This is a genomic window from Allobosea sp. LjRoot90 (genome assembly GCF_964254315.1).
GTDB lineage: Bacteria > Pseudomonadota > Alphaproteobacteria > Rhizobiales > Beijerinckiaceae > Allobosea.
On the sequence record NZ_CAXUTF020000011.1, the window covers coordinates 1 to 112911 of the forward strand.

General features: G+C 66.5%; 99 protein-coding genes and 1 tRNA gene. 53 read left to right on the forward strand and 47 right to left on the reverse strand.

The annotated features are described in order from the left end of the window. Positions 1–164 precede the first annotated feature (164 nt). The gene (locus ACSQ3M_RS26385; protein WP_436153052.1) at positions 165–359 is read right to left on the reverse strand and encodes a hypothetical protein; all 195 of its coding nucleotides are present in this window, start codon (positions 357–359) and stop codon (positions 165–167) included. A 191-nt stretch (positions 360–550) separates the two neighbouring features. Beyond that, complete coding sequence (locus ACSQ3M_RS26390; protein WP_436153053.1) at positions 551–835, reverse strand: hypothetical protein; 285 nt, start codon at positions 833–835, stop codon at positions 551–553. A 108-nt stretch (positions 836–943) separates the two neighbouring features. Between ACSQ3M_RS26390 and ACSQ3M_RS26395 the strand changes: the two genes are divergently transcribed. Both ACSQ3M_RS26395 and ACSQ3M_RS26400 read left to right on the forward strand, forming a co-directional pair. Beyond that, a complete protein-coding gene (locus ACSQ3M_RS26395) occupies positions 944–1429 on the forward strand; it encodes an MgtC/SapB family protein (protein ID WP_436153054.1) in 486 nt (161 codons plus the stop codon). 318 nt (positions 1430–1747) lie between these two features. Next, complete coding sequence (locus ACSQ3M_RS26400; RefSeq protein ID WP_436153055.1) at positions 1748–2374, forward strand: transglutaminase-like cysteine peptidase; 627 nt, start codon at positions 1748–1750, stop codon at positions 2372–2374. A 159-nt stretch (positions 2375–2533) separates the two neighbouring features. Here ACSQ3M_RS26400 and ACSQ3M_RS26405 read toward each other — a convergent pair whose 3' ends face one another. Then, positions 2534–3145 carry a hypothetical protein gene (locus tag ACSQ3M_RS26405; RefSeq protein ID WP_436153056.1) on the reverse strand — a complete coding sequence of 204 codons (612 nt, stop codon included), beginning with the start codon at positions 3143–3145 and terminating at the stop codon, positions 2534–2536. Between the two features lie 784 nt (positions 3146–3929). On the opposite strand from ACSQ3M_RS26405, the gene ACSQ3M_RS26410 reads away from it, so the two are divergent. Next, positions 3930–4358 (forward strand): hypothetical protein, encoded by a 429-nt coding sequence (locus tag ACSQ3M_RS26410; RefSeq protein ID WP_436153057.1) that lies wholly within the window; start codon positions 3930–3932, stop codon positions 4356–4358. Positions 4359–4380: 22 nt separating this feature from the next. Here the strand turns inward: ACSQ3M_RS26410 and ACSQ3M_RS26415 are convergent, their stop codons facing one another. After that, entirely contained in the window at positions 4381–5007 is a 627-nt protein-coding gene (locus tag ACSQ3M_RS26415) for a Vgb family protein (protein ID WP_436153058.1), read from the reverse strand. 38 nt (positions 5008–5045) lie between these two features. Next, positions 5046–6266: a helix-turn-helix domain-containing protein gene (locus ACSQ3M_RS26420; RefSeq protein WP_436153059.1), complete on the reverse strand. Its 1221-nt coding sequence runs from the start codon at positions 6264–6266 to the stop codon at positions 5046–5048. 127 nt (positions 6267–6393) lie between these two features. Here ACSQ3M_RS26420 and ACSQ3M_RS26425 point away from each other — a divergent pair, with 127 nt between their 5' ends. The 9 genes from ACSQ3M_RS26425 to ACSQ3M_RS26465 all read left to right on the forward strand — a co-directional run bounded on the left by ACSQ3M_RS26425 (position 6394) and on the right by ACSQ3M_RS26465 (position 13413). Beyond that, positions 6394–7182, forward strand: coding sequence for a DUF899 domain-containing protein (locus tag ACSQ3M_RS26425; RefSeq protein ID WP_436153060.1), 789 nt, complete (start codon positions 6394–6396; stop codon positions 7180–7182). Positions 7183–7253: 71 nt separating this feature from the next. Next, a complete protein-coding gene (locus ACSQ3M_RS26430; protein ID WP_436153061.1) occupies positions 7254–8006 on the forward strand; it encodes a DUF2182 domain-containing protein in 753 nt (250 codons plus the stop codon). Between the two features lie 161 nt (positions 8007–8167). Beyond that, entirely contained in the window at positions 8168–9280 is a 1113-nt protein-coding gene (locus tag ACSQ3M_RS26435) for a branched-chain amino acid ABC transporter substrate-binding protein (protein WP_436153062.1), read from the forward strand. A gap of 316 nt (positions 9281–9596) precedes the next feature. Further along, positions 9597–9797 (forward strand): hypothetical protein, encoded by a 201-nt coding sequence (locus ACSQ3M_RS26440; RefSeq protein ID WP_436153063.1) that lies wholly within the window; start codon positions 9597–9599, stop codon positions 9795–9797. A 95-nt stretch (positions 9798–9892) separates the two neighbouring features. Further along, positions 9893–9983, forward strand: a tRNA-Ser gene (locus ACSQ3M_RS26445). 208 nt (positions 9984–10191) lie between these two features. Further along, positions 10192–11904 carry an AIPR family protein gene (locus ACSQ3M_RS26450; RefSeq protein WP_436153064.1) on the forward strand — a complete coding sequence of 571 codons (1713 nt, stop codon included), beginning with the start codon at positions 10192–10194 and terminating at the stop codon, positions 11902–11904. A gap of 138 nt (positions 11905–12042) precedes the next feature. Next, the gene (locus tag ACSQ3M_RS26455) at positions 12043–12486 is read left to right on the forward strand and encodes a hypothetical protein (RefSeq protein WP_436153065.1); all 444 of its coding nucleotides are present in this window, start codon (positions 12043–12045) and stop codon (positions 12484–12486) included. A 170-nt stretch (positions 12487–12656) separates the two neighbouring features. Continuing rightward, entirely contained in the window at positions 12657–13010 is a 354-nt protein-coding gene (locus ACSQ3M_RS26460; protein WP_436153066.1) for a hypothetical protein, read from the forward strand. 139 nt (positions 13011–13149) lie between these two features. Further along, a complete protein-coding gene (locus ACSQ3M_RS26465; RefSeq protein ID WP_436153067.1) occupies positions 13150–13413 on the forward strand; it encodes a DUF1488 family protein in 264 nt (87 codons plus the stop codon). An 825-nt stretch (positions 13414–14238) separates the two neighbouring features. Here the strand turns inward: ACSQ3M_RS26465 and ACSQ3M_RS26470 are convergent. Both ACSQ3M_RS26470 and ACSQ3M_RS26475 read right to left on the reverse strand, forming a co-directional pair. Then, positions 14239–15246 (reverse strand): glycosyltransferase family 4 protein, encoded by a 1008-nt coding sequence (locus ACSQ3M_RS26470; protein WP_436153068.1) that lies wholly within the window; start codon positions 15244–15246, stop codon positions 14239–14241. A gap of 20 nt (positions 15247–15266) precedes the next feature. Then, on the reverse strand, positions 15267–16871 hold the full coding sequence (locus ACSQ3M_RS26475) for an alpha-amylase family glycosyl hydrolase (RefSeq protein ID WP_436153069.1): 1605 nt from the start codon (positions 16869–16871) through the stop codon (positions 15267–15269). 194 nt (positions 16872–17065) lie between these two features. Between ACSQ3M_RS26475 and ACSQ3M_RS26480 the strand changes: the two genes are divergently transcribed. Further along, positions 17066–17284, forward strand: a complete 219-nt coding sequence (locus ACSQ3M_RS26480; protein ID WP_436153070.1) for a hypothetical protein — start codon at positions 17066–17068, stop codon at positions 17282–17284. 31 nt (positions 17285–17315) lie between these two features. On the opposite strand, the gene ACSQ3M_RS26485 is transcribed toward ACSQ3M_RS26480, so the two are convergent. The 6 genes from ACSQ3M_RS26485 to ACSQ3M_RS26510 form a co-directional block, all read right to left on the reverse strand. Next, complete coding sequence (locus ACSQ3M_RS26485) at positions 17316–17576, reverse strand: hypothetical protein (RefSeq protein ID WP_436153071.1); 261 nt, start codon at positions 17574–17576, stop codon at positions 17316–17318. Between the two features lie 111 nt (positions 17577–17687). Continuing rightward, entirely contained in the window at positions 17688–17921 is a 234-nt protein-coding gene (locus ACSQ3M_RS26490; protein WP_436153072.1) for a hypothetical protein, read from the reverse strand. Positions 17922–17975: 54 nt separating this feature from the next. Further along, positions 17976–18215, reverse strand: a complete 240-nt coding sequence (locus ACSQ3M_RS26495) for a hypothetical protein (protein ID WP_436153073.1) — start codon at positions 18213–18215, stop codon at positions 17976–17978. Positions 18216–18229: 14 nt separating this feature from the next. Then, positions 18230–19573, reverse strand: a complete 1344-nt coding sequence (locus ACSQ3M_RS26500) for a glycoside hydrolase family 130 protein (RefSeq protein WP_436153074.1) — start codon at positions 19571–19573, stop codon at positions 18230–18232. A 37-nt stretch (positions 19574–19610) separates the two neighbouring features. Further along, the gene (locus tag ACSQ3M_RS26505) at positions 19611–21893 is read right to left on the reverse strand and encodes a glycosyltransferase family 4 protein (protein ID WP_436153075.1); all 2283 of its coding nucleotides are present in this window, start codon (positions 21891–21893) and stop codon (positions 19611–19613) included. Continuing rightward, positions 21890–22846, reverse strand: a complete 957-nt coding sequence (locus tag ACSQ3M_RS26510) for a class I mannose-6-phosphate isomerase (protein ID WP_436153076.1) — start codon at positions 22844–22846, stop codon at positions 21890–21892. The genes ACSQ3M_RS26505 and ACSQ3M_RS26510 overlap by 4 nt, the downstream gene beginning before the upstream one ends. A gap of 850 nt (positions 22847–23696) precedes the next feature. On the opposite strand from ACSQ3M_RS26510, the gene ACSQ3M_RS26515 reads away from it, so the two are divergent. Both ACSQ3M_RS26515 and ACSQ3M_RS26520 read left to right on the forward strand, forming a co-directional pair. Then, positions 23697–24626, forward strand: a complete 930-nt coding sequence (locus tag ACSQ3M_RS26515) for a lipid kinase (RefSeq protein WP_436153077.1) — start codon at positions 23697–23699, stop codon at positions 24624–24626. A gap of 93 nt (positions 24627–24719) precedes the next feature. After that, positions 24720–25412: a DUF2161 domain-containing phosphodiesterase gene (locus tag ACSQ3M_RS26520; protein ID WP_436153078.1), complete on the forward strand. Its 693-nt coding sequence runs from the start codon at positions 24720–24722 to the stop codon at positions 25410–25412. Here ACSQ3M_RS26520 and ACSQ3M_RS26525 read toward each other — a convergent pair. From ACSQ3M_RS26525 to ACSQ3M_RS26580, 12 genes are all read right to left on the reverse strand, one after another. Further along, positions 25398–26456, reverse strand: coding sequence for an NAD(P)H-dependent flavin oxidoreductase (locus ACSQ3M_RS26525; protein WP_436153079.1), 1059 nt, complete (start codon positions 26454–26456; stop codon positions 25398–25400). The genes ACSQ3M_RS26520 and ACSQ3M_RS26525 overlap by 15 nt on opposite strands. A gap of 255 nt (positions 26457–26711) precedes the next feature. Beyond that, on the reverse strand, positions 26712–26942 hold the full coding sequence (locus tag ACSQ3M_RS26530) for a tautomerase family protein (RefSeq protein WP_436153080.1): 231 nt from the start codon (positions 26940–26942) through the stop codon (positions 26712–26714). Between the two features lie 28 nt (positions 26943–26970). Beyond that, entirely contained in the window at positions 26971–27681 is a 711-nt protein-coding gene (locus ACSQ3M_RS26535) for an SDR family NAD(P)-dependent oxidoreductase (RefSeq protein WP_436153081.1), read from the reverse strand. Positions 27682–27825: 144 nt separating this feature from the next. Further along, a complete protein-coding gene (locus tag ACSQ3M_RS26540) occupies positions 27826–28761 on the reverse strand; it encodes a LysR family transcriptional regulator (protein WP_436153082.1) in 936 nt (311 codons plus the stop codon). 83 nt (positions 28762–28844) lie between these two features. Continuing rightward, positions 28845–30563 carry a Na/Pi cotransporter family protein gene (locus tag ACSQ3M_RS26545; protein WP_436153083.1) on the reverse strand — a complete coding sequence of 573 codons (1719 nt, stop codon included), beginning with the start codon at positions 30561–30563 and terminating at the stop codon, positions 28845–28847. A gap of 268 nt (positions 30564–30831) precedes the next feature. After that, complete coding sequence (locus ACSQ3M_RS26550) at positions 30832–31515, reverse strand: transglutaminase-like domain-containing protein (RefSeq protein WP_436153084.1); 684 nt, start codon at positions 31513–31515, stop codon at positions 30832–30834. A gap of 13 nt (positions 31516–31528) precedes the next feature. Continuing rightward, positions 31529–32137 carry a 2-hydroxychromene-2-carboxylate isomerase gene (locus tag ACSQ3M_RS26555; RefSeq protein ID WP_436153085.1) on the reverse strand — a complete coding sequence of 203 codons (609 nt, stop codon included), beginning with the start codon at positions 32135–32137 and terminating at the stop codon, positions 31529–31531. Positions 32138–32142: 5 nt separating this feature from the next. Then, entirely contained in the window at positions 32143–33750 is a 1608-nt protein-coding gene (locus ACSQ3M_RS26560; protein ID WP_436153086.1) for an acyl-CoA carboxylase subunit beta, read from the reverse strand. A 4-nt stretch (positions 33751–33754) separates the two neighbouring features. Continuing rightward, on the reverse strand, positions 33755–34255 hold the full coding sequence (locus ACSQ3M_RS26565) for a biotin/lipoyl-containing protein (protein ID WP_436153087.1): 501 nt from the start codon (positions 34253–34255) through the stop codon (positions 33755–33757). A gap of 2 nt (positions 34256–34257) precedes the next feature. Next, complete coding sequence (locus ACSQ3M_RS26570; RefSeq protein ID WP_436153088.1) at positions 34258–35754, reverse strand: acetyl-CoA carboxylase biotin carboxylase subunit; 1497 nt, start codon at positions 35752–35754, stop codon at positions 34258–34260. After that, positions 35754–37577: an acyclic terpene utilization AtuA family protein gene (locus tag ACSQ3M_RS26575; RefSeq protein WP_436153089.1), complete on the reverse strand. Its 1824-nt coding sequence runs from the start codon at positions 37575–37577 to the stop codon at positions 35754–35756. The genes ACSQ3M_RS26570 and ACSQ3M_RS26575 overlap by 1 nt, the downstream gene beginning before the upstream one ends. A 5-nt stretch (positions 37578–37582) precedes the next feature. Beyond that, positions 37583–38365: an enoyl-CoA hydratase-related protein gene (locus ACSQ3M_RS26580; RefSeq protein WP_436153090.1), complete on the reverse strand. Its 783-nt coding sequence runs from the start codon at positions 38363–38365 to the stop codon at positions 37583–37585. A gap of 246 nt (positions 38366–38611) precedes the next feature. On the opposite strand from ACSQ3M_RS26580, the gene ACSQ3M_RS26585 reads away from it, so the two are divergent. Then, the gene (locus tag ACSQ3M_RS26585; RefSeq protein WP_436153091.1) at positions 38612–39823 is read left to right on the forward strand and encodes an acyl-CoA dehydrogenase family protein; all 1212 of its coding nucleotides are present in this window, start codon (positions 38612–38614) and stop codon (positions 39821–39823) included. Next, entirely contained in the window at positions 39816–40706 is an 891-nt protein-coding gene (locus tag ACSQ3M_RS26590) for an SDR family oxidoreductase (RefSeq protein WP_436153092.1), read from the forward strand. Before ACSQ3M_RS26585 ends, ACSQ3M_RS26590 begins: the two co-directional genes overlap by 8 nt. Positions 40707–40708: 2 nt before the next feature. Here the strand turns inward: ACSQ3M_RS26590 and ACSQ3M_RS26595 are convergent, their stop codons facing one another. Further along, positions 40709–41440, reverse strand: a complete 732-nt coding sequence (locus ACSQ3M_RS26595; RefSeq protein WP_436153093.1) for a TetR/AcrR family transcriptional regulator — start codon at positions 41438–41440, stop codon at positions 40709–40711. Between the two features lie 192 nt (positions 41441–41632). Here ACSQ3M_RS26595 and ACSQ3M_RS26600 point away from each other — a divergent pair, with 192 nt between their 5' ends. The 10 genes from ACSQ3M_RS26600 (at position 41633) to ACSQ3M_RS26645 (ending at position 53030) form a co-directional block, all read left to right on the forward strand. Further along, the gene (locus ACSQ3M_RS26600; RefSeq protein ID WP_436153094.1) at positions 41633–42595 is read left to right on the forward strand and encodes an NAD(P)H-dependent flavin oxidoreductase; all 963 of its coding nucleotides are present in this window, start codon (positions 41633–41635) and stop codon (positions 42593–42595) included. 298 nt (positions 42596–42893) lie between these two features. Then, positions 42894–43733: an ABC transporter ATP-binding protein gene (locus ACSQ3M_RS26605; RefSeq protein WP_436153095.1), complete on the forward strand. Its 840-nt coding sequence runs from the start codon at positions 42894–42896 to the stop codon at positions 43731–43733. Further along, positions 43730–45682, forward strand: a complete 1953-nt coding sequence (locus tag ACSQ3M_RS26610; protein ID WP_436153096.1) for an AMP-dependent synthetase/ligase — start codon at positions 43730–43732, stop codon at positions 45680–45682. Before ACSQ3M_RS26605 ends, ACSQ3M_RS26610 begins: the two co-directional genes overlap by 4 nt. Continuing rightward, a complete protein-coding gene (locus ACSQ3M_RS26615) occupies positions 45682–46569 on the forward strand; it encodes a branched-chain amino acid ABC transporter permease (protein ID WP_068075224.1) in 888 nt (295 codons plus the stop codon). The genes ACSQ3M_RS26610 and ACSQ3M_RS26615 overlap by 1 nt, the downstream gene beginning before the upstream one ends. 4 nt (positions 46570–46573) lie before the next feature. Continuing rightward, the gene (locus ACSQ3M_RS26620; protein ID WP_436153097.1) at positions 46574–47647 is read left to right on the forward strand and encodes a branched-chain amino acid ABC transporter permease; all 1074 of its coding nucleotides are present in this window, start codon (positions 46574–46576) and stop codon (positions 47645–47647) included. Between the two features lie 40 nt (positions 47648–47687). Beyond that, positions 47688–48950 carry an ABC transporter substrate-binding protein gene (locus ACSQ3M_RS26625; protein ID WP_436153098.1) on the forward strand — a complete coding sequence of 421 codons (1263 nt, stop codon included), beginning with the start codon at positions 47688–47690 and terminating at the stop codon, positions 48948–48950. 52 nt (positions 48951–49002) lie between these two features. After that, positions 49003–49794 carry an ABC transporter ATP-binding protein gene (locus ACSQ3M_RS26630; protein ID WP_436153099.1) on the forward strand — a complete coding sequence of 264 codons (792 nt, stop codon included), beginning with the start codon at positions 49003–49005 and terminating at the stop codon, positions 49792–49794. A 7-nt stretch (positions 49795–49801) separates the two neighbouring features. Continuing rightward, on the forward strand, positions 49802–51034 hold the full coding sequence (locus ACSQ3M_RS26635; RefSeq protein ID WP_436153100.1) for a phenylacetate--CoA ligase family protein: 1233 nt from the start codon (positions 49802–49804) through the stop codon (positions 51032–51034). A 37-nt stretch (positions 51035–51071) separates the two neighbouring features. Next, a complete protein-coding gene (locus ACSQ3M_RS26640; RefSeq protein WP_436153101.1) occupies positions 51072–51860 on the forward strand; it encodes an enoyl-CoA hydratase/isomerase family protein in 789 nt (262 codons plus the stop codon). A 93-nt stretch (positions 51861–51953) separates the two neighbouring features. Further along, positions 51954–53030: an ABC transporter substrate-binding protein gene (locus tag ACSQ3M_RS26645; RefSeq protein ID WP_436153102.1), complete on the forward strand. Its 1077-nt coding sequence runs from the start codon at positions 51954–51956 to the stop codon at positions 53028–53030. Positions 53031–53086: 56 nt separating this feature from the next. On the opposite strand, the gene ACSQ3M_RS26650 is transcribed toward ACSQ3M_RS26645, so the two are convergent. Continuing rightward, a complete protein-coding gene (locus tag ACSQ3M_RS26650; protein WP_436153103.1) occupies positions 53087–53797 on the reverse strand; it encodes an orotate phosphoribosyltransferase in 711 nt (236 codons plus the stop codon). A 238-nt stretch (positions 53798–54035) separates the two neighbouring features. On the opposite strand from ACSQ3M_RS26650, the gene pyrC reads away from it, so the two are divergent. Continuing rightward, positions 54036–55130 carry a dihydroorotase gene (gene pyrC, locus ACSQ3M_RS26655; RefSeq protein WP_436153104.1) on the forward strand — a complete coding sequence of 365 codons (1095 nt, stop codon included), beginning with the start codon at positions 54036–54038 and terminating at the stop codon, positions 55128–55130. Between the two features lie 6 nt (positions 55131–55136). Here the strand turns inward: pyrC and purU are convergent, their stop codons facing one another. The 3 genes from purU to ACSQ3M_RS26670 form a co-directional block, all read right to left on the reverse strand. Beyond that, complete coding sequence (gene purU / locus ACSQ3M_RS26660; RefSeq protein WP_436153105.1) at positions 55137–56000, reverse strand: formyltetrahydrofolate deformylase; 864 nt, start codon at positions 55998–56000, stop codon at positions 55137–55139. Positions 56001–56212: 212 nt separating this feature from the next. Next, on the reverse strand, positions 56213–57502 hold the full coding sequence (locus ACSQ3M_RS26665; RefSeq protein ID WP_436153106.1) for an amidase: 1290 nt from the start codon (positions 57500–57502) through the stop codon (positions 56213–56215). 90 nt (positions 57503–57592) lie between these two features. Then, positions 57593–58540 (reverse strand): LysR substrate-binding domain-containing protein, encoded by a 948-nt coding sequence (locus ACSQ3M_RS26670; RefSeq protein WP_436153107.1) that lies wholly within the window; start codon positions 58538–58540, stop codon positions 57593–57595. A 127-nt stretch (positions 58541–58667) separates the two neighbouring features. On the opposite strand from ACSQ3M_RS26670, the gene ACSQ3M_RS26675 reads away from it, so the two are divergent. The 3 genes from ACSQ3M_RS26675 (at position 58668) to ACSQ3M_RS26685 (ending at position 64038) form a co-directional block, all read left to right on the forward strand. Further along, positions 58668–59504: an alpha/beta hydrolase fold domain-containing protein gene (locus tag ACSQ3M_RS26675; RefSeq protein ID WP_436153108.1), complete on the forward strand. Its 837-nt coding sequence runs from the start codon at positions 58668–58670 to the stop codon at positions 59502–59504. Between the two features lie 53 nt (positions 59505–59557). Then, entirely contained in the window at positions 59558–60775 is a 1218-nt protein-coding gene (locus tag ACSQ3M_RS26680) for an efflux RND transporter periplasmic adaptor subunit (protein ID WP_436153109.1), read from the forward strand. Positions 60776–60855: 80 nt separating this feature from the next. Next, on the forward strand, positions 60856–64038 hold the full coding sequence (locus ACSQ3M_RS26685) for an efflux RND transporter permease subunit (protein WP_436153110.1): 3183 nt from the start codon (positions 60856–60858) through the stop codon (positions 64036–64038). Between the two features lie 192 nt (positions 64039–64230). On the opposite strand, the gene ACSQ3M_RS26690 is transcribed toward ACSQ3M_RS26685, so the two are convergent. Together ACSQ3M_RS26690 and ACSQ3M_RS26695 are read right to left on the reverse strand one after the other, a co-directional pair. Beyond that, the gene (locus tag ACSQ3M_RS26690) at positions 64231–65235 is read right to left on the reverse strand and encodes an O-methyltransferase (RefSeq protein ID WP_436153111.1); all 1005 of its coding nucleotides are present in this window, start codon (positions 65233–65235) and stop codon (positions 64231–64233) included. Next, on the reverse strand, positions 65232–66566 hold the full coding sequence (locus ACSQ3M_RS26695) for an ATP-binding protein (RefSeq protein WP_436153112.1): 1335 nt from the start codon (positions 66564–66566) through the stop codon (positions 65232–65234). Before ACSQ3M_RS26695 ends, ACSQ3M_RS26690 begins: the two co-directional genes overlap by 4 nt. 196 nt (positions 66567–66762) lie before the next feature. Between ACSQ3M_RS26695 and ACSQ3M_RS26700 the strand changes: the two genes are divergently transcribed. The 3 genes from ACSQ3M_RS26700 (at position 66763) to ACSQ3M_RS26710 (ending at position 69588) form a co-directional block, all read left to right on the forward strand. Then, entirely contained in the window at positions 66763–67854 is a 1092-nt protein-coding gene (locus tag ACSQ3M_RS26700; RefSeq protein WP_436153113.1) for a DNA cytosine methyltransferase, read from the forward strand. 6 nt (positions 67855–67860) lie between these two features. After that, positions 67861–68286: a very short patch repair endonuclease gene (locus ACSQ3M_RS26705; protein WP_436153114.1), complete on the forward strand. Its 426-nt coding sequence runs from the start codon at positions 67861–67863 to the stop codon at positions 68284–68286. Between the two features lie 594 nt (positions 68287–68880). Further along, the gene (locus ACSQ3M_RS26710) at positions 68881–69588 is read left to right on the forward strand and encodes a DUF3108 domain-containing protein (protein ID WP_436153115.1); all 708 of its coding nucleotides are present in this window, start codon (positions 68881–68883) and stop codon (positions 69586–69588) included. Positions 69589–69658: 70 nt separating this feature from the next. Here ACSQ3M_RS26710 and ACSQ3M_RS26715 read toward each other — a convergent pair whose 3' ends face one another. The 4 genes from ACSQ3M_RS26715 to ACSQ3M_RS26730 all read right to left on the reverse strand — a co-directional run bounded on the left by ACSQ3M_RS26715 (position 69659) and on the right by ACSQ3M_RS26730 (position 74347). Continuing rightward, positions 69659–70930: an acyl-CoA dehydrogenase family protein gene (locus ACSQ3M_RS26715; RefSeq protein ID WP_436153116.1), complete on the reverse strand. Its 1272-nt coding sequence runs from the start codon at positions 70928–70930 to the stop codon at positions 69659–69661. A gap of 177 nt (positions 70931–71107) precedes the next feature. Continuing rightward, the gene (locus ACSQ3M_RS26720; RefSeq protein WP_436153117.1) at positions 71108–72148 is read right to left on the reverse strand and encodes a phosphotransferase family protein; all 1041 of its coding nucleotides are present in this window, start codon (positions 72146–72148) and stop codon (positions 71108–71110) included. 47 nt (positions 72149–72195) lie between these two features. After that, positions 72196–73596 carry a protein kinase domain-containing protein gene (locus ACSQ3M_RS26725; RefSeq protein WP_436153118.1) on the reverse strand — a complete coding sequence of 467 codons (1401 nt, stop codon included), beginning with the start codon at positions 73594–73596 and terminating at the stop codon, positions 72196–72198. A gap of 10 nt (positions 73597–73606) precedes the next feature. Beyond that, positions 73607–74347, reverse strand: coding sequence for a metallophosphoesterase family protein (locus tag ACSQ3M_RS26730; RefSeq protein ID WP_436153119.1), 741 nt, complete (start codon positions 74345–74347; stop codon positions 73607–73609). Between the two features lie 359 nt (positions 74348–74706). Here ACSQ3M_RS26730 and ACSQ3M_RS26735 point away from each other — a divergent pair, with 359 nt between their 5' ends. Both ACSQ3M_RS26735 and ACSQ3M_RS26740 read left to right on the forward strand, forming a co-directional pair. After that, positions 74707–76296, forward strand: coding sequence for a CHAD domain-containing protein (locus ACSQ3M_RS26735; RefSeq protein ID WP_436153163.1), 1590 nt, complete (start codon positions 74707–74709; stop codon positions 76294–76296). A gap of 76 nt (positions 76297–76372) precedes the next feature. Beyond that, on the forward strand, positions 76373–77959 hold the full coding sequence (locus tag ACSQ3M_RS26740) for an aldehyde dehydrogenase family protein (RefSeq protein WP_436153120.1): 1587 nt from the start codon (positions 76373–76375) through the stop codon (positions 77957–77959). On the opposite strand, the gene ACSQ3M_RS26745 is transcribed toward ACSQ3M_RS26740, so the two are convergent. After that, positions 77960–78328 carry a hypothetical protein gene (locus ACSQ3M_RS26745; RefSeq protein WP_436153121.1) on the reverse strand — a complete coding sequence of 123 codons (369 nt, stop codon included), beginning with the start codon at positions 78326–78328 and terminating at the stop codon, positions 77960–77962. A gap of 140 nt (positions 78329–78468) precedes the next feature. Further along, positions 78469–79707, reverse strand: a complete 1239-nt coding sequence (locus tag ACSQ3M_RS26750; RefSeq protein ID WP_436153122.1) for an aspartate kinase — start codon at positions 79705–79707, stop codon at positions 78469–78471. 151 nt (positions 79708–79858) lie between these two features. On the opposite strand from ACSQ3M_RS26750, the gene ubiG reads away from it, so the two are divergent. Next, on the forward strand, positions 79859–80611 hold the full coding sequence (gene ubiG, locus ACSQ3M_RS26755) for a bifunctional 2-polyprenyl-6-hydroxyphenol methylase/3-demethylubiquinol 3-O-methyltransferase UbiG (RefSeq protein WP_436153123.1): 753 nt from the start codon (positions 79859–79861) through the stop codon (positions 80609–80611). A gap of 143 nt (positions 80612–80754) precedes the next feature. Continuing rightward, complete coding sequence (gene ccrA / locus ACSQ3M_RS26760) at positions 80755–82029, forward strand: crotonyl-CoA carboxylase/reductase (protein WP_436153124.1); 1275 nt, start codon at positions 80755–80757, stop codon at positions 82027–82029. Here ccrA and ACSQ3M_RS26765 read toward each other — a convergent pair. Continuing rightward, positions 81996–83231 carry an acyltransferase family protein gene (locus ACSQ3M_RS26765; RefSeq protein WP_436153125.1) on the reverse strand — a complete coding sequence of 412 codons (1236 nt, stop codon included), beginning with the start codon at positions 83229–83231 and terminating at the stop codon, positions 81996–81998. The genes ccrA and ACSQ3M_RS26765 overlap by 34 nt on opposite strands. 75 nt (positions 83232–83306) lie before the next feature. On the opposite strand from ACSQ3M_RS26765, the gene ACSQ3M_RS26770 reads away from it, so the two are divergent. Continuing rightward, positions 83307–84206, forward strand: a complete 900-nt coding sequence (locus ACSQ3M_RS26770) for a LytTR family DNA-binding domain-containing protein (protein ID WP_436153126.1) — start codon at positions 83307–83309, stop codon at positions 84204–84206. On the opposite strand, the gene ACSQ3M_RS26775 is transcribed toward ACSQ3M_RS26770, so the two are convergent. Next, on the reverse strand, positions 84196–85143 hold the full coding sequence (locus ACSQ3M_RS26775; RefSeq protein WP_436153127.1) for a DMT family transporter: 948 nt from the start codon (positions 85141–85143) through the stop codon (positions 84196–84198). The two genes, ACSQ3M_RS26770 and ACSQ3M_RS26775, sit on opposite strands and share 11 nt — an antisense overlap. 73 nt (positions 85144–85216) lie before the next feature. Between ACSQ3M_RS26775 and ACSQ3M_RS26780 the strand changes: the two genes are divergently transcribed. After that, positions 85217–86665, forward strand: a complete 1449-nt coding sequence (locus tag ACSQ3M_RS26780) for a PLP-dependent aminotransferase family protein (RefSeq protein ID WP_436153128.1) — start codon at positions 85217–85219, stop codon at positions 86663–86665. A gap of 50 nt (positions 86666–86715) precedes the next feature. Here ACSQ3M_RS26780 and ACSQ3M_RS26785 read toward each other — a convergent pair whose 3' ends face one another. Together ACSQ3M_RS26785 and ACSQ3M_RS26790 are read right to left on the reverse strand one after the other, a co-directional pair. Next, a complete protein-coding gene (locus ACSQ3M_RS26785) occupies positions 86716–86982 on the reverse strand; it encodes a hypothetical protein (RefSeq protein WP_436153129.1) in 267 nt (88 codons plus the stop codon). A gap of 154 nt (positions 86983–87136) precedes the next feature. Further along, the gene (locus tag ACSQ3M_RS26790; protein WP_436153130.1) at positions 87137–87994 is read right to left on the reverse strand and encodes a YihY/virulence factor BrkB family protein; all 858 of its coding nucleotides are present in this window, start codon (positions 87992–87994) and stop codon (positions 87137–87139) included. A 314-nt stretch (positions 87995–88308) separates the two neighbouring features. Here ACSQ3M_RS26790 and ACSQ3M_RS26795 point away from each other — a divergent pair, with 314 nt between their 5' ends. From ACSQ3M_RS26795 to ACSQ3M_RS26825, 7 genes are all read left to right on the forward strand, one after another. Next, positions 88309–89193, forward strand: a complete 885-nt coding sequence (locus ACSQ3M_RS26795) for a DMT family transporter (protein WP_436153131.1) — start codon at positions 88309–88311, stop codon at positions 89191–89193. A gap of 126 nt (positions 89194–89319) precedes the next feature. Then, complete coding sequence (locus tag ACSQ3M_RS26800; RefSeq protein WP_436153132.1) at positions 89320–90087, forward strand: hypothetical protein; 768 nt, start codon at positions 89320–89322, stop codon at positions 90085–90087. Positions 90088–90324: 237 nt separating this feature from the next. Continuing rightward, positions 90325–92277: an autotransporter assembly complex protein TamA gene (locus tag ACSQ3M_RS26805; protein WP_436153133.1), complete on the forward strand. Its 1953-nt coding sequence runs from the start codon at positions 90325–90327 to the stop codon at positions 92275–92277. Positions 92278–92597: 320 nt separating this feature from the next. Further along, entirely contained in the window at positions 92598–96794 is a 4197-nt protein-coding gene (locus ACSQ3M_RS26810; RefSeq protein WP_436153134.1) for a translocation/assembly module TamB domain-containing protein, read from the forward strand. A 378-nt stretch (positions 96795–97172) separates the two neighbouring features. Beyond that, complete coding sequence (locus ACSQ3M_RS26815) at positions 97173–98570, forward strand: porin (RefSeq protein WP_436153135.1); 1398 nt, start codon at positions 97173–97175, stop codon at positions 98568–98570. Positions 98571–98771: 201 nt separating this feature from the next. Beyond that, entirely contained in the window at positions 98772–101120 is a 2349-nt protein-coding gene (locus ACSQ3M_RS26820; RefSeq protein WP_436153136.1) for an OmpA family protein, read from the forward strand. A gap of 9 nt (positions 101121–101129) precedes the next feature. Further along, entirely contained in the window at positions 101130–102122 is a 993-nt protein-coding gene (locus ACSQ3M_RS26825; RefSeq protein WP_436153137.1) for a hypothetical protein, read from the forward strand. Positions 102123–102150: 28 nt separating this feature from the next. Here ACSQ3M_RS26825 and ACSQ3M_RS26830 read toward each other — a convergent pair whose 3' ends face one another. The 3 genes from ACSQ3M_RS26830 to ACSQ3M_RS26840 all read right to left on the reverse strand — a co-directional run bounded on the left by ACSQ3M_RS26830 (position 102151) and on the right by ACSQ3M_RS26840 (position 104910). Further along, a complete protein-coding gene (locus ACSQ3M_RS26830) occupies positions 102151–103284 on the reverse strand; it encodes an iron-containing alcohol dehydrogenase (protein ID WP_436153138.1) in 1134 nt (377 codons plus the stop codon). Between the two features lie 117 nt (positions 103285–103401). Then, complete coding sequence (locus ACSQ3M_RS26835; protein WP_436153139.1) at positions 103402–103953, reverse strand: hypothetical protein; 552 nt, start codon at positions 103951–103953, stop codon at positions 103402–103404. Between the two features lie 12 nt (positions 103954–103965). After that, the gene (locus ACSQ3M_RS26840) at positions 103966–104910 is read right to left on the reverse strand and encodes a DMT family transporter (protein WP_436153140.1); all 945 of its coding nucleotides are present in this window, start codon (positions 104908–104910) and stop codon (positions 103966–103968) included. A gap of 100 nt (positions 104911–105010) precedes the next feature. Between ACSQ3M_RS26840 and ACSQ3M_RS26845 the strand changes: the two genes are divergently transcribed. The 4 genes from ACSQ3M_RS26845 (at position 105011) to ACSQ3M_RS26860 (ending at position 107686) form a co-directional block, all read left to right on the forward strand. Beyond that, entirely contained in the window at positions 105011–105328 is a 318-nt protein-coding gene (locus ACSQ3M_RS26845; protein ID WP_436153141.1) for an ArsR/SmtB family transcription factor, read from the forward strand. A gap of 121 nt (positions 105329–105449) precedes the next feature. Beyond that, positions 105450–105992 (forward strand): SRPBCC family protein, encoded by a 543-nt coding sequence (locus tag ACSQ3M_RS26850; RefSeq protein ID WP_436153142.1) that lies wholly within the window; start codon positions 105450–105452, stop codon positions 105990–105992. A 117-nt stretch (positions 105993–106109) separates the two neighbouring features. Next, complete coding sequence (gene msrP / locus ACSQ3M_RS26855; RefSeq protein ID WP_436153143.1) at positions 106110–107066, forward strand: protein-methionine-sulfoxide reductase catalytic subunit MsrP; 957 nt, start codon at positions 106110–106112, stop codon at positions 107064–107066. 56 nt (positions 107067–107122) lie between these two features. Further along, positions 107123–107686: a methylated-DNA--[protein]-cysteine S-methyltransferase gene (locus ACSQ3M_RS26860; protein WP_436153144.1), complete on the forward strand. Its 564-nt coding sequence runs from the start codon at positions 107123–107125 to the stop codon at positions 107684–107686. Positions 107687–107695: 9 nt separating this feature from the next. Here the strand turns inward: ACSQ3M_RS26860 and ACSQ3M_RS26865 are convergent, their stop codons facing one another. Next, positions 107696–108583 (reverse strand): alpha/beta fold hydrolase, encoded by an 888-nt coding sequence (locus ACSQ3M_RS26865; RefSeq protein ID WP_436153145.1) that lies wholly within the window; start codon positions 108581–108583, stop codon positions 107696–107698. Between the two features lie 189 nt (positions 108584–108772). On the opposite strand from ACSQ3M_RS26865, the gene ACSQ3M_RS26870 reads away from it, so the two are divergent. Beyond that, on the forward strand, positions 108773–109681 hold the full coding sequence (locus ACSQ3M_RS26870; protein ID WP_436153146.1) for a cyclase family protein: 909 nt from the start codon (positions 108773–108775) through the stop codon (positions 109679–109681). 13 nt (positions 109682–109694) lie between these two features. Here the strand turns inward: ACSQ3M_RS26870 and ACSQ3M_RS26875 are convergent, their stop codons facing one another. Beyond that, positions 109695–111704 carry a transglycosylase SLT domain-containing protein gene (locus ACSQ3M_RS26875; protein WP_436153147.1) on the reverse strand — a complete coding sequence of 670 codons (2010 nt, stop codon included), beginning with the start codon at positions 111702–111704 and terminating at the stop codon, positions 109695–109697. A 308-nt stretch (positions 111705–112012) separates the two neighbouring features. Between ACSQ3M_RS26875 and dapA the strand changes: the two genes are divergently transcribed. Then, on the forward strand, positions 112013–112906 hold the full coding sequence (gene dapA, locus ACSQ3M_RS26880; RefSeq protein ID WP_436153148.1) for a 4-hydroxy-tetrahydrodipicolinate synthase: 894 nt from the start codon (positions 112013–112015) through the stop codon (positions 112904–112906). Positions 112907–112911 lie beyond the last annotated feature (5 nt).

Consider the following 112911-nt stretch of genomic DNA (forward strand, 5'->3'; position numbering starts at 1 on the left):
CTCTGCAGCAACCGTCAAAGTCAGGTGCAGCGATTCTCTCATCTCAAGGAACGTGCCCTGACAAAGGGAGAAACACGGCTTCAGTGCATCAAAATTGCCACAGAGGTGACCAAACACCCTCGACAACGTTCTGCGTTTCGCGAAAGAGATCTACGAATTTTTGTCTAGCCGGACTTCGGGCGCCTCTGGTGACTAGTCGCCGCCAAGCACTCCGCATAGGTGTCCAGTATCCATTCCTTATCGACACTGCCGTAACCGGTGATATCCTTGTTCTGGCCTTGGGCAATCATGACCAGCAGTTCGAGAGCCACGCGCTCTGGCGATCCATTTCCCTGCGTCTGCACAACCTTGTCAGGCATCCCCAACCTCCCGTTATGGTTGCGGCTATCCTGCCGTAAGGTGAGGGGAGGTGTCGAGTCAGTATGTGGGCGGGTCGTCGAGGTTGAGCAGGCGCTTGTATTTCTCGCGATCTGGAGCGGGGTTCTTCGGCTTTAAGAGCGCTTTGACCCCTGTCGCCGTGACAAAACGACCTGCCCGTTTCCTAGTCGGGTCACCCCAGCCTTCGATTACGCTCCTCAACGATCCGCTCCACGACCCCCTGGTACTCCGCCAGCAGCTCCTGCAGCGGCCCGATATCCCGGAACGCCCGCTGATCCTGCTCTTCCTCGCCTTGCTCTTCCCAGGCGGCGATCGCCTCGTCGGCGGCGGCGAGGTGATCGGCTGACGGGGAGGGTGGTGGCGTGGCGCCCGCTTCTTCGACAAGTCGCAGGGCGATCTGGCGGCGCAGTTCGTCGGCGCGTTGGAGCATCGGCTCGAGCGGGTCGGTATAGGGCATCTGTCGAACCTTGCTCCGCCAATCCGGACCGGACAAGCCGCTCGCGGCAACACCTCGCTCCTTCGCGCGTTGACGCCCGGTGAGCAATCGCTGTGGGGGGAGAGTGGCATGAATTTCGGGGACATGGCTTTCGACATCTGGGGCGAGATCGATCTGTTGCTGCGCCTGCTGGCCGGGATGGCGGCCGGGATCGTCGTCGGCTGGGAGCGCACCGGCAAGCAGCAGGCGGCCGGTATCCGCACCTTCGGGCTCGTCGGCCTCGGCACCGCCGCCGCGGCGACGATCTTCAGCCAGCCGCATGAGATCGACGCCGCCAGCCGCGTCGTGCAGGGGCTCCTCACCGGCATCGGTTTTCTGGGCGCCGGCGTCATCGTGCTGCGCAAGGGCCATACCACGCCGCAGGGCCTGACCACGGCGGCGGCGATCTGGATCACCGCGGCGCTCGGCTGCGCCGCCGGGCTCGGCGAGCATGCGATCGTGCTCTCGGCGACCGTGCTCGCTTTGGGCCTGCTGATTATCGATCATTCGATCGAGCGCTGGGCCGGGCGGCCGCGGCAGCCCGGAGAGGGCGACGGCGGCGAGGAAGCCGGCTGATCCTGCCTGATATCGCCGCGCCGGCGGTGTGATTCCGCCAGCGGGAGCCATTCATTTTTGTCGAGCGAAATCTGGCCGTTAACGCGAACGGCTCATCCGCCACGCGATGACGCGCCCTGCTGCGCCCTGTTGACCGGGCGATTCCGGCCTTGCGCAGGCCGGTCGAAATTGGGCAAACCAGTTACATCGGCGGTTCGAAGCTCCCGCCAATTCGCATCACAGAATAGCCTTCTTTCTTAAGCAAACGCCCCCATCCTTCGACCTGCCGTTCCCGCGATCTCCCACCGCAAGGCGGACCATGACGATGTGGTTTCGACCATGACGACGCCTGTCTCCATTGCGGCATGGGCCATCGGCGTCGCGCTGCTCGCGGTAAGCCTGCCGGGCTCTGCCCGGGCCGACCAGATTGCGGCCAGGACGCGCGGGCCGGCTTCGCCGCCGCCGGCCTTCCTGAATTTCTGCGCCAAGAACCCGTCGGAATGCCGCAGGTCCGGGGCCGTGACGCGGCAGGTTGTCCTGACCCCGGAGCGCCAGCGCGACCTGCAGGAGGTCAATGCGCGGGTGAACTCCGCCATCTCCGAGATATCCGACCCGCAGCATCATGGCCGCGAGGATGTCTGGAGCATCCCGACCGATGGGCAGGGGGATTGCGAGGATTTCGCGCTGCTGAAGCGCAAGCAGCTGATCGAGCGCGGCTGGCCGTCCTCGGCCCTGCTGATCGCGGTCGTCGGCACGCCTTCCGGCGAGGGGCACGCGGTACTGATGGCCGCGACTTCCGAGGGGGATCTCGTCCTCGACAACAAGACCTCCCGCCTCCTGCCCTGGACGCAAACCGGGTACCTGTTCTTCACGCGCATGTCGCAGGCCAATCCGCGTGCCTGGGAAGCGATCGATGGCGGCACTATCGCCGTCACCGCCGCGACCCGGCGGCCATATCGGCCCTGACTGGCCTGATCGCTGCTGATAACGGTTCCGAGAAGCCGCGACATGTGAGGACGTGCTCGCTTTGCTGTACGTCGGCCGCTTGCCGCGATCATTGTTCGTCCCGGAGCGCGCGTGATCCGACCAGGCTGGTGTGCAGCCTGATCGGATAAGTGTCCGGGCTCAACGGCTGCCGCCGCCGTTACCGTTGCCGCCGCCGCCATTGCCGCCGCCCTGGCCACCGCCGCCCTGGCCGCCGCCACCCTGACCGCCGCCGCCCTGGCCACCACCGCCGTTGCCGCCGCCGCCGTGACCGCCACCACCATGGCCGCCGCCACCATGACCACCGCCACCGTGACCGCCACCGCCGTTGCCGCCGCCGCCGTGACCGCCACCACCGTGACCACCACCGCCATGACCACCACCGCCATGACCGCCACCACCATGACCGCCACCACCATGGCCGCCGCCACCATGACCACCGCCGCCCTGACCTCCGCCGCCGCCCTGACCGCCGCCACCGCCTCCTTGGCCGCCACCGCCGCCGCCTTGGCCACCGCCGCCCTGACCTCCGCCGCCCTGGCCACCGCCGCCGCCCTGACCGCCGCCACCGCCGCCTTGGCCGCCGCCACCGCCGCCCTGACCGCCGCTGCCGCCCTGTCCGCCACCGCCGCTGCCGCCGCTATTCGAGTTGCTTGCCGAACTGCCGCTCGAGGCGTCTCCTGCACCGCCGTTGGAACCTTCACCGCCGTTGCGGTCGCTTCCACCGGAGTTCGGAGCGCCACCCGAAGACAAGGCTCCTGTCGTCAATGGCGGGCAGACCCAGTATTGACCGCCGCCCTGCTGAACCAGGGTGCAGGCGGGATTGGGTGCGCGCGTGCGTTGCCCATTGGGGGAAACGGCGTTGTAGTATTGGACATTACCCGCGCCGGGACCCTGAAGCGCCGAGGCTGGAGCGCCGATCGCCGCGGTGGTCCGCGGGGGGCATGTCCACAGCAGGTCGCGGTCGTATTGCACGACGATGCAATCCCGGCTTGGCGCCCGCGTTCTGCGACCGGTCGGGGATACGGCATTGTAGTATCGCACCCCACCGGCATCCGAGACGTTGAATCCGGGCGCCGATGATGTCGCCGCGCCCTGACCAAGCGCGTTGTAGCCTGCCGCCGGATTGCATTCCCACAGCCAGTTGTTTCTGATGAGTTTGCGCGCGCAAGCGCCAGGAGGCCGCTGTGTCGGGGTGCCGTCGATGGCAAAGCCCTCATGATACTGAGGCCACGAGCCGGCGCCTTGCGCGTAAGCAAAAGTCGACGTGGTGGCGAGAAGCCCCGCAATAAAGATCTTGCTCTGCAGATATCGCATGACGTACCTCCCGCCCGGGAGGTCTATCGGCCACCCAGCGCAAAAATGTATTTGGGAACGGCCTGTTGTAAGCTTTGAGAAAGGGCCATGCCGTCACGGTAAGGAATAGCACCCTGTATTGGCTTGACTTTGTTCTATTCGAGTGAAAGCTTTAGGTCGCACGAATTAATCCGATTGGATTACTGCTCGGCGAGGCGCCGGGGAGGGGATGCGAGAAACGATGACGTGTTGGAAGCAGACGATGGCGGCGCTGGCCGCATTGCTGTTCGTCCATCCGGCGCTCGCCCAGATCGGCACGCCGGGCAATGCGCCGCTGGTGCCGGGCGGGCCGCGCCAGGGCCTGGGCCCGCCCTCGATCTTCGATCACACGCCGGATATCAGGCTGCATGCGCCGGGAGCAGGAGGCCTCCCCGGCGCCGGCCCGCCGGTCGATTATGGCGGGACGCCACGGGGCGCGCCGCGCTCGCAGAACCCGATCTACATGCCGCGCTATGGCCCGGTTGATGATCCCTCGCCCCGGGGCGTGCTCGCGGCATATTGCAGGACACCACGCCGAACCTGCGCTGCGCCGAGCCGGGCTCTTGCCGGCGCGCGCTGCTTCTGCCGCCTGCCGAACGGGGTCCGGTTGCGCGGGCGCGTGGTTCGCTAGCCGTGCGCGCAGCCGGCCACCGTTACCGCCGGCTTACCGCCCTGACCACGGCGTTCTTGCCACCGCCGCCGCAATAGAAGCGGTCGCCGCCGGCCTCCATGCCGGCGATGAAGGTGCCTTCCGGCATGCGCATGCTGTCCAGCACCTTGCCGGTCTCAGGATCGACCCGCCGGATCTCGCTTTCCTCGTTCTCCCAGGTCGCGTGCCAAAGCTCGCCATCGCTCCAGGTCACGCCGGTGACGAAGCGGTTGGACTGCAGCGTGCGCAGCACCTTGCCGGTCTCGGGGTCGATTTGATGGATCTGGCGCTCGCGATAATGACCGACCCAGAGCGTGCCCTCCGCCCAGGCGAGGCCGGAATCGCCGCCGCCTGCCGGCGCGGGAATCGTCGAGAGCACGCGCCCGCTCTCCGGATCGATCTTCTGGATGCGCTCTTCGGCGATCTGGTAGAGGTGCTTGCCGTCGAAGGCGGTGCCGGCATGGGCGGGCACGTCGAGGCTGCGGACGGTGTCGCCGCTGTCCGGATCGAACGCGTTGAGCTTGTCGCCGGACGCAAACCAGACATTGTTGCCGTCATAGCTGACGCCGTGCACGGCCTCGACGCCGGGGAAGGGGCCGTATTCGCGAAGGATGGTGGCTGTCCTGGTCATGGGATGATCTCCTCTGTTCGGTTGGACCGAGGCAGGGTTTAGCCATCCGGCAGCGGGGCCGGGAGTAACAAGGCTGTCGGGAAACCGGGCACTGGCGGGGTCAGCCAACGCCGCGCCCGCGCCTTGCCGAAGGATTGGACCTTGCCGGTCTCGGCCAGCGTCTCGAGCGCGCGCTGCATGTTGCGCTGGCTGACGCCCAGCGCCAGCGCCAGCGCCGAGCTCGACCAGGCCTCGCCATCGGCGAGTAGCGCGAGCACGTCGGCATGGGCCTCCTCCAGCGGCTGCGCCAGCACCGCGACCTCGCGCGCCCGATGCGGCTTCAGGGCAAAGCCCCGCTTGGTCGCGTTGATCTCGGCGAGCCCGTGCAATTCGGCGCGCAGCCGTCCGATCTCGACCCGCAAACGGGCGCGATGCGACTCGTCGGCCTCCTTGGCCCGGAAGGCGCGCGCCAGCAGCACCTCGCGCGAGACATCGGCCGGCCAGGCTTCCGCCAGGGCGCGGGCGAGCGCGAACAGCACGGGCCGCGTCGCCAGCGGAACGGCCGTGCCGGCCTCGCGCACGGTATTGCGGCAGGCATCGACGACGAAGCTGCCTGAGGCGAGCAGCGCCGCGACCTCGCCCAGCATCAGCGGACGTTCCTTGCCCTGCACGATCAATCGTGCCGCGGGTTCCTCCAGCACGCGCGCGGCGGCTTCGACCTCAGCAACCAGCGCAGGAATACGGGCACTCTGCGCCGCCTCCGCCGCCCGCGCGAATGCCGCGCGGGCCTCTCCCGCTTGCAGCCGCCGTAGTGCGATACCGCCCGCAGCCAGGGCTCGCGCAGCTTCCAGCGCTGGTGGCAGCGGTTTCTCGTCGAAGCCGGCGAGTACGCGCTCGGCCTCGCCGAGCCGGCCTATCAAGAGAAGCCGGCGCACCTCGATCGTGCGGGCATGGGCGGCGTTGAGGCGGTCGCCATGCGCTTCCAGCGTTGCGCGCGCCGCATCGAGCTCCTTCGCCGGCCAGCCGAGGTCACGCGAGACCAGGGCGATCTCGGCTTCGGCTACCACGCAGCGGGCGCGCGCCACCGGCTCGCGCGCTCCGAAGGCCTGGCCGGCGCGCTTGAGCAGCGCCTTGGCGCGGGCAAGATCGCCGAGCTGCGCCATGGCGATGCCGCGCAGTGCCAGCGCCGGCGCATCCTCGCGCAGCGCCACGTGATTGAGCGCGCCAAAGGGGTCGCCCGCGGCCAGCGCCCGCCCGGCAGCGGTGATCAGCGAATCCATGCCGAGCTTTCGAATCCCGCCAAATTTGTCACTCCCGCTCCCCTTCGCCCCGAGCCTACCCCTGATCGCGACGTCGCATCGCGAAGCGGCGAGCGGCGAATGTCAACCGACGATAGGAGCAAGCATCATGACGGCTCATCTCACCGGAACCCGCGAGGACTGGCTCAAGGCCAGACTCGACCTGCTCGCGGCCGAGAAGGCGCTGACGCGGCAGAGCGACGCCGTGGCGCAGCGGCGACAGGCGCTGCCTTGGGTCAAGGTCGACAAGGACTATCGCTTCGTGACGGAAGCCGGCGAGGCCAAGCTGGTCGATCTCTTCGCCGGGCGCTCGCAGCTCCTCGTCTACCACTTCATGTTCGGGCCGGACTTTTCCGTCGGCTGCCCCTCCTGCTCGCTGATCGCCGACGGCTTCAACGGCATCCACGTGCATCTGGCCAACCACGACGTAACGCTGACGGCAGTGTCGCTGGCGTCGCTCGACAAGCTCTTCGCCTTCAAGCGTCGCATGGGCTGGACTTTCCCCTGGGCTTCGTCGGCGACGAGCGACTTCAACTTCGACTTCAGTGCCTCCTTCACCGAGGAGCAGGAGCGCAAGGGTGTGGTCGATTACAATTTCCGGCGCGAACCGCAGGTCGATTGGAGCAGCAACGGCGTCGTCGCCGGGCTCGCCTTGCAGAGCGGCACCACTCCGGGTGACTATATGCGCGAGCGGCCGGGGATGAGCGCCTTCATTCGCGAGGGCGGCGCGATCTATCACACCTATTCCAGCTATGCCCGCGGCATGGACGCGATCTGGAACATGTATCCCTGGCTCGACCGTGCCCCGAAGGGCCGCAACGAGCCGAACGGGCCTTGGTGGCGCCTCCGCGACGACTACGAGGCACCGACCGCCATGGCCCAATCATGCTGTGCCTAAGCCCCTTGGCACAGACTGATCGCGGAGCGCCGGACATCCCGTCCGGCGTCTCTGTCGTGAGGGCGGGACGGATGTTCCTCGCCATCTGCGCCTTGCTGTTCATCGCCAGTGCGGCCGCGACCGTCCTGATCTGCCAGGCCATGGCCGATATGGGCGAGGTGCCGATGGTCGGCGGCTGGGCGATGTCGAGCGCCTGGACGCCGCTCTGCGGCGGCTCCTGGCCGGCGGCGGCCGGAACTTTCCTCGGCATGTGGGTTCTGATGACGCTGGCGATGATGCTGCCTTCGCTCGCGCCGGCGCTCTGGCGGCTCCACGAGCGCGCTGCGGCAGCGGGTGACACTCATCCCGGTCTTGTCGCTGCTTGGGCCGGCATTGGCTATTTCCTCGTCTGGACTGCGCTGGGTCTGATGGTCTTCGCCGGGGGCGCCGCTCTGGTCGAGGCGGCACTGCGCTGGCCGCAGCTGGCCCGCGCCATGCCGTTCGCCGCCGGCTTGCTCGTGATCGCCGCGGGCCTCTTCCAGGTATCACGCTGGAAGCTCGCCAGGCTCGGCCATTGCCGGCAAGTCAGCTGGCGAGGTGCGGGCGCGGTAGCGGTGATAGGGCAGGGGCTGCGGCTCGGCCTCGCCTGCTGCGCCTCCTGCGCCGGGTTGACCGTGCTGCTGCTCGTCGGCGGCGTGATGGACCTGCGCACCATGGCTGTCGTCGCGGCGGCGATCACCGCCGAGCGGCTCGCACCGTGCGGCGAGCGCGTTGCCTGTGCCACCGGCGGCCTGATGCTCGGGGCAGGTGCTGTCCAACTCACCCTCGCGCTCTGGCAGCTCTGAGCACCAGCCCGGACCCGGCAGCCATGCCTGCCATGCATTTTTGCATCTGCTCAGAAACGCGCCACGCAGTGCCGCGCCGCCTCGCACTGGCCTATACAGGTCGCAGGCGATCCTCGGGTTGGGTCGCACGCAAAAAGTGTATGGCTAAAGAGGAGACGCACATGACGCTCAAAGCCCGATTCCTCATCGGAACAGCCGTCGCCGCGGCGGTGTTCGCGGGCGCCCCGGCACGTGCCGACATCACCATCGGCCTGCTCGCGCCGCTGACCGGTGCCGTCGCCGCCTATGGCGACCAGGTCAAGAACGGCGCCCAGGCCGCCGTCGATGCCATCAACAAGAAGGGTGGCATCGCCGGCGAGAAGGTCATCCTGAAGCTCGCCGACGATGCCGGCGATCCCAAGCAGGGCGTTTCGGCCGCCAACCTCCTGGTCGGCGACAAGGTCCGCTTCGTCGTCGGTCCGGTGACCTCCGGCGTCGCCATGGCCGCCTCCGACGTCTTCGCCGAGAGCGGCGTCCTGATGGTGACGCCGACCGCAACCTCGCCGGCCCTGACCAGCCGTGGCCTCGGCAACGTCTTCCGCACCTGCGGCCGCGACGATCAGCAGGCCGAGGTCGCCGCCAACTACGTCCTGAAGAACCTGAAGGGCAAGAAGGTCGCGGTCGTCCATGACAAGGGCACCTATGGCAAGGGCCTCGCCGATTCCTTCAAGAAGGGCATCAATGCCGGCGGCATCACCGAGGTCGCCTATCTCACCGTGAACCCGGGCGACAAGGACCTCGCTGCGGTGATCACCCGGCTGAAATCGGCTGGCGCCGAAGCGATCTATTTCGGCGGCTACCATCCCGAGGGTGGCCTGCTCGCCCGCCAGCTGCACGATGCCGGCGTCAAGGCGACCATCATCGGCGGCGAGGGTCTCTCGAACACCGAGCTCTGGGCGATCGGTGGCGACACCGCGGCCGGCACGCTCTTCACCAACGCGACCGACGCTCTGAAGAACCCGGCCTCGGCCGAGGCCGTGGCGGTGCTGAAGGAGAAGGGCATCCCGCCCGAGGCCTTCACGCTCAATGCCTATGCCGCCGTCGAGGTGCTCAAGGCCGGCATCGAGAAGGCCGGCAAGGACGCCAAGGCCGATGCTGTCGCCAAGGCGCTGAAGGCCGGTCTCGAGGTCAAGACCGCGATCGGCACGCTGACCTATGGCAAGACCGGCGATCTGAGCTCGCCGAGCTTCTCGATGTACAAGTGGGAAGCCGGCAAGATCGTCGCGGCCGACTGACGAGGCCGCATTAAACGCGAGGGAAGGGCCTGCGGCGTGCCGCGGGCCCTTTTTCGTCTCCGCTCTGTCATTCCGGGACTTCGCGCAGCGAAGGGCCCGGAACCCAGAACCGATGCCGTATCGAGATGAACGTTGCGATATCCGTGCTTCTCTTCCCACGCACATCGGTTCTGGGTTCCGGGCTCGTTGCTTCGCAACGCCCCGGAATGACGGCGCGGTTCTCTGCGATGGCCTCGCGTCCGGAATGCTGAACGCGCCGTTCGGGAACCGTTCAGGCGCTGGGCCGTTCAGTCCGGCGATCGAACGGGAATTGCCCATGCCAACCGCCGACGCCATCACCGCTGCGCAAGCCTTCGCCAAGCCCTCACTGATCGCGATTCGGCGCGAGGCGGACGGCTATGGCATCCGCTTCGGCCTGAACGAGGCCGAGGATGCAGCGATGCCGGGCCCGGTCTTTCCGACGCTGGGCGAAGCCATGGCCTGGATCGAGCGCATCGACCGCGCCCGCGGCCATTGAGACGGCCCGATCGGGGCGATCTGCCCGATCCCTGTCGATCGCGCGTCCTGATGACTTGTCAAAGCGGGTCGCGATCGGGCATAGAGCCTTCCAACGGAGACGTGGCCGAGAGGCTGAAGGCACTCGTTTGCTAAATGAGCATACCCCACAAGGGTATCGAGGGTTCGAATCCCTCCGTCTCCGCCATCACTCCTAAGCCCTTGGTTGCCCTGAAAGGCGTTGTTCCCAACGGCTTTTCACATACCCCTACAAAAAATCTTGCTCGGTGGACCTTGCGCACATGGCGGGCATAAGCTGCCGCCATTTTCGCACGCTCTGATTGCGGACCTGTTGGCTATCGACTTAGCTGCCCAAGCCGCTGCGATTCGCGGCTCAATTGGGCGAGACTATTCACATGGACCGCATCACCGAGGCTCTTCTAAACGAATTCAGCGCGAGCTTCGGCATTGCATCCGAGAAGGAGCCTGACCGGTTTGAGAGGTTCGCTGCCTACCTCGCGACGCGCCGGCACTACAGCGAGGCGACCTTCGATCCTGGTGATATAGTGACTGGCGCCGGCGGCGATACCGGTGTGGACGCAATCGCGATCATTGTGAACAACAATGTCGTCACGGACGTTTCGGAGGTCGACGATCTCATCGAAGCGAATGGCTATTTAGATGTGACGTTTGTATTTACACAAGCTGAAACAAGCTCAAATTTTGATATGCAGAAGATTGGCCATTTTGGGTATGGTGTATCAGATTTTTTCGGCGATGCGAAACTTCCAAAGAACGATTCTGTATTAAATTTCCTTTCAATAATGCTTTATATTTACAAAAATAGCAGCCGATTTACGCGCGGAAATCCGAGCTGCTACCTTTATTACATCACGACGGGGACATGGACAAACGATACGAATTTGGTCACTAGATCCAAAGCGGTCGAAGAAGATTTGACGAAAACTAGGCTGTTTTCTCGAGTTGAATTCAAGTCGATCGGAGCCGACGAAATTCAGAAACTATATAATCAAACGAAGAACAAGATTCAACGAGAATTCGAATTTGCTCGTCGCAATGTCGTTTCCGGTATCGGAGGCGTAAAGGAGGCGCACCTTGGATATATGGTGGCGACCGATTTTCTTAAGCTCATATGCGATGAGCAGGACGAAATAATTGAAAGTCTTTTCTATGAAAATGTTCGCGGGTGGCATGGATATAATCAGATAAACTCTGAAATAAAAGACACCTTAAGTGGTGATGGGAAAGATAGATTTGTACTTATGAATAATGGGGTGACGATAATTTCACGAGAGATGAGAGTTACCGCAGATCATTTTACTATTAGCGATTTTCAAGTTGTGAATGGATGCCAGACTAGTCACGTTCTATATGACAATAAAGACCTACTCGATGACAAGGTTCGTATACCGATTCGGATAATATCTACTCAAGATGACGATGTAATGGAATCGATTATAACCGCTACGAATCGACAAACAGAGGTTAAGCAGGATCAATTTTTTGCGCTTAGAAATTTCTCGAAGAAGTTAGAGGCTTTTTTTAAGGCTTTCTCTGAGGATAAGGCTTTGTATTATGAGCGTAGAGCGCATCAGTATGATAGCCATCCTGTTGAAAAGACAAAGATTGTTGGTCATCAGAGTCTTGTTAGGGCCGTTGGAGCAATAATACTCCAGGAGCCACACAGGACGACGAGAACATACAGACTTCTGGCTCAGCAAGTTGGAAAAGATATATTCGTTGATGGTGATAAACTGGAGCCATATTATATTTCTGCATACGCTCTTTATAGATTGGAATTCCTATTTAGATCGCGAAAGATCGCTACAAAATTGAAGCCTGCGCGCTATCTTATCCTCCTAGCTGCGATCCTGAAGCTTGATAATAAACCACTGCGCCCTCTGAATTCGAACGATGTGCAGAAAAGAGCCAATCGGATTATGGAGCAGCTTTGGAAAGACGGTGACGCGATCTTGGTTGAAGCTGCAGAAATCGTTGCGAAGGCCGTAGGTGACGCAAACGATCGCGATGCCGTTCGGACCGAAGGGGCCACCGATGCCGTGTTGAAGGCTTTTGGAGTTGTCAGGGCCGGCCCAGCCAAGGAATAAAGCACTGGGTTGCTCCTCCTAGGGCCGGGCCCCGGCAGGGAGCCGGAGGCTAAGTGCCTCCGGCGCGCGATTGACGTTGAACACTGCCCAAATGGCTACAAAACTAACGCCACGATCTGGCTACAAAACCAGGCACTGATGCTGAACTATGTATTTGAATTAAATGGTTTATTTTTCTTGGCGCAGTTTCCCTCCGTCTCCGCCATTCATTCCTGCGCAACGGCGACATATGGTCGGGCGATCGCCCAACGGCGGATGACGGCCGCGGGCAATCTCAATCAGGAATCTTCAAGAGCTCTTCGATCGCCTCGTGCGGAGGCTGCCACGGCGTGGATCGACAACCTGCCGTATCGAGGGGCGGCGGGCAGCGGCATCAGCACCGGAGGGCTTCTTGCTTCATTGATTGTGTTTGGCACGGGAGAACCCGCGCTCAAGGCGGCCCTGATCTTGGTCGGCACGCCGCAGCCGCAACAGGATGGCTGTTCAGAGGTTACTGGACGCGATGGGGCATCCGGCTCCGTTTTCAGCGATCTTTCGACATCGCCCGAGCATCCATTCTCGATCTTTCAGCTTCGGGCGTAATTCTTCTTGCCGGAAGCAAAGTATTAAAAGGCGCGCCCTTTTGCCTGGTTTCGTAATACCGCGCTTCGGCGCGGAAATAATTGAAGTCGATTAAAAGCTAAACGGCTTCATTCAAAACGTGTTATGATGTTTTACGGGAGATTTTCTTCCGGTTCGGAAAGCCCGACATCATGAAAATTCCAGCAGAACTGAAACCGGCCGCCTGGGGCGCCGTCGGCGGGGCTGTTGCGCTCGCCGTCATCGGTTTCACCTGGGGCGGCTGGGTGACACAGAGCACAGCGGAACGAGACGCCAAGGCACGCTCGAATACTGCCCTTGTCGCGGCTCTCTCGCCGATCTGCGTGGTGAGGTTCCAGCAGCAGAACAATGCGACCGAACAGCTCGTCGAACTCAAGAAGATCAGCTCCTGGCAACAGGGTGATTTCATCGCCAAAGGCGGATGGGCGACGATGCCGGGCAGTGCATCGCCCGATTCGGACGTAGCCAAGGCCTGCGCGGCAGCTCTCGGCATTCCGAAAACCTGAGATTGCTCGCCAGCGGGGCGGCACTGAGACAGGCGGCTTCTTGTCGCGCGAAGCAGGCTCTCCGCATCGCGCGACCGAAGGCCGCGGCCTGCCGAGGGTATACGCCTGAATTCGATCAGCCCCCTTCGAGGATGATCTCATGAGCCTCCACTTCCCCAATCCGATCCGACGGTATGACGTCGCGCGGAACTGCGTCTGTTTCTGGGGCTCCGATTCTGCCTTGGAGATTGCATTCGAGGTCGAGCTCGCGGCGTTGCGCGGCATCGACGCTTCAGCCGGTCTGGACGAAGCATCGACGCTGAGGGCGTATGATGGACATCTAGCCGCCATTCAGAAGGCCGCCGGGGCAGCTTATTCCCGCAAGCGCCAGAGCTACCATCGACTGACGGCTTCCGACTTCTAGAGCCGGATCCGATCAGATTGAATCGATCTGATCGGTGAATCCGTCTCTCACTTTGAGTCAGGGGCCGTTTTACCGATCAACTTGTGGTGCAAGTTGATCGGAACGGGCTCTAGTCGTGCTCGGGCTTTTCCGTCGATGACGGGCCAGAGGCTTTCTCTGGGTCCCATGGCCGTTGCCTTCCGATCTTCCCATCGTCGTCAGCCGGCGCCACTTCACTCGGCGCGACGGCCGTTTGCGGGGCGATAACCGGCTTGTTGGTGTTTGCGGCCGGTTTAGGCTCGATCGTCCTGAAGCGGATCATCACTGTCCTGTCGGTTGGCCGAAGCTCGCAGCATGCGCCCGGTCCCAGGGGACCACTGCCGAAAAGCACAAAACGCTATTTCCTTTTTGAAGCTGGAGCCTTCGCGATTGCAGCGACAAGGCTGGTGGGGGCAAGTGCTGCAGCCTTGGGCTTTTCCTGCTTCGGCTTCTTGGTCTCGCGGTTCCCGCGTCGTTCGCCTTTTGACATGCCGTTCTGGTCCTCGTTCGGAGACCGCGGGGCGCGATCTCGGGTCGTACCGGCCGAAGCTGGGCATCTCGCAGGGCAGTCCCCATCGCAATGTGCATGCGTGGTTGCAGGCGCAGATGTCTTGCAAGGAGAGGCGAGCAGGTGCTCGTGTCAGCGCGGCCGGCTAGCAGCTGCCGCGGCTGCCTGGGAACGGATCCAGGCAAGTCATGTCGAAGCAGAATCGCAGCCTAGGCCCGGGCCGAGGAGAGCGCACGTGGTTTCTTTTGCATCCGCCCGTCGGGTCGGCGCGCCTCGATCCGCCGGGGAGTGCATGAGCCTCATCCGAGGATGGAGCGATAGAGCTCGAGATAACGATCGGCCATGCGCTCGACGGTAAAGCGCGCCGCGACCGCTGCCCGGCAGGCGGCGCGGTCGATCTCGGAGAGGCGCGCAATCGCAGCCACGGCTTCGTCGACGCTGTCGACGAGGAATCCGGTCACGCCGTGCTCGATCAGCTCCGGCATCGAGCCGCGCCGGGACGCGATGACGGGCGTTCCGCAGGCGAGCGCCTCGATGACCGACAATCCGAACGGCTCCTCGAAGTTGATCAGATGCAGCAGCGCCTTCGCCGAGCCCAGCGCATGCGTGCGGGCGCTGCCGCCAACGGCGCCGAGATAGATGACGTCATCGCCGGCGAGCGCGGGGGTAACCTGCGCGTCGTGATAGCCGTGGTCCTGGACGATGCCGGCCATGACCAGTCGTCGCCCGGCTCCGCGCGCGGTGGCGATCGCCTCGGCCGCTCCCTTGTCGGGGTGGATGCGGCCGAAGAACAGCAGGTCGTCGCTCCCGACCGGGTCGAACGGGAAATCCTCGATCCGAATGCCGTGGTGGATCGTCGCCGCATAGCGCAGATCGGGGTGCCGGTCGGCGGCGCTGATCGCGACATAGTGGACCTTGTCCTCATAGGCCTTGAAGGCCGGCAGGATGCGCGGCGAGGAAAAGCCATGGATCGTCGTCACCATGGGCGTGTCGACCAGGCGCGAGAAGGCGAGCGGCACGAAGTCGGCCTGGTTGTGGATGAGATCGAACTCGCCAGCGCGCTCGAAGACATGGGCGACGTGCAGCAGCTCCCAGACCTTGGCGTCGATCGTCGGATCCTCGGAATAAGGCGCCGGGCAGACGCCGGCCAGGGTCCCAGCCGTGTGACTGTCCCTTGTGGCGAACAGGGTGACGTCGACGCCGCGCGCCACCAGCGCCTCGGTCAGCAGGCTCGTCACCAGCTCCCATGGGCCGTAATGGCGCGGCGGCGTGCGCCAGGAGATCGGCGCCAGCATGGCGATGCGCAAGCGTTCGTCCCTCCCTGTGGTCAGTCGGTGGGCGTCAGGATCACGCCCTCGTTGGGCCGCAGCAGCAATGCGCCGTCCTGAAACGGCGTTACGTCGGCAAGCGTGGAGAGGAGGGGGCGGCAATCATGCGCCCATTCCGGCAAGGCCAGGCGCTGCGGCCGCTCCCCGAGATTGAGCGCTACCACCAGCCGGTCCGCACCATGCCGACGCTCATAGGCCAGGACGTCGCCCTCGGCGTCGAGCAGCGCGAAATCACCGATCGCCAGGGCAGGATGGGCGCGCCGGACCGCGAGCAGCCGGCGATGCAGCGCCAGCATCGAGCCGGGCTCGGCCAACTGCCGCGCCACATTTCGCTCCGGCCAGTCGGCGTTGAGCGGCAGCCAGGGCGCAGCCGTGCTGAAGCCGGCATGCGCACTGTCGTCCCACGGCATCGGCGTGCGGACCGGATCGCGCCCGAGGCCCTTTCCCGGCTCGCGCAGCTCGCGCGGATCCTGGACCTGATCGGGCGGGAGCGGCACATCACTCAGGCCGAGCTCGTCGCCATAATAGAGGGTGGGCGTGCCCCGCAGCGTCAACAGCAGCATCGCCGCGACCCGGGCCTGGCTTTCCCCAAGCCTGCTCGCGACGCGCGGGCGGTCATGATTGCCGAGCACCCAGTTCGGCCAACCGCCGGGCGGCAGCGCAGCTTCGTAAGCGGCGATGAGCTCGGCCAGCGACCGTGCCTGCCAGGGCGCGTCGATGAGCTGGAAGTTGAAGGGCAGGTGCACACCGGCCCGATCCTCGCCGTAATAGCGCATGAGCCGCTCGACCGGCAGGTAGATCTCGCCGATCAGCACACGTTCGCCTTGGCCCGCCGCGCCATACGCGTCCGCGAGTGTGCGCATGTCGGCCGCGATGCCATGGACCTCGGGCTGGTCGGTCGAATGCAGCTGGAGCAGGCGGTCCATCTCGCCGAGCGCAGGCCGATACGCCGGGTTCGGCGGGTTGTCGCGAAAGTCGGCGGCCTTGATCAGGTGCCAGAGCACGTCGATGCGGAAGCCGTCGACGCCGCGGTCGAACCAGAAGCGCAGCACGTTTTGCATCGCCGCCCGCACCGCCGGGTTGCGCCAGTTGAGGTCCGGCTGCTGCTTCAGGAAGGCGTGGTAGTAGTACTGGCCGCTGGCTTCGTCCCATTCCCAGGCCGAGCCGCCGAAATCACTGATCCAGTTGTTGGGCGGCCCGCCCCCGGGGGCAGGATCGCGCCAGAGATACCAGCCCCGTTTCGGATTGCTGCGCGAAGAGCGGCTCTCCGTGAACCAGGGATGCTGGTCGGAGGTGTGGTTCGGCACGAAATCGAGCAGAACCTTGAGCCCGCGCGCATGGGCCTGCGCCAGCAGATCGTCGAAATCGCCGAGCGTGCCGAAGCGTGGATCGACGTCGCAATAATCGGAGACGTCGTAGCCGAAATCGGCCATCGGCGAGGGATAGATCGGCGAAATCCAGATCGCGTCGATGCCGAGCTCGGCGAGGTAGCCCAGCCGTCGCGTGATGCCCTTGAGGTCGCCGACCCCATCGCCGTTGGTGTCCTGAAACGAGCGCGGGTAGATCTGGTAGATCACCCCGCTCTGCCACCACGGCATGGTCATCGTCGCGTCAGCGCATGCGAGCGCGACGCATGAGAGCCGGAGGCGGCGCGAGTGTGAATTCTCTCCCCCTCTCCGCCGAACCGGCCGCGCGCCGAAACTATCGCCGCAGGCTGGAACAAAAGGACTCCGGTGGCGGTTGGCTTGTTATGACCATTTCCACGACCATCCCGTCCCCACCGCCCGTCGATCACGACATGGAACTGTCGCTCCCCGCAGATGCGCCGCGCAACATCGTCAGGAAGCGGCAGCAGCGGAAGGCGCGCTCGGTGGCAGGCCGCCATATCGACGAAGCGCTTTCGGGGCTTCCGATCTCCGATCAGGCCAAGGCTTCGCGCAAGGCAAGGCTGATCGACCTGCCGAACGGCACCCCGTCCAAGCGACCCGGCAGAGGCGACGACCCCGGCCCGGCCTAGCCTGCGCCGGAGCGGCGCCGATCGGCTTTGCTCAGCCATCGGCAGCGGGGCTTTCATCTGCGGGCTGGCGCCGGCAGGTGCCTCGCGTAAAGCGCTCGATCTCGGCAAGCGCATCATCGAGGGATTTGAAGGGCCCCCGGCGCATGGCCTCCATCGTGTGCAGTGCCTGGCCAGCCGGATAGATCATAAACTCGCCCTCTGCTCTGTCCTCGATATATCCCATGTCGCGTCCGAGAAGGTCGGTCAGCAACCAAGCCTTTCCATCCGGCTTCTGCGTAATATCGATGTCCAAGCGAACTCCGTTGGTCGGAACCTGCAAATCCGGCGGGTTCAAGGTTCGGGCTTCAGCCAGCCGGGACAGTGGCCTTGTCGTCGAGACTCCCGGAAATGGGCATAGCGCTGGTCAAACAGGCAGCTTGCGCTTGAGCGCCCGTGGCTTCGGCGGCGCCGCCGCTGCCGCGGCGCGCTCGGCCGCCTCCTTTTGCAGCCGGAGTTCTTTCAAGCGCGCCGTGTTGGCGTCGCGCGCCTGGGTGATGGTCTCCGTTTCGGAAAGGACGCGGTTGCGTGTCAATGATTGGGTTTGCGTCCTCAGGAACGCGGCATCTGCCGTCACGCGGGATTTCGAGTTCTCTGCCAAGTGTCTTCTCCAGAGGGGTCGGCTTGGGGGATGAGAATTGCCTCGCAGCGAGCATCACCCGGTGGGGCTGCGCGCCGACTCGAGGTTGTCCGAAACAATCTGATCGTGCCCGATCGCCCGTTCATGTCCATCGGCGCCGCGCACGCGATATTCGCGCTCGCCGCTCGCACGGGTCGGCATGATCCGCACGATTTCATACTCGCCGGAACCGGATTGATCGGCGAAGCCGAAGGACAGCCGGACCACGTCCCCAAGTTCGATCGAGCGTTGGATCACGGGCTGATGTTGGGTCATTTTCATATTCCTTTTCACGGAGAGGCGGCCTGCCGCAGATCATGGGTCTCGTCCGCATCAACGGGATCGAGGGCCTGCAGCAGTGCCTCGATCCTGATCGTCGCAAAATTGCAGTACGTATCGGAGACCGCGTAGGGCAGGACGATCTGCCCCCCATGGCGCATCGCGCCGCAGGTATAGACGACGTTGGGAACGTAACCCTCGCGCTCAGACGGCTCCGGCCGGACCAGAGGTTCGCGTGAGCGCGCAAGCACCCTCGACGGATCCTTCTTGTCGAGAAGGACGGCGCCGATCGCATAGCGCCGCACCGGGCCGACGCCATGGGTGAACAGCAGCCAGCCCTCATCGAGCTCGATCGGCGAACCGCAGGTCCCGATCTGAATGAACTCCCAGGGATATTGCGGCTTCAGGATCGCGACCCCGCCGTCCCAGTTCATGAGATCGTCCGAATAGACGAGATAAAGGTTCTCGTTGTCCTGCCGCGCGATCATGGCGTAGCGGCCGCCGATCTTGCGCGGAAACAACGCCATCCCCTTGTTCACGGCAGCGCTGCCTCGCAGCGGTGACATCCGGAACGACAGGAAGTCGGTGGTCTCGATCAGCTCGGAGCGTATTCCCCTGCCGTTATAGGCCGTGTAGGTCGCGCGGAACACGGTTCGTCCGCCCTCGTCGAACGCGACGAAGCGCGCATCCTCGATGCCGTTCGACTGCGAGGCCGTGATCGGAAAGATCACCCGCTCGCTGATGTCGCCATCCGGCGAGAACACCACCTCGACGTCGTCACCATCGACGCGCACCATGCGGTTGCGGAAGGTCGCGATCGTCGCGAGGCGCGAGGTCGGATCGACGCTCAGGCTGCCGTCGGCGGCGACCGTGCCCGATCGGAAGGTCAGGGACGAGATATGCCCTTCGCCGACCGCGCGCACGCTGAGAACGAAGCGACACCCGCCTGGCGGAGCACCGGACTGGTCGGGGTGCAAAACGATGCTCGGGTTGAAGAGCGCCGCCGCCTCGAACGAATACTCGTGCAGGAAATAGGACCCGACCAGCTGGCGCTGCGTCCTGGTGAACGCGCCATGGGCCGTGAACACCTCCTCCATCTCGTCGGCGCGCGCCTCGAAACGCTCCAGCAGGTTTCGGTGCCGGCCGTTGAAGTTCTCCAGCACCTCGGCGAGCTGGCTTGCCGCCGCCTCATGGTCCAGTCCCGTCACACGAGCGACGATGTGGTTCGCACGGAGCTTGTCCGTGGGGTTCATGTCGCGCGGATCGGGCGAGGGCCCGAAGCGGCGCACCACGACCCGGGCAGGATCCGGGTACAGGTGCAAGGCCTGCCGGTTCAGGAAGGTGGCTTGCGACACGTCGCCCCCAAGTCGGTTTGTGCGGATCGCCGAAGGCTCAGGCGTGCAAGACCCGAAGCGGCGCCAGTTTCGGGCGGTCCCCGCTCATGCGGGACAGCTGGCGAATCTCGGCGAGGCTGAGAAGGTAGGATACCACGGATTCGCCGCCGCGGTTCTCATTGGGCCGGTCACGGTGCAGGCCGTCGCGGCAGGCGCCGGTATCCAGATCGACCAGCGGGGTCGACAGATCGTTGTCGCCCATGAACCAGGCGAAGGCGCGCACTGCTTCCGCCCGCCATTGCACGTCGCCATCGGCCCGCCAGGCGGCGAGGCAGGCCGAAATGGTCGCCGTGGCTTCCAGCGGCTGCTGGTCGAATGCCTTCGGCGGGCTGAGCCTGTCGCTGAAGCTGTCCGAGCCCACCGGCCTGAACAGGCCGGCAGGCGTGCTCTGCACCTCGACGAGCCAGCGCAGCGAGCGCAGGCCGGCCTCGACATAGGCGGGAACCTGCATCGAAAGCCCGGTGGCGAGCAGTGCCTGGGGCAGCCGGGCGTTATCGTAGGAGAGACCTTCCTCGAACCAGACCCAGTCCGGCGTCTCGACCGTCGACAGCAGGCCGAGCAGGCGGTCCGCCAGCAAGGAGCGCAGCCGGATGGTCGAGGGCGGTGCCGCGACCACGGCGCAGTAGGCGTCCAGGCCGAGCAGCGCGAAACTCCAGGCACGGGGCGAGCTGAAGCTCTCCATCACAGGCAGGGCTTCGGCGAAGAGCGCAGTCGCCCAGCGCCGCCGCGATGGGCTGGTGTCGCTGCGCGCGCACTCGCCGAGAGCCCAGAGCGTCCGGCCATGGCTGTCTTCCGAGCCGACCTCCTCGAGCCAGCGGCGATCGAAGCTCATGAAATTGCGGAAACGCTGCGCCTGCGGGTTCCAGGCGTGCTGGACGAAGGAAGCGAAGCGCGCCGTCAGCGGCTCAGGCAAGCGCTGCTCGCCGGTTCCGCCGAGAGCGCAGGAGAGCAGCAGTGCGCGGGCATTATCGTCGACGCAGTAGCCATGCGTGCGATCGGGCACAGAATGAACCGCATGCTGGAACAGGCCGGTATCGTCGCACATGCAATGGAGATGCTCGGTGCGCAGCTCCGGCGGCGCCGAAGGCTGGAGGAACGGCCTTGCCTGCGCCGGTCCGGCGACCACGTTCAGCAAACGGCCGCGGCGCGCCGCCTCGAATGTGGCGAGGTAGCGCTTTGCGGTCTGTTCCCAGGTCATCGAGCGGCTGCTGGCATAGGCGCGCCGGCGCATGGCCTGCCGCCGCTCGGCATCGGTCAACAAGGCTGCAATCTCGTTGCCGGTCGCGACGATGTCGCCGAACGGCACCAGGACGCCGCGGCCGTCGGCAAGCAGTTCCTGGGCATGCCAATAGGGCGTCGAGACGACCGCCTTTCCGAGCCCGAAGCTGTAGGCCAGCGTGCCCGAGGTCATCTGCGCCTCTTTGAGATAAGGCGTGACGTAGACGTCGCACATGGAGATGAAGCCGAGCAGCGTCTCGCGATCGACGAACTGATCGAGGAAGACGACATGATCCTCGATGCCGAGCTCGTGGACACGCTTCTGCAAGCCGATGCGATAGGCTTCGCCCTGCTCGCGGACGAGATGAGGGTGCGTTGCACCCAGGATGACGTAGACGGCATCGGGCCGGCGTCTCAGGATCGAGGGCATCGCATCGATCATCACCTCGATGCCCTTGTTGGGCGACAGCAGGCCGAAGGTCAGGATGACCGAGCGGCCGACGAAACCGTGTTTGGCCTTGGCATCGTCCGGTTCGACAAAGGCGAAATCGGGAATGCCGTGCGCGATCACCTCGATCTTGTCAGCGGGAAGCCGATAGATCGTGCGCAACAAGTCGCGCCCTTTCTCGGCCATGACGACGACCCGGGAGGAGGAATCGACGATCCGCTCCATGACGCTGCGCTGTGCCGGGCTTGGCTCCGACAAGACGGTGTGGAGCGTGGTGACGACCGGCATCGTCAGGCGTGACAGCAATCCTGTGACATGCGCGCCCGCTTCACCGCCGAAGATGCCGAATTCGTGCTGCAGCGAGACGACGTCGAACTGGCCGTTATTCAAGAAATCGGCAGCGCGCGCATAATCCTGGATCCGGTCTTCGTAGATCTGGAAGCCGACGGTGCCTGGATAGTTGTAACCATCGCCATCGTTCATCGCCACGATGGAGGTTGCCAGATCGGGGTCCGATGCGGCGACCGCCTGTTGCAGGTCCGTGGTGAAGGTCGCGATGCCGCAGCGGCGCGGCAGCGAGTTGCCGATGAAGGCGATGCGGTCGAGTGCGGTCATGCTCGTGCCTCTGCAGTTGGAATGTGCGCTTTCGCCATTGAGGCGGGCAGCAGAGGCTCGCGAGCCGCGCTGCGGGTCGGGCCGATCGCGCGCTTGGCTGCGATCGGCCGAAGGAGGTCACGGCTGGGCAGGGCGGCATCATACGCCACCAAACAGCTCAGGCCGGTTCGCCCGGCGGCGAGGTGCATGGTCTCGGCCTGCACGAAGCAGCCCTCGCCAATGCGCGCTCGCCACGGTCCAATCCGACCCTCGCCGGCGATCACCAGCAGCCATGTCTCCGCCTGCGCGTGCAATTCCCAAAGCGAATCCGGGGCAAGCTCCAAGCGCTCGAGGGTGAAGAACGAGGTTGCCAGGAGTACCGTCCTGGCATCGCTCAGACGCTGCGCCGGCTCCTGCTTTGCGGCCGGCCCGGCATGGGCAGCGGCAACGCCAAGCTCGATGTGAAGCTCGCGCTGGCGACCGTGATCGAACAGGCGGAAGGTCGTGTCGCTGCGCTGCTGGATCTCGGCGAGCACAAGGCCCGGACCGATTGCGTGTATCGTCCCCGCCGGCACGAAGATCACGTCTCCCGCCGCGGCGGTTCGCCAGAACATGAGCTGGGCGATCGAACCGTCCTCGATCGCGGCTCGCAACTGCGCCTGTGAGAGCGACGACTGCAAGCCGACTGCCACAGTGGCGCCGGGCTCGGCCGCAAGCACGTACCAGGCTTCGGTCTTGCCGCGTGTCAGCCCCATGGCCCGGGCGGCATCGTCATCCGGATGCACCTGGATCGACAGGGCTTCGCACGTGAACAGCAGCTTGAGCAGCAAGGCGGGCTCGAAAGCCGGATCGTGGCGCTGCAACCAGATTTCGCCGATAGCGACGCCGTGATGATCGGTTCCGCTCCACGGCAGGAGGTCGCGTGAACCCCAGGGTTTAGGCACAGCCTGTAAGCGAGCGGGCTCGAGAGCCATGGCGAACTCCAAATTCACCGGGCTTCGACAAGTTCGACGGAATTGTCGAACGACGCTGCGGCGGGGCCAGCAAGGCATAGACGTCGGTGAGAGAGATGGGTTCCTTCAGGCTCGGTCTCTTGCGAGAGCGAGTTCGAACCCGGGATTTTTCAGCTCTCGACGATCACGACAGCGGGCGGTCCTTTTCGAGGGCTGCAGTGAGATAGGCCGGCTCGATCGGAACCATTTGGCATAAGGATCCGGGCGCTCAGATAGCCGGAAAATGGATAAAGTCGCCGACGCGCCGCAGGCGAGCCTGGAAGCGCTCTCGATTGATCCGTCATAGTCGACCCGGTATTCCCAGGCCGGCAGCGGCGCCTCGAAGCCAGGCAGCAGAAATGGAAACGAAAAACGGACGGAGATCTGCGTAGTGCGATTGGTCACGACGACCTCCTTCCTCAAGGTACGATCTCGAAGCGTCAGAGGTTTCGAACAAGCCTGAGAAGCGCTCCAGGCGACAGCCCGGCGCTTGCGACCAGCGATTTGATCGCCGCTCACTCAGGATCGGATATGGTCTCAACTTGGTTTGAAACAAGACATGAAAGGAATTTCATTTTTAAAAGCGTAGCCGAAATCAGTTTTTATTGAAGATTTTTCTTATCGAATTTCTTCTAAAAGGCTGATCTCGCGTATCTATTATTTATTTTACGAAGAATTTGTTTTTTCATTATTTTGCCATCCCTGCCGATTGGGGCCTGGCCCCGTATTTCTAGAGAGGTTTCGGCGAGCGCAGCCCTGCCTCCCGCGCGATTGAAACCGGGCTGCTGCGTCCCCACCTGCCTTGCCCGATGACGCTTTGCTGCAGGACCTGATGAATCAACCCACCCGCAAGCGCGCTCTGCTGCTGCGCAATCCCAAGGCGCGGCGCGGCAGTGAGTCGATCGAGCCGCTCCTGCAGCGGCTCGAGGCCGGCGGTCTCGACGTCACCATCGAGACCTTCGAGGCGCTGCCGGAGATCGCCCGCGACATCGTGCGGCTGCGCGATCGCGCCGACCTCGTCATCGTCTGCGGCGGCGACGGCTCGGTCTCGTCGGCGGCGCTCGCGGCGATGGAGAGCGGCCTGCCGATGGGCATTATCCCAATGGGCACGGCCAACGACCTCGCGCTGACGCTTGGCATCCCGTCGGACCTCGTTGCGGCGGCCGAGGTGATCGCCCGCGGTGAGACGCGGCCCGTCGATGTCGGCACGGTGAACGGCCACGCCTTCTTCAATGTCGCGAGTATCGGGCTGAGCAGCGATCTGGCGCAGAGTCTCGATCCGGTGCTGAAGAAGCGCTTCGGACGGCTGGGCTATGCGCTCGCGGCGATGAAGGTCATGACGCGGGCGGGGCACTTCAAGGCCAGGATCACCGAGAAGGGCCAGACGACCGAGGTCGAGACCTATCAGGTCGCGATCGGCAACGGCCGGCATTATGGCGGCGGCAACGTGGTCGAGGAGAGCGCCGAGATCGATGACGGCCATCTCGATCTCTACAGCCTCGAGATGACCAATCTCTGGAAGCTGGCGCTGATGCTGCGTTCGTTCAGGTCGGGCACGCACGGTGCCTGGCGCGAGGTGCGCACGGCACGCTGCGTCGAGTTCGACATCGAGACCAAGCGGCCGATGCCGGTGAACACCGATGGCGAGATCGTCACCGCGACCCCGGCGCATTTCAAGGTCCACCCCAAGGCGGTCTCGATCTTCACACCGAGCGCCGGGGCAGGCGATACGGCGGCACGGCCGCATCTCTATCACTGCTGAGATTGCTGCAGACCAGCAGGCGGGCCGCCCTCCTATTCGGCTCTCGGAAACCTCTCGGCGTTACGCTCCTGCCCAGCTGCCAGGAGATTCTGCTTGGAAACCTTGCTCTATCCGCCGGTGAAACGCTTCCTCGAGGAGCTCGGCTATGCCGTGAAGGGCGAGATCGGCCGCTGCGATCTCGTCGGCCTTCGGGAGGGCGATGCCACCGTGGTGGTGATCGGCGAGCTCAAGCTCGCCTTCAACCTGGAACTCATCCTGCAGGGCGTCGACAGGCTGCGCCTCGGCGACGAGATCTGGCTGGCGGCGCAGCTCTCGGTCAGAGGCAAGGGCCGGGAGTCAGATCCGCGCTATCGCGATCTCTGCCGGCGCCTCGGCTTCGGCCTGCTCGGCGTCTCCAGCACCGGCCGTGTCGAGGTGCTGGTCTCGCCGACCGCGCCGACGCCGCGCAAGAACCCGCGGGCCCGCTCGCGCCTGGTCGACGAGCATCGCCGGCGCAAGGGCGATCCGGCAGCCGGCGGCAGCACGCGCCAGCCGATCATGACCGCCTATCGCCAGCAGGCACTCGCTTGCGCCGCGGCGATGAGCGCCGAGCCAAGGCGTCCGCGCGACCTCAGGCCGTCATGCCCCGACGCGCAGAAGATCCTGCACCGCAACGTCTATGGCTGGTTCGAGAAGGCCGAGCGTGGCGTCTACGGGCTGACCGAGGCCGGCCGCAGCGCTCTGGAGCGGTGGGAGCCGGCCTTTCCAGCAGTCGAGCCCGATCGCAGCGGTTTATCGGCGGTCTAGCCCGGCCAGCATCCGCGTCAGTTCTGCCGACGACATCGGCTTGGCGAGCGGGTAGGCTTGGCCGGCCCAGAGCAGGGTGAAGTCGTCGCGGCCTGCCGCCTCGGCGGCGCTGCGCAGCGGCCCCAGCGCCGTGCCGGCGGTCGGGAAGGCCGGTGCGAGCTCGGAGAGCGGGCCGAGCTCCGCCATGGCGCGGTTGACGATGCCGCGCGCCGGCCGGCCGGTGAACAGGTTGGTGATCGCGGTCGGCCGCTCGCCCATGCCGAGCGCCTTGCGGTAGATCGGCGAGATGCTCGCCTCGGGCGTGAACAGATAGGCGGTGCCGGCCTGAACGGCGGCAGCACCGAGGGCGAAGGCAGCTTCGACCCCGCGCCGGTCCGTGATGCCGCCGGCGGCGATCACCGGGACGGAGACGGCGTCGACGACCTGCGGCACCAGAGCGAAGGTGCCGACCTGCTCCGAGATCCGGTCGTTCAGGAAGATGCCGCGATGGCCACCGGCCTCGGCGCCCATGGCGATGACCGCATCGACACCGTGCTCGGCGAGCCAGCGCGCCTCGGCCACCGTGGTGGCGGAAGCGATCACCTTGGCGCCGGTGCGCTTGACCCGCTCGAACAGCTCGGGCGCGGGCAGGCCGAAATGGAAGCTGACGACCTCGGGACGATACTCCTCGACGACACCAGCAAGGGCAGCGTCGAAGGGCGTGCGGCCGCTCGGCGTCTTCGGCATGTCCGGATCGAGCCCGGCTTCGGCATAGTAGCCGGAGAGGTGCTTCAGCCAGGCGGCCTGGCGCGCCGGATCGTCGGCCGGGGTTGTATGGCAGAAGAAGTTGAGGTTGATCGGCCGGCGCGTGCCGGCCCGCACGGTGTCGAGCGCCGTTCGCAGCCCCGCCTCATTGTATTGCGCGCCCGCCAGCGAGCCGAGGCCGCCGGCTTCGCTCACGGCGATGACCATCTCCGGTGTCGACGCCAGGGCCATGGGCCCCTGGATGATCGGCAATTCGATGCCGAACAGGTCGAGCAGTCGCGCTTGTGCGGTGCTGGTCATGATCGTTCCTCACGAGGCCGGACGGGCAGCGGTTAGAGCCGGATGATTTCAGATGGAATCGCCTTGCGTTTCCAACTGAAATCTGAATCCGTCTCTCATCAGAGAGTTAGAGCAGGATTGATGCGAAAAACCGGTTCCCACTTTTTCGCATCCTGCTCTAGTGTCCGCTGCGGCCCGTCGATTTCAAAGGCGAAGGTCAGCGCATCCGCAGTGCAGGATTGAGCGAGTCCTGGATCAAGGCCGCTGATGGCGAGACTAGCCCGCCGCGCGCCGCTTGCGGTACTCCGGGACGGGCAGGCCACCCCAGCCCCAATTGTCGAGCTCGACCTCCTCGATCACGACGAAGGTCGCCGCGAGCGGCTTGTTCAGCACGTCGAGCAGGAGCTGGCTGGCGCCGGCGATGAGTCTTGCCTTCTCCTCAGACGTGACCGAGGAGCGGCCCGGGCCGGAGCCCTCGCGGGTGACCTGGATGGTGACGATCGGCATGGATACCTCCTGCTGGGTGGGTTGCGGGTCAGTGGCCGGCGCTCTGGCCGCCGTCGACGTGCAGGATCTCGCCGGTGACGAAACCGGCGCTTTCCAGGAAAAGCACGGCGTCGACGATGTCGCGGACCTCGCCCATGCGCTTGACTGGGTGCAGGTTGGCCAGGAATTCATGCGTCTGCGGCGCGTGCATCGGCGTCTTGATGATGCCGGGGGAGACTGCGTTCACGCGGATGCCCTGGGTGGCGTATTCGACCGCCAGCGCCTTGGTCGCCGAGTTGACGCCGCCCTTGGTCAGGTTGGCGAGCACGGTCGGAACGCCCGCGACCGCGTGGTCGGTCAGGCTGGTGGTGATGCTGACGACATGGCCTGAGCCCTGCTTCAGCATGGCGGCCACGGCCTGCTGGGTGATGTGGAAGAAGCCGGCGAGATTGGTCGCGATCTTTCTCTGGAAATCCTCTGCCGTGTAGTCGGTGAAGGGCTTGGCGATGAAGATGCCGGCATTGTTGACCAGCGTGTCGACGCGCCCGAAGCGGGCAATCGCCTCGCGGATGATCGCCTCGGCGGTCGCCGGATCGGCGATGTCGCCGGGAACCGCCAGAATGTCCGGATCGCTGCCCTGCGTGATCGAGCGCGACGTCGCCACGACGCGACAATTGCGGTCGCGGAAACCCTTGACCAGCGCCGCGCCGATGCCCTGCGAGGCGCCGGTGACGATCGCGACCTTCCGTTCGTTGCTCATGATGATCCTCGTTGCTTCGGCAGCGAGCGGATGTGCCGCTGCCCGGCCCAGGGCCCGATGACGAGGAATCTGGAGTGTTTCGCGTTTCGGCTGAATGCCCGCTGTTCGGCAGTCATTCCTTCGTAGCGCGGAAGAATGGACGGTTCAGGAGCGCATCACGCCCGACTCGGCCGAGAGCCGCGCGAAGTCGGCGCGCAAGCGCGGCACGGCGAAGTCGAGGAAGGCCCGGACCTTGGGGACGTTCGAGCGGCCCTGCGGCATGACCAGGTTGACGGGGCGGGGCGGCGGCTCGGCATCCCGCAGCAGGAGCTCGAGCGAACCGTCCTGCACGCGTTCGGCGACATGATAGGTGAACAGCCGCGTGACGCCGAGCCCGCCGACCGCAGCCCCCAATGCCGCCCTGACGCTGTTGACGGTCAACCGCGGCTTGAACTGGACGGAGCGGGACACGGAACCGCCCTTCACGGGCGGGAAGACCCAGGCATCGCGCCCGAAATCGGTGCAGGCGATGATGCTGTGCTTGGCGAGGTCGCCCGGCTCGTCGATGCGCGGGTGCTGGCTGAGATAACGCGGCGAGGCCACGATCACCGGCCGGACCTCGCCGCCGATGCGGATGGCCGTCATCGCCGAATCCGGCAGTTCGAGAATACGCAGGGCGATGTCGATGCCTTCCTCGACCAGGTTGGCGCCACGCGAGAGCAGGACGAGGTTGACCGAGACGGCCGGAAAGGCCTCGATGAAGGCATCGACGATCGGCCGAAGGATTTCCTCGCCACTGATCGGCGGCGCCGTGATGGTCAGGGTGCCGCGCGGGGTTGCTTGTTCGCCGGCGCCGACCGCATCGAGCTCTTGCAGGTCGGCGAGGACGCGGCGGCAGGCGGCGGCATAGCGCTCGCCGGTCTCGCTCAGCCGGATCGAGCGGGTCGTACGATGCAACAAGGGAGCACCGGCTTGCTGTTCGAGGAAGGCGACAGCCCGGCTCACCGCGGCCGGCGAGCGGCCAAGCAGGCGTCCCGCCCCGGCGAGGCTGCCCTCGTCCAGTGCGGCGACGAACACTTTCATCGCGTCGATGCGATCCATGATGCCCCCGAGCCTCGGACCTTAAGCTCGGTCAATCCGGCAGGCTGTCAAGCGCACATGGCGCCGGCCCAGGCCGTGCCGTGTCAGGCTGGCTTATGCGGCAAAGCGAGGCCGTAGCGCTCGTTGGCCGGCTGTTCCTCGGCCTTGCGCAGCCTGGTCTCGCTGAGCTCGTCGGCGGCTTCCAGGATCGGATAGGCGATCGAGGTGATGTGGCCGTGGATGCGCTTCAGGTCGCGCAGCACGTCGAGATGGATCGAGGAGGTCTCGAGCGACTCGGTCACGCCACTGCGCAGGCGCTCGTAATGCTTCTCGGTCGCCATGCGCTCGGCGACGCGCATCGCGCTCTTCTCGTCGAAGAGCTGACGGGCAAGAGTGATGTCGCGCGAGGCGAGCACGTTGAGCGAAAGCTGCAGGCTGTGGCTGACGCGGGCGTGGAAGTCGCGGATCTCGGCGAGGCCTTCTTCGGAGAAGCGGTAGCGCTTGCGGATCTTCTTTTCCGCGAGCTCCCGCAGGTTCTTGTCGATGATGTCGCCGATATGCTCGAGATTGGTGGTCGCCGTGATGATCTCGAACAGGCGCCGGCTGTCCTCCTCGCAGAGTGGGCGGCGCGAGAGCTGGACGAGATAGAGCTTGATCGCCTCGTGGATCGTGTCGACGCCATCATCAGCCGCGGCGATCTCGCGGGAGAGCGCGAGCTTGTCCTGCTCCAGCAGGATCAGCAGGTCCTTCAGCATGGCGCTGACGCGATCGCCAAGATGCAGCGTCTCGCGCATTGCGCTGGCGAGGGCTTCCGGCGGGCTGTCGAGCAGGCTGGGGTCGAGATAGAGCGGCTGCGTGCGCTTTTCCGCTTCGGGCGCGGCCGGGGTCAGGCGCGTGACCAGCGCGGCGATCGAGCCGGTGAAGGGCAGGAAGGCGAGGGCGCCGACGATATTGAGCGCCAGATGGATTTCGACTGCCAGGCGCGAGGGATCGTGCGACAGCTGCGAGAACCAGGCGGCGAGCGGCTTGGCGAAGGGAATGACGACGAGCGCGATGATCATGCGCGTCAGCAGGTTGGCGAGCGCGACGCGGCGCTGCGCGACCGGTGCGCCGAGCTGGTCAATCACCGGCACCAGCGCATTGCCGAGATTGGCGCCGACGATCAGGATCAGCGCCGTCGGTGCCGGGAACAGCCCGCCCGCCCAGAACGAGGCGATCAGCAGGACGATGGCGAGGCTCGAATGGGTCAGCCAGGTCGCCGCAACGGTGAGCGCGATGGCGAGCAGGGGCTCGCTGGCCAGCGCCTCGAACACCGTGCGGAAGACCGGCGACTGCGCCAGCGGCGCGGAGGCGGTCTTGAGCTCGGACAGCGAGAGCAGGATCAGCCCGATGCCGACGATCAGGCGGCCGATATTGCGGGCGCGGTTCATCGCCTCGTTGGCGAGGTAGAGCGTCACGCCGATGGCGAGGCAGGCGCCCCAGATCCAGCCGAGCTCGAACGAGACCAGGAAGGCGGCGAGCGCCGTGCCGACATTGGCGCCGAGCAGCACGGCGAAGGCCATGGGCAGGCCGATCAGCGCCTGGCCGGCGAAGGACGAGAGCAGTAGCGTCGTCGCCGTCGAGCTCTGCAGGATCAGCGTCACCACCGCCCCGCTCGCCATCGCCGAGACGCGGTTGCCGGTGAAGCGCGCGATCGCCTGCCGCAGCGATGATCCGAACGCCCGGGTCGCGCCGGTTCGCACCAGCCGGACTGCCCAGATCAGCAGCGCCACCGCGCCGGCAAGATGGATCAGGATGGCGGTGGTGCTATCGGCGGCGTTCATCGTGGGGAGGGCGCTCCTTCGGCGGGAATCGAGGAATGAAGCGGCGGATTATGCCGTCAAAATCGTTAGCCGTCTTATAAAATCGACGGCGGAAATGGCCTACTACTCTCGCTCGCGTTCCGGCCGGATGAGGGGTGGAAAACGGTCGTCGCACGCCCAAAAGCGCACCAGCTAGCGGCCGTGGTGATCCACGGCAACGCTGGCGAAGTCATCTTGGTATCTGGTCAGTGTGGAAGAATTGAGGTCACGGCCTGCGCGGCAGTGACGACTACACGGCCGGAGCAGGTTTCGGCTGGGGTTTACTCGCAAGGGCCGCGCGCTCGGCCGCCATCGCTGTGATCAGGCGCGGATAGGCCTCCTGCATCGCGTCGCGGAAGGCCTCGAACGGCATCTCGTCATGATCGCCGCGGTCGAGCACATAGTCCATGTGCTTGCGCCCTTCCGCGTCGAAGGGTTGGAAGATCGAATCCGTGCTGCCGTCGAAATCGAGCGGTTCGACGCCGAAGCGGGCGCAGAAGGCGAGGTCGAAAGCCGGCGTCGCCTTGACCCAGCGGCCTTCGAGATGGAGCAGCGTATAGGCATGCCAACGGAAGACGTCGCTGCCCATCAGTTCGAGGATGCGCGGCGAGGCCAGATGGTTGCGCACATCGGCAAAGCCGACCCGTGACGGGATGCCGGCGGCGCGGCAAACCGCGGCGAGCGTCACCGCCTTGGGCACGCAGAACGAGCCCTTCGCCTCCAGGCAGCGCGAGGCGACGAAGATGTCGCGCTCGATCCCGAAATAGCGCAGGTCATAGGGGATTGCGTCGCGGACGGCATAGTAGAGTCGCACGGCGCGGTAGCGATCGGGACCGGTGCCGGCATGCCGGTCGACGAAGGCGCGGATCGCCGGCGCGTTGGCGTCGATGAAGGGCGTGGCCTTGAGCGCCCCGGCGAGCCTGTCGTCGCTCATCGCACCCTCCTGTCTATGCCACACTGCGCGGATGCTGCAGCCGCCAGGCGATCTGCGGCAAGCGGTCGGCGCCGAAGAAGCTCTCGCCGTCCTGCGTCACGAACGGCACGCCGGTCACGCCTGCTGCGTTGGCCTCATCCACTGCCTCGCTGAGGCGCTGGCGGCCCTCCGCCCCATCGATCATGGCGCGGATTGTCTCGGGAGTCTCGCCGGCAAGACAGGGCAGGGCGGTGAGCACGGCCGGGTCGGCGATGTCTTCGCCCCGGGCGAAGAAGGCCTCGAAGATCTCGCTCGCCAGCTGCAGCCCGTCCTGCGGCCGTGCCGCCGTCCAGGCATGGAACAGCCGACCGGCGAGATGAGCTGAGATCTGCAGCGGCTCGGGAACTCGGAACGGCAAGCCGAAGAACGCGGCTGAGCGGGTCACGTCCTCGAGGAAGTAGCGCCGCCGCGCCGGCGTCTCCAGCGGATTGACGACGCCCTGCTGCTTGAACACAGCCCAGAGCAGGATCGGCCTGAGCTCCAGCGCCCGGCCGTGTTCCTCAGCCAGTCGCGCCAGCGAGCCGAGCGCGAAGTAGGAATAGGGCGAGGCGAAATCGAGATAGAGGCGGAGTGCTCCCGGCATGACGTTCAGAACCTGAAGACGCCGTAGCCGGGCGGGCCGAGCGGGGCATTGAGCGAGGCCGAGATCGCCACGCCCAAAGCGTTGCGGGTGTCGAGCGGGTCGATGATGCCGTCGTCCCAGAGTTCGGAGGTCGAGTAATAGGCCGAGAGCTGCTCCTGATAGGCCTTGCGCGTCTCGTCCCAGAGCTTGTCGATCTCGCCTTTGTCGACCGAGCCGCCATTGCGCTTCATCTGGTTGGCCTTGACCTCGGCCAGCGTGTTCGCCGCCTGGTCGCCGCCCATCACGCCGATCTGGTGGTTCGGCCAGGAGAACAGGAAGCGCCCATCGAAGGCACGCCCGCACATGCCGTAATTGCCGGCGCCGAAAGAGCCGTTGCACATCACCGTGAACTTCGGCACCCGCGAGCAGCTCTGCGCCATGATCATCTTGGCGCCGTCCTTGGTGATGCCGCGGCGCTCGTATTCGCGCCCGACCATGTAGCCGGTGATGTTCTGCAGGAAGACCAGCGGCGTGTTGTTCTGGTTGCAGAGCTCGATGAAGTGCGCGCCTTTGATCGAGGAATCGTTGAAGAGCACGCCGTTATTGGCGAGGATTCCGACCTTGAAGCCCCAGATGTTGGCAAAGCCGCAGATGAGCGTTGTGCCATAGTTCGGCTTGTATTCATGGAAGCGGCTGCCATCGACGATGCGGGCGATGATCTCGCGCATGTCGAAGGCCTTCTTGATGTCGTCGGGCACGATCCCGTAGATTTCGGCGGGATCGTAGAACGGTTCCTCGGGCGCTTCGCGCTGCGCCTCCCAGCGCGGCAGCCGGTCCCATTGCGAGACGATCTCGCGGCCGATCTCGATGGCGTGCTCCTCGCTGTCGGCCGGGTAGTCGCAGGTGCCGGAGACGCTGGTGTGCATCTCCGCGCCACCCAGTTCCTCGACCGTGACGTCCTCGCCCGTCGCCGCCTTCACCAGAGGCGGCCCGCCGAGGAAGACCGCGCCGGTGCCGCGCACGATGACGCTGTAATCGGAGAGGCCGGGGATATAGGCGCCGCCGGCTGTGCAATGTCCGAAGACCAAGGCGAGCTGCTTCACGCCCATCTTCGAGAGCATGGACTGGTTGCGGAAGATCCGCCCACCCATGTAGCGATCCGGAAACAGCTCCGACTGGAGCTGGAGGAAGCCGCCGGCTGAATCGCAGAGATGCACGACCGGCAGCCGGTTCTCCATGGCGATATCGAGGGCGCGGACGATCTTCTTGACCGTCAGCGGATACCAGGCGCCGCCCTTCACGGTCGGGTCGTCGGCGCGGATCATCACCTCGCGGCCGGAAACCATGCCGATGCCGACGATCGAGCTGGCCGAGGGCGATTCCCCGCCATAGGCCATGTTGGCGGCGAGCGAGGACAGCTCCAGGAAGGGTGTGCCGGGATCGAGCAGCATCTCGATGCGCTTGCGCTGCGGCATCTTCTGCTGGCGGGCGAGCCGGTCGAGATCGCGCTGCGGCCGGCTATGACGCGCCGCCTCCTGCTTCGCCCTGAATTCAGCGACGAGGCCGCGGTTATGGGCCTCGTTGCGACGGAAATCGGCGGAGGCGGTGTTGATCGACGATTGCAGTCTGGACATCGGTTCAGCCTTCCGCCGGTGCCGCGAGACGGGCGAGTACGGCGTCCTTGTCGAAGCCTTCGCCCTCGCGCGCCGCGATCTCGGCGATCTCGCCGTCACGCGGCGCATCGAGTTTCATCTGCAGCTTCATGCTTTCGATCGTGACGATGGTCTCGCCACGCTGGACGCTGTCGCCGACGCGCTTGTGGACCACGATGACCGTACCGGGCATCGGCGCGCGCACCACGTTCGCGCCGCCGCCGGCGGCGGAGGCGTCCGCCGCGGCATCGCGCCGGCGCAGCGCAAAGCTGCGCCCATCCAGCCGGACGATGACGCCATCGGCACTGCCGGCACGGGCAAAGGCGAGCGGCGCGCCATCGAGCGTCAGCGCGCGGCTGCCATCGCCCGCTTCGTCGAGGCCTTCGACGACATGCCGGCGGCCGTCGATCGAGAGCACGAGCCGCGGCCGGCGCGCCAGGATGGTGACGTGATGGACTGTGCCGTCGAGATCGAGCTTGAGGACCATCGTCAGTTCCTCCAATGCCCGATCGAGGCATGCGGTTCGGGCACGCCGAGGACGAGATCGCGGAAGTCGCGCAGGCCGAGCGCGGCGGCGATCAGCACGGTGTCGCGTGTCGCTTCATCAGGCTCGGCGGCGGCGAGTGCCGCCTTGTGCTGGACGACGAAGCCGGTGTGCAATTCGCCGGCGGCGAAGGCAGGGTGGCCGAGCACACGGGCGAGATAGTCGATATTGGTCTTGATCCCGAGCAGAGTGAGATCGTGCAGCGCCGTAGTAGCGCGCTCTGTTGCTATGGCGCGGTTTGGCCCATGGACGACGAGCTTGGCCAGCATCGGGTCGAAATCGGCGGTGACGCGCTGGCCGCGGTCGAGCGCGTTCTCGAAGCGCAGGTACGGAGCTTGCGGCACGCCAAGATGCAGGATCGTGCCGGTCTCCGGTAGGAAGTCGCGCTCTGGGTCCTCGGCGCAGATCCGGCATTCGATCGCGTGGCCATTAGCGGCGACGGAACCTTGTGTGAACGGCAGGTCGCGTCCGGCGGCGATCTCGATCTGCAGCCTGACGAGGTCGAGCCCGGTGATCATCTCGGTGACGGGATGCTCGACCTGCAGCCGGGTGTTCATCTCCAGGAAGAAGAAGCGCCCGTCCGCGCCGAGAATGTATTCGACCGTGCCGGCATTGCGGTAGTTCGAGGCGGCTGCAAGCCTGACCGCCGAGGCGCAGATCTCGTCGCGCAGTGCGGGCGACAGATTCGTGGCCGGCGCCTCCTCGATGATCTTCTGGAAGCGGCGCTGCACCGAGCATTCGCGCTCGAACAGATGGATGGCGCCGCCCTTGCCGTCGCCGAAGACCTGCACCTCGATATGGCGGGGGCGCTCGACGAAGACCTCGGCATAGACGCGCCCGTCGCCGAAATAGCGCTGGGCCTCGCTCGCTGCGAGGCGGGCGGCGCCTTCCAGCTCCTCGGCCGAGCGCACGATGCTCATGCCCTTGCCGCCGCCGCCCGCCGCCGCCTTGATCAGGAGCGGGAAGCCGATTTCGACCGCCCGGCGGGTGAACTCGGCGAGATCCTCGGTCGGCATCACCGAGGGCGCCACCGGCACGCCGTGCTCGGCCGCGAACTGGCGCGCCGAGATCTTGTCGCCCATCAGCGCGATCGTGTCGGCGTCGGGTCCGATGAAGGTGAGCCCGGCCTCGGCGACGGCGCGGGCGAAGCGGGCATTCTCGGAGAGGAAGCCATAACCCGGATGGATCGCATCAGCGCCGACAGCGCGGGCGGCGTCGACGATCTGGGCGATGTCGAGATGAGCCGCGACCGGCGTCTCGCCCGAGATTTCGACCGCCTCGTCGGCCTCGCGCACATGCCGGGCGCGGGCCTCGACCGGGTGATGGATCGCGACCGAAGCGATGCCCATCTCGCGCAAGGTCCGGATGATCCGGCAGGCGATCTCGCCGCGATTGGCGATCAGGACCTTGCGGAACGGCGGGTTGTCGTCCGGAGCCGTCATCATGCGTCGCCTGTGATCTTGAGGCCGTGAAGGGGGCCGCCCGGCGCGAGCCAGGCAGTCGGCACCGGCACCGGCAGGCTCATCAGCACCTGCGCCATCGCCTTGCCCTGCGGATCATGGCGCAGCGAGGCGATGCCGCCGCCGCCCAGCGCCCGGTGCATGACGAGGTTGAAGCCGCTTAAGCCCGGCCAGTCGAAGCGCTCGACCTTGCCCTCGACATGATGGGCAAAGTGCCGGCCGACCGCCTCCGGGGTGAGTGCACGGCGCAGCCAGGGCAGGAAGGCGGCATCGCGCGCGATCACGCCGATATTGGCGATGTCGCCCTTGTCGCCGCTGCGGCCGAAGGCGAGGGCAATGAGCGGCACGTTGGCCGTCTCGCCGGTCGCGATTTCTGGGGCGTCCGCGGTAAGAGGCGAGGGCGCGTTGGTGGCCGCCGCCGACGGGATATGCGCCGGCACCGGCAGGCTCGTCTCGCCGAGGCTCACGGTCGGATGCAGTTCGGCCTTGTCGATCAGGAAGGAGAACAGCCGGATCACCAGCTGCGGCTCGGGCCGGCCGCCGGCGAAGCCGGTCAGGCTCTGCGCCATCGCGGTCGCGGCGGGGTAGATCTCACGGCCGAAGATCTGCAGCGCTTCCTTGGACGGATGGCGCACGCCGATCTTGAGCACGACCTCGCGCGTCGCCCGCGCCCGGCTCTGGTGGCCATAGCTCGCCTCGGCGCCGAGCGTTTCGACCGATGTTTCGGCGAAATCGGGAAAGCCGGCCTCGCGGATCAGCCGGCCGCAGCGGGCGAGGATCGCCTTGGCGACTGCCTCGGCGCGCTCAGCCGCGTCATCGCCGACGATCATCATCGTCGTCGCGCAACGATAGCCGTCGGGATAGGTAGCGCTGACCTTGTAGCTCGCGGACGGCGCCCGCCCGCGCGCGCCGGAGACCCGGACGCGATCAGGGCCTGACGCCTCGAGCTTCACCTGCGACCAGTCGCAGCAGACGTCCGGCAGCATGTAGGCGGCGGGGTCGCCGACCTCGTAGACGACCTGCTCGGCGATGGTGGCCGGGCTGATCCGGCCGCCGGTGCCCTCCGGCTTGCCGATCTCGAAGCTGCCATCGGCGCGGCAATCGGCGAAGGGGAAGCCCATATCGGCCCAATCGCCGGCGACATCGCGCCAGTCGGTGACGATGCCGCCGGTCGCCTGCGCGCCACATTCGAGGATGTGGCCGGCGAGGCTCCCGGCCGAGAGCCGGTCGTAATCCTCGGCGGTCCAGCCGAATTCATGGATCAGCGGCCCGAGCACGACGGCGGAGTCGACGCAGCGCCCGGTCACCACGACATCGGCGCCCGCTGCGAGCGCCGCCGCGATCGGGAAGGCGCCGAGATAGGCGTTGATGCTGGCGGTCCGCTCGGGAAAGGGCGCGCCGGAGAACATCTCGGTGACGCCGGACGCGCGCAGGCGCTCGGCCTCGCCCGAGAGGTCGTCGCCGGTGACGATCGCGACCTTGAGGTCGACGCCGGCCTCCTTGAAAGCGGCAAGCAGGGCGTCGCGGCAGGCTTCCGGATTGACGCCGCCGGCATTGGTGACGACGCGGATGCGCTTCTCCGCGATCTCGCGCGCGAGCGGCTTCATCACCAGCGAGACGAAGTCGGTGGCATAGCCGAGCGCCGGGTTCTTCGCCTTCATCCGGGCGAGGATCGACATGGTGATCTCGGCCAGATAGTCGAGCACGAGATAGTCGATGCCGCCCTGCTGGACGAGCTGACGCGGCCCCTCCGGGCTGTCGCCCCAGAAGCCGGCGCCGCAGCCGATGCGGATGCTCTCGCGCATGGCGCTCACCGCCCGGTCCAGGCCGGCGGGCGCTTCTCGGCGAAGGCGGCGAAGCCTTCGCGCGCATCCTCGGTGCGGGCCATGTTGGCCAGCATGAACTGGGCGTATTCGAGCGCCGTATCGGTCGACATCTCGCGGATCTTGGCGAGGCTCTGCTTGCCCAGCCGGATGCCGGTCGGCGACTTGTCGACGAGGCGCCCGACCAGCCAGTCCGTCTTCGCGTCGAGCTCGTCCGCCGGCACGGCGTAGTTGACGATCGGGCCGGCTTCCGGATCACCGGCCCTGATGGTCTCGCCTGTGAGGCAAAGCTCCATCAGCCGGCGATAGGGCAGGACCCGCATCAGATAGGGCAGGATCATCATCGGGAAGAGCCCGACCTTGACCTCGGTCACCCCCAGCAGGGCGTCGTCTCGCGCCACCACCAGATCGCAGGCGCAGATCAGGCCGAGACCGCCGGCCAGCGCATGGCCGTTGACCCGTGCCACCAGCGGCAGCCGGCAGGCGTCCATCCGGCGCAGCAGGCCAGCGACGTAGTGGCGGGGATCGGCGGCCTCGATGGTGAAGGGCGTTCCGTCCGCATTGGGCTTGAGGTCGCCGCCGGCGCAGAAGGCCTTGTCGCCGGCGCCGGTCAGGATCACGGCGCGGACCGCGGGATCGCCCTCTGCCTGGTCGAGTCCAGCGACGATTCCCTCGGCAACCGCCTCATTCAGGGCATTGCGGCGGCCCTCGCGATTGATCGCGACGACCAGTGCCGCGCCCTCGCGTCGGGTGATGACCTCTTCGCTCACGGTTCCATCCCTGCGCGGCTCACTGAGGGGGCCTTTGTGCAGTAAATGATTTCAATTCATTTGCTGTGTCAATAGCCATCCATTGGTCAAACTACGCCGAATGGCACGCAAGCGGATTGTTCGATTTTACCGCATGGGCCTGCGTTGACAGTCGTTGCCGCCGCTGATGAAATGCGCTCAATAAGATCAATCGAGCCGAATGGCTCGCTGCCTGCACGCTGCGTGGGGGCGAGGGAGGAGATCGACGTGAATGCCGTGAACGGTAGCAACCGCGCCAATGCCTTCGGCCTCGACGAGGAGCAGACCGCGATTCTCGACGGTGCCGACCGCTATGCCCGCGCCGAGCTTTATCCCCTGTCGCAGCGCATGGACAATGAGGAGTGGTGGCCGGAGGAGGGCTTCCGCAAGATCGGCGAGAGCGGCTTCCTCGGCGCGACGATCCCTGAGCAATATGGCGGAGCGGGGCTCGACCTGCTTCAGGCCGGGCTCGTCCTGCAGGGTTTCAGCCGCTGGAACCACGCCATGGCGCTCTCGGTCGTCGCGCATGACAACCTCTGCGCCAACAACATCTACCGCAACGGCAATGAGGAGCAGCGTCGCAAATACCTGCCGGACCTCTGCTCGGGGAAAACGCTCGGCGCACTCGGTCTGACCGAGCCGGGGGCGGGCTCGGACGCGCTCGGCTCGATGCGGACTACCGCGCGCCGCGACGGCGACCATTACATCCTCAACGGCAGCAAGATCTTCATCACCAACGGTCCTGTCGCCGACGTGCTCCTGGTCTATGCCAAGACCGACAAGGAGCGCGGCGCGCACGGCATCTCCGCCTTCATCGTCGAGAAGGATTTCCCCGGTTTCAAGGTGGCGCAGAAGCTGACCAAGATGGGCTATCGCGGCAGCCAGACCGGCGAGCTGCTCTTCGAGGATTGCCGCGTCCCGGCCGCCAACTTGGTCGGCGGGGAGAACCAGGGCGTCGCCATCGTGATGAGCGGGCTCGACCTCGAACGCGCGATGATCTCGCCGCTCTGCCTCGGCATTTCCGAGCGGGCACTCGAGCTCTCGATCGACTACGCCAAGACGCGCAAGCAGTTCGGCAAGCCGATCGGCTCGTTCCAGATGGTCCAGTCGATGCTGGCCGAGATGTATGTGCTGGTCGAGACCATGCGCAGCTTCAGCTATCGCACGCTGGCCGAGGCGGCCCCGCTCGAAGTCGGCGGCGGCGGGCGCGGCGACATCCACCGCTTGACCGCGGCCTCGGTGATGTATGCGGCGCAGGCCTGCCACGATGTGCTCGACAAGGCCGTGCAGGTCCATGGCGGCGCCGGCTATATCTGGGAATCGGAGATTAACCGGCTCTTCCGCAGCACCAAGCTGCTCGAGATCGGCGCCGGCACCACCGAAGTTCGCAAGATGATCATCGCCGGCGAATTGCTGAAGGGGATGGAGCGCCATGGCTGACGCAGCCCCCGAGCCCCGCGAACTCGGGCTGGACGACGCCGACCTCGCCCGGTTGCCGACGGTCTATGCGCCGGACGCCTTCGCGGGGCGCACCGTGCTGATCTCCGGCGGCGCCGGCGGCATCGGCCGCGCCACCGCCTGGCTGCTTGGCCGGCTCGGCGCGCAGGTGATCATCGCCGGGCGCGACGAGGGCAAGCTGGAGACGGCAACGGAGGCGATGCGCGCCGCCGGGCTGAAGGCGGCGGGCAAGCCGGTGAATGTCCGCGATCCCGCGACGATCACCGCGCTGCACGACTGGATCGCCAGCGAGTTCGGCGGCATCGACATCCTCGTCAACAGCGCCGGCGGCCAGTTCCCGCAGGCGGCGATCGACTTCTCGACCAAGGGCTGGAACGCCGTCGTCGACACCAATCTCAACGGCACCTGGTACATGATGCAGGAGGCCGCCCGGCGCTGGCGCGACGCGAAACGGGCGGGCAGCATCGTCTCGATCGTGGTGGTGACGCGGCAGGGGCTCCACGGCGTCGCGCATACGATCGCGGCGCGCGCCGGCGTAATCGGGCTGACCCAGGCGCTGGCGGTGGAATGGGCGCCGCTCGACATCCGGGTGAACTGCATCGCGCCGGGCGCGATCGAGACGCCCGGCTGGCGGGTCTACGATCCGCAGGTGGTCAAGGCCTATCCACGCTCCAACCCGATGATGCGCACTGCGACGACCTGGGAGGTCGCCGAGGCCTGCGCCTATCTCTGCGGCCCGGCCGCTGCTTATGTCACCGGCGAGGTGCTCAACGTCGCCGGCGGGGCGCAGCTCTGGGGCGAGACCTGGACGATCCCGCGCCCGGATTTCTTCGATGGGCCGGGCAGTGAGCAGGGCGGAGCGTGAGCTCAGCGCGGTCCGGGGGAATTGGGCTTCGCCGGGGCGATCCCGGCCGCGGCTTCGAGCCGCGCCGTCGCCGTCTCCAGCCGGGCGACCACGCTCTCCATCGGCGAGGCCGGCTGGTCGAGCGCCACACCGCGATAGACCAGATTGGTGATCGCCTCTGCCGTCTCGGCCGGGTCGTAATCGCCCTCGCCGCGCAGGAAGGCCCAGGTCCGGTGCTCGATGCAGCCGAAGACCAGGTCGCGCACCAGGCTCGGCGAAGTGTCGGGCCGCAATTCGCCCGAGGCGATGCCGGCCTTGACCACGTCGACGAGGCGATGGGTGTAGGCGCGGTTGAGCTCGAACAAATGCGAGCCGCGATAGTCCGGAGCCGGACGAATTTCCTGGAACATCAATCGCGACAGCGCCGGATCGCGGCGGATCGAGGTGAGGTGGTTGTAGACGAGGAAGCGGATCTGGTTCCAGCTGCCACGCACCGCGGCGAACTGCTCGGCATCCTCCTGCAGCAGCTCCTCGAACCAGTGCTCGACGACCTTGACCAAAAGTTCGCGCTTGTTGGCGAAGAAGCGGTAGATGCTGCCCTCGACCACGCCGGCGCGCAGCGCGATGTCGGTGATCAGCGCGTCGTTGTAGCCCTTCTCGGCGAAGACCTCCTTGGCCGCGGCCATGATGTCGGAGATGCGGCGCTCGGGCGGGAGCCGGTTGACCTGTCGCTTCAGGGCGCTGCGGGGTGCCATCGATGATCCTTGCTGACACGAAGCGCGGGAGCGCTGCGGTCGCTTTCCGGCTGCCGGAGCGTCCGGGCGGGACGGCGGCACTAATAAATATCATTCATCATCGGCGCATTCCAGGCAAGAGCGTGGCCGCAAGTCGCGCTTTGCAGGGCGGACGCCCGCGCGGAGTCGCGCGGGTTCCATAGGGGAGGGATCATGCCGTTGCCTGCCGCTTTCGCCGGACGCCTGCGCGTTCCCGTCATCGCCGCGCCGATGTTCCTGATCTCGGGGCCGGACCTTGTCGTTTCCTGCTGCCGCAATGGCGTTGTCGGCAGCTTTCCGGCGCTCAACCAGCGCACGACGGCAGGCTTCGCCGACTGGCTCGACGAGATCGCCGGAAAGCTCGACGGCGAGCGTGACGCAGCGCCGTTTGGCGTCAATCTGGTCGTCCACCGCAGCAATCCGCGGCTCGATGCCGATCTTGCCGTCGTCGTCGATCGCAAGGTGCCGCTGGTTATCACCTCGCTCGGCCTCAATCGCGATCTGATCAAGGCGGTGCAGGGCTATGGCGGTCTCGTCTTCCACGACGTAACGACGCTCGCTTTTGCGGCCAAGGCGGCCGACGCCGGCGTCGACGGGCTGATCGCCGTCTCGGCCGGCGCCGGCGGGCATGCCGGGCCGCTCAATCCCTTCGCGGCGCTGGCCGATATCCGGCGCATCTTCGACGGCACGCTCGTGCTCGGCGGGGCGCTGAGCAACGGCGCGCAGGTCGCCGCCGCCATGATGGCGGGTGCCGACATGGCCTATCTCGGCACCCGTTTCATGGCGACGCGGGAAAGCATGGCGCCGGAGGCGCTGCGGGGCATGCTGCTCGACGCGTCCGTTGCCGACATCGTCTACACCCCGGCGATCAGCGGCGTGCACGGCAATTTCCTGCGCCCGAGTATCGTCGCGGCTGGGCGCGATCCCGACGATCTCAGTAAGCCCGCGAGCTATGATTTCGGTACGGCGGAGGCCAAGGCCTGGCGCGACATCTGGGCGGCAGGGCAGGGCGTCGGCGCGATCCGTGATTTGCCCGATGCAGGCGAGCTCTGCCGGCGGCTGGCCGATGAGTACGAGACGGCCCTGGCCGGCGCCTCGCGTCTGTCATGCCGGGCTGCTGTCGAGGCGGTCGGCTGAGCCTGGTTCATTGGCCGCTCATCCGGGCTCGCGATGGTGCGTTGCCGGGCCGGTCGGTGCGAAAAATCGCAGCTGCCGATGGCGCTGGCGCAGGCCTCGGGAGAGTTGACAGTACAAGATGAATTGTATTCATTAGCTGCATCGAGCTGACGCTTACACAGACAACAAACCAGCGCAGCCGGGGAGGACATCGTGGGAGAAGACGCCGTTCATCCGGCGGTGCCGCGCGTGCGCCGGATACCCGCAAATGCTGTGGCAGCGATCGTCGGCTGCAGCGTCCGGATGGCGGGCGCTTCGGATGAATGACGCTCAATATCATCCTCTGGCGAGTGTGGCCGACGCTCCCGTTGCGCTCTCCTGTACCGGGATCGAGCGCAGCTTCGGCGGCCTGCGTGCGCTGAAGGGCGTGTCTCTCGACGTCCGCAAGGGCGAGATTCTCGGCCTGGTCGGCCCGAACGGCTCGGGCAAGACCACGATGGTCAACGTGATCACCGGCTTCTACCCACCCAATGCCGGGCAGGTGACGCTGTTCGGCGAGGACATCACCGCGCTGAAGCCGCATCGCATCGCCGCCCGCGGCGTCGCCCGCACCTTCCAGAACCTCGCTCTGTTCAAGGGCATGAGCGTTCTCGACAACATCCTGATCGGCCGCCACACCCACATGAAGCCGAGCGCGCTCGGGGCCCTGTTCTACTGGTGGTGGGCGGAGCGGGAGGAGCTGGCCCATCGCCGGGTCGTCGAAGAAGTCATCGAGTTCATGCAGCTCCAGGACATTCGCGACGAGCCGGTCGAGGTCATCCCGCTTGGCCTGCAGAAGCGTGTCGAGCTGGCGCGGGCGCTGGTCGCCGAGCCGCGTCTCCTGATCCTGGACGAGCCGATGGCCGGGATGAACCAGGAGGAGAAGGAATACATCGCCCGCTTCATCCTCGATGCGCAGGAGGCGCGCGGCGTCACCATCCTGATCATCGAGCACCACATGGACGTGGTCACCTCGATCTGCGACCGCGTTGTCGTGCTGAGCTATGGCGAGGTGATCTCGGAGGGCGAGCCGCAGGCTGCGATCTCGCATCCGAGCGTGGTCAGCGCCTATCTCGGCGAGCGCGCCGCCAAGCGCCACCAGGCGGGGAGCGCGGCATGATGGCGGCGCTCGGCATTAACCGTGAAAGCGGGCGTTGGCCCGTCGCGGCGGATGGCACGCCCGCGACCTTGATCGCTGCGCTCGCCCGCAACGCCGCCGAATTCGGCGATCGCGTCGCCTTCCGTGAGCGCCGCTACGGCATCTGGCAGGAGCAGAACTGGCGCGAGGTCTTCGACGAGATCGCCGCCATGGCCGCCGGGCTGGAAGAGGCCGGGCTAGTTGCCGGCGCCGCGATGACGGTGATCGGCGACAACCGGCCGCGGCTCTATTACGCCATGCTCGCCGCCAACATGCTGCGGGCCTTCCCGTCGCCGGTCTTCCCGGATGTGCCGCTGGAAGAGCTGATCGCCGCGACCCTGCACGGGACGCCGCCCGTCGGCGTCGCCGAGGATCAGGAGCAGGTCGACAAGCTGCTTGAACTCCGGGCCGCGACCGGGCGCGTCGCGACCATCCTCTACGACGACGAGCGCGGGCTCGACAGCTACGACGTACCCGGGCTGATGTCGCTCGATGCGCTGGTGGCGAAGGGGCGCGAGCGATTGGCTCGCGAGCCGGAGCTCCTCGCTCGCTTCGTCCAGGCGCCGCAGGCCGACGACATCTCCGTGCTGCTGCACTCTTCCGGCACCACCGGCCTGCCCAAGGGCATCCCGCTGCGCCATCGCAACGTCACCGGCGGCCTGCTCAATGCCGGCCGCAGCGGCTATTTCCACCAGCACGAGGAGCTCTACGCCTATCTGCCGACAGCCTGGGTCGGCGACTTCGTCTTCACTCTGGGCGCCGGCATGATGATGGCGGCGACGATCAACATCCCGGAGCGCCAGGAGACGGTGATGCGCGACCTGCGCGAGGTCTCGCCGACCTTCTATCTCGCCGCGCCGCGCGCCTGGGACCAGATGCTGACCCGCGTCCAGGTCGGCATGAAGAACTCGACGCCGTTCAAGCGCTGGCTGTTCGAGACGACGATGGAGCGCGCCGTCGCCTACGAGCGCAAGCGTCTTGCCGGCGGCACGCTGACGCTGAAGGAGAAGCTGCTCGACACGGTCGGCAACGTCCTGGTCTATGCGCCGCTGCGCGATCATCTCGGATTGGGACGCGCTGAGCGCGCCTTCACCGGCGGCGAGGCGCTCGGCGAGGACACCTTCCTGTTCTTCCGGGCGCTCGGCATCAAGCTGAAGCAGTTCTACGGCCAGACCGAGACCTGCGCACTGACGGCGGCGCAGACCGAAGGGCAGGTCAAGCTCCACACGGTCGGCCGGCCGATGGAGGGCAGCGAGATCCGCATCGACGAGAGCGGCGAGATCCTGGTGCGCTCCACCTCGGTGGTCGACGGCTACTATGACGACCCCGAGAGCAGCGCCAAGGCGCTGGTCGATGGCTGGCTGCACACCGGCGATGCCGGGCGGATCGACGAGGACGGCCAGCTCGTCGTGCTCGGCCGCGTCAGCGAAGTCGTGCGCACCGCCTCGGGCGAGCGCTACATCCCGAACTTCATCGAGAACCGGCTGAAGTTCAGCCCCTATATCCGCAATGTCGCGGTGATCGGCGCCGGGCGCGATATCCTCACCGCGATCATCTGCATCGATTTCGACGCGGTCGGCCATTGGGCCGAGGAGCGCGGCATCTCCTACACCTCCTATGCCGAGCTCTCGCAAGGAGTCGAGGTGCAGGGGCTGATCGGCCAGGTGGTCAGGCACGTCAATGGCACCCAGCCCGACGGCCTGCGCATCCGCCGCTTTGTCAACCTGCACAAGGACTTCGACGCTGATGACGGCGAGATCACCCGCACCCGCAAGCTGCGCCGCAACACCATCGAGACCACCTACGCCTCGCTGATCGCGGCGCTCTATGGCGGGCTCGACGAGACGATGTTCGAGGCCGTCATCTCCTATGAAAACGGGGAGCGCGGCGTGATCCGGCGGACGCTCAGGATCAGTGAGGTCGTCGCCTGATGGACTGGATCCTGCTCGCGGAACTCTCGACCAACGGCGTCTTCGTCGGCCTGATGTACGCGCTGGTCTCGCTCGGCATCGTGCTGATCTACAAGACCTCCGGCACCGCCAATCTCGCCCAGGGTGCGATCGCCATGACCGGCGGCTACGTCACCTGGGCGCTCGCCACGCTGGTCGGGTTGCCGATCTGGCTGGCGATCCCGGCTGCGCTCGTCATCATGTTCGGCTTCGGCCTGCTGATGGAGCGCATCGCGCTGCGCCGGATGATCGGCCAGCCGGTGATCATGACGATCATGCTGACGCTCGGCGTCGAGATTATGCTGCGCGGCATCCTTCCCGGTGTCTTCGGCGCGGCGGTGAAGCGCCTCGACATCGGCATGCCGCAGCAGCCGCTCTTCGTCGGCGAACTCCTGCTCAACCGCTCCACGATGATCGGTGGCTCGATCTCGCTACTGCTGATCCTGCTCTCGCTGTTCTTCTTCAATTCGCGCTTCGGCGTGGTGATGCGGGCTGTCGCCGACGACCAGACTGCCTCCTGGTCGGTCGGTATCAGGGTCGAGCGCGCGATCGCGGTCGCCTGGGGGCTCGCCGCCGTCTCCGCCACCGCCGCCGGCGTGCTCTGGGGCAGCACGCAGGGCGTCGACTGGTCGCTCTCGCTGCTGCTGATCAAGGCGCTCGCCATCGCGATCCTCGGCGGGCTCGACTCGATCCCCGGCGTGCTGATCGCCGGCGTCATCGTCGGTGTGGCCGAGAGCCTCGCCACCGGCGTGCTCGATCCGCTGGTCGGCGGCGGCTCGCGCGACGTCGTCGCCGCCGTGATCATCCTGGTGACGCTCCTGCTCAAGCCGCACGGCCTGTTCGGCCGCCACCATATCGAGAGGGTCTGACGCCGTGTTCTATCGTCGCGCCGGCATCCGCCACACGCACTATCAGGACGAACGCCAGCTCTTTCCGCTTGGCTTCGACCGCGGCCTGATCATCGCGGTCCTCGCCGTCCTGCTGGCGGCGCCCTTCCTGTTCGACCGGCTCTATGTCTCCGGCTATCTGCTGCCCTGGCTGATCTGGACCTCGGCGGCCCTCGGCCTCAACCTGCTGATGGGCTGGTCCGGCCAGATCCATCTCGGCTACGGCGCGGTGATGGGCATCGGCGCCTATGGCTCGGTGCATCTGGTGCGTCTCGGCGTGCCGCTCGAGCTCGCGATGATCGCCGGCGGCCTGCTCAGCGCGACCATCGGCACGATGTTCGGCGGCGCAGCCCTGCGCATGAAGGGTATCTACCTCGCCATGGCGACGCTCGCCATGCAGTACGTCGTCGACTTCGTCATCTCGCATTCGTCGGCGATCAGCGGCGGCTCGCTCGCGACGCTGCAGGTGCCGCCGGTGCGCTTCCTCGGCATTCCGCTGCAGGGCGAGGTACCGACCTATTATCTCGCGCTCGGCGTCTGCTTTGTCATCACGCTCTTCATGCTGAACGTCAGGCGGACCAGCTTCGGCCGGGCGCTGGCGGCGCTGCGCGAGAAGGACTACGCCGCGCAGATCCTCGGCATCTCGACGTTCCGCTACAAGCTGCTCGCCTTCTGGGTCTCGTCCTTCATCGGCGGCGTCGTGGGCTCGGTGCTGGCCGTGACCTATCTTAGGGCGATCTCGCCGGACCAGTTCCACATCGAGCTCTCGATCCAGATCCTGGCGATGATCATCGTCGGCGGCCTCGGCAGCGTGCTCGGCCCCTTCTTCGGCACGGCGCTGATCCTGTTCGCGCCGATCTTGCTCAACAACCTGCTCGGCGCCGCCGCCGGCACGTTCGGCCTGTCGCTGCCGATCGACCTGCGCGCCCATCTGCCGCTGATGGCCTATGGCGCGCTGGTAATCGGCTTCCTGCTCTACGAGCCGCTCGGCCTCGCCAAGATCTACGCCAATTTCCGCAACTACTTGCTCGTCTGGCCGTTCCGCCATGCCCAGCGGTGACGGTGCCTTTTTGAACAACGACAGGGCTGGAGGAAACAGGATGTCGCTCGATCGCCGTTCTTTCATAGCCGGCTCGGCTGCGCTGGCCGCGCCGCTCGCCCTGCCGGTTCAGGTCTTCGCCCAGGAGAAGATCGTCCGCTTCACGCTGCCGCAGGACTTCACCCGGATCTACACCTTCGTCACCTCGGAATATAACCAGGGTCAGCGCGACTACTTCACTTTGGTCAATGATCGCGGCGGCGTCGGCGGCTACAAGATCGTCGCTGACATCACCGACCACGCCAACGACCTGCCGCGCGCCATCGAGGCCTATGAGCGCGGCAAGCGCGAAGGAGCCGTGCTGATCGACCCGCTCTCGACGCCGGTGGCTCGGGCTCTGGTGCCCCGCGCGCTCGAAGACAAGATCAACATGATCACCGCCTATTCCGGCCGCAGCGACGCGGCCGATGGCAGCGCCTTCCCCTATGTCCTGCCGCTCTCGATCAATTACTGGACCCAGGTCGGCCTGATCATCGAGCAGTTCAAGAAGACCGAGAAGGGCAGCCTCAAGGGCAAGAAGATCGTCTTCGTCCATATCGACACGCCTTTCGGCAAGGAGCCGCTGCCGATCCTCAACGTGCTCGCCAAGAAGGAAGGCTACGAGCTCGCCGCCTTCCCCTATACGCCGCCGGGCAACGACCAGTCGGCGATCTGGCCGCAGGTGCGCCGCGCCAGGCCCGATTTCGTGATCTTCTGGGGCGCCGGCGTCGGCCAGACCGTCGCGCTGACCGAGGCGATCCGCAACGGCCTGCCGATGGACCGGGTCTCGGGCAGCGTTTGGCTCTCGGAATCCGACATGGACGTGGTCGGGCGCGAGGCGGCCAAGGGCGTGATGAAGGTCGAGCCCTGCGTCGGCGGTCGCGAGCCCAAAGTGATCAAGGACATCCTCGCCGACGTCGTCGGCAAGGGCAAAGGCGCCGGCCCCGAGAACAAGGTCGGCACGGGCTACTACAACTACGGCGTCCAGATGGCGACGCTGATGGTCGAGGGCGTGCGCAAGGCGGCCGAGAAGGCGCCGAACGGCCCGGTCACCGGCCCCTGGCTCAACGAGGGCCTGCGCTCGATCACGAACTTCACCGCCGAGGGCCTACTGCCGCCGACCACGATCACCAAGGACGACCACCAGGGCGGCGGTATGGGCCGGATCGCGCGCTGGGACGGCGCCAAATTCTTGCCGATCACCGACTGGTTCTCCGCCAACCAGGACGTGGTCTGGGAGGAGATCCGCAAGAACTCGGAAGAGTTCAAGAAGTCCGGGAAATGACGGGGCCAGGGCGGCGCGGGCCCTCCGCGCCGCCCCTTTTCGGATCGGGCCAATGACGCTGCTGGCGCTGAACAATATCGAGATCGTCTACGATCGGGTCTTCCTCGCGGTGCGCGGCGTCTCGATCGAGGTGCCCGAGAAGGGGCTCGTCGCCGTGCTAGGCGCCAACGGCGCCGGCAAGAGCACGGTGCTGAAGGCGATCTCGGGCCTGCTCAAGCCCGAGCGCGGCGAGGTCAGCCGCGGCGAGGTCAGCTTCGATGGTCGCTCGATCCTGTCGGTCGATCCGCCCGACCGCGTGCGCCTCGGCATCGTCCATGTGCTGGAAGGGCGCCGCGTCTTCGGCCATCTGACGCCGAAGGAGAACCTGATCGCCGCCGCGACCATGCATCGCGAGCGCGGTCATGTCACGGCGCTGATCGACCGGATGTTCGAGACCTTCCCGCGCCTTGCCGAGCGGGCCAAGGCCGAAGCCGGCTACCTCTCCGGCGGCGAGCAGCAGATGCTGGCGATCGCCCGCGCCTTGATGACCGAACCGCGTCTCCTGATGCTCGACGAGCCGAGTCTCGGTCTCGCGCCTTTCCTCGTCGACGAGATCTTCGACATCATCCGCAACGTCAACGAGCGCGACGGCGTCGCCGTGTTGCTGGTCGAGCAGAATGCCACGGCGGCGCTGGAGATCGCCCAGTACGGCTATCTGATCGAGAACGGCCGCATCCTGATGAGCGGCGAAGCCGACGTGCTGAGCGCCAATCCTGATGTCGCCGACGCCTATCTCGGCGGCCACCAGAAGGTCGACTATCACGCGGTCAAGCACTACCGGCGCCGCAAGCGCTGGCTCGCTTGAGGGCGCTATGGGCAAGCATTACGACCGCCTGGAGACGCGCGCACCCGCACGCCGTGAGGCCGATCTGTTCAGACGGCTGCCACAGGTGATCGCAGCGGCGAAGCGGCTGCCAGCCTGGGGCCGGCACCTGCGCGGCGTCGATCCCGAGGCGATCACCGACCGGGCGGCGCTTGCCCGTCTGCCGGTGTTGCGCAAATCCGATCTGCCGGCGACCCAGCGCCTCAAGCTGCCTTTCGGCGGGCTGCTGCCGGGCCGGCCGAGTGATTATCGCCGGCTGATGATGTCGCCGGGGCCGATCTTCGAGCCCGAGGGCCATGACGACGATCCCTGGCGCGTCGCCCGCGCACTTGCGGCTGCAGGCGCCGGCTGGCGTGACATCGTCCTCAACACCTTCTCCTATCACCTGACGCCCGGCGCCTGGTGCTTCGATGCCGGGGCGCGCGTGCTCGGCTGCGCCGTGATCCCGGCCGGGCCGGGCAACAGCGACGCCCAGCTCGACCTGATCGAGGCCTACCGGCCGACGCTCTATGCCGGCGTGCCGGATTTCCTGAAGATCCTGCTTGATCTCGGCGCGGCGCGCGGGCGCGATCTTTCTTCGCTGAAGCGGGCGGTGGTTTCCGGTGCGGCCTTCCCGCCCTCGCTGCAAGCCGAGTTCCGCGAGCGCGGCATCGACGCCTATCAGTGCTATGCCACCGCCGAATGCGGCATCATCGCCTATGAGACGCCGGCCCGCGAAGGTCTCGTCCTCAACGAGGACATCATCGTCGAGATCCTGCGGCCCGGTACCGGCCAGCCGGTGGCGGAAGGCGAGGTTGGCGAGATCGCGGTGACCATCCTCGATCCCAAAAAGCCGCTGATCCGCTTCGCCGTCGGCGATCTCACCGCGACGCTGCCGGGACGCTCGCCTTGTGGACGTACCAACCAGCGCATTCGCGGCTGGCTCGGCCGGGCCGACCAGTCGGCCAAGGTAAAGGGCATGTTCGTCCGGCCCGAGCAGGTCGCGGCGGTGGCCGCCCGGCATCCCGAACTCGGCCGCTGCCGGTTGGTGGTGACGCGCGCCGGCGTGACCGATGCCATGTACTTCAAGGCCGAGGTCGCCATGCCGAGTTCGGAGTTAGCCGACGCGCTGAAGGCCTCCGTGCGCGAGGTCTTCAAGCTGAGCAGCGCCGTCGAGCTGATGGCGCCGGGAGCGTTGCCGAACGACGGCAAGGTGATCGACGACACACGGTCGCCGAGCTGAGATGCTTGCGGTGACGGATGGAGATGAGGACGAGGCGATGAGCGATCCGGCAGGCGAGGTGGTGATCACGGAGCGGCAGGGGCCGGTTCTCACCGTGACCATGAACCGTCCCAAGGTGCTCAACGTGCTCGACGAGGCGATGGCCGATGCGCTTGTGGCGGCTTTCTCCGGGCTGGCTGCGGATCAGACGATCCGCGCCGTCATCCTCGCCGGGGCAGGGCGCTCCTTCATGGCGGGCGGCGATCTCGCCCGTTTCCAGGCCGATCTGCCCGGCGCGCCGCAGACCGCGACGCTGCTGATCGACCGTTTCCACACGCTGATGCGTCTGATCAAGGCAATGCCGCAGCCGGTGATCGCAGCGGTGCAGGGGCCGGTTGCGGGTGGCGGCGTCGGGCTCGCCTTCGCCTGCGATCTCGTCGTCGCGACGCAGGATGCGAGCTTCCTCTCGGCCTATACCAAGCTCGGCACCAGTCCCGACGGTGGCACGACCTGGTCGCTGACGCAGCTGCTCGGCCCGCGCCGGGCCCTGGAATTCGTCCTGCTCAACGAGGCGATCAACGCCGAGGCTGCCCTGCAGCTCAGCCTCGTCAACCGCGTCGTGCCATCTGGCGAGCTGATGGATGTTGCCCGCACATTGGCGGAGAAGCTCGCTCGCGGCAGCTTTGGCGCGCAGAAGGCGAGCAAGGCGCTGGTCCAGGCCGCGACGCAAGGCTCGTTCGGCGAACAGCTCGAGCTGGAGAAGCGAGCCTTCGTCGCCAATGCCGGCACCGCGGATTTCGGTGAGGGCATCACCGCCTTCTTCGAGCGCCGGCCACCGAAGTTCTGAAATCGGTTGGCCGCGCTGCATTCGCGCTACTGACGTCCGTGTGTGCGATCCCGGCATAGTGCGACCGAATGGTCGCCCGGGAGACGCCGACGCATGAATACACCCTCCATCCGGATCGGCGCCTTGGCCCCATTGTCGCGGCCCGGCTGGGTCGAGGCCGGCCAGCATCTGCTCGCCGGGCTCGAATTGGCCGTGTCCGACGTCAATGGCGCCGGCGGTGTCGCCGGAAGACCAATCGAGTTGCTGGTCCGGGACACTGCGGCCGATCCGCAAAAGGCGACGGCAGCCGTTGATGAACTGGCAGGCCTGGGCGTGGCGGCTCTGGCGGGGGAGTATCACAGCGTCGTCGCCCGCGCCGTCGCAGCCAGGGCCGATGCCCTGCACCTGCCGTTCCTCTGCTCTTCGGCCGTGCTCGACACGCTCACCGAGCAGCCGACGGATTGGGTCGCACGCATCGCCCCGGCGCAATCCCGTGGCTGGCGGCTCTACGCCGACTTCCTGCTCGGCGCAGGCCACCAGCGGATCGCCGCCGCCACCGTGCCGAGCGTCTATTGGGCCTCAGGGACACGCATCCTGCAGGACTACATCACGCCACGCGGCGGCAGTGTGGTGGAGTTCGACATGAACTCGCTGACTCCTGCAGCACTCTGCGACGAGCTCGTCGACAAGGGCGCCACGGCCCTGCTGCTCCTGGTCGGTCACCCGGAGCCGGCGGTGCCGATCGTCAGGTGCGTCCGCAGCGACCAGCGCCTGGCAGGACTCATGATCGGCGCGCCGGCCGGGCCACCGGAACTGCCCGAATGGTTGGCGTTGCTGGGCGAAGAGGGAACAGCGATCCCGTTCCTGCGCTATCTGCCCGAGCAGCTTCCTCCACTTGGCAAGCGGGTCGAGGCAGCCTTGCGCAAGCGGCTGGCCCAGGCGCCGTCCTTCGTCGCCTTCGAGGGCTATGACACGATCGCCGTCCTCGCCGATCTCTTGCGATCTCACGGCACCGATGGGGCGCGCATCGCCGAAGCCTGGTCCAGGGTTTTGATCGAAGGCACGCGCGGGCCGATCCGGTTCTCGCGCACGCCGGGGATCAGCGTCTGGCAATGGGCCTGGCCGCCGATCCAGGTCGTCGATCGCGATCCGGCGGCACCCGAGCGCTTTCGGGTTCTCCACGTCGGCTGAGAGCGCATGGAGATGCCGGCCGCGACCCCTGAAGGGTGTGGCCGGCCTGATACTCCTCAGCCGGTCTTGGCCTGATTGAAGTCCGAGATGCCGCCATGGGCGGCCGACCACTTGGCCGGCTCGTTGAGGAAGCTCTCGACCTCGTCCAGCACCTTCGGCTCGAAATGCCCGCTGGCCTTGGCGACCTTGAGCACGTCCCACCAGGTGGTGAGGTAGTGCAGGCCGACGCCGATCTCCTTCATCATCTCGCGCCCCTGCGGGAAGATGTCGTAGTAGAACAGCACGAAGCAGTGATCGACCTTGGCGCCGGCATCGCGCAGGGCCTTGCAGAAGTTGACCTTGCTGCCGCCATCGGTGGCGAGGTCCTCGACCAGCAGCGTGCGCGCGCCCTCGACCACCTCGCCTTCGATCTGCGCGTTGCGGCCGAAGCCCTTGGGCTTCTTGCGGACATACTGCATCGGCAGCGACAGCCGGTCCGAGATCCAGGCGGCGAAGGGAATGCCGGCCGTCTCGCCGCCGGCGACGATATCGATCGATTCATAGCCGATATCGCGCACGATGGTGGTCGCCGCGAAATCGATCAGCGAGGAGCGCAGCCGCGGGAAGGAGATGATCTTGCGGCAATCGATATAGACCGGGCTCGCCCAGCCCGAGGTGAAGATGAAGGGCTTGTCGCTGTAGAAGTGGACCGCCTTGATCTCCAGCAGCATCTTGGCCGCTTCGAGCGCGATGGTCTCCCGGTCGACCGGCATGTAGAGATTGGGCATGGTCTGGTTCTCCAGGGCCAGCGCGCGCCATCCTTCGCCGTTTGCAGGCGTTGGCGCGGCTCTGATCAAATTCGCAAACGGCCCCTTCTCGACAGGTTGCCGGTGAAGGTCAATCCCCGCTGCGCGCTGTCCCCGAGATGATTGCACAGGGGTGCTCGTACAGCCCGGGCAGGGCGGTTATGGAAGAGCCGGCTCGCCTTCGGATTCGCAAGGCGGGCGGGAAGCACAGGGGCAGGGCATGAGCGTCACGGAACTCTTCGGCAGCACTGAAGCCAAGGCAGCCGGCACCTTCGAGACGCTGACGATCCGCCGTCCGGACGACTGGCACGTGCATCTGCGCGACGGCGCCATGCTGAAGGCGGTGCTGCCCTTCACCGCCGCCCAGTTCAAGCGCGGCATCATCATGCCGAACCTGGTGCCGCCGATGACAAGCATCGATGCGGCCTCCGCTTATCGCGACCGCATCCTGGCGGCCCGGCCGGAGGGCAGCGACTTCGTTCCTCTGATGACCTGCTACCTGACAGATACGACTCAACCCGACGAGATCGAGCGCGGCTTCCGCGACGGCGTCTGGGCCGCCGCCAAGCTCTACCCGGCCGGCGCCACCACCAACGCCCATCACGGCGTCACCAGCATTCCGAAGCTCGCGCCGGTGCTGGAACGGATGGAGAAGATCGGCATGCCGGTCCTCGTCCATGGCGAGGCGACCGACCCTGCTGTCGACATCTTCGACCGCGAGGCGGTGTTCATGGAAACCGAGATGCTGCCGCTCCTGAAGCGGCATCAGGGCCTGAAGGTGGTGGTCGAGCACGTCACCACGGCCGAGACGGTAGACTTGGTGCGCGCCCATGCCGGCCGCGCCGCAGGCACGATCACGCCGCATCACCTGATCATCAACCGGACCTCGATCTTCCAGGGCGGCCTCAGGCCGCATCTCTACTGCCTGCCGGTCGCCAAGCGCGAGCGCCATCGCCTCGCCCTGCGCAAGGCCGCGACCTCCGGCGATGGCAATTTCTTCATCGGCACCGACACGGCACCACATCTGCGCGGCGCCAAGCAGGCCGAATGCTGCTCGGCTGGCGTCTTTGGCGGCGCAACCGCCCTGCAGACTTACGTCCAGGTCTTCGACGAGGAGGGCGCACTTCCCCATTTCGAGGCCTTCGCCTCCGAGAACGGCGCGCGCTTCTACGGTCTGCCGCTGAACCAGGGCACGGTCACGCTGGAAAAGCGGCCCTGCCGGGTCTCGCCCGCCATCGCGGTCGGCGAGGAGGACGTCGTGGTCTTCCGCGGCGGCGAGGAACTGCCATGGTCGCTGGGAGAGGTGAGGGGCTGACGCCCCTCAATCGGTAAACACCACTGTCTTCTTGCCGTTGAGCACGATCCGGTCTTCGAGATGGTGCGAGACGGCCCTGGCCAGTACGCGCCGCTCGATGTCTCGGCCCTTGCGCACGAGGTCGTCCGGCGTGTCGCGATGGCTGATGCGCTCGACGTCCTGCTCGATGATCGGCCCTTCGTCGAGGTCCGGGGTGACGTAGTGCGCTGTCGCGCCGATCAGCTTCACCCCGCGCTCATGCGCCTGGTGATAGGGTTTGGCGCCCTTGAAGCCGGGCAGGAACGAGTGGTGGATGTTGATGCAGCGCCCGGCGAGCTTGGCCGAGAGCCCGTCCGAGAGGACCTGCATGTAGCGGGCGAGCACGACGAGGTCGGTCTTGCTCTCCTGGACGATCCGCCAGATCTCGGCTTCCTGCTCCATCTTGGTCTGGCGCGTCAACGGCAGATGGTGGAAGGGCAGATCGCCGATATCGGTCGAGGCGATGGCGGCGCGCTCATGGTTCGAGACGATTGCCGCGATCTCCATCGGCAGTTCGCCGATGCGCCAGCGATAGATCAGGTCGACCAGGCAATGGTCGAACTTCGAGACCAGCAGCAGCACGCGCTTCTTCTTGGCCCGCTCGCTGAGGCTGATGGTCATGGCAAAGCGCTGGGCAAGCGCCTCGATCCCGGCGGCGATGGCCTCCTGCGGCTGCGCGCCGTCGAGGCGGGCGAAGACGACGCGCATGAAGAAGCGGCCGGTTTCGATGTCGTCATATTGCTGGGCGTCGAGGATGTTGCAGCCGGCCTCGAACAGCAGGGTCGAGACGGCGGCGACGATGCCCGGACGGTCAGGGCAGGAGAGGGTGAGCACGCTGGTGCGGTCGAGCATGGCATGACGCCGCCGGCGAGGGCGGCCCTTCGATCAGGAATGAGTTTTGGGGCGGAGAGGGAGGCGCGCGACGCGCTGCCGTCAACCTCGGCCGGTCAGGCGCGCGCAGCCGCCCGCGACCGCAAGGGCGGCGGGGAGTGATCCGTGAAGGCTGCGCGCGATCATGGTCCGTGAAGGGCCTGCATCGGGAGAACTTGTCAAGCCGAGCGGGCTCAGTGCCCCGAAGCTGCCGGTTCGATCAGTTTCGCGAGGTTGAGCAACTGCCGGTCCCGCCCGGCGACGGCGCTCAGCATCAGCCCGCCGGAGAGCCCGTCGCCGAGCGGCATCGGCAACGAGATCGAGCACAGGTCGAACAGGTTGCCGAAGGCGGGATTGCGCAGGATCAGGCGGTTGGCCGTGTGGAAGGCCTCGTCATCGGCCTCCATCGCGGCGATCATCGGCGCCTCGATCGGCACGGTTGGCGCGAGGAAACCGTCGAGGCCGTCGAGCAGGGCGGCGAGCCTTGCGATCAGCGCCCGGCGCCTCTCCATCGCGATGATGTAGTCTGCTGCCTTGCAGGGCACGCCGATGGCGATGCGGGCCGCGACGCGCCGGTCATAGGCGTCGCCCTTGCTGGCCATCAGGTCGCGATGCACCGCGGAAGCCTCGACCGTGACGAGCGGCACCGGGCCGATCGCGAACATCTCCTTGTAGAGCCCGTCGAAGTCGACCGGCTCGACCGCGATGCCGAGCCGCGTCACGCGCTCGATCGCCGCCTCATAGGCCCTGGCGACGGAGGGGTCGGCCTCGGCCAGGAAACCGCCACGCGCCACGCCGAGCCGGACCCGCCCGGCGGAGATACCATCTTCGAGCGCGAAGGGCCGGTCGGCCAGCACCGACAGCAAACGGGCGCAGCCAGCGACATCCTTCGCCAGCGGGCCGATCGAATCGAGGCTCGGTGCCAGCGGAAAGCAGCCTTCGGCCGGAACCGTATTGTGCGTCGGCTTCATCCCGGTGATGCCGTTGAAGGCGGCGGGGATGCGGCAGGAGCCGCCGGTATCGGTGCCGACGGTCAGCTCCGACGTGCCTTCCGCCACCGAGACCGCCGCGCCGGAGGAGGAACCGCCGGGGATGCGCGCCTTGTCGAGCGCGCTGCCCGGCGTGCCGAAGGTGGCGTTGAGGCCGATGCCGGAGAAGGCGAACTCGGTCATGTTGGTCTTGCCGATGATCACCGCGCCGGCCCGGCGCAGCCGCGCCACCGAAGGCGCGTCTTGAACTGCCGGTGCCGCGCCCTTGAGCGCGCTGGAACCGGCCCAGGTCGTCACACCCTTCACATCGAGCAGGTCCTTGACCGAGACGATGGTGCCGTCGAGCGGGCTGAGCTCGAGGCCGGCCTTGCGCCGGCTATCGGCCGCGTCGGCCTCGGCGCGCGCCGTGTCGAGCAGGAGCCTGGTGAACACCGGGGTGCCGTCGCCGATGCGGGCGAGGTTGGCTTCGAGCTTGTCGCGGACGCTACGGGACATCGGACGGACCTGGCTGGTGGACGGGCACGCGGCGAAAGCTGCGCCCGTCTGGTTAGCGCATTCCGGAGCCGAAGAAACCCCGCGCCCGGCTCATGCCGCAACGTCGTGGGCGATGGGCAGGTCCGGCTTGCGCTGGAGCAGATCGTTCGCGGCGAAGATCTCCGCCAGCCAGTCGACGAAGACCCGTACCTTGTTCGAGAGATGCCGGTTCGGCGGGTAGATGATGTGCAGCGGCTTCGGCGCGGTGCACCAGTCGGTCAGGACCGGCACGAGCCGCCCGGAGGCGATGTGCGCCTGCGCCATGAAGGTCGGTACCTGCATGATGCCCATCCCGGCGAGCCCGGCGGCGAGATAGCCGGTGCCCTCGTTCAGCGAGATCACATAGTTGCCGTGGATCTCGATGGTCTCGCTGGTGCCGGCGAAGGTGAAGGGCAGGATGCGGCTGGTGCCGGCCCGGCGATAGCCGACCGCGAAGTGGCCATTCTCCAGGTCGCGTGGATGCCGGGGCGTGCCGTGCTTCGCCAGATAGTCCGGCGTCGCGCAGGTGATCAGCATCATCTGGCCGATGCGGCGGGCGATCAGGCTCTGATCGTCGATCGCGCCGGCGCGCACGGCAAGGTCGAGATTCTCGCCGACCAGGTCGGCAGGCCGGTCGGACAGGCCCATATCGACCTGGATCTCGGGGTAGCGCGCCAGGAATTGCGGCAGCGCCGGCATGATGATGTCGGTCGCGAGCGGCACGCTGACATCGATGCGCAGGCGCCCGCTCGGACGCGCCTGCGACGAGGTCATGCTCTGGTCGAGCTCGTCGATCTCGCCGAGGACGCGTAGCGCCCGCTCGTAATAGGCGGCGCCGTCCATGGTCACGGTGACGCGCCGCGTCGTGCGGTTGAGCAATTGCGCCCGCAAATGCCCCTCGAGCTGCTGGATCAGCTTGGTCACGGTCGGCTTGGGCAGGTCGAGCAGCTGCGCCGCGCGGGTGAAGGTGCCGACTTCGACGACGCGCACGAAGGCGCGCATGGCAGTGAGCTGGTCCATCGCAATCCTCGGGTGATCCGGCGATTGTTTCTGTATGGAAATAATGTAGGAGCGGATCGGTGGTTTATTAAGGGAAGAGCATCACCTAAATCATGACGCACCGCAACATTCGTCAGTCGCCACTGTCATGCTCGCTCCCTCCATCCCCGAAAGCCGCTATCGCCGCGCCGTCTTCTGGCGCGAGCAGAGCGTGCAGGCCGGGCGCGAGAAGCTCGCCGGCCGGCTCTATGCGCCGGCGGCAGTGCCGGACGAGGCAGGCCTCGTTGTCCATCTGCATGGCGGCACCTTCGACAGCGGCACTCTTGCTTCTGGCGAAGCTGTCGCGACCACCCTGGCCGAGGCCGGCGCGATCGTGATCTCGCTGCCCTATCCGCTGGCGCCGGCCAATCCGTTTCCGCAGGCGCTCGAAGCGAGCTATGCGGCGCTCGAGAAGATCGCCCGTGACAAGGCGCGCTGGGTCGGCAAGCACGCACCGCTCTATGTGGCGGGCGAGGAGGCCGGCGGCAACCTTGCCGCGGCGCTTGCCATGATGGCGCGCGACCGGCATGGGCCAGCGCTCGCCGGCCAGATCCTGTTTTCGCCGATGCTCGATTCCTGCCTCGGCACCTATTCCTTCCGCAACGCCGAGGCAGGGCCGGTCGGCTGCCGCTGGGCCGATGGCTGGCACGCCTATCTCGGCTCGCCGGAGAAGGCGGCGCACCCTTACGCCACGCCGGTCAATGCCGCACGGCTCTCCGGCCTCGCCCCGGCCCTGATCGTCACGGCCGAGGATGACCTGCTGCGCGACGAGAGCATCAACTATGCCGGCCGGCTGAAGGCGGCCGGCGTCGACACCACCATCCGCGTCGTCGGCGCGCCGAGCCGCTGGCCGGACGCCTTCGCCGAAGGCCCGTGCGACGGCTCCTGCCTCTGCGCGGCCTGTCATCACATCAGCGAGTTCTTCACCGCGACAGCGCCGTCCTAGCGGCTCGCGTCGCCTCCAGTTTCGACTTTTCACTTCTGACAAGGAATGAACCCATGATTCAGGGAACGATCCGTCACGTCCTGTTGGGCGTCACTCTCGCAGCCAGCGTCTCGCTCGCGGCCCTCGCCGTCGCCCTCAACGGCTCCGGCAAGGCGCAGGGCGACACCGCCGCTGCTGCACCGCCGGCCACTCCGGTGTCCGTCGCACTGGTCGAGCAGCGCGCGCTGGTCGCCTGGGCCGAGTTCTCCGGCCGGCTCGAGGCGATCGAGCGCGTCGAGATCCGCTCGCGGGTCTCCGGCGTGGTCGAGCAGGTGCACTTCTCGCAAGGCGCGCTGGTCAAGCAGGGCGATCTGCTCGTCAGCATCGACCAGGCGCCCTATCAGGCCGAGTTCGAGCGGGCCCAGGCGCAATTGCTCGCCGCCGAGGCGCGCGTTGCGCTCGCCGCTGGCGAGCATGAGCGCGGCCAGAAGCTGATGTCGACGCAGAACGTCTCCCAGCGTGACCTCGACACCAGGCTGAACGCGCTGCGCGAAGCGCAGGCGAACGAGCGCGCCGCCCGCGCCGCTCTGCAGTCGGCCAGGCTGAACCTCGACTACACCCAGATCCGCGCCCCGATCGGCGGCCGCATCGGCCGGCTCGAGGTCACGGTCGGCAACCTGGTCGCCGCCGGCGCCAACGCGCCGCTGCTGACGACCTTGGTCTCGGTCGATCCGGTCTATGCCGGCTTCAACGCCGATGAGGGCTCGCTGCTCAAGGCGCTGGCAACGCTGCCGGTCGAGCCTGGCAAGCCGCGCGATCTGAAGCGCATCCCGGTGCAGATGACCACCGCGGCGAACGAGGCGGCGCCGGTCTCCGGCCATCTCAACTTCGTCGACAACGGCATCGACGCCGCGACTGGCACGGTCCGCGTTCGTGCGATCTTCGACAACCAGGACGGCGCGCTGATGCCCGGCCAGTTCGTGCGCCTGCGCATGGGCCAGGCGAAGTCCGAGCCGGCGCTCGTTATCAATGAGCGCGCCGTCGGCACCGACCAGAACAAGAAGTTCGTCTTCGTCGTCGGCAAGGACCACAAGGCCCAGTGGCGCGAGGTCACGCTCGGCACCGCTGCCGAGGGCCTGCGCATCGTCACCAGTGGGCTCGAGGCCGGCGAGCAGATCGTCGTCAACGGCCTGCAGCGCATCCGTCCCGGCGCCACCGTCGCGCCCGAGCAGGTGCCGATGGCCGAGCGCTCCGAGCTGAAGAAGCCCACGACCGAGCTCGCGCAGCGCTGAGCGCGCGAGCCTTTCCCAGTTCTATCGCTCCGCCGGCCGCTTCGGGACCGGCGGGGCCGCCGCCTTGAAGGGGCACCCCCATGAACCTCTCGAAGTTCTTCATCGACCGGCCGATCTTTGCCGGCGTCCTCTCCGTCCTGATCTTCCTCGCCGGCCTGCTGGCGCTGCGGGCCCTGCCGATCTCGGAATATCCCGAGGTCGTGCCGCCGACCGTGGTGGTGCGCGCGCAATATCCCGGCGCCAACCCGCGCGTCATCGCCGAGACCGTCGCGACGCCGATCGAGGAACAGATCAACGGCGTCGAGGGCATGCTCTACATGTCGAGCCAGGCGACGACCGACGGCGTCATGACGCTGAACGTCACCTTCAAGCTCGGCACCGACCCGGACAAGGCCCAGCAGCTGGTCCAGAACCGGGTCAGCCAGGCGGAACCGCGCCTGCCCGAGGAGGTGCGCCGTCTCGGCGTCACCACCATCAAGAGCTCGCCGGACCTGACGATGGTGGTGCACATCACCTCGCCGAACGGTCGCTACGACATGACCTATCTGCGCAACTATGCCGTCCTCAACGTCAAGGACCGGCTGGCGCGCATCGACGGCGTCGGCCAGGTCCAGCTCTTCGGCTCGGGCGACTATTCGATGCGCGTCTGGCTCGACCCGCAGAAGGTCGCCGAGCACGCCCTCTCGCCCTCCGACATCGTCCGCGAGATCCGCGCCCAGAACGTCCAGGCCGCGGCCGGCGTGATCGGCGCCTCGCCGAGCGGCCCGGGGCTCGACTTGCAGCTCTCCGTGAATGCGCAAGGGCGCCTCGCCAGCGAAGAGGAGTTCGGCGAGATCATCGTCAAGACCGCCCCGAGCGGCGCGGTCGTCCGCCTGAAGGACGTCTCCCGCATCGAGCTCGGCGCCGCCGACTACGCGCTGCGCTCGCTGCTCAACGGCAAGTCGGCCGTTGCCGTGCCGATCTTCCAGGCGCCGAACTCCAACGCCATCGCCATCGCAGACCGGGTCCAGGAGACCATGCGCGAGATCAAGCAGAACATGCCTGAGGGCGTAGACTACTCGATCGTCTACGACACCACCCAGTTCGTCCGCGCCTCGATCAAGGCGGTGATCACCACGCTGCTCGAGGCGATCGCGCTCGTCGTGCTCGTCGTCATCGTCTTCCTGCAGACCTGGCGCGCCTCGATCATCCCACTCGTCGCCGTGCCGATCTCGGTCGTCGGCACCTTCGCTGTGATGTACCTGCTCGGCTTCTCGATCAACGCGCTCTCGCTGTTCGGCCTCGTGCTGGCGATCGGCATCGTCGTCGACGACGCCATCGTCGTGGTCGAGAACGTCGAGCGCAACATCGAGAACGGCCTGTCGCCGCGCGAAGCCACCTACAAGGCGATGCGCGAGGTCTCCGGCCCGATCATCGCGATCGCGCTCGTCCTCGTCGCGGTCTTCGTGCCGCTCGCCTTCATCTCGGGCCTGACCGGCCAGTTCTATCGCCAGTTCGCGCTGACCATCGCGATCTCGACGGTGATCTCGGCGATCAACTCGCTGACCCTGTCGCCGGCGCTCGCAGCGCTGCTGCTGCGTGGCCATGACGCGCCCAAGGATGCGCTGACCCGCGGCATGGACTTCCTGTTCGGCTGGTTCTTCCGCGGCTTCAACCGCTTCTTCAACCGCTCCTCGGAGGCCTATGGCGGCGGCGTCACCCGCATCCTCGGCCGCAAGACGGTGATGCTCGTGGTCTATGCCGGCCTTGTCAGCCTGACCGTCGTGCTCTTCCAGAAGGTGCCGTCAGGCTTCGTGCCGGGCCAGGACAAGCAGTACCTCGTCGGCTTCGCGCAGCTGCCGGACGCGGCGACGCTCGACCGCACCGAGGACGTCATCCGCAAGATGGACGCGATCGCCCTGAAGCACCCCGGCGTCGAGAACGCGATCTCGTTCCCGGGCCTGTCGATCAACGGCTTCACCAACTCGTCCAATGCCGGCATCGTCTTCGTCGGCCTGAAGCCGTTCGACCAGCGCAAGACGCCGGAGCTCTCGGGCAACGCCATCGCCATGCAGCTCAACAAGGAGTTCGCCGGCGTCAAGGAGGCGTTCATCGCGATGTTCCCGCCGCCGCCTGTCCAGGGCCTCGGCACCATCGGCGGCTTCAAGCTGCAGATCGAGGACCGCGCCGGTCTCGGCTACAAGGCGCTCGACGAGGCGACGAAGGCCTTCATGGCCAAGGCCGCCGTGGCGCCTGAGCTCGCCGGCATGTTCTCGAGCTTCCAGGTCAACGTGCCGCAGCTCTATGCCGACATCGACCGCACCAAGGCGCGCCAGCTCGGCGTTCCCGTCACCGATGTCTTCGAGACGCTGCAGATCTATCTCGGCTCGTCCTATGTGAACGACTTCAACAAGTTCGGCCGCACCTACACCGTGCGCGTCCAGGCCGATGCGCCCTACCGCGCCTATCAGGAGGACATCGGCAAGCTCAAGGTCCGCTCGAACTCGGGCGAGATGGTGCCGCTCTCGGCCGTGCTCAACGTGCGCACCGATTCCGGCCCCGAACGGGCGATGCGCTATAACGGCTTCCTCAGCGCCGACATCAATGCCGGCCCGGCCCCGGGCTTCTCCTCGGGCCAGGCGCAGGACGCCGTCGAGCGCATCGCGGCCGAGACCCTACCCAAGGGCTTCGCCTTCGAATGGACCGAGCTGACCTATCAGGAGATCCTCGCCGGCAACTCCGCCATGCTCGTCTTCCCGGTCGCGATCCTGCTCGTCTTCCTGGTGCTGGCGGCGCAATACGAGAGCCTGACCCTGCCGGTCGCGATCCTCTTGATCATCCCGATGGGCCTGATGGCGGCGATGGCCGGCGTCTGGTGGAGCGGCGGCGACAACAACGTCTTCACCCAGATCGGCCTCGTCGTCCTGGTCGGACTATCGGCCAAGAACGCCATCCTGATCGTCGAATTCGCGCGCGAGCTCGAATTCGAAGGCAGAACGCCGGTCGAGGCCGCGATCGAGGCCAGCCGCCTGCGCCTGCGGCCGATCCTGATGACCTCGCTCGCCTTCGTCATGGGCGTGGTCCCGCTCGTGCTCTCGACCGGGGCGGGCGCCGAGATGCGCCAGGCGATGGGCATCGCGGTCTTCGCCGGCATGATCGGCGTCACCGCCTTCGGCATCTTCCTGACGCCGGTCTTCTACGTGCTGATGCGCAAGCTCTCGGGCAACAAGCCGCTGCGCCAGCATGGGGTGGAGGGGAAGGGGGAACTTGCCGAGGCGGCTTAGTGGGGCGAGCCGGCGGGGGCGGGTGGCCCAAACGGCATTTGCGTTGGTTCGCGGCCCCGTCACGCTGAATAACATGGCGGGGCTGTTAGATGTGGATAAGGTATATCCAGAAAGACTGTGAACGTGCGATCAAGCTTACCACGAATCGTCAAAATCTGGAAGCTTTCGTATCTGGCGCAATCGTCTGCCTGTTTACGTATCCACATGATGGAATGAGGGATAATAGCGATGAAGACGTTGATAGCTTGAAATCGCTTTTAACGAATTATCTTTGCTAGACCCAGGTAGAAATCCTAAATTATCTAGTACGATGTTCGGTTCTCTGGAAAGATTTTCGTCAATCTTGAGCTTTTCTCGAAGAGACAAATCCGGCGCGCTGATGTATGTAACGTCGCTCCAATTTGCTGGTAAGAACGGCCACGATTGCAATCTGTGCAAATTGGCGTTTGCACCTGAGCGCGGAACCACGAGGCAGGTTACCGTAACCATGCGCTGACCATCCTTATATGTGGTCAACAAGACTGGCTTGAACGAAATTCCTCCACTCTCGCCTTCAACCTTTGAAAAGGACAGTCCGACACATCTGCATAGAACGGAAGGAAACTCGTCCTCTCCTATCCCTTCCAGGTCTGCCGGAACAAAAGTGTCCAATTGCTCGCTCAGTTTCGACAAACGATACTCCTTCGGAGAGGGAAATCCGTTGTCTTTCCAGAACGTAGACCCTTTGGGTCCGTCCAAAGATCCAAGGCTGGAATTGAGAGTTATGCGAATAACGTCTCCGGGTTGGAGCCTCTTCGCGACCTCGATCAACTCTTGAAGTTGAGTGAGCCGGCTGTTTGGATCCGTATAGTCGAGCCAAACAATAACATTGGTTGTGTCCGGAAATTTGTCGGAGATGGAATCGATTATGCTTGGCAAATTACTTGCGGGCATTTCATCGCAAATGGCACTGTCAATGGGGCGATTGAATTTTTGCCTCTCGACAACGGTGCCATTTTTGTCGAATGAAAATAATTTAGTAACACCGACCTGTCGATAAACAGCATTGTGGTCGACTAGATGGCGCCCACCCATCGAAAGGTATACGTATTTATCGGCGCCGATTGAGGGAACCAATCGGCTTAAGAGGTCTGTAAATGCCTGGCGGTCGATAAATTTATTCGGCCGCAACTGGTAAGGGATATCCTCGCCACTCATTTCTTGGTCGCCTCTGCGAGCACGCGATCAAAGCACTCTCCTCCAACGATTGAAGGGTGCTGAGACGAATCGTCGAATAGGTACTTCGAAATTTGGCGAATCGACTGGTCGTCTCTTACAAATGAAACGCGGCGCCGAGGATTTTTGTTAGCCGGTAGTGGTAGTTTCGGAATATATTTCTTCGCGCCATCCACTCCGCGGACAGAAATTCCATATGCTTTGGCAAGAGAGATCGTTGTTTTGACATCGGCACGTTTTGCAGGCTCAAAATATGCTGCTGTCTCGTCCTCCATCCCTTTCCATTTATTGGTAAAATCTGTGAACGTTTTGAGCCCTTCCATCGTGGCTTTCCGAGCTAAAAGATAAATCTCAGACCCGACGTCGAGCCCCCGCTTAGTTGTTGAAATCGGAAGCTTTTCAGCATTGTTGCTGGAAAAAATAATGAGTCCGGCGATAGCTCTGAACTGAGGATGGTATCTCGGAACCGTTCCATCGCCCCAGCCGCTCTTGAGCGTCCGGTCCGATAAAAGAATCACTCGATCATTGCAGACAACGGAAATTCCGGCCGTCTCCTTCTCCTTTGGGCTGTCCGTTTCGTCGTCGATCTCTGCTTCCTTCGCAAGTCCTCTAAAGAGCCCAATCGTGACCTTTATACTGACCTCATCGTGTATTGCTTCGAAATCAAAGGCTCTAATGTCGCTATCATCAGAGTGAGCCGCGTTGAAGAGAATGAGTGTTTTTGGCTTAAGCGGCTCCTTGTTTACTGTTATCGAGAAGCCACGTTGCATTAGATAGCCAAAATGCTCAGAAATTTCGTTTTTCAACGCATTTATGAATGCCTCGTTTTCAAATTGCCTGCCAATATCCGGCTTTACGTTATCAACATCTATGGTAACACCTAAATTGTCGTCTTTCCCGTTTGATCTGCTTATCGGTAAATCCCATTTGTCGTTTTCTGGATCGAGCCATTCGGAGGTATATTTAACCTCAAAGAACCCGTCTGAGGAATTGGATTGTACAGAAGCTGAGTTTCCGATCTTAAAGATCGCTCTCTTCATGCCAATTCCGTACATGCCAATCGTTGGCAGGTCTCCGTCTTTCTTGATATTTGGTCGCCCAAGACTAAAAGCATCGTCAATATAGTCTTTTGGAATGCCGCCACAATTGTCACTAACGTGAAAGTGATTCTGCGACAATACCAAATTAGCTTGAAAGCCCTTGAACGGCATTGGCTCATCGAGTTTCCCTTTTCGTTGACGCATTGCGCCATCAACGCAATTATCAACGAGATCGAGGATTGCATCGTTCAGTTCGATGTCGCGTGTGAGCATCGAAACGAAGAAGCGCTTCGTTGGCCCTCCATAGATGGTTGGAGGAGCATTTCCGTCTGGCGCGATTGCTCTTCCTGATGGCATTATCCGACACCCAACCAAAGGACCGTACGACAGGGCGCAAGACTACCGTTCGACGACTCTTGACAAATCAGGTATGCACCCCTGACGGCATCATCAGGGGCGGGAACCTTTCGTGCAAGTGCAACCTCGGATTGTCGATCTTTTTTGCGGTTGCGGTGGATTTTCGCTTGGTGCTCATGCGGCGGGCCTTGCTCCTAAGGTCGCATTTGATATTGATCCCATCCTCACATCGTCATTCGGCAGGAATTATCCACAGACCAAGTTGGTGCTGACCGACCTGTCGGTGCCGGATGGAAGGGATATCGAGCGTGAGGTGGGGGGACAGGTCGACGGGGTCTTCGGTGGGCCACCCTGCCAAGCGTTCAGCGATATTGGCCACCGCAAAGTCGACGATCCGAGACGATCGCTGCTTGGGCACTTTTTCAGGCTCGTGGGAGAGTTGCGGCCGGCGTTTTTCGTGATGGAGAACGTCAAGGGGCTAGGGTATGCGGATGCGCGGCCGGTGCTCGACGAAGCGTTGGGGCTGTTGCCTGGAATTTATCAGATTCTAGGACCAATCATTCTAGATGCTGCCGAATTCGGGGCTGCAACGCGACGGCCGCGTTTGTTTGTGATCGGATACGACCCCACTCGCTTCGATCGCCTCACGGCAGACAACATCGACGCCATAAAGCAAAAGCCGGCGACCGTCCAAGCTGCCATCGACGACCTGTCTTCGGCAACAATGGTCGGAGAGAGAGACGGCTTTGACATCTGGAAGATCACGAGGACGGGCAGGCCCAGCCAATATGCAGCGGGGCTAAGGAGTGCCGATGGGACTTTCACAGGGCACCGCCGCACCGTCCACACACCCAAGGTCGTTGCGAGATTCAAAGAAGTCGCGCCAGGGGGCGTCGACATTATAGGCAGGCATCCCCGACTCGATTGGAATGCTCAATGCCCGACGTTGCGGGCAGGTACTGGCAACGATCGCGGGTCTTTTCAATCGGTCCGGCCGATTCATCCAGACGAGCCGAGGGTTCTAACAGTTAGAGAGGGTGCGCGTCTTCAGGGCTTTCCAGACAGCTTCCGGTTCCATCCGACCGTCTGGCATAGCTATCGAATGATAGGGAACAGTGTTTCTCCCATCATGTCTAAAGCCATATTTTCGTTGATAGCAAAGCGCATTGAGATCGGAGCAAAGCTACCGGTCGCAGCGGAGTGAGGGATTGTGGTCGATCGGCTGACGCCGGAACGGCGGTCTTGGCTGATGTCTCGCGTCGGGGGCAAAAATACGACCCCCGAAGTTCGTGTCAGGAAAGCAGCTTACGCCTTAGGGCTTCGCTTCAGACTCCATCGCAAGGACCTGCCTGGCAAACCGGACCTCGTTTTCCCGAAACGGCGCATAGCGCTGTTCGTTCATGGCTGCTTTTGGCATAGGCATCCGGGCTGCCGGAAGGCGTCTAACCCTGGCACACGCCCCGACTATTGGGGCGAGAAGTTCAGCGCCAACACTGCGCGCGACGGCCGGGTCGCCGCGGAATTGGAAGCGTCGGGATGGCAGGTCGTCGTCATCTGGGAATGCGAGACAAAGGACCCGGAGTCCCTTTCACGTATCTTGCGGGATCAAGTGCTGGAGTGTTTCGCTTCCCTATAGGGCGACGAGCCGTTCAAAGCCCAGACTCGTAGCCCACCCCCTTCACCCAAGGCCTTCACCCCTGCCCAGCAAACGCGCTCCGCCCGCTCTCCCTGCGCTTCTTGATCACCGCCCACGCGATGGCGCGCAGGCGCCCGGCCCATCGATGAAGCGCAGTGCCCAGTCCCAGGAGGAGATGAAGGCCAGCGGCGTGTCGTTGAAGAGCCGCCGGCACTGAGCCCTGCATCGCCCGGTCTGCGACAGCAACGCGTCGCGCCTTCGTGCATGGCGGGGCTCTCGTCGTCCGCGCTACAACGGCGCATCGCCTCGGCCATGGCCCTGTAACGCCGGGCGCTCACGCGGAGGGAGAGGGGACCAGCCGGTCTCGAGCGGGATGATGCGGATGCTTGGGCGCGAATTCGACACCGACGACGCCGAGGGGCTGCGAGGCTACGCAGCCTCTTCGGCGATAGCGATGATGCCTGAGCGCGGCGAGAGGGCAGTTCCTTGACCGGCATCGCATCCAGACAGGCCCGCCCAAGGGCCATCGCGGCAGGCGCCCTGGTCGCCGGCGCGCTTAGCTGCGCCGCGCCCTCGGCCGCTTCGGCGCGCGAGATGCGCCTTCGCTACGACGTCACGGTGCTGGGCGGGGTCTCGCTGGGCGAGATCGAGGTGACGACGATGCTGGATCGCGCCGGCTATCGCATCGAGATCCGCACGCGCCCCTATCGGGCGGCGCAGCTTGTCGGGGCTGCGGAGCAGTCCGGCCGGGTGGAAGGCCGCTGGGGCCGCAGTGGCCCCGAGCCGCGGCTCTATGCTGCGAACGGCTCATGGCGCGGTCGCGCCTATGTCAGCGAGCTGCATTATCAGCGCGGATTGCCGACCGTCCGGCGGCAGGAACCGTCGAACGAGGACCGCGAGCCAGTCCCGCCCGAACTGATCCGGGGCACGGTCGACTCGCTCTCCGGCGTCGCGGGGATGCTCAAGAAGGTGGCGGAGACTGAAGGCTGCGACGGCAGCACGGCGATCTATGACGGCCGCCGCCGCTCGCTTGCCGTCATGACCTCGTCGACGAAGCTGCAGGTGAGCGACCAGGGCCCCTTGAATGGCCGCGGGCTGCGCTGCGGCTTCACCGTCCGGACGATCGCCGGCTTCAGGCATGACGATGATCGCGAGGCCGCGATGCGGCCTTTGAAGGGCTCGGTCCTGATCGCGCTGCGCGAGGGCGGCGAGTTTCCGCTGCCCTTGCGCTTCGAGGTCGAAACCCGCTGGTTCGGCACGGTTGCGGTCCAGCTCGCCGCGCCTCCTGTCGAAGTCGATTGAGAGCTTGCGGTCGGTCGATTCGATTGGCTCGCTTCCCTGCACGGCGACGAGCCGTTCAAAGTCCGAACTCCTACCCCACTCCCTTCACCCAAGGCCTCTTCACCCCCTGTTCCGCAAACGCGCTCCGCCCGCTCTCCTTGCGCTTCTTGATCTCGGCGCGGGCGATGGTGCGCAGGTGGACCTCGTCCGGCCCGTCGATGAAGCGCAGGGCCCGGCCCCACGAGTAGATGAAGGCGAGGGGAGTGTCGTTGGAGAGCCCGCCGGCGCCGAACACCTGCATCGCCCGGTCGGCCAGCTTGGTCTGGAGCCGCGTCGCCACGACCTTGATCGCCGAGACCTCGGTGCGGGCGGCCTTGTTGCCATATTTGTCCATCATCCAGGCGGCGCGCAGGCAGAGCAGGCGGGCCTGGTCGATCTCCATGCGCCCCTCGGCGATCCAGTCCTGGACATTGGCGTAGTCGGAAAGGTTGCGCCCGAAGGCTTTCCGCTCCAGCGCGCGCTCGACCATCAGTTCGAGCGCGACCTCGCATTGGCCGATCGAGCGCATACAATGGTGGATGCGCCCCGGCCCGAGCCGCGCCTGCGCCAAGGCGAACCCTGCGCCTTCCTCGCCGAGCAGGTTCGCCGCCGGCACCCTGACCTCGGTGAATTCGGTCTCGGTGTGGCCCTCGATCGAATAATGGTTCAGCAGCGGCAGGTTGCGCATCACGCTGAGGCCGGGCGAATCCATCGGCACGATGATCATGCTGTGGCGCTTGTGCGGATCGGCCTCGGGGCGCGGATCGGACAGCCCCATCACGATGCAGAACCTGGTCTTCGGGTGCAGCGCCCCGGTCGTCCACCATTTGCGGCCGTTGATGACGTAATGGTCGCCGTCGCGGATGATCGTGGTCTGCAGGTTGGTCGGGTCGGAGGAGGCGACGCCGGGCTCGGTGATCCCGACGCAGGAGCGGATCTCGCCGTTCATCAGCGGCACGAGCCAGCGCTCGCGCTGCTCGGACGTCGCGAACATGTGCAGGATTTCCATGTTGCCGGTGTCGGGGGCGTTGCAATTGAACACCTCCGACGACCAGTAGATCCGGCCCATGATCTCGGCGAGCGGGGCGTATTCGAGATTGCTCAGCCGCGTGCCGGGCTCGTCCGCCTTGAGTGCCGGCAGGAAGAGATTCCACAAGCCCTCCGCCCTTGCCTTGGCCTTGAGATCGTCGATCAGCGCGCTCGGATAGCGCCCGGCCTCGACCTCATGCTTCCAGGCGGCATCGGCCGGCTGGATATGGGCGTCCATGAAGGCCTGCAGCCTGCCGCGCAATTCCTCGACCCTGGCCGAATAGGCGAAATCCATGGTGCTCTCCTTAGGTCCAGGGCGCTCGGGGAACCCCTCTCCCGGATGGGAGAGGGGCAGGGGTGAGGGACTGCCGCTGATTGCTTGAATGCGACGGCGCCGCTGCGACCTCAATCGGGGAGGGCAGGCCCTCATCCCTGCCCTTCTCCCACACGGGAGAAGGGTTCCCCGCGCCCTTCATTGTGACGCCTCGACCAACGCTTCCGCGCGCTCAGCAAAACTCTCCGCCATCGCGCCGACCGCCACTGCATTCTCGGCGGCGGCGTTGCCGGTCTTCGCCCGCGCCGCGATGCCGTCGAGGATGACGGCGAAGCGGAACAGCGAGAAGGCGAGGTGGAAGCGCCCCGGTCCCTGCGCCCGCCCGGCGGCGGCGCAATAGCGGGCGATGTATTCGTCTTGCGTCGGGATGCCGAGGTCCTCGCGATCGAGCCCGACGATGCCGGCATACATCTGCGGCGTCGAATGCCAGGGCAGGCAGGAGAAGGCGACGTCGGAGAGCGGGTGGCCGAGCGTCGAGAGCTCCCAGTCGAGCACGGCGACGATGCGCGGCTCGTTCGGCGCAAACATCAGGTTCCCCAGGCGGAAATCGCCATGGACGATGCTGGTCTCCGGCGTCTCGTCGAGATTGGTGCCGAGCCAGTCGATCAGCCGGTCGATCGCCGGAATCTCGCGCGTCTTCGTTTCGCGCCATTGCCGGCCCCAGCGCGTGAGCTGGCGGGCATAGTAATTGCCGGGCTTGCCGAAATCGCTGAGGCCCGCGCCTTGCCAGTCGAAACCGTGCAGTGCCGCCAGCGTCTCGGCCATGGCGAAATACATGCCGCGCCGCTCCTCAGGCGTGATGCCAGGCAGGCCGGTGTCATGAAAGACGCGGCCCTCCAGCCGCTCCATCAGGTAGAAGGGCGTGCCGATGACATCGTCAGCTTCGTGCAGAAGCAGGACCGGCGGCACCGGCACGGCTGAGCCGGCGAGCGCCTTCAGGATGCGGTATTCGCGCTCGACCGCATGGGCCGAGGGCAACAACGGCCCCGGCGGCTTCTTGCGCAGGACGAGCCGCGTGGCGGCATCGGGATAGCTGACGAAGAAGGTCGGATTCGACTGACCGCCGCCGATCCGCTCGAGCTCCATCTGCCCGATGGCGCGGCCGGGCAGGGCAGAACGCAGGAAGGCATCCAGCCGGGCGGAATCGAATTCGGGGAGGGCGGAGGGGGTGGCCGGCATGGCCGGCATATTCGGAGGCGAGGGCGGGGAGGTCAACGCGACATCGCTCACGCTTCCGAGCCACCTTTCACCCGGACCACCGAGACCGAGCACAGCGCCTCCGCCACGACCTTGGTCGAGACGCTGCCGAGATGGCGGCGCAGCGGCGAGGAGGAGCGGGCGCCGAGCACGATATGGTCGATGTCGTTGTGCTCGGCATAGCGCAGGATCGCATCGGCGGGGCTGACCGCCTCGATGACGTGGTAGCTGACCCGGTCCTCCGGCAGGTGCAGCGGCCGGGCCCAGTCCTTCAGCGCCACCAGCCGGCCGATATAGAGTGAGCGGCCTTGTGCATCGACGGTCCTGGTCTCGCCGATGATCTCAGTCCGCAGCACCGTCAGGCAGGCGAGCGAGGAATCCGGCCGTGCCGCCAGCAGCCGGCTGGTTTCGGCCAGGACCGCCGCCGCGAGCGCGTCCGGCCCCTCCGACAGATCGACGGCGGAGAGCACGATCGAGGGGCCGGCCTTGCGCCGCGCCACAGTCGGTGTGCCGGTGACCTCGGCTTCGTCGCGCTTCTGGAACAGGTCGACCAGCCGCTTGCCGAGGCCGCGCTCCTCGGCGGTTCGGCGCTTGCGCGAGACGGTGACCTGCTCGGGATGGCGCAGGTCGAAGGCGAGCTTGCCGGCATCGGCATAGCGCCGGCCACGATCGACCTCGAGGCAGCGGGAGACGATCTCCTCGAGCCAGGCCGGCGCCTGCTCGTTGATGGCGCGCAAGGGCTTGGGCGCGTGATAGAGCCGCCGCTTCATGCCGGGCACGGTCCTGGGCCGCCCGAACGGCTCCTCGCCCGACGCCATCTGGTAGAGCAGGCAGCCGAGCGCGAAGAGATCGCTCGCCGGGTCGGAGCGCTCGCCCAGCACCTGCTCGGGCGCGATATAGGCCGCCGTCCCCATCGGCTCGCGGCTTTCCTCGCCGAGCAAATCGGGTAGTTCGGCATGGCGGGCGAGGCCGAAATCGAGCAGCACCGCGCCCGTGTCGGTCAGGATCACGTTCTCGGGCTTGAGGTCGAGATGGACCACGTTCTGCCGGTGCAGATCGGCGAGCGCCATCGCGATCGCGATGCCGATGCGCTGGACCTCGGCGAAGGGCAGGGGCGCCTGCCTGATCAGCTCGGCCAGGCTAGTCCCGGCGATGAAGTCCATGGCGATATAGGGAATGCGCGCGAGATCGCCCGACGCGACGAAGCGCGGCAGATGCGGGCCCGACAGGCGCTTGTGGATCAGCACCTCGGTCTCGTAGCCGACGATAGCCGAGACATCGGCGCCGGGGTCGAGCACCGGGATCTTCAGGACGAGCGGGCCGGCATGGTCCGGGTGTGTGGCGCGCCAGAGCGTCGCCATGCCGCCGGATTTCAGTCGCTCGGTAAGCGTGAAACCGTCGATGACCGTGCCGATCCCAGGCCGTTCCATCCCGTCCCCCCTATCTGCCGATCTGCAGGCGCAGGCCGAGCCAGTCCGGCAGGCCCGCCGCCTTGATCTTCCGCGCGGTTTCCTGGGTGTCATAGGGCACGCGCACCATGGTGACCTCGCGCGCCTGCGTATCGAGCAGAGCAAAGCAGGCGGCCGGATCGCCATCGCGCGGCTGGCCGACGGCGCCGACCACGACGACATGGCGATGCACGGCAGAGAGCGGCGCCGCCACGTTGCGCAAAGGGATGAAGGCCACCGGCTCGCGCCCGGCCCTGGCGTAGAAGATCGTCGGCAGATGGGTGTGGCCGCAGATCACCGTTTTTGCCCCCGTTGCCGCGAGGCAGGCATCGGCGCTTCTGAGGTCGCGGACATAGTGCCATGCGGCGGGATCGCGGGCGCTGGCATGGACGAAGAGCACGCCGTCGAGCTCCGCAGTCAGCGGCAGACCGCCCAGAAAGCCGCTCTGCTCGGTGCTGAGCTGTGCCCTGGTCCACAGCGCTGCCTCATGGGCGTTCGGCGTCATGCCGATGGGGCCGTGGACGGCGGCTTCGTCATGGTTGCCGCGGATGCAGATGGCGCCGGCAGCGACGAGTTCGCGCGCCGCATCGACGCAGAAGCCGGGCTCGGGGCCGTAGCCGACGATGTCGCCGAGCAGCACCAGCCGGTCCGGCGCCAGCCGGCGCACGGCTGCCAGCACCGCCTCGAACGCCTCGCGGTTGGCATGGATGTCGGAGAGGATGGCGATCCGCATTCAGTATCCGGGCCCGAATCCGGGGATGCGCACATCGTGGCAGTGTCGTCGCCGGCTTGGCCAGCGCGCCTTTCGGCTCAGGCGCGGAGCTGTTCCCTTCCCCCGCTTGCGGTGGGGAAGGCCTGACGATGGAGGGCCTGGTGCATGGCGCAGCCGCCCTTGTTGCCGCGCGAGCCCTTGAGACTATCCGGGGCATCGCCCACACGCCGGTCGAGCAGGCGATCCTGCAGGCCTTGTAGGGCGGCCAGCCACGTCGCCGGGATGGACTAATCCTGGCGACGTGGTGACAAGCTGCTGCCGGCGACGCTACTGTCTCGGCACAGTCACGCACCGCCCAGTGGAGAGATGCCTTGGACGCCGTGCCGAGAGACGAAGTCGCCCAGCCCGACGACGCTGCGCCGTCCGCGCCGCAGAAGCCGCCGCCGCGCGAGATCGAGCTGAAGCTCGCCGCTTCGCCTGAGGCGCTGGAGACGCTGCGCGGCGCCGAGCTGATCGCGCGCCATGCCCGCAACCAGGGTGTCACGCGCCGGCTCGACGCGGTCTACTATGACACGCCCGACCGCCTGCTCGATCGCAACGGCCTGTCGCTGCGCGTGCGCCGCAGCGGCAAGCGCCATGTCCAGACGCTGAAACGGTCTGGCTCGGGCGGTCCCCTGGCGCGCGACGAATGGGAGGTCGCGCTGCCGGACGGCACGCTCGATCTCACTCTGCTCCCGCTCGCCGAGATTGGCGAACCGCTCGCCAGCCTCTCTGCCGGCCAGCTCGCACCGGTCTTCGCCACGCGCATCAGGCGACGCGTCCGCCGGCTCGATTATGCCGGCGCGCTGATCGAGATCGCCTTCGACGACGGCACGATCGAGGCCGGCGAGAAGAGCTTGCCGGTGAGCGAGGTCGAGCTCGAGCTGAAGGAGGGCGAAGCGGCGGTGCTCTACGAGCTCGGGCTCGTCTTGCTCGATATCGCGCCGTTGCGGCTTGAGACGCAGAGCAAGTCGGCGCGCGGCTATGGCCTCGCCTTCTCGCGCCTGCCGAGGGCGGTCAAGGCGAAGCCGGTCGAGATCACCGAGCAGGACAATGCTGACGCGGCGATCGCCGCGATCCTCGGCAACACCTACAAGCAACTGCTCGGCAATCTCGCGCCCGTCGCTGCGCGCTCGGGGCCGGAAGCCGTGCATCAGCTGCGTGTCTCGCTGCGCCGCCTGCGCTCCGCGCTCGCGATCTTCAAGCGCGAGGTCGCATCGCCCGCTCTCGTGCCGATCGGGCAGGAGGCGAAACGCCTCGGCCATGTCCTCGGACCGGCCCGCAATTGGGACGTCTTCATCACCCAGACCGTGCCGGATACCGAGGCCGAGGGGCTGGGCGATGCGGGACTGTCGGTGCTTCGGACGGCGGCCGAGCCGTTCCAGGCCAAAAGCTATGCCGCCGTCGAGGAGCGGCTGGCGGATCCGCAAACCTGCCGTTTCCTTCTGTCCTTCGGTGCCTTGATCGAGCGCCGCGGCTGGCGGAGCGGCCTCCCCAGCGAGACCATGGCGGTGCTGGCCGAGCCGGCCGCCGATTTCGCGGGGCGCGTGCTGGCGCGGACCCATCGCCAGGCGCTGAAGCGCGGCCGCGGCTTCGGCAGTCTCCATCCCGAGGCGCGCCACGAGCTGCGGCTCGCGCTGAAGAAACTGCGCTACACCGCCGAGTTCTTCCTGCCGCTGCATGACGGCGCGCCGACGCGCAAATATCTCGCCCGGCTGTCACGACTTCAGGATGCGCTCGGCCTCGCCAACGACGCAGCGACGACGCAGCACCTTCTCGTAGACCTGCGCGGCGGCAAGGCGACGGGGCCGGAGCATCATTTCGCCGCTGGCGCCGTGCATGGCTGGCAGTCCCGCCACACCATCGAGGCCGGCCGCGGGCTCAAGAAGCGCTGGCGCAGGTTCGAGGCGACGACGCCGTTCTGGGCATAGGCGCCATTCCGTCGCCGGGTTCCTGCGCCGCGCTGCCACGCCCATACTGCTCATCCGACGATCGGGGCCCGCTGCCATGAACGACCTCTCCCCAGCGGCGCTGCCGCGCGTGACCTATTCGAACATCAAGGAGGATTTCTCTGGCGTGCACGCCCATTTCGGCGGCGTGATCGCCGATGTCCGTGCGCGCCTGCTCGGGCAGGATCGTCCCAACCATATCGGCGGGCGCGATAGCCTGGATGGCGCGCCTTACGAGGCGCCGTGCCCGATCGATCGGCGCCTGTCCCTCGGGCGCTTCTTCGCCGCTGGCCCGGCCGAGGTCGATGCGGCCGTAACGGCGGCGCGGGCAGCCGGGCCGGACTGGCGCAAGAGCGGTTGGCAGCGGCGCATCGGGCTCGCCTACAAGGCGGCCGATCTGCTCGAGGCCCGCAAGTTCGAGGTCGCCGCCGCATGCCTGCTCGAGGTCGGCAAGTCGCGCATGGAAGCGCTCGGCGAGGTCGAGGAGGCGATTGACCTGATCCGCTTCTACGCCGCCGAGATGGAGGCCAATGACGGCTACGGCAAGCCGCTGGCGCGCGCCAATCCGCGCGAGGAAACGCTCGACGTGATGCGCCCCTTTGGGGTCTTCGCGGTGATCGCGCCGTTCAACTTCCCGGTCGCGCTTTCGCTCGGCATGTCGATCTGCGCGTTGATCGCCGGCAACAGCGTCGTGTTCAAGCCGAGTCCGATGGCCGGGCTGACTGGGCGGCTGTTGAGCGACTGCCTGATCGAGGCCGGTTTACCGGATGGCGTCTTCAACCTGGTCTGCGGCGGCTCCGAGACCGGCGCGGCCCTTGTCGCCCATCCCGGCATCGACGGCATCGCCTTCACCGGATCGCATGCGGTCGGCATGGCGATCATGCGCGGCTTCGGCGTCGGCGGTGCGCACGCCAAGCCGGTGCTCGCCGAGATGGGCGGCAAGAACCCGACCTATGTCGGAGCTTCTGCCGATCTCGATACGGCAGTGTCCGGCGTGCTGCGCTCGGCCTTCGGCCTGCAAGGCCAGAAATGCTCGGCCAGTTCGGTCGTCTTCCTGCACGAAGCTCTGGCGGAAGACTTCGTCGCGCGGCTCGCGGCGGCGGCCGAGGCGCTCGTCGTCGGTGACCCAGCTGAGCGCGAGACTTTTATGGGCCCATTGATCAGCGAGGCCACCTTCGACCGTTTCGCCAAGTCCATAGCGGCAGCCTCGGCCGCCGGAGCACGAGTGCTAGGCGGGCAGGTGCTGTCGGGCGGCCTTTACGATCATGGTCGCTATGTCCGCCCGGCGATTATCACCGGCCTGCCCGACGATCATGCCTTGCATCGCGACGAGCTGTTCATGCCGTTTCTGACGGTCAAGACCTTCCGCGATCTCGGCGAGGCGATCGCGCGCGGCAACGCCGTGCCTTACGGGCTGACCGCCGGCGTCTACACGAACGAGCCCACCGAACTGGAGCAGTTTCTCGACACGGCCGAAGCCGGCGTCCTCTATGCCAACCGGGCCAGCGGCGCGACGACCGGCGCTTGGCCCGGCATCCAGACCTTCTGCGGCTGGAAAGGGTCGGGCACCGGCTCGAAGGGTGGGCTCGGCTCCTGGTATCTGCCGCAGTTCATGCGCGAGCAGAGCCACACCATCATGCGCTGATCAGCCGGCCTTTCTCGTCACGATCGTCAGCTCGCCGTCATTGTTCACCTGAGCGAGCACGACGTCGCGCGACGAAAAACCCTTCGCCTCGATGGCGGACTTCACGGCCGGCGCCTTCTCGATGGCCTGACGCAGCTTGTCTAGCTCGTCCGCGGTGCGCGTCGCTACCAGCTGGTTGACCTGCGCCTTCGTGGCCTCGGGCAGTTCGTCGAGCTCGACGACCTTGACCGATGTGATTGTCGGCGCGCTCGCTGGCGCTTCCTGCGACGAGGCGGGCGGCTGGGTCGCAGGGCGCTCTGTCGACGGTGCCTGGGCATTGGCAGCGCCCGCCAGAAGAGTGGCGGCGCTGGCGAAGGCGATCGTGATCATACGCATCGGAGCTTCCTTCCATCGGTTGCGATGAGGAAGCTATCTGACCCAAAAATGGGATCAGAGCCCGGAAGCGATCAGGTCATTTCGTGACCATATGGCGGCGCTGACGAGGCGATGACCGCGCGCCGCCACAAAACTCAGGCCGCGTCGAGCCCATAGAGCGAGTGCAGGGTGCGGACCGCGAGCTCGGTATAGGCGGCGTCGATCAGCACCGAGAACTTGATCTCGGAGGTGGTGATGGCGCGGATGTTGATGCCCTTCTCGGCCAGCGCCCGGAACGCGCGCGCCGCGACACCGGCATGGCTGCGCATGCCGACGCCGATCGCCGAGATCTTCACTACGTCGGTCGCGCCCTGCAGGCTCTGGTAGGCGATGCTGTCATGCTTCGATTCGAGCAGGCCCTTGGCGCGCTCGTAATCGGCGGTCGGCACGGTGAAGGTGATGTCGGTCGTCGCCTGGTCGTCGGAGACGACCTGGATGATCATGTCGACATTGATGTTGGCATCGGCCAGCGGGCCGAAGATCGCCGCAGCGACGCCGGGCTTGTCGGCGACACGCCGGAGCGTGATCTGGGCTTCGTCGCGCGAGAACGCGATGCCGGTGACGATCTGCTGTTCCACGATGTCGTCCTCGTCGCAGATGAGGGTGCCTGGATTGGGGTTGTCGGGGTCGTCGAAGGAGGAGCGGACATAGGTCGGCACGCGCTGGACCATGGCGATCTCGACCGAGCGCACCTGCAGCACCTTCGAGCCGAGGGAGGCCATCTCCAGCATCTCTTCAAACGAGACCTTGTCCATGCGCCGCGCCTTCGGCACGACGCGCGGGTCGGTCGTATAGACGCCGTCGACATCGGTGTAGATGTCGCAGCGATCGGCCTTGAGGCCGGCAGCGAGCGCGACCGCGCTGGTGTCGGAGCCGCCGCGGCCGAGCGTGACGATGCGGTGGCTGCGCGGGTTGATGCCCTGGAAGCCGGAGCAGACCGCGATCTCGCGATTGCGGTCGAAGCCGGCGAGGATGCCGGCGCCATCGACGCCCTCGATGCGGGCCGAGCCATGCGCGTCCGAGCCGTAGAGCGGGACCTGCCAGCCCTGCCAGGAGCGGGCGGGGAGGCCCATCTCCTGCAGCACGATCGCCATCAGCCCGGAGGTAACCTGCTCGCCCGAGGCGACGACGACGTCGTACTCCGCCGGATCGTGCAGCGCCGCAGCTTCCTTGGCCCAGGCGACGAGCTCGTTGGTCTTGCCCGACATCGCCGAGACCACGACCGCGACCTGGTTGCCGGCGTCGAATTCGCGTTTGACGTGGCGGGCCGCGTTCTTGATGCGCTCGACAGTGGCGACCGAAGTGCCGCCGAATTTCATCACCAGACGGGCCATGACGTCCAAGAGCTCTCAGCAACGGGCCCGGCGCGGAGCCGGGACAAATAGCGCCCTCGCGCCAAGCGAAGGGCGGGTGTAGATGACGGGCAGCACCGAAAGTGTCAATGCGGCTGCGTTCGAGACACGCGTAAACGGGATATCAAGGGCGATGACGGCAGCGGCACGCGAAGGCTCCACCATCGACCCGGCCGAGGTCGCGCGCTTCGACGCGCTGGCGAAAAGCTGGTGGGACCCGAAGGGGCCGATGGCGGTGCTGCACAAGTTCAATCCTGTCAGGCTCGCCTTCATCCGCGACCTCGTCTGCGAGCGGCTCGAGCGCGATCCGAAATCGCTTCAGGCCCTGAAGGATCTGAGCATCGTCGATATCGGCTGCGGCGGCGGCGTGCTCTCCGAGCCGCTGGCGCGACTGGGCGCGCAGGTGACGGGGCTCGACCCGGCAACGACCAATATCGCCGTGGCACGTGTCCACGCTAAAAAGGCGGGCGTTACGGTCGACTACCGCGAAGAGACGATCGAGTCGGTCGTCGCCTCGGGCGCGCGCTTCGACATCGTGCTCGCCATGGAGGTGGTCGAGCACGTTACGGATGTCGACGCCTTCGTCGCCTCCTGCTGCGCCGCGGTGAAGCCGGGCGGTCTGCTCGTGATGGCGACGCTCAACCGCACCTTGAAATCCTATGCGCTCGCCATCGTCGGCGCCGAATACATCCTGCGCTGGCTTCCGCGCGGCACGCATGACTGGGAGAAGTTCGTGACGCCTGACGAGCTCGAGGCGGCGATCGAGACCGGCGGGCTCTCGGTCTTCGCCCGCGAGGGCGTCGCCTACAACCCGCTCGCCGATCGCTGGTCGCGCTCGCGCGATCTCGACGTCAACTACATGCTGGCGGCGGGGAGGGCTGGCTGAGGTTTCGCCGGAACCTTCCGCGATCTCCCTTGTTTTTTGCGCTGCGGCATAATTCGATAGGAGTATGGCGCAGCGCAGCAATGGTCTGCATGATGCCGGCAACGCCACCGGAACGAGGCGTGGCGACAAGGGAGAAAGAGCCGATGGCACAGCCGCAACCTGTCGCGAAGCCCGCGTTGAAGGATCTCTACGAGCTCGGCGAACTGCCGCCGCTCGGTCATGTCCCGGCCAACATGTACGCCTGGACGATCCGCCGCGAGCGCCACGGTCCGCCGCAGGACAGCTTCCAGGTCGAGGTCGTGCCGACCTGGTCGATCGGCGAGGAGGAGGTGCTGCTCCTCGTGATGGCCGGCGGCGTCAACTACAACGGCATCTGGGCTGGCCTCGGCCAGCCGATCTCACCTTTCGACGTACACAAGGGCTCGTTGCATATCGCCGGCTCCGATGCCTCCGGCATCGTCTGGGCTGTCGGCTCCAAGGTGAAGCGCTGGAAGGTCGGCGACGAGGTCATCGTCCATTGCAACCAGGACGACGGCGACGACGAGGAGTGCAATGGCGGCGACCCGATGTTCTCCTCCTCCCAGCGCATCTGGGGCTATGAGACGCCGGATGGCTCCTTCGCCCAGTTCTGCCGGGTGCAGTCGCGGCAATTGATGCTGAAGCCGAAGCACCTCTCCTGGGAGGAATCGGCCTGCTACACGCTGACCCTGGCGACCGCCTACCGCATGCTCTTCGGCCACGCCCCGCACACCATCAAGCCGGGCGACAACGTGCTGATCTGGGGCGCCTCGGGCGGCCTCGGCGTCTTCGGCGTGCAGCTTTGCGCCGCGTCCGGTGCCAACGCGATCGGCGTGATCTCGGACGAGAGCAAGCGCGATTATGTCCTCGGCCTCGGCGCCAAGGGCGTGATCAATCGCAAGGACTTCAACTGCTGGGGCCAGATGCCCACGGTCAATTCGCCCGAATACAACGACTGGACCAAGGAAGCCCGCAAGTTCGGCAAGGCGATCTGGGACATCACCGGCAAGAAGGACGTCGACATCGTCTTCGAGCATCCGGGCGAGGCGACCTTCCCGGTCTCCTGCCTCGTTGCCAAGCGCGGCGGCATGGTGGTGTTCTGCGCCGGCACCTCCGGCTTCAACATCACCTTCGATGCCCGCTATGTCTGGATGCGGCAAAAGCGCGTGCAGGGCTCGCATTTCGCCCATCTCAAGCAGGCCAGCGCCGCCAACCAGTTCGTCATCGACCGGCGCGTCGATCCCTGCATGTCCGAGGTCTTCCCCTGGGACAAGATCCCGCTCGCCCACCACAAGATGTGGAAGAACGAGCATGCGCCGGGCAATATGGCCGTGCTGGTCTACGCCCCGCGCACCGGCCTGCGCACCTATGAGGATGTGGCCGAAGCGCTGGAAGGCTGAATGCCCGGCGCGGGCGGGCGCTTGCGCCTGTCCGCCGCGATCCCGAACAGCGGCCTCAGCCAGCCGATGCGCCGGGCGATCTCGTAGCTGACGGCGCAGCTCAGCGCCGTGACCGCGATGATCAGCAACGCTTCCGCCCTGGCCGGCAGAGCGAGCGGCTTCAGCCAGTGCGCGGCGAGGATGATCGCCGTCTGGTGGACGAGGTACCAGCAGAACACCGCCGCGACGAGGTAGCGCCGCGCCGGTCCGTCGCGCCGGGACAAATGCCGGCGGGCGAAGCCGAGGATCGCGACGATCCAGCACCATTGGTCGAGCCCATAGATGAAGGGGCCGGCGAGGCGGCGCAGATCGCCCGGCGGCTGGGAGCGCAGCCAGAGCATGGCGAAGAAGGCTGTGACGGCCAGCGCCAGTGCGAGCCAGCGCAGCTGCTCGGTCCGCGCGGCCAGCACCTGCGAGCGCGCAGCGAGGAAGCCGAACAGGAAGCAAGAGCCGTAGAGGACGTGCTGGTACCAGTCGCCGATGACGATGTGGCTCGGCGGGAAGGCCGGGAAGATCAGGAGGCGGTTGAGGCCAAATAGCAGCGCCGGTCCGAGCAGGAGCAGCATGCCGGGCAGGGCGCGCTCCAGCAGCCGCTCGCCGCGCTCGGCCAGGCCGGGCGCCAGCGCGACCAGCCCGGTGAGCGCCATGGTGTAGAGAAAGAGATAGGCGACGAACCAGAGATGGTTCCAGGTCGGCAGGATGATGCAGGCCTGCCGGCCGTTCTCGACCCGACAAAAGCTCTGGTCGAAGGCGAGATAGTGCCCGAACCAGAATTCGGGATAACCGCCGGAGAAGCCGAGTTTCTCGACGACTTCCGCCCAGGATTGCGGCGGCACCACCACCAGCATGCCGAAGGCGAGGGGGAGCAGCAGCCGGGCCGAGCGCCGCTGCGCGAAGGCGCCGATCTCGCATTTGCCCAGCATGAACCGCGTCGCGGCACCCGAAACCAGGAAGAGCAGCGCCATCCGCCAGGGATTGAGCAGGAGCATCAGCGGCTCGAGCTCGCGCAGCCGGTGGGTGCTCTTCACATGGAAGCCCCACGACACGTAGAGCATGCCGACATGGTAGAGGATCAGCAGGCCGAAAGCGCCGATCCTGATCCAGTCGAGATCGAGCCGGCGTTCGGCGATTTGCGGCGGCGGGTGGTTGGTTTGCGCAGTCATGGCGGCTATCCCTTGCTCGCCTGAGCAGGCCAGCACGGGCGGGCCGAGGTCGAGACGGTACGGGACGAGCAGCCGATGCTGCGTGACGAAAGCCAGCGGGCCGGGATGAGCGGCGACACTGCCGTGACGAATGGTGGCGAAAGCGCGCCCGGTTGCGGCGCCGGCTCTTTGCCGGACTGGCTGCCCTATCTGGCGATCGCGCTCGGCACGGCTGCGACCTGCGCCGTCAACGCCTTCTCGACCTCGCACGATCTCGCGCGCTATGGCCGCGCCGTGCCGTTCTGGCAGCCCTTCCTCTGGGAGGCGTCGAGCGGCGTCGTCATCCTCGCGCTCGCGCCGCTGGTGCGGCGGCTGGTTCTGGTCTCATTGGCGAAGCCGCCCGGTCCGGCGGCGTTGATCGCGCTCCATGCTGTCGCCGCGCTGGCTTTTTCGGCCTTGCACGTCGCCGGCATGATCCTGCTGCGCAAGCTCGGCTACTGGATCGCGGGAGCCGGCGGCTACAGCTTCGGTCTCTCGCCCGGGAACCTGCTTTACGAACTGCGCAAGGACGTTCTCGTCTACCTGCTGCTGGCAGGGTTGTTCTGGCTCGCCGAGCTGTGGGCGCGGCGTCCGATGCCGCACAGGATCGCGCCTGACACGACACCTGTCGCGTCAGGCTTCTGGCTGCGCGACGGCACGATCAATCTGCGGCTGGAGCCGGCTGAGGTCGTCGCCGTGGTCTCGGCCGGAAACTATGTCGAATACTGCTTGGGCGGCGGCAAGCGCCACCTGATCCGCGCCACGCTGCAAGCCGAGGAGGAGCGCTTGCGCCCGCTCGGCTTTGCCCGCATCCACCGCACTCGGCTGGTCAATGCGGCCCGTATCCGGCGCATCGCCGGCCGACCCTCGGGCGATTTCGACGTCGAGATGGATACCGGCGAGAGCTTTATTGGCAGCCGCCGCTATCGCGAGGGGCTTGCCGCGCTTACGCCTTGACGGCGGGCGCTGGCCGCCGCGTCAGCGAGACGATGACGAGGCCGGTCAGCACCACGAGGCCGCCGGTGATCTCGCGCAGGCCGACGCTTTCGCCGAGCAGGGTGACGCCCATCAGGATCGTCCAGAACGGCACGAGATAGCCGTTCATCGAGCCGAGCACCGGCCCGGCGCTGCGCAGGATCATCATGTAGAGCAGGATCGGCAGTGCGGTGGCGAATATCCCGAGTGCCAGCAGTGGCAGGGCAAGACCGGGCGCCGCAGCGAAGGCGGCCGGGCCGGAGATCGCGAGCACCAAAGCCAATGTCGGCAACCCCGAAAAGGCCTGCTGGCCGAGCGCCAGCCGCGCCGGCTGAACCTGCGGGATGCCGCGGACATAGAGATTGCCGAGTGCATAGCTCAGCGCCGTCGCCGCCATGGCGAGCGTGCCCATGGCGCTCGGCGATCCTGTGGCGAAGGCGGCGGGACCGAGCAGGATCGCCATGCCGGAGAAGCCGATCAACACGCCGATGGCGCGCTTGGCCGACAGGCGCTCGTCGGCGAACAGCAGATGCGCCAGCATGGCGACGATCAGCGGCGTGCAGGCCTGGATCAGCGAGGTCAGCGATGCCGTGATCTGGGTCAGGGCATAGGCGGTCAGCGTGTTCGGGATCGCGCCCTGCAGCAGGCCGAGCACCGCCCAGTCGCGCCATTCGCGGCCTTTTGGCAACACGGTCTCGCCGCGCGAGGCGAGCCAGAGCCCGAGCAGGGCCGCGCCCATCAGGCCGCGCAGCGCGGTCAACGCCAGCGGCGAGATCTCCGCGCCGATCAATTTCATCAGCAGGAAGGAGGAGCCCCATAGGCAGGAGCAGAGCAGCATCTGCCCGAGCAGCAGCGTCGTGCCGCCGGGCAGGGCAGGAGAGGGTTGGCCGGGCAGCACCTGGGACATCTGGACACTCATCGTCGCCTCCGTGACGAGGCTCGACCATGCAGCTCATTCTGGTACCATTGAAGTTCCAGTTTTGAGATTATCGATGGTACCAATTCTCGGGATCGCGCTGGCGATCCCCATGACGGGCCGGCGCGAAGCGCTGCACCGTCAGCTTGCCGCCGCCATTCGCGACGGCCGCCTTGCAGCCGGCTTGCGCCTGCCGGCGACGCGCGTCCTGGCTCAGGCGCTCGGCCTGTCGCGCAATACCGTGCTCGCAGCCTACGATCTGTTGCTGGCCGAGGGCTATGTCGAGGCAAGGGCGGGTTCCGGCATCTATGTCGCGCCCTTGCGCCCGTTGCAGGCGCCCCGGCGGCCAGCTGCAGCGGACAGGGTCGATGGTCGCATCGCCGCGTACTGGCGCCGGCCCGGCACCATGCCGGCGGCCGGGCCGGAGCGGCCGGTCCGTTTCGACCTTCGCCTCGGCACGCCCGATATCCGCATGATGCCGCTCGCCATCTGGCAACGCCTGCACGCGCGCGCTTTGCGTGCCGCCGCCCGCCGCGGCGACGGCTATGGCGAGCCGGCAGGCCGCCCCGATCTGCGCGCGGCCATCGCCGCCCATGTCTCCTTCACCCGCGCCGTGGCGGCGCAGGCCGGGGACGTCGTCGTGACTGCCGGCGCCCAGCAGGCTTTCGACCTGATCGCGCGGATCCTGGTGACGCCCGGCCGGACGGTCGTCGCCGTCGAGGACCCCGGCTATCCGCCGCTGCGCCTCGCCTTCGCGGCGGCGGGCGCGCGAATCGTGTCCGTGCCGGTCGACGATGACGGGCTCGTCGTCGAGGCGCTGCCCGCCGAGGCGAACATCGTCTGCGTCTCGCCCTCGCATCAGTTCCCGCTCGGCGTGGCGATGTCGCTGCCGAGGCGTCTGGCGCTGCTCGGTTTCGCCAAGGCGAGCGGCGCGGTCATCGTCGAGGACGACTACGACAGCGAGTTCCGCTATGGCGGCCGCCCGCTCGACGCGCTTCAGACGCTCGATCGCGACGGTCTCGTCTTCTATGTCGGCACCTTCTCGAAGACGCTGTTTCCCGGCCTGCGCCTCGGCTTCGCCGTCGTTCCGGACTGGGCGAGGGACGCGATGCTCGCCGCCAGGCAGGCGGCCGATTGGCATGTTCCCCTCGCCGACCAGGGCGCGCTCGCAGCCTTCATCGCCGAGGGCCATCTCGCCCGTCATGTCCGCCGGGTGCGCCGGCTCTACGGCGAACGCCGCGCCGCGCTTCTGACTGCGTTGAATGGCGATCTCGCCGCCTGGCTGACCCCGATCGCGTCCGAGGCGGGGCTGCATCTCTCGGCCCGGCTGAAATCCGGTCTGTCCGGAGCTTCGATCGCGGCTGCGGCGGCGGAGGCGGGTGTCGCCGTCGAATGGCTCGAGCGCTACGCCGTTGGAACGCCCGCGCCGGCCGGGCTCGCTTTCGGCTTCGGGACGATAGCAGCCGACGAGATACCCGGAGCATTGGCGAGGCTCGAACCAGTCCTGCGCCGCGCCGCCGGCTGAGGTCCGGCGCGGCCGGCCCGTAGGCCGACCGCTGCAAATTCCAAACCTGCTCAGCTCCAGCCGGCTTCCTGCTCGCAGGCCTTGCGGGCGTTCGGATTGGCCTTCTCCCACTGCGTGATCGAGCGGGTCTCGTTATCGCTCATCTTGCCGTTCATGCAGGTGCAGTAGGTGTTGACGACGCTGGCCGCGACCTTCGCCTCCTTGTTGTCGCTCAGGCACTGGTTGACCCATTTCTTGTCGTCGGCGCTCTGCGCGAAGGCGGCCGCGCTGGCCAGCACGCTGCCCGCCAGGAGCAGCGCTGAAAGCTTGAATGTCATGGTTGGAACCCCATCGGTGACCGCCTCGTCCGGCGGCGCCGCGATAGGTTGCGCGCGGGCTGGAGCAGTCAACCGACCGGTTTGAACGGCAGTTCACAACAAGGCGTCTCGCGCCGCTTCCGGCGGCTCGGCACCCCTTGCGGTGGACGATGGTTCACAACTTGGCCAGCACATCCCCCGGCGATTTCTCCGGCGCCCGGCTCAGCGCGATCGCCGCGTTGAGCTCGGCGCCGTAGAGGAAGATCGCCGCCAGCCAATACAGGAAGACGAGCGCGATCATCGCGGTGGCGAGGCCGGCATAGGTGGTGATGTAAGCGCCGGCGAAGGAATCGAGATACCAGCCGAAGACGATGCCGCCGATCAGCCAGACCACCAGCGTCATCAGGATGCCCGGCCACATCGCGCCGATATGCGGCGCGCGGGCCGGCAGCAGCTTGTGCGCAACGCTGAGCGCCAGCACCACCAGCACGGTCGCGCCCGCGATCCGCAGGAAGGCGAGCAGGAAGCCGAGCGGGGCGAGCGCCGGCGCGAAGCCGACGATGCCGCGCCAGAGCAGCGGGCCGAGCACGACCAGCAGCGAGAAGGCGAGCATGAAGACCGCGCCGCCGATCACATAGGCGATCGATTCCAGCCGCGTGCGCCACCAGCTGCGCCATTCATAGGCTTCGTAGGCGCGGTTGAGCCCGACCCGCACCGCCTCAACTCCGGAGGAGGAGAAGTAAAGGGCGAGGATCGCACCGAGCGTCAGCGCGTCCTTCCGCACCGCGGTCAGCACCGAGCGGACCTCGCGGGCGATCGGCTCGGCGACTTCGCGCGGCCAGGCCTCGAGCAGCAATTGCGCGGCCTCGTCGGCCGCGGCCTGCGAGCCGAAGAAACCACCGAGCGCGGTGACCAGGATCAGGAACGGGAACAGCGACATCAGCACCGAGAGCGCGATGTGGCTGGCGATCGCCCAGCCGTCATGGGCGATGAAGCGCTCGAAGGCGAGGGCAGGGACGGAACGTAGCGACATGCGGGTCTCGGGCGGGCAGGGCGGTGATTGTCGCTGCTTCGGTGCGGCTGGCAAGTTGCGCCCTTCTCCCCTTGCGGGAGAAGGTGCCGGCAGGCGGATGAGGGGTCGCGCTGCGTGCCCCGGCAGGCCTTGTGTTAGCGGAAATTGATTCAGCTCGGCACGACCCCTCATCCGTCTCGGCTTCGCCGTGCCTCTCCCTTCTCCCGCAAGGGGAGAAGGGAGAGGCACGCGCATCCCCAACATAGCCTCACGGCGTCCACACGCGGCGACAACTGCCGGTTTCCGGCCTATCAGGCGCCTAGAAGGTCGCCGCAATGTTCGATTCCCCGCTCTTCCTGCGCCTGTCGCCGGTGCTCTTCGTCTTCCTCTGGTCGAGCGGCTGGATCGTCGCCGGCTATTCGGCGCGCTACTCCGATGCGCTGACCTTCCTCTCGGTGCGTTTCGCCTGTGCCGGCCTCGCGCTTTCCGTGCTCGCCGTCGCCGTTGGCGCGCAGTGGCCGAAGACGAGGCGCGCCATCATCGATTGCGCCATTGCCGGCATCCTGCTGCACGCGATCTATCTCGGCGGCGTCTGGTGGGCGGTGCGCCACGGGCTGCCGGCCGGCGTCTCCGGCCTGATCGCCGGTTTGCAGCCGGTGCTCACCGCGCTGTTCGCACCAATGATCATGCGCGAGCGCATCTCGCCGATCCGCTGGCTCGGCATCGTCTTCGGCTTCGTCGGAATCGCGCTGGTGCTGGAGCCGAAGCTGGTCGGCGTCGCGCCCGAGGCGCTGCAGGCCGTGGCGTTGCCGATCATCGTCAACGTCGTCGGCATGTTCGCCGTTACCTTCGGCTCGTTCTGGCAGAAGGCGCGCATCGTCCAGGGCGATCTGCGCACGGTGACGGCGGTGCAGTATATCGCCGCCTTCCTGTTCACGATCCCTTTCGCCTACCTGCTCGAGCCGATGCGGATCGAGTGGAACCTGACCATGGGGCTGGTGCTGGCCTGGTCGGTGCTGGCGCTCTCGCTCGGCGGCATCGGGCTCTATCTCGTGCTGATCCGCCGGGGTCAGGTCTCGCGCATCGCGACTTTCCTCTATCTCGTGCCGCCGGCCGTTGCGGTCGAAGCCTGGCTGCTCTTCGGCGAGACGCTGACGCCGATCCAGCTCGTCGGCATGGCGGTCGCCGTGTTCGGCGTCGTGCTCGCCAGCCGCAAATAGCGCGCATATGCGCAGCTGCGCTGATCGCCGGTGCGATCTCCGGGTTCCCGGAAGCCGGTCGATGCTGTAGCCAGAGAGCATGAGGCGGCGAGGCTCCGCCACGACGGCGACAGGGACGAGACGACCATGGCTGTGACGACCGAGACTCTTGCTGGCGCCTTCATCGGCGCTCGCCGTGGCCACAAGCTGGTCGATATCGCGACCTTGCCGGTCCCTGCCGATGTCGATGCCGGCTTCGCCGCGCAGGCCGAGGTCAACCAGGGCATGGGCTATCCGCTCGCCGGCTGGAAGGTCTCGCTCGGCGAGGGCGGCCGGCCGATGGCCGGGCTGATGCCTGGACCCTATCTCAAATCCGGCGACACTTATCGCGGCGTGCACGGCGCCGAGCTGCGCGTTGAGATCGAGCTCGCCATCCGGCTCGGGCGCGACATGCCGCTGCGGCCCGGCCAACCCTATACCCGCGCCGAATTGATCGAGCATTGCGACGCCGCCCTCGTCGGCATCGAGATCGTCGAGAGCCGTATCGCCGACTGGACCAATGTGCCGTTCCCGCTCTGGCTCGCCGACGCGATGGGCCATGGCGGCTACCTCATCGGTCCCGACGTTCCCTTCAGCATCTTCGACGACGTTCCGGCCCTGACCTGCACGGTCGAGCTCGATGGCGACGTGCTCTATGAGCGCCAGGCACTGCATGCCAATGGCGATCCGCTCGTCACCGCGCTCGCCTGGGCGAACCGCCCGGTCGAAGGGCCGCTCGGCCCGCTCAAGGCCGGCCAGATCATCACCACCGGCAGCCTCTGCGGCGGCGTGCTCGCGCCGACGGTCGGGCCGGTGATCGCCCGTCTCGACCCGGTCACGGCGATCTCCTTCGCGCTGGCGGAGCAGGGCGACTGAGATCCGAGCGCCGTCGGATCGTTGGTCGTTCGGTAAAGTCCGGATGGCCAACGATTCATTCAGGTTTTCGGTTGAACGTGCGCTAATCCCGATCGTCGAATTGTGATCAACTGGAGGCACGATCACAAAATCAACGCATTCGCTGCGTTCTAGTTCGGTTGCGTTGGAGGTTTGATGCGGTCATGGCGGAGGCGGGGGATCGGACTAGCTGGCGGGGGCATCTGCGCTTTCGCGGCGATGCTTGCCGGTGATGCCTCGCCGGCGCGCGCGTTCGACCTGTCATCGCTCGACGTCTTCAATCTCTTCGGCAGCAAGGACAAGCCGCCCCCGGTCAGCGAGTCGACGGTCCCTTACGAACTGCGCTTCGAGCTCGGCGATGTGCCCGATGCCAGCGCGCTGAAGCGCAGCCTGCAGGACGCCTCCCTGCTCTATCGCCTGCGCGAGGATGCGCCGCCGGATGGCGAGACCCTGGCGCGCCGTGCGGCCGCTGACATCAACCCGCTGATCGATGCGCTCTGGGCCCAGGGTTATTTCAACGCGCAGGTCGCGATTGCGGTCGACGGCGTCGCGGTGACGCAGGCCGGCGAGCCGCCGCCTGGCCTCGCCCCCGCCGCCGAGCGCTACCGCAACCGCGCCCCGGCGCCCATCGTGGTCACGGTCGATCCCGGGCCGCAATTTGCGCTGCGCACTATCGACATCGTGCCGGGCGCGCGCCGCGATCCGGCGGCGGTGATTCCCGATCCCGGCAAGGTCTCGGGCCTCGTGCCCGGCGCGCCCGCCACTTCCTCCTCGATCCGCGCCGCGCAGGCCGCGCTGGTCGATTATTGGCGCAGCAAGTCCCGCCCGCTCGCCCGCGTCGTCGAAGTCCGCCCCGTCGTCGACCATGCCGCGAAGACGATGGACGTCGCACTCGTCGTCGATCCCGGTCCCGTCGCCGGCTTCGGCGATGTCTCGGTCACCGAGACCGGTGACATCCCGGCCGAGGTGATCCGCTCCTTCATCTATCTCGAGCCGGGCGAGCCTTATTCGCCGAAGGCGCTGACGGATACGCGCAAGTCGATCGCGACGATTCCCGCCGTCGGCTCGGTGCGCATCCGCGAAGGCACCACGCTCGACCAGGCCGGCAACCTGCCGATCTTCGTCGAGGTCAATGAGCGGCCCAAGCGCCTGCTCGGCTTCTCGGCCCGCTATTCGACCATCGATGGCCCGGCAGTGAAGACCTATTGGGAGCACCGCAACCTGTTCGGCGGCGCCGAGCGCCTGCGGCTCGAGGCCTCTGTCTTCTTCGCGCCCCGCATCGACGGCACCAAGGTCCAGCGCTTCGGCGATTTCGAGCCGACCGATCTCGGCGGGCGCTTCTCGGCGAGCTTCCTGAAGCCGGCGCTCGGCGGCAGCCGCAACGACCTGCTGATCGATGCGAGCGGCGTGCGCGAGCGTGTCGGCACCAATCGCTATGGCGGCTACACGGCGCGCTACGTCAACATCACCACCGCGATCCGCCACCGCTTTAGCGACGTCTTCTCGATCCAGGCCGGCATCGAGGCCGAGCGCGGCCAGACCAGCGACGTGCTCGGCCAGGTCGACTACATGCTGCTCGGCGTGCCGCTGTCGCTGCGCTACGATTCGACCGACAGCCAGCTCGACCCGACCCGCGGCATCAGGGTTGCCGCCTCGGTCACGCCCTATGCTGCCTTCGGCGACAGCGACGCGCCCTTCGTCCAGAGCAAGCTCTCGGTCTCCGGCTATTATGCGCTCGACGAGGATGCCCGCTATGTGCTCGCCGGCCGGATCGGGCTGGGCTCGATAGCCGGAGCGCCGCTCGACGAGGTGCCGGCGACGCGGCGCTTCTATGCCGGCGGCGGCGGTTCGGTGCGCGGCTACGCGTATCGCACGCTCTCGCCGCTCGGCCCGCTCAATCACCTGACCGGCGGGCGCAGCCTGTTCGAGGCCTCGGTCGAGGCGCGGATCAAGATCACCAACACGATCGGCATCGTGCCGTTCTTCGACGCCGGCATGGCCTTCGAGTCGCAGATCCCGAACTTCAAGGAGAAGATGCAGTACGCCGCCGGCCTCGGTCTGCGTTACTATACGCCGATCGGGCCGATCCGGGTCGACGTCGCCGCGCCGCTGAACCCGCGCAAGGGCGACAAGCCAGTCGCGCTCTATATCAGCATCGGGCAGGCCTTCTGATGGGCGCGTTCCGTTTCTTTGTCCGAGCGCTGGCAAGCTGGAAATCGGCACGCGGATCCGTGGCTCGTCCTCTCCCCCCTTGTGGGGGAGAGATAGAGAGGGGGGTAGTCAGCCGTGCGGCTGATCGCAGGCGATTCAGCGCTCACCCAGTCACCCCCCTCCCAACCCTCCCCCACAAGGGGGGAGGGCTTGCGCCTCTCCGTCGTCTTCCACGCCTGCTCGCCGGTCTCGCGGCACTGGTTATTGCCGCCGCGCTGGTTCTAGTCACCGGCCTCGGCGGCTTCGCCCAGAATGCTGGCGATCGCGGCGTCATCGCCGATTTGATCTCGAAGGCGCTCACGACCGATGGCAGCCAGGTCTCGATCGGCGCGGTCGATGGCGCGCTCTCCTCCGACGCGACCATCCGCGACATCGTCATCTCCGATCGCGACGGGCCCTGGCTCCGGCTCGACCGGGCCCGGCTGGTCTGGACTCGTTCGGCCCTGCTGCTGCGCCGGCTCGAGGTCAATCGGCTCGAGATCGGCAAGCTCGAGATCCTGCGCAAGCCGCTGCCGGATCCCGCAGCCGCGGCGGCGCAGGCCAATGCCGGGCCGATCCTGCCCGAATTGCCGCTCAAGGTGATCATCGAGGCCTTCCAGCTCGGCGAGCTGGCGCTGGGCCCGACCGTGATCGGCGCACCCGCGAGGCTTTCGGCGACCGGCGCGGCCCGCCTCGGCCCGCCGAATGAGGGTCTGGATTTCCGGCTCGCCGGGCGCCGGCTCGACATGGGTGGCACGCTCGACGTCAATCTGCGCTTTGTGCCGCAATCGACGCAGCTGCAGCTCGCGGTCAAGCTCGACGAGCCGGCGGGCGGTCTGATCTCGACCATTGCTGACCTGCCGGACCGGCCGCCGGTCAAGCTCGACCTCACCGGCGACGGCCCGCTCGACCGCTTCCGCGCGACGCTCGCCTTTGCCGCCGGCCCGACCATCGGCGCCAACGGCACCGCCGATCTCACTCGCCAGGGCGCGGGCAGGCGGCTCCTGCTCGCGCTCGATTCGCGCATTGCCGGCTTGATGCCGCCGCCGGTCGCACCGGTGTTCGAGGGCTCGACCCGGCTCGACGGCACTGTCGGGCTGGCCGATAGCGGCGCTGTCTCGGTGGACCAGATGGCGCTTGTCTCGGCGCTGGCGCGGCTCGACGTCAACGGGCTCTACGGGGCCGACAAGAATCTCGACTTCAAGGTCACTGCTGCCGCGCGTCCCAATGCCGACGGCCGCACCGTCGCCTCCGGCGCCGAGATCGCCAAGCTCGCCTTCGATGCGACGATCCGTGGGCCGGCAGCCGGCCCGCGCGTCAACGCCAGCCTGCAGGCGGAGGGCGCCAATGTCCCGGCCGGTAAGCTCGGCAAGCTCGACTTCACCTTCACCGCGACGCCGACCGGTGCGCTCAATGATCCGGCGACGCGCACCGTGTTGGTTTCCGATGGCGAGGCCTCCGGGGTCGCGCTGGCCGATCCCGGTTTGGCGCGTTTCATCGGTGATCGGCTGCGCTTCACCTTGCGCGGCACCGCTTCCGAAGGCGGTGGCGGAGAGTTCGAGACACTGAAGCTCGCCTTCGGCGGAGCCGAGCTCGGCTTTGCCGGCCGCCTCGATCCGGCCCGCATCCTCGGCAAGGTGCAGGCGCGACTGCCCGATCTTTCCCGGCTCAGCACGCTCGCCGGCCGCTCGCTCAAGGGCGCCGCCGCCGTCAACGCCGCTGTCGACGCCGAGCCGAAGAAGCGACTCTACGCCGTCAAGCTCGATGGCGGCGCCGAGGCGCTCAGCCTCGGCCAGGAGGCGCTCGACCGCCTGCTCGCCGGCAAGCTCACGCTCGGCGGCGAGATCAGGGTGCCCGGCAGCGGCGGCCTCGTCGTCAACGGCCTGCGCATCGCCGGAACCCATGTCGCGGCGACGGCCGACGGCGCGCTCGGCGCGCAGGGCTCGAGCCTGCGCGCCAACATCGCGATTCCCGACCTGCGCCGCGCTGACCCGAAACTGTCGGGGCAGGGGGCGTTCGACGCGACGCTGACCGGGCCGCTCGACAGGCTCGACGCGACGCTCAAAGCTGGGATCAGCAATGCGACTGCGCTCGGCCGGCCGGTGCCGCGCCTGGCGCTCGATGCCAATCTCCGCGATCTGCAAGGGATGCTGTCCGGCGATGCGCGCCTGTCCGGCGAGATCGAGGGCAAGCCGGCGACGGGAACCCTGCGATTCGCGAAGGGAGACAGCGGCGGCTGGAGCCTGCCGCAGCTCGACATCGCGATCGGGTCGGCCGCCCTCAACGGCACGCTCGATCTCGACGGCGCCAATCTCGCCGACGGCACTCTCAAGCTCGCCGCTCGCAATCTCGACGATCTCTCAGCGTTGGCGCTGACAAAGCTGGGTGGCCGCATCGAGGCCGATCTCAAGCTCACGCGCCCCAATGGCGGCCAGAATCTCGATCTGAAGGCCAGCGCCCAAAAGCTTGTTGCACCTGGCCTTTCGCTCGACCGGCTCGACGCGAATGTCACCATCGCCGATGCCCTGCGCAAGCCACTGATCGACGGCACCATCCAGGTCGACCGCGCCGTGATCGCGGGCGAGCCGGTGAGCGCGATCCGCCTCGTCTCGAAGGGCGGCGCCGACGCCAGCGACATCAGCCTCGACGCCACCGCGCGCGGCTTCTCGCTCGCCTCCAAGGGCCGGCTCTCAGTCGCCGAGCCGCTGCGCTTCGATCTCGCCAGCTTCACCGCGACGCGTGACGGCCGCCGCATCGCGCTGGCGAAGCCGGCGAGCTTCATCGCGACCGATGGCGGCGTCACAATTCGCGACCTCGCCATCGCGCTCGATGGCGGCCGGATCACGCTCGACGGCGAGGCCGGCAAGGCGCTCGATCTGCGCTTCGCCGCGCAGAACGTGCCGCTCTCGGCCGCACGGCTGGCTTCGCCCACGCTCGATCTCTCCGGTACGCTCGATGCCGAGGCGACGATCAAGGGCACGCCTGAGTCGCCGACCGGCCCGTGGCGCGTCCGTATCGCCCGCCTCGTCGCGCCCCAGACACGCTCCGCCGGCCTGCCGCCGATCGAGATCGCCGGACAAGGCGCGCTCAATGGCCGCCAGACCAGCCTCGACGCCAGCCTGAACGCTGGCCGCTTCGTCAGCCTGACCGCTAAGGGGACGGCGCCGCTCGGCGGCGACGGCGCGCTCGACCTCTCCATTCAGGGCCGCGCCGATGCGGCGCTCGCCAACACCCAGCTCGCCGCCGATGGACGGCGCTTAACCGGCCAGCTCGCGCTCGACCTGCGGGCCGGCGGCACGCTCGCTGCACCGCGCCTCTCCGGCGGCGCGACCCTCTCCGGCGGCAGCTTCAGCGATGCGCTGCAGGGCGTGAAGCTGACCGGGCTCGAAGCGCGTGTCGCTGCCAATGGACCCGAGCTCGTGATCGAGCGCTTCGCCGCACAGACGCCCGGTGGCGGCACGCTCTCGGCCCGCGGCAATGTCAAACTCGATCCCGAAGCGGGTTTCCCCGGCACGATTCGCATCGAGGGCAAGCGCGCCCAGCTCATCGACAGCGGGCTGGTCAGGGCAGTTGCCGATCTCGGCCTCGATCTTACCGGCCCGCTGGCGCAGCGGCCGCGCATCGCCGGGCGCGTCGACGTGGCCACCATCGAGGTCGCGGTGCCCGACCGTCTGCCGTCGAGTTCGCGGCCGGTCGACGGCATCCGTCACGTCAATGCCAAGGGCCAGGCGGCGGCCCGCCTCGCGGCCGAACGGAAAGCTCGCACCGCGGCGGCGCGCAAGGGCGCTCGCGCGCCGGCCTTCGACGCTGTCCTCGACATTGCCGTCTCGGCCCCGGGACGCGTCTTCATCCGCGGCCGCGGCATTGATGCCGAGCTCGGCGGCGACCTCCGTGTCGGCGGTACGTCCGGTGCGCCGGCGCTGACCGGTGGTTTCGAGTTGCGACGCGGTCGGCTCAGCCTTGCCAGCCAGCGCCTCGACTTCAGCCGCGGGCGCCTGACCTTCTCCGGCGACGTCATGCCGACGCTCGACTTTGTCGCCGAGACCCGCGCCGCCGACGTCACCGCGCGGATCATCATCTCCGGCGAGGCGTCGGCGCCGGAATTCACCTTCTCCTCCTCGCCCGAGCTGCCCCCGGACGAGGTGCTCTCGCGGCTGCTCTTCGCCCGTGCCTCCGGCTCGCTCTCGCCGTTCCAGGCGCTGCAGCTCGCCCAGACCGCGGCGCAGTTCTCCGGCGCGGGCGGCGACGATGTCTTCGAGCGCATCCGCCGCTCGCTCGGCGTCGACAATCTCGATGTCCAGATGGGGCCGGGTGGGCCGACTGTCGGCGTCTCGCGCGCGCTCACCGACAATATCACCCTGGGTGTGAAGGCCGGTGCCAAGCCGGAGGACAGCGGCGTCTCCGTCGGCATCGACGTGACCCGCCGCCTGAAGCTCCAGGCCGAGACCAATGCCGACGGCAGCGCCGCGGTCGGTGTCGGGGCCGAGTGGGAATACTGAGCCCACGACTCAGCACGGCCCTAGATTCGCTTCCGACGGCGAGGAGATCAGGGCTTTTCAGCCCTTCGCCGGCCCCTATGCGGTTAACGCGCTCTTAAGTTGGGCCCTCAAAGCGTGGCCGAGGTGCAACACCGGGGGGCAAAGCGGGTCCACGGCGGGGACTGTGGCGTGATCGTGGTTGATCGGCGGCCGGGCATTCGTAATGGTGACTGTGCGGCGGGACGTTCCCGGTCGCTGTTTTTCGTCTTCGCCTCCGAACGGTTCGGGGACGCGGGCGAAAGACCGGGATAGGCGGGTTCGCCGGTTTGGTCTCCTGGGGCCGCCGGCAAGGAATGCGCCGAAGCCCGAGGGTCTCGAAACTCTTTTGGAGGTTATCAAATGAAGCTCGTAAAGAGCCTCCTCCTCGGTTCCGCCGCCGGCATCGCCGCGGTTGCCGGGGCTCAGGCCGCCGACCTTCCTTCGCGGAAGGCCGCACCGGTCGAATACGTTCGCGTTTGCTCCGCTTATGGCGCGGGCTTCTTCTACATCCCGGGCACCGACACCTGCCTTCGCGTTGGTGGCCGTGTTCGCGCTGAGTACACGATCGGTTCGCGCTATGGCGACACCGGCGACGGTTACGGCTCCCGCTCGCGCGGTCGTCTGAACGTCGACGCCCGCACCGCGACTGCCTACGGCACGCTGCGCACCTTCTTCCGCTACGAGCTGACCGTCAGCTCTGGCTTCTACAACAGCACGGCCGCCGGCGGTAACCAGGGCATCGTCTCCCCGGGCAACCCGCGTCCGACCGCTACCCCGGGTGCTGGCAGCCTGTTCGCGAACGCGACGGCGTCGAACCTCGACCTGGCCTTCATCCAGTTCGGCCCGATCACCGCCGGTCGCGCTCAGTCGTTCTTCGACTTCTACGCGAACGATCTGACCTACACGACGGTCCGCACGGCTGACTCGCGTCTGAACCTGTTGGCTTACACCGCCACCTTCGGCTCGGGCTTCTCGGCGACGATCTCGCTCGAAGACCGCGTCACCGGCACCGGCGGCCGCGAGAACGGCGTTGTTAGCCCGCTTGCTCTCTCGACCCTCGGCGGCACCAACTTCCCCGATCTCGTCGCCTCGCTGCGCGTTGATCAGGGTTGGGGTTCGGCTCAGCTGTCGGGTGCGCTCACCCAGCGTAGCGTCAACAACCTTGCTGCCGGCTTCCGGAACGAGGACGAGTGGGGCTTTGCTGTCCAGGGCGGCGTGAAGATCAACCTGCCGATGCTTGCGGCTGGCGATCACCTGTTCCTGCAGGCCGCCTATGCCGACGGCGCTCTTGGCTATCTCGGCTGGGGCGGCGCCTTCGGTTCGGGTCGTATCCTGGCGCAGGGTGCCCAGCTCGGCATCGCCGACGTCAGCGTCGACGTGTTCGGCAACACCAAGACCGCCACTGGCTGGTCGGTTGTCGCTGCTCTGCGTCACTTCTGGACCCCCACCATCCGTTCGGAGCTGGCTGCGTCGTATTCCGAGCTGAAGCTCGGCTACGTCCTGGCCACCCAGGCCGGCACGGGCCTCGTCCCGCGTTCGCTTGATCCGAAGGAGCTCATCGTTGCTGGTAACCTGATCTGGTCGCCGGTTTCGGGTCTCGATATCGGTGTTGAGGTGCTCTACACCCGCACCGAGCTGAAGCAGGGCGTCCTGGCCGGCAACGACGCTGGTGGCCGTACGGCGCTCGCCGCTGGTGGTCGCCTGATCAAGTCCGACGATGCTTGGGCTGGTCGCCTCCGCATCCAGCGCGACTTCTGATCGATCTTCCGATCGTTCAAGGAAAGCCCCGGGGAAACCCGGGGCTTTTTTCGTTTGCGCAGCGCGGAAACCCTGCCTGCCCCTCACAAGAGCCAGGCGGTCGCTTGCTTGACTTGAGGCCGCGATGGGGCGTGATTGCAGGGGGCCGCGGATGTCCGGATTCGGCGCGAGCGACCCTTGGGACGAGGCGGGGATTTCGGCATGGCGCGAAACGCCGGTTGGCTCTGGGGGCTTGTTCCGCTGGCCCTGCTCTGGGCGTCAGCCAACGTCCTGAACACCGAATCCGTGCGGCGGGACATCGAAGCCAGGGCGCTTGCGGCAAATGCTGTGGCGGGGGCGGCCGCTGGCGCGCGCGGCGTGTCTGTCCGGGTCAGCGGCCGGGATGTCTACCTCGATGGTGAAGCCGTAACGGCCGATGGCGCCAGCAAGGCGCTGGCACAGCTGCAATCGGAATTCGGTGTCCGCCGTGTGCTCGGCGGATTGACGCAGGTCATCGCGCAGAAGCCTTACAGCTGGTCGGCGACGCGGCAAGGCAGCCTCGTGACGTTGTCAGGCTTCGTGCCGGACGAGGCGACTGCTACGGCAAGCGTGTCTGCGGCCCGTGCGCTTGGCACGGAGTTGCGGGTCGACGACCAGCAGAAGGTTGCTTTCGGCGCGCCGTCCGGCTTCGCCGAGCTCGCCGGCAGCCTGATGCGCGATCTCGGACAGCTCTCCGCAGGCAAGGTCGCGCTGGACGATACGCGCTATTGCGTCGAAGGCACTGCCGCGACGCTGCAGAACTTCCTGACACTGCGCGAGAGCGCCTCCGCCTCCGCCCCGAAGGGTTTCACGCGCGTCGACTGCGCGCTCAGCCCACCAACGATGGCTCCTTATCGCTGGAGCGCTGAGAAAAGCGCGTCCGGCGCTGTTACGATCGCGGGCTATTATCCGTCCGATGCGGCGCGCCGCGAAATCGCGGCGCTGCTCGCGCGCGCCTTCCCGGTTGCCGGCGCGGTGACCGACCGCATGCTGCCTGCCGCCGGTGAGCCGGCGGCTTTCGCCGCCAGGGTGACGCGCGCGATCGCCGATCTCGCCCGCTTGCGCAGCGGCAAGGTCGAGATCGAAGGCGGCACCTACCGCATCTCGGGGCAGGGTCCGGAGAATTACGAGGCCTGCGAGGTGCTGAAGCTGAACATCGCGCAGGGCGACGGTCCGGATTCGGTCGCGCTTGCCAGCGTCGTCTGCCCGCCGGCTCCACCGCCGGCGCCGAAGAGTGAGCCGACGCCTGTTCCGCCGGCCAGTTCTAGTTCGCCCGGCCCGTCGCTGCCGAATCTGCCTATATCGGGTAGCCAGCCGCCGACGTCGGTCAATCCTGCCCCGGGCGCTCCGAGTCCGGCTGCGACCATCGAAGCACCGCCTTTGCCGCAGCCTGTGCCGCCCGCTGCGCCGAAACCGCTGCAATGGCGCGCCGAGAAATCCGAGAACCGCATCGTCCTCTCCGGCGCCGCGCCCGATGCCGCGGCCAAGGTGGCTGCGCTCGAGGCGGCGCGCGCAGCACTGTCTGGCGGCGAGGTCGTCGATCGAACCGTCATTGAGGATAACCCGCGGGGCGGCGCTGCCTTTGGCGAGGCGACACGCTTCGCGCTCGGTCTCCTCGGCAGGATGATGCAGGGCAGCGTCTCGCTTGCCGGGTCCACATTGAGTCTCACCGGCGCGGCAGCAGACAGGGCTGGCTGGCAGGCTTTGGAAGAAGCGTTGAAGGCTAAGACCCTGCCGGCAGGGCTCTCGCTTTCGGGCCGGCCGTCGCTCACTTTGCGCAGCTACGGCTTCACCGCCTCCATCGACAAATCAGGCGGCTATCTCAATGGCTACCTGCCCGATGCTGCGGCCAAGGAGGCGATCGCGGCGCTGATCGAGGCGTCGCCGCTGCACGGGCGCGTCAGCGATGAGACCGAGATCCTGCCGGCTGCGCCGACCGGTTTCGGCGTGGCGGCGCGCGGTGCGGTGCAAGATCTGCTGCGGCTCGATCTCGGCTCGGCCAGCGTCGTCGATCGCGACGTCAATGTGCGTGGGCTGACCTGCCGCGCGCTGATCCGCGACGAGGTCGAGACCAATCTGGCGAGCGGCCTGCCGCAGGGTTTTTCCGGCAAGGCCGAGGTCGGCATGCGCCAGACCGGCTGCGTCATCGATCCGCCGAGTAATTGCCAGAACGAGCTCGATGCGCTGACCCAGCGCTATTATGTGATGTTCGGCCAGGGAACCGCGGTGGTGACGCTCGATCCGGTGACCGAGCGCGCCATGACCGAGGCCGCCGGCATCCTGAAGCAATGCTCGGCTTCGCGCGTCACCATTGAGGGCCACAGTAATCTCGACGGCGAACGGAGCGGCTTCAACAATCTCGACCTCTCGAACCGGCGGGCGTTGCGTGTCCGCGAGGAGTTGGTCCGTCGCGGCATCGACGCAGCGCAGCTCGTGGTCAAGGGCTATGGGACCGAGCGGCCGCTGGTCGCCCATGGTGATCCCGAAGCGCGGGTGAAGAACCGCCGCGTCCAGTTCACCGTGGCGAAGTAGGAGGCGGCGATGCTCTATCTCGCGACCCAGTTCGCCTGGTTTCTCCTCGCCGCCTTCGCGATAGGCCTCGTCTTCGGCTGGCTCAGCAGGAGGGGCGGCCCGCGCGGCCCCGTCGCCGGCCTTGCGATTCTCTGGGCCGGGCTCGCAGCGCTGGTCTGGTTCCGGCTGGTGAACGACCAGGCGGCGTTCTGGATCGAGACGGCGTTGCTCTATCTGCTCGCCTATGCCGCCGGCTGCCTGATTGGCGGGTTCTTCGCAGGCGAGGGGGAAGAAGCGCTTCCGGCGCTCGCCGCGCCGGCGCCGCGCCTTGCCTTGCCTCAGCCGACCCCGGCGCTCCCGCCGCCGCCCGTCCAGGCCCTCGCCGCTGGAGCGCAGGAGCCCGAGCCGATGCCCAAGGTCGAGGGAGAGGATGCGATCGCCGGCAAGCGCCCGGCCGGCTTCGCCAGGGCCCGCGGCGCGGCCGACGATCTCAAGCTGATCAAGGGCATCGGGCCGCAGAATGAGGAGCGCCTGCATGCGCTCGGCATCTGGCATTTCAGCCAGATCGCCGCCTGGACGCCCGAGAATGTCGAATGGGTCGGGACCTATCTCGCCTTTCCCGGCCGCATCGAGCGTGAGGCGTGGCTGGCGCAAGCCGCGGCATTGGCGGGGAAAGAGTCTGCGGGTACCGACACGACGGTTCCGGTCTCCAGCGCGGCGCTCGAAGGCAAGCGCCCGGGCAATCTCCTGCCGGGAGCCCGGGGCGGCAAGCCGGACGATCTCGGCCTGATCGATGGCGTCGGCCCGGCAATCGCCGAGAAGCTGAACGGCCTCGGCATCTGGCATTTCGACCAGATCGCTGCGCTCGGGCCAGAGGAATTGCGCTTCCTTGCTCACCACACCGACTTCCCAGGACGTGATGTCGCGGAACAATGGCAGGCCGAGGCGAAGATCCTCGCCGCCGGCGGCCAGACAGAGCATTCGCGCGCCGCAAAGGGTAAGCGCGGCAAGCGGAAGCGCTGAACGGCCGCGCGCTCAGTATCGCCAGGCGCTACCCAAACGAGGCTTCCAGCATCGTGAGGTAATCAGCTGCGCTCGCCGGCCGCGGATTGGTCGCGCTCGAATGGTCCTGCGTCGCAGCCTCCGCGATCGCGGGCAGGACCTCGCGCGGCACGCCCATTTGCGAAAGCGAGCCGGGCAGACCCAGGCGCTGCGTCAGGCCGGCGATCCAGCTTGCGAGATCGGCGTCCGCGGGCAGGCCGAGCACGCGGCGGATCTCGGCGTATTTTGCGGTGGCGGCCGATTCATTGAAGCGCAGCACGGCCGGCAGCAGCACGGCGTTGAGCGTGCCGTGATGCAGCGAGACCTGCTTCAGGCCGCCGAGCGGGTGCGACAGGGCATGGACGGCGCCGAGGCCCTTCTGAAAGGTCAGGCCGCCTTGCAGCGCCGCCATCAGCATCTCCTTGCGGGCCTCACGGTCGGAGCCGTCGGCGGTGGCGCGCTCGATATGGCCGGCAGCGCGCTTCAGCCCGTCGAGGGCGATCGCTTCGGCCGGCGGGTTCTCGCGTGGGCTGAGATAGGTCTCGATGCAGTGGGTGAGCGCGTCCATGCCAGTGGCGGCGGTGAGCCCCGCGGGCAGGCCGAGCGTCAGCTCCGGGTCGCAGATGGCGAGCTTCGGGATCAGGTAGGGCGAGATGAAGCCGAGCTTGCGACCGTCCTTCAGCGTGATCAGCGCGGCGCGGCCGACCTCGCTGCCAGTGCCGGCGGTGGTCGGGACAGCGATCACCGGCGCGACCTTGCTCGTGACCTTCGGGATGCCGCCGAGGATCGCGGCATAGGTCTCGAGCGGGCCGTCATGGCTGGCGAGCAGGGCGACGCCCTTGGCGAGGTCGATCGGCGAGCCGCCGCCGATGGCGACGAGCCCGTCGCAGCCATGCTCGTGATAGAGCGCGACCGCGGCCTCGACGGCTTCCTCGGTCGGATTGGTCGGAGTGTCGACGAAGAGCGGGGCGTTGCCGAGTACAGGCGAGGCGGCACGCAGCCGGTCGATCAGATCGGTCGCCGCCAGGCCGCGATCGGCGACGATCAGCGGGCGCGCGACCTTCAGGTCGGTCAGGCCCGGCGCAATGGTCTTGAGCTCGCCGAAGCCGAACTGGACGGTGGTCAGATAAGTGATCGTCGCCATGAAGTCCTCCCGCCCGCTCTACCTGTGGGCGGGCCTGAGCTTTGTGGCGTGCCCGGCGCGATGGCGCCAGCCCCAGAGACCCGACGCCAATGCAGAGCACCCCGGCAGCCAGTGCGATCAAGGCATGGCCGCACCGGTGCCTTGCCGTCCGCGCCAGTGGCGTAAGGCCAGCGGCCAGAGGTGCCAGGCGACGCTGGCGAGCAGGGCAAAGCCGAACAGCATCGAGCGATGCGCACCGCTGGTCAGCGTCTCGGCGGTGGCCTCATAGGCGAGGAAGGTCTTGCCGCGCGAGGTCGCCTCATAGACCAGCTGGCGATCCGGATCGACGAGGAAGCGGACCTGCTGGCCGGAGTCGAGGCGGTCGATGCCGTCGACCCAGAGGCCGCGAGCTGGTCGATAGAGCTGCTGGTAGTTGATCTGCCGGTTGTCGCTGATCGCGACGAGCCACAGGTCCTGGGTCCGGTAGGTGGTCGAACCGCTGCGCCCCGAGCTGACCCGCATCAGCGGCGTGCCGTAGCTGATCGGGCCGACATGGTCGGCGACCAGGAGATCGCCGCGCGCCAGCGGCAGTGTGCGCAAGCCGGCGATGAGCAGCCAGAGGCCGAGGACGAGGGAAATTGCGGCGCCGAGCCAACTCCAGAAATCGGGCGGTTTCGCAGCCTCGGCCATCGCGCCTCCGGATCAGTTCTGCTCGACGGTAACACGCTCCTTGGCGTTCTCAGAGGCGGAGTTGCCCGCGCGCCTTTCGAGCACGAGCAAAGCAAGCCCGGCGGCGATGATCAGGGCGGAGCCGAACAGCATGGCGGGCTTGGGCCAATCGCCGAAGACGAACCAGCCGAAGACCAGCGCCCAGACGATCAGCGTGTACTGATAGGGCACGACGACCGAGGCTTCGGCCAGCTTGAGCGAGCGGGTCACGCAGAGATGCGCCACCATGGCGAGGATGCCGAGTAGGCTGAGCAGGCCGATGTCCGTCAGGCTCGGCGTCACCCAGCCGAAGGGCAGCAGCGCGAGGCCCATCACCAGCGCGCCGAATGTCTGCCAGAAGACCAATGTGACGTCGGGCGTGCCGCGCAATTGCCGGCCGATGATCATCATCGCGGCGAAGGAGAAGCTGCCGATCAGCGCGATGATCGCTGGCAGGGACAGGCTCTCACTCGACGGGTTGAGCGCGATCGCGACGCCGACGAAGCCGGCGACCACGGCGAGCCAGCGCCCGGCGTCGACACGCTCGCCGAGCAGCAGCGCTGCCAGCACCACCGCCCAGACCGGTGCCGCCAGCCAGAGCGTCATCGTGTCGGCGAGCGGCAGATAGGACACCGCCCAGTAGAACAGTGCGACCTCGCAGGAGCCGAGCGTGACGCGCAGCAGCTGCAGGCCCGGCCGCTCCGGCCGCAGCGTACGGCCAACGCCCTGCTTCACCACGAAGGGGACGATCGCCAAGAGGGCGGCGCCAGAGCGCAGCAGCAGGATCTGGCCGACCGTATAGGTTGCGACCAGCCATTTCCCCATCACGTCGTTGATCGAGAAGAGGAGGATGCCGAGCAGCATCATCAGGATGCCGGCGAGGGTGGCGTTTCGGGAGGGCATGACCAGGCGAACGAGGCGGGGAAGGGCGATCCTCATGACCCGTCGTGCGCGCAAGGGCAAGCCCGGCACACGCAAGGGGGAGGGCGCACATGTGTGGCCATTAATTTCGTATTGACTTAATTAAGTAAATAGCTAAATGAAACGCATGGATCGCTTCACCGCCCTTGCCGACCCGACCCGCCGCCGCATCGTCGAGATGCTGGGCCAGCGCGCCATGGCGGCGGGCGAGATCACGGCCCAGTTCGGCATGAGCGCGCCGGCGATCTCGCAGCATCTCAAGGTGCTGAAGGAGGCGGGGCTGGTGAGCGTCGAGGTCAGTGGCCAGCGGCGCATCTACCGGCTCGATCCGGAAGGCCTCGATGCCTTCGAGGATTGGGTCAAGCAGGTCCGCAGCTTCTGGAATGGCGGGCTCGACCGCCTGGAACGAGAACTCGCAAAACCCGACGACGCATAGAGCATGCAGCGAAAAGTGGGAGCCGGTTTTCGCTTGAAGCATGCTCTAAACTTTTGGAATCGATCACGTTCTCCGCATTTGGTGGGACCACCAAATGCGGCGTGATCTGAGGAGAGACGTGATGAACGAGTATGGCGTGGTCCTGGAAAGCGGCGCTGTCCGCTTCGAACGTCTTTTGCCCGGCCCCGTCGAACGGGTCTGGTCCTATCTCACAGAGTCCGACAAGCGCGGCACCTGGCTGGCCTCAGGGGCGCTCGAGCCACGCGTCGGCGGCACGGTCGATCTCCTGTTCAAGCATTCCGAGATCACCAGCGAGCGGCCGCCGGAGCGCTATCGCGAGATGAACGACAATGGCTGGCCTTCCAAGGGAACCGTGACGCGCTACGAGCCGATGACGGCGCTGGCGATGACCTGGCCGGGCGAGGGGAGTTCTACCTCCGAGGTGACCTTTGAGCTCACGCCCGAGGGCGACAAGGTCAAGCTGGTGCTGACGCATCGCAAGCTCGCGGGCAAGGCGGAGATGACCGACGTCTCCGGCGGCTGGCACGCCCATCTCGGCATCCTGGAAGACAAGCTCGCCGGCGATCCGCCGCGTGGCTTCTGGTCGCGGATCGAAGGGCTGGAGACGGAATACGCCAAGCGCTTCGCCGATCAGCCGGCTTGAGCAAGGCCGGTTTGCTGTGGTTTCCAGGCGAGCGGGAGAGCTGCTCTCCCGCTCGTGACTTGGTGAACTGGCGCTGGATCGACTAAACTTGCTCCGTTGCAACGGAGTATGTCCGTCATGCTGATCAAGCGCCGCGCCGGCTGGGAGATTCCCGAGAGCCAGGCGACATCCGAGGCCGTCTTCCTGAACAGGCGGCAATGGCTCGCCGGAGGTGCCGGTCTGATCGCCGGCGCTGCCCTGCCACAAGCCGCCGCGGCGCAGGGGGCCGATCCGACGCTCGACCTCTACCCGGCCAAGCGCAACGCAGCCTACACGCTCGACCGGCCGGTGACCGACGAGGAACTGGCGGCGAACTACAATAATTTCTACGAGTTCGGCACCTCGAAGGAGGTGGCCGCCGCGTCCAAGCGCCTGCAGACGCGGCCGTGGACGATCACGATCGACGGTCTCGTCGAGAAGCCGTTCGAGATCGGCATCGACGATCTGATTCGGAAGGTCACGTTGGAGGAGCGGCTCTACCGCTTCCGCTGCGTCGAGGCCTGGTCGATGGCGGTGCCGTGGACGGGGTTCACGCTGAAGAGTCTGGTCGCGCTGGCCAAGCCCCTGTCAGGGGCGAAATATATCCAGATGCAGACCTTCATGAATCCGAAGATGGCGCCGGGGCAGTCGCAGCGCTGGTATCCCTGGCCCTATACCGAGGGGCTGACCATCGCCGAGGCGACCAACGAGATGACGCTGATGGTGACCGGCATCTACGGCAAGCCGATCCCGAACCAGCATGGCGCGCCGCTGCGATTGATCACGCCGTGGAAATACGGCTTCAAATCGGTTAAATCGATCAGCAAGATCAGCTTCGTCGCCGAGCGGCCCAAGACCTTCTGGGAGGGGTTGCAGGCCTCCGAATACGGCTTCTGGGCCAATGTGAACCCGGAGGTCTCGCATCCGCGCTGGAGCCAGGCGAGCGAGCAGGTGCTGGGCTCGCGCGACCGCAAACCGACCCTGCTCTTCAACGGCTATGCCGAGCAGGTGGCGGATCTCTACAAGGGGCTGGAAAAGGAACGGCTCTGGGCCTGACCGGCGCTGGCAGAAAGCGGGTGCCGCACGGGCGGCATCTGCGCTAGCTTCGATCCATGCAGAACATCTGTCTCTTCACCACGGCGATCGGTTCCTGCGCTTTGGTCTGGCAGGGCGATCGCATCATCGCGGCGCAATTGCCGGAGCGGGACGAGGACGCGGCCCGGCGGCGCCTCGCGAAGCGCTTTCCGGAAAGCGCCGAGGCCGAGCCTCCGCCTTTCGTGCAGCAGGCGATCTATGATGTCGTCGCCTTGCTCGCCGGCGAACGGCGTGATCTCGCGCATCTGCCGATCGATCTCTCGGCGACCCCGGAGTTCAACCGGCGCGTCTATGCCGTCGCTTTGGCGATTCCGCCGGGCGAGACACTGACCTATGGCGAGGTGGCCGCGCGGATCGGCGAGCCTGGGGCGGCCCGCGCCGTCGGCGTGGCGCTCGGCCAGAACCCGATCCCCATCATCGTGCCCTGCCATCGCGTGCTCGCTGCCGGCGGCAAGACCGGCGGCTTTTCGGCCGATGGCGGTGTCGAGACCAAGCTGAAGATCCTGACGATCGAGAAGGCGCGCACCAGCGCCGAGCCGTCGCTGTTCGACGCCCTGCCGCTGCAGGCGAGGCAGCGTTAGTCGCTCGCGTCAGGCGGCCTGCTTTTCCGCTTTTGCGATCAGCCTACCAATGCGGCGGACCATGTCCTTGCTGCCGAGCAGGGGGGCGTGGCCTTGGCCAGGTGCGGTGAAGGTCTCGCAGCGCGGATGGCGCGTACCCATCTCCGCCAGTGTCTTCTCGGCCAGGAGATCGGAATTCTCGCCGCGGATCGCCAGCACCGGGACATGGTTCAGCGCCGCGAAATAGGGCCAGAGCTCGGGGAGGGGTGCCTCCAGGTCGAGCTCTTCCAGCGTCTTCAGCAGGCGTGGGTCGTAGTCCGGCACCAGCGCCCCGTTGCGCTCGGTCCAGGTCCGGCGCGCCATCACCTCCCATTCGGCCGCGCCGAAGAGCGGGAATTGCTGGTCCGAGAGCCGCTTCAGGATCTCGGCGCCCTCGGCGAAGCTGCGCGGTGTCGGCAGCTTGCCGACATAGCCGCGAATGCGTAGCAGCCCGCGCGCATCGATCACCGGCCCGACATCGTTCAGCACCACGCCGCGGATCGCTGCAGGTCGTGCCGCCCCCAGCGCCATGGTCAGGAGCCCGCCGCGCGAGGTGCCGACGAAGACGGCTTCCTCGACGCCGGTGGCGGCCAGCATCTGCATGAGATCGTCGAGTTCGATGCGGATGTCGTAGTCGTGCCAGTCCTTGGCGTAGTCGGAGCGACCGCGGCCGCGATAGTCGAGCGCCAGCACACGCCGTGGCCCGTCCTCCGAGAGTGCCAGGGCGAGTTCGTGGAAATCGGCCGAGGTGCGCGCCAGTCCTGCCAGGCAGACGATCGGCAGCAGGGAAGCGGCTTGCGGCCCGTATTCACGCACATGCAGCTTCAGCCCGTCGCGGGCGCTGACGAACAGGGAGCGGAAGCCGGTATCGGAATTCATGCGGAGAACTCGGGAGGCAAGGCAGGCACGGCGCACCTAACCATGACCGCAACCGACACGAAAGCCGTCGCGACGCCAGCCCCGTGACTATGCCGGCCTGCATAGCGAGCCTTGCAGAAGCCTACATGGACAATGCCGTTACGGCATGCGCTGGGTTGGCATGCATCACGATCAACGGCGAGCGGCGACATGACGGACAAGCGGGTCTGTTTCGATTTCGAGGTGGTCTTCTCCAATGGCGGAGGCATCCAGGGGCAGGATTTTCGTCTCGACATCGATGGCGATGACATAGCCGACGACGAGCTCGCTGCTTACATCATCCGGGACCTGCGCCTGCTGATGGTCGGCGAGGTCCGCATCCTCAACAAGCAGGTCATCGCGGAGCGCCACAAGCGGGCAGCGCAGTCGCAGGACGCGGTAGTGCAAGGCCTCGACGGGCTTTTCGTCGATCTCAGCCATACGATCGAATCGGGGATGGTCACCTATAAGGGCCTGCCCGCGCCGCTGATCTGCGATCATCTTTCCAGGACCAGCTCACGCGAGATCTATGCGGAGGGCACCGAGTTCCAGATCGGCCGCATCGATATGGTCGCCAATACCGGTACCTATATCGACATGCCCTTCCATCGCTACGCCACGGGCCACGATCTGGCAGGGCTGCAGCTGCGGCGCGTCGCGGACCTGCCGGCCGTGGTGGTCCGGGTGGAAGGCGCGGCGGAACGGGCGATCGACTGGCACCATTTCGTCCCGGTCGCGTGCAGCGGGCATGCGGTGCTCGTCCACACCGGCTGGGATCGGCATTGGGGCACGGACGCCTATTTCGAAGGACATCCCTTCCTGACGGAGAAGGCGGCCCTCTATTTGCGCGACCAGGGCGCCGTGCTTGTCGGGATCGACTCGCTCAACATCGACGACACCACCGGTGGGACGCGGCCGGTCCACTCCGTCCTGCTCGGAGCCGACATTCCGATCGTGGAGCATCTGACCGGGCTCTCGCAGTTGCCTGCTTCCGGCTTCCGCTTCTCCGCCGTTCCGCCGAAGATCAAAGGCATGGGCACCTTCCCGGTGCGCGCGCATGCCAGGCTGATCGCGGAATAGGAGAGACCGGCGCTCAATCGCGCTTGCCGCCGCGCTTCAGGTCGTAGTCGATCATGTAGGCGGTGCGCTGGTTGAGGCGCTGGCGGTAGACCTGCAGGTTCTCCATCACCCGTTGCACATAGTTGCGGGTCTCGGTGAAGGAGATGCGCTCGACCCAGTCGACCGCGTCGACCTCGGGCGAGCGCGGATCGCCATAGGCGGCGATCCACTTCTTCACATTGCCAGAGCCGGCATTATAGGCGGCGAAGGTCAGGATATAGGAGCCGCGCCAGTCGCCGAGCAGGTCGTTGAGGTGCGCGGCGCCCATCTTCGCCGAATAGAGCGGGTCCTTGGTCAGCCGGTCGAGCTCGAAGGGAAACTGCGCGCGCCGCGCCGTCTCGCGTGCCGTTGCCGGCATCATCTGCATCAGCCCGAGCGCGCCGGCATGCGAGACCGCGGCCGGGTCGAAGGCGCTCTCCTGCCGGGCGATGGCGTGGACGATGGCCCGCTCCATCGGATCGCCCACCGACGGGAAGTCCGGCACGCCAAAGGTCGGGAAGGCGGCCTCGTCGAGCGGGAAGCCGCGCTGCAGCGCGATCTTGCCGATGGTGAGCAGGGTCTTGGCGTCGCCGCGCTGGCGGGCGATGTCGGCGATGGCTTCCAGCGCAGCGGTATCGTGCAGGCGCTGCGACAGGTCGATCAGCAATTGGCCGGCGAGATCGGGCGCCTCGATCGCATAGAGCAGCTTGGCCGCCTTGAAGCCGGGCAGATGCGCCAGCGGCGCCGCGATGGTGCGCCGGACCGGCAGTTCGGTGAGGCCGAGCCGGGCGCGGGCGAGCTGGCCGTAATAGGCGATCGGGTGCTCGGCGGCGCGGGCATAGAAGGCCTTCGCCTCGTCGATCTTGCCGAGCGCGTCGGCGGCGCGGCCCTGCCAATAGGTGGCGCGCGCCACCGAGATCGGCGTCTCTGCGACCTTGGCCGCTTCGGCGAAATGCTTCGCCGCCCGCTCGGCGTCTTTTTCGAAGCGGAGCGCGATCCAGCCGGCATGCCATTCGGCATCGATGCGCTCGGCCGTGTCCTCGGCGCCGTGGCCGGACGCGACTGCATAGGCGCCCTTGGCGTCGCCCTCGTCGAGCAGCTTGCGGGCGATCAGCCGGCGCTCTTCCCACCAGCCATCGCCGTCGCCGAGCAGGGCGGGATCGCGCGGCACCTCGGCCATCGCCTTGGCCGCATCGGCCGGCTTGCCGGAGCGGCGCGCCTGCTGCGCCTGCAGGAAGGCGAAGGAGATGTCCTTCTTCAAGGGCGCCGGAACGGCGTCGATCTGCTTCTGCGCGATCGGCCCCTTCGCCTTGGCGCTGGCGAGCCGGACCTTGGCCAGCGCGACATAGTCCTGCGAGACGCGGGCGGCATTGCGCAGCGCCTCCTCGCTCTTTCCGGCGAAGAGATAGCGTTCCGTGCGCAGGCGATGATCGGCGGTGGTCAGTTTGTCGCCAAAATTATCGAGCACGATCTTCTCGAGCCCGGCGCCGAGGTGATCCTTGAGCCAGGTCCGGCGGGCGAGCGCCAGCGCCTCGTCCTGGCGGCCCTCGGCGGCCAGGGCGCGGGCAAGCGCGATGCGCCCGGCCGGGCTGATCGGCTCGCGGCCATGGAAGAAGGCGCGCACGGTCTCAGGGCTGCGCCGATCGGTGACCAGCGCCGCTTCGGCCCGCCGGCGGAACGGCGTCGTGCCGGGATAGTTCGGGAAGGCGTCGAGGAATTCGGCGATGCGCTCGAAGCTGACGACATTGGACAGGCTGCGCAGCGCCACCCATTCCAGCATGCCGCGCACCGCCTTGTCGTCGATGCGCCGGGCGATGGCGTCGCCATCCTCCAACTTGCCGGCGCGATAGGCCGCGACCACTTTCTTCAGCGGTTCGAGATCGATGCGCTCTTCCGGCCGGGCGATTGCGGCTGGCGGCACAGGCGATGCGGGCGGCTCGGTCTGCGGCGCGAGCGAGGCGGTCATGCCGACATCGACACTCGCATTGCCGGTGTCGACGCTCACATTGACACTTGCCAGGCGCTCTTCCTGCAATGGATGCGAGCCGTCAGGGCCCGCTGAGCAGGGTCCGACAGCCACCAGAATGAGCGTCAGGCCGGTTCCAAAGAACCGTCGGCCCGGCGATAGCGCCATCAAGGGGTCCCCCCAAGCAAGCCGGATCGTAGCAGTAGACCATGCTCCGGGATGGAGCTTTATGAAGTCCTAACCATGCCGCCACGATTTTTGATGGGTTGCCGGCTTTGCGGACTGCGGCTGAAAGGCTATGTCTGTCGCCCGTTTCACGCTGAACTTTGTCGTTTTCAGGACCGTCCATGACCAAGCATGCGCCCCTCACCGGTTCGATGCCCGCGCTGGTGACGCCATTCAAGGGCGGCAAGATCGACGAGGCGACGCTGCGCGCCCTCGTCGACTGGCAGATCGAGAACGGTTCTTCCGCGCTGGTTCCGGTCGGCACCACCGGCGAGAGCCCGACGCTCAGCCATGAGGAGCACGGCCACGTCACCGAGATCGTGCTCGATCAGGCGAAGGGCCGGGTGCCGGTGATCGCCGGCGCCGGCTCGAACAACACCATCGAGGCGATCTCGCTGGCAAAGCACGCCGAGAAGGCGGGTGCGCAGGCCGTGCTCGTGGTCACGCCCTATTACAACAAGCCGACCCAGGAGGGCATGTACCAGCACTTCAAAGCGGTGAACGATGCGATCGGCATCCCGATCATCATCTACAACATCCCGCCGCGCTCGGTGGTCGACATGTCGGTCGAGACCATGGCGCGGCTCTATGAGCTGAAGAACATCGCCGGGGTGAAGGACGCCACCGCCAATCTCGCCCGTGTCTCGCAGCAGCGCCATGTACTCGGGCCGGATTTCATCCAGCTCTCGGGCGAGGACATGACGGCGCTCGCCTATATGGCCGCCGGCGGCCATGGCTGCATCTCGGTCGTCGCCAATGTCGCACCCAAGCTCTGCGCCGAGCTGATGGCCTGCGCGCTGAAGGGCGATTATGCCGGAGCCCTAAAGATCCAGGACCGGCTGGTGCCGCTGCATGACGCCATCTTCAAGGAGCCGGGCCTCGCCGGTGCCAAGCACGGGCTGAAGCGCCTCGGCCGGATCGAGGAAGAGCTCCGCCTGCCGCTGATGCCGGTCACGGCGGCGACCGGTGACGTGATCCGCAGCGCCATGGTTCACGCCGGCCTGTTGAATGCTTAAGTGAG

Excerpts from the sequence above, each read along its gene's own strand:
- ACSQ3M_RS26630 (WP_436153099.1), top strand. The coding sequence starts at position 49,003 with ATGACGCTGCTGGCGCTGAACAATATCGAGATCGTCTACGATCGGGTC.
- ACSQ3M_RS26570 (WP_436153088.1), bottom strand. The coding sequence starts at position 35,754 with ATGACGGCTCCGGACGACAACCCGCCGTTCCGCAAGGTCCTGATCGCC.
- ACSQ3M_RS26615 (WP_068075224.1), top strand. The coding sequence starts at position 45,682 with ATGGACTGGATCCTGCTCGCGGAACTCTCGACCAACGGCGTCTTCGTC.
- ACSQ3M_RS26730 (WP_436153119.1), bottom strand. The coding sequence starts at position 74,347 with ATGCGGATCGCCATCCTCTCCGACATCCATGCCAACCGCGAGGCGTTC.
- ACSQ3M_RS26460 (WP_436153066.1), top strand. The coding sequence starts at position 12,657 with ATGAAAATTCCAGCAGAACTGAAACCGGCCGCCTGGGGCGCCGTCGGC.
- ACSQ3M_RS26565 (WP_436153087.1), bottom strand. The coding sequence starts at position 34,255 with ATGGTCCTCAAGCTCGATCTCGACGGCACAGTCCATCACGTCACCATC.
- ACSQ3M_RS26805 (WP_436153133.1), top strand. The coding sequence starts at position 90,325 with ATGCTTGCCGGTGATGCCTCGCCGGCGCGCGCGTTCGACCTGTCATCG.
- ACSQ3M_RS26440 (WP_436153063.1), top strand. The coding sequence starts at position 9,597 with ATGCCAACCGCCGACGCCATCACCGCTGCGCAAGCCTTCGCCAAGCCC.
- ACSQ3M_RS26480 (WP_436153070.1), top strand. The coding sequence starts at position 17,066 with ATGGAACTGTCGCTCCCCGCAGATGCGCCGCGCAACATCGTCAGGAAG.
- ACSQ3M_RS26780 (WP_436153128.1), top strand. The coding sequence starts at position 85,217 with ATGGTACCAATTCTCGGGATCGCGCTGGCGATCCCCATGACGGGCCGG.
- ACSQ3M_RS26715 (WP_436153116.1), bottom strand. The coding sequence starts at position 70,930 with ATGGATTTCGCCTATTCGGCCAGGGTCGAGGAATTGCGCGGCAGGCTG.
- ACSQ3M_RS26590 (WP_436153092.1), top strand. The coding sequence starts at position 39,816 with ATGGCTGACGCAGCCCCCGAGCCCCGCGAACTCGGGCTGGACGACGCC.
- ACSQ3M_RS26800 (WP_436153132.1), top strand. The coding sequence starts at position 89,320 with ATGGCTGTGACGACCGAGACTCTTGCTGGCGCCTTCATCGGCGCTCGC.
- ACSQ3M_RS26540 (WP_436153082.1), bottom strand. The coding sequence starts at position 28,761 with ATGGATCGCATCGACGCGATGAAAGTGTTCGTCGCCGCACTGGACGAG.
- ACSQ3M_RS26860 (WP_436153144.1), top strand. The coding sequence starts at position 107,123 with ATGCAGAACATCTGTCTCTTCACCACGGCGATCGGTTCCTGCGCTTTG.
- ACSQ3M_RS26535 (WP_436153081.1), bottom strand. The coding sequence starts at position 27,681 with ATGAGCAACGAACGGAAGGTCGCGATCGTCACCGGCGCCTCGCAGGGC.
- ACSQ3M_RS26610 (WP_436153096.1), top strand. The coding sequence starts at position 43,730 with ATGATGGCGGCGCTCGGCATTAACCGTGAAAGCGGGCGTTGGCCCGTC.
- ACSQ3M_RS26690 (WP_436153111.1), bottom strand. The coding sequence starts at position 65,235 with ATGAGTGGCGAGGATATCCCTTACCAGTTGCGGCCGAATAAATTTATC.
- msrP (WP_436153143.1), top strand. The coding sequence starts at position 106,110 with ATGCTGATCAAGCGCCGCGCCGGCTGGGAGATTCCCGAGAGCCAGGCG.
- ACSQ3M_RS26835 (WP_436153139.1), bottom strand. The coding sequence starts at position 103,953 with ATGGCCGAGGCTGCGAAACCGCCCGATTTCTGGAGTTGGCTCGGCGCC.
- ACSQ3M_RS26455 (WP_436153065.1), top strand. The coding sequence starts at position 12,043 with ATGCTGAACTATGTATTTGAATTAAATGGTTTATTTTTCTTGGCGCAG.
- ACSQ3M_RS26495 (WP_436153073.1), bottom strand. The coding sequence starts at position 18,215 with ATGACCCAACATCAGCCCGTGATCCAACGCTCGATCGAACTTGGGGAC.
- ACSQ3M_RS26830 (WP_436153138.1), bottom strand. The coding sequence starts at position 103,284 with ATGGCGACGATCACTTATCTGACCACCGTCCAGTTCGGCTTCGGCGAG.
- ACSQ3M_RS26605 (WP_436153095.1), top strand. The coding sequence starts at position 42,894 with ATGAATGACGCTCAATATCATCCTCTGGCGAGTGTGGCCGACGCTCCC.
- ACSQ3M_RS26770 (WP_436153126.1), top strand. The coding sequence starts at position 83,307 with ATGCTGCGTGACGAAAGCCAGCGGGCCGGGATGAGCGGCGACACTGCC.
- ACSQ3M_RS26550 (WP_436153084.1), bottom strand. The coding sequence starts at position 31,515 with ATGAGCGACGACAGGCTCGCCGGGGCGCTCAAGGCCACGCCCTTCATC.
- ACSQ3M_RS26415 (WP_436153058.1), bottom strand. The coding sequence starts at position 5,007 with ATGACCAGGACAGCCACCATCCTTCGCGAATACGGCCCCTTCCCCGGC.
- ACSQ3M_RS26740 (WP_436153120.1), top strand. The coding sequence starts at position 76,373 with ATGAACGACCTCTCCCCAGCGGCGCTGCCGCGCGTGACCTATTCGAAC.
- ACSQ3M_RS26465 (WP_436153067.1), top strand. The coding sequence starts at position 13,150 with ATGAGCCTCCACTTCCCCAATCCGATCCGACGGTATGACGTCGCGCGG.
- ACSQ3M_RS26710 (WP_436153115.1), top strand. The coding sequence starts at position 68,881 with ATGCGCCTTCGCTACGACGTCACGGTGCTGGGCGGGGTCTCGCTGGGC.
- ACSQ3M_RS26635 (WP_436153100.1), top strand. The coding sequence starts at position 49,802 with ATGGGCAAGCATTACGACCGCCTGGAGACGCGCGCACCCGCACGCCGT.
- ACSQ3M_RS26645 (WP_436153102.1), top strand. The coding sequence starts at position 51,954 with ATGAATACACCCTCCATCCGGATCGGCGCCTTGGCCCCATTGTCGCGG.
- ACSQ3M_RS26430 (WP_436153061.1), top strand. The coding sequence starts at position 7,254 with ATGTTCCTCGCCATCTGCGCCTTGCTGTTCATCGCCAGTGCGGCCGCG.
- ACSQ3M_RS26395 (WP_436153054.1), top strand. The coding sequence starts at position 944 with ATGAATTTCGGGGACATGGCTTTCGACATCTGGGGCGAGATCGATCTG.
- ccrA (WP_436153124.1), top strand. The coding sequence starts at position 80,755 with ATGGCACAGCCGCAACCTGTCGCGAAGCCCGCGTTGAAGGATCTCTAC.
- ACSQ3M_RS26475 (WP_436153069.1), bottom strand. The coding sequence starts at position 16,871 with ATGACCATGCCGTGGTGGCAGAGCGGGGTGATCTACCAGATCTACCCG.
- ACSQ3M_RS26385 (WP_436153052.1), bottom strand. The coding sequence starts at position 359 with ATGCCTGACAAGGTTGTGCAGACGCAGGGAAATGGATCGCCAGAGCGC.
- ACSQ3M_RS26745 (WP_436153121.1), bottom strand. The coding sequence starts at position 78,328 with ATGATCACGATCGCCTTCGCCAGCGCCGCCACTCTTCTGGCGGGCGCT.
- ACSQ3M_RS26850 (WP_436153142.1), top strand. The coding sequence starts at position 105,450 with ATGAACGAGTATGGCGTGGTCCTGGAAAGCGGCGCTGTCCGCTTCGAA.
- ACSQ3M_RS26390 (WP_436153053.1), bottom strand. The coding sequence starts at position 835 with ATGCCCTATACCGACCCGCTCGAGCCGATGCTCCAACGCGCCGACGAA.
- ACSQ3M_RS26750 (WP_436153122.1), bottom strand. The coding sequence starts at position 79,707 with ATGGCCCGTCTGGTGATGAAATTCGGCGGCACTTCGGTCGCCACTGTC.
- ACSQ3M_RS26675 (WP_436153108.1), top strand. The coding sequence starts at position 58,668 with ATGCTCGCTCCCTCCATCCCCGAAAGCCGCTATCGCCGCGCCGTCTTC.
- ACSQ3M_RS26515 (WP_436153077.1), top strand. The coding sequence starts at position 23,697 with ATGAATCAACCCACCCGCAAGCGCGCTCTGCTGCTGCGCAATCCCAAG.
- ACSQ3M_RS26795 (WP_436153131.1), top strand. The coding sequence starts at position 88,309 with ATGTTCGATTCCCCGCTCTTCCTGCGCCTGTCGCCGGTGCTCTTCGTC.
- ACSQ3M_RS26625 (WP_436153098.1), top strand. The coding sequence starts at position 47,688 with ATGTCGCTCGATCGCCGTTCTTTCATAGCCGGCTCGGCTGCGCTGGCC.
- pyrC (WP_436153104.1), top strand. The coding sequence starts at position 54,036 with ATGAGCGTCACGGAACTCTTCGGCAGCACTGAAGCCAAGGCAGCCGGC.
- ACSQ3M_RS26840 (WP_436153140.1), bottom strand. The coding sequence starts at position 104,910 with ATGAGGATCGCCCTTCCCCGCCTCGTTCGCCTGGTCATGCCCTCCCGA.
- ACSQ3M_RS26600 (WP_436153094.1), top strand. The coding sequence starts at position 41,633 with ATGCCGTTGCCTGCCGCTTTCGCCGGACGCCTGCGCGTTCCCGTCATC.
- ACSQ3M_RS26820 (WP_436153136.1), top strand. The coding sequence starts at position 98,772 with ATGGCGCGAAACGCCGGTTGGCTCTGGGGGCTTGTTCCGCTGGCCCTG.
- ACSQ3M_RS26845 (WP_436153141.1), top strand. The coding sequence starts at position 105,011 with ATGAAACGCATGGATCGCTTCACCGCCCTTGCCGACCCGACCCGCCGC.
- ACSQ3M_RS26785 (WP_436153129.1), bottom strand. The coding sequence starts at position 86,982 with ATGACATTCAAGCTTTCAGCGCTGCTCCTGGCGGGCAGCGTGCTGGCC.
- ACSQ3M_RS26825 (WP_436153137.1), top strand. The coding sequence starts at position 101,130 with ATGCTCTATCTCGCGACCCAGTTCGCCTGGTTTCTCCTCGCCGCCTTC.
- ACSQ3M_RS26560 (WP_436153086.1), bottom strand. The coding sequence starts at position 33,750 with ATGTCCAGACTGCAATCGTCGATCAACACCGCCTCCGCCGATTTCCGT.
- ACSQ3M_RS26510 (WP_436153076.1), bottom strand. The coding sequence starts at position 22,846 with ATGGCTCTCGAGCCCGCTCGCTTACAGGCTGTGCCTAAACCCTGGGGT.
- ACSQ3M_RS26410 (WP_436153057.1), top strand. The coding sequence starts at position 3,930 with ATGACGTGTTGGAAGCAGACGATGGCGGCGCTGGCCGCATTGCTGTTC.
- ACSQ3M_RS26400 (WP_436153055.1), top strand. The coding sequence starts at position 1,748 with ATGACGACGCCTGTCTCCATTGCGGCATGGGCCATCGGCGTCGCGCTG.
- ACSQ3M_RS26775 (WP_436153127.1), bottom strand. The coding sequence starts at position 85,143 with ATGAGTGTCCAGATGTCCCAGGTGCTGCCCGGCCAACCCTCTCCTGCC.
- ACSQ3M_RS26665 (WP_436153106.1), bottom strand. The coding sequence starts at position 57,502 with ATGTCCCGTAGCGTCCGCGACAAGCTCGAAGCCAACCTCGCCCGCATC.
- ACSQ3M_RS26765 (WP_436153125.1), bottom strand. The coding sequence starts at position 83,231 with ATGACTGCGCAAACCAACCACCCGCCGCCGCAAATCGCCGAACGCCGG.
- ACSQ3M_RS26450 (WP_436153064.1), top strand. The coding sequence starts at position 10,192 with ATGGACCGCATCACCGAGGCTCTTCTAAACGAATTCAGCGCGAGCTTC.
- ACSQ3M_RS26670 (WP_436153107.1), bottom strand. The coding sequence starts at position 58,540 with ATGGACCAGCTCACTGCCATGCGCGCCTTCGTGCGCGTCGTCGAAGTC.
- ACSQ3M_RS26420 (WP_436153059.1), bottom strand. The coding sequence starts at position 6,266 with ATGGATTCGCTGATCACCGCTGCCGGGCGGGCGCTGGCCGCGGGCGAC.
- purU (WP_436153105.1), bottom strand. The coding sequence starts at position 56,000 with ATGCTCGACCGCACCAGCGTGCTCACCCTCTCCTGCCCTGACCGTCCG.
- ACSQ3M_RS26595 (WP_436153093.1), bottom strand. The coding sequence starts at position 41,440 with ATGGCACCCCGCAGCGCCCTGAAGCGACAGGTCAACCGGCTCCCGCCC.
- ACSQ3M_RS26425 (WP_436153060.1), top strand. The coding sequence starts at position 6,394 with ATGACGGCTCATCTCACCGGAACCCGCGAGGACTGGCTCAAGGCCAGA.
- ACSQ3M_RS26720 (WP_436153117.1), bottom strand. The coding sequence starts at position 72,148 with ATGCCGGCCACCCCCTCCGCCCTCCCCGAATTCGATTCCGCCCGGCTG.
- ACSQ3M_RS26525 (WP_436153079.1), bottom strand. The coding sequence starts at position 26,456 with ATGACCAGCACCGCACAAGCGCGACTGCTCGACCTGTTCGGCATCGAA.
- ACSQ3M_RS26505 (WP_436153075.1), bottom strand. The coding sequence starts at position 21,893 with ATGACCGCACTCGACCGCATCGCCTTCATCGGCAACTCGCTGCCGCGC.
- ACSQ3M_RS26545 (WP_436153083.1), bottom strand. The coding sequence starts at position 30,563 with ATGAACGCCGCCGATAGCACCACCGCCATCCTGATCCATCTTGCCGGC.
- ACSQ3M_RS26555 (WP_436153085.1), bottom strand. The coding sequence starts at position 32,137 with ATGCCGGGAGCACTCCGCCTCTATCTCGATTTCGCCTCGCCCTATTCC.
- ACSQ3M_RS26725 (WP_436153118.1), bottom strand. The coding sequence starts at position 73,596 with ATGGAACGGCCTGGGATCGGCACGGTCATCGACGGTTTCACGCTTACC.
- ACSQ3M_RS26575 (WP_436153089.1), bottom strand. The coding sequence starts at position 37,577 with ATGCGCGAGAGCATCCGCATCGGCTGCGGCGCCGGCTTCTGGGGCGAC.
- ACSQ3M_RS26650 (WP_436153103.1), bottom strand. The coding sequence starts at position 53,797 with ATGCCCAATCTCTACATGCCGGTCGACCGGGAGACCATCGCGCTCGAA.
- dapA (WP_436153148.1), top strand. The coding sequence starts at position 112,013 with ATGACCAAGCATGCGCCCCTCACCGGTTCGATGCCCGCGCTGGTGACG.
- ubiG (WP_436153123.1), top strand. The coding sequence starts at position 79,859 with ATGACGGCAGCGGCACGCGAAGGCTCCACCATCGACCCGGCCGAGGTC.
- ACSQ3M_RS26865 (WP_436153145.1), bottom strand. The coding sequence starts at position 108,583 with ATGAATTCCGATACCGGCTTCCGCTCCCTGTTCGTCAGCGCCCGCGAC.
- ACSQ3M_RS26815 (WP_436153135.1), top strand. The coding sequence starts at position 97,173 with ATGAAGCTCGTAAAGAGCCTCCTCCTCGGTTCCGCCGCCGGCATCGCC.
- ACSQ3M_RS26685 (WP_436153110.1), top strand. The coding sequence starts at position 60,856 with ATGAACCTCTCGAAGTTCTTCATCGACCGGCCGATCTTTGCCGGCGTC.
- ACSQ3M_RS26680 (WP_436153109.1), top strand. The coding sequence starts at position 59,558 with ATGATTCAGGGAACGATCCGTCACGTCCTGTTGGGCGTCACTCTCGCA.
- ACSQ3M_RS26530 (WP_436153080.1), bottom strand. The coding sequence starts at position 26,942 with ATGCCGATCGTCACCATCCAGGTCACCCGCGAGGGCTCCGGCCCGGGC.
- ACSQ3M_RS26640 (WP_436153101.1), top strand. The coding sequence starts at position 51,072 with ATGAGCGATCCGGCAGGCGAGGTGGTGATCACGGAGCGGCAGGGGCCG.
- ACSQ3M_RS26695 (WP_436153112.1), bottom strand. The coding sequence starts at position 66,566 with ATGCTCACACGCGACATCGAACTGAACGATGCAATCCTCGATCTCGTT.
- ACSQ3M_RS26435 (WP_436153062.1), top strand. The coding sequence starts at position 8,168 with ATGACGCTCAAAGCCCGATTCCTCATCGGAACAGCCGTCGCCGCGGCG.
- ACSQ3M_RS26870 (WP_436153146.1), top strand. The coding sequence starts at position 108,773 with ATGACGGACAAGCGGGTCTGTTTCGATTTCGAGGTGGTCTTCTCCAAT.
- ACSQ3M_RS26790 (WP_436153130.1), bottom strand. The coding sequence starts at position 87,994 with ATGTCGCTACGTTCCGTCCCTGCCCTCGCCTTCGAGCGCTTCATCGCC.